Annotated in this window: 104 protein-coding genes and 2 tRNA genes; 60 read left to right on the forward strand and 46 right to left on the reverse strand. The window is 67.6% G+C overall.

Going from position 1 to position 113364, the window contains the following annotated elements; translation table 11 throughout:
- Positions 1-179 precede the first annotated feature (179 nt).
- The 14 genes from ABU113_RS05065 (at position 180) to ABU113_RS05130 (ending at position 15501) form a co-directional block, all read left to right on the forward strand.
- Positions 180-482 carry an STAS domain-containing protein gene (locus tag ABU113_RS05065; protein ID WP_454558405.1) on the forward strand — a complete coding sequence of 101 codons (303 nt, stop codon included), beginning with the start codon at positions 180-182 and terminating at the stop codon, positions 480-482.
- A gap of 16 nt (positions 483-498) precedes the next feature.
- Positions 499-867, forward strand: coding sequence for a response regulator (locus ABU113_RS05070; RefSeq protein ID WP_454558406.1), 369 nt, complete (start codon positions 499-501; stop codon positions 865-867).
- Positions 864-2849, forward strand: a complete 1986-nt coding sequence (locus tag ABU113_RS05075) for a chemotaxis protein CheA (RefSeq protein WP_454558407.1) — start codon at positions 864-866, stop codon at positions 2847-2849. The genes ABU113_RS05070 and ABU113_RS05075 overlap by 4 nt, the downstream gene beginning before the upstream one ends.
- An 11-nt stretch (positions 2850-2860) precedes the next feature.
- Positions 2861-3340 (forward strand): chemotaxis protein CheW, encoded by a 480-nt coding sequence (locus tag ABU113_RS05080; protein ID WP_454558408.1) that lies wholly within the window; start codon positions 2861-2863, stop codon positions 3338-3340.
- Between the two features lie 77 nt (positions 3341-3417).
- Complete coding sequence (locus ABU113_RS05085; protein WP_454558409.1) at positions 3418-5229, forward strand: methyl-accepting chemotaxis protein; 1812 nt, start codon at positions 3418-3420, stop codon at positions 5227-5229.
- 19 nt (positions 5230-5248) lie between these two features.
- On the forward strand, positions 5249-5722 hold the full coding sequence (locus ABU113_RS05090) for a chemotaxis protein CheW (RefSeq protein WP_454558410.1): 474 nt from the start codon (positions 5249-5251) through the stop codon (positions 5720-5722).
- 125 nt (positions 5723-5847) lie between these two features.
- Positions 5848-6720, forward strand: coding sequence for a CheR family methyltransferase (locus tag ABU113_RS05095; RefSeq protein WP_454558411.1), 873 nt, complete (start codon positions 5848-5850; stop codon positions 6718-6720).
- 4 nt (positions 6721-6724) lie between these two features.
- The gene (locus tag ABU113_RS05100) at positions 6725-7816 is read left to right on the forward strand and encodes a protein-glutamate methylesterase/protein-glutamine glutaminase (RefSeq protein WP_454558412.1); all 1092 of its coding nucleotides are present in this window, start codon (positions 6725-6727) and stop codon (positions 7814-7816) included.
- Positions 7813-9588: a hypothetical protein gene (locus tag ABU113_RS05105; RefSeq protein ID WP_454558413.1), complete on the forward strand. Its 1776-nt coding sequence runs from the start codon at positions 7813-7815 to the stop codon at positions 9586-9588. The genes ABU113_RS05100 and ABU113_RS05105 overlap by 4 nt, the downstream gene beginning before the upstream one ends.
- A gap of 175 nt (positions 9589-9763) precedes the next feature.
- Complete coding sequence (locus ABU113_RS05110) at positions 9764-10387, forward strand: SAM-dependent methyltransferase (protein ID WP_454558414.1); 624 nt, start codon at positions 9764-9766, stop codon at positions 10385-10387.
- A gap of 96 nt (positions 10388-10483) precedes the next feature.
- Positions 10484-11728, forward strand: a complete 1245-nt coding sequence (locus ABU113_RS05115; RefSeq protein WP_454558415.1) for an MFS transporter — start codon at positions 10484-10486, stop codon at positions 11726-11728.
- Between the two features lie 66 nt (positions 11729-11794).
- Positions 11795-13123 (forward strand): amidase, encoded by a 1329-nt coding sequence (locus ABU113_RS05120; RefSeq protein ID WP_454558416.1) that lies wholly within the window; start codon positions 11795-11797, stop codon positions 13121-13123.
- A gap of 80 nt (positions 13124-13203) precedes the next feature.
- A complete protein-coding gene (locus ABU113_RS05125; protein WP_454558417.1) occupies positions 13204-14364 on the forward strand; it encodes a CaiB/BaiF CoA transferase family protein in 1161 nt (386 codons plus the stop codon).
- 12 nt (positions 14365-14376) lie between these two features.
- Positions 14377-15501, forward strand: a complete 1125-nt coding sequence (locus ABU113_RS05130) for a CaiB/BaiF CoA transferase family protein (RefSeq protein WP_454558418.1) — start codon at positions 14377-14379, stop codon at positions 15499-15501.
- A 97-nt stretch (positions 15502-15598) separates the two neighbouring features.
- Here the strand turns inward: ABU113_RS05130 and ABU113_RS05135 are convergent, their stop codons facing one another.
- The gene (locus ABU113_RS05135) at positions 15599-16345 is read right to left on the reverse strand and encodes a GntR family transcriptional regulator (RefSeq protein WP_454558419.1); all 747 of its coding nucleotides are present in this window, start codon (positions 16343-16345) and stop codon (positions 15599-15601) included.
- A 228-nt stretch (positions 16346-16573) separates the two neighbouring features.
- On the opposite strand from ABU113_RS05135, the gene ABU113_RS05140 reads away from it, so the two are divergent.
- The 9 genes from ABU113_RS05140 (at position 16574) to ABU113_RS05180 (ending at position 28486) form a co-directional block, all read left to right on the forward strand.
- Positions 16574-18628 carry a hydantoinase/oxoprolinase family protein gene (locus tag ABU113_RS05140; protein ID WP_454558420.1) on the forward strand — a complete coding sequence of 685 codons (2055 nt, stop codon included), beginning with the start codon at positions 16574-16576 and terminating at the stop codon, positions 18626-18628.
- A 16-nt stretch (positions 18629-18644) separates the two neighbouring features.
- The gene (locus ABU113_RS05145) at positions 18645-20567 is read left to right on the forward strand and encodes a hydantoinase B/oxoprolinase family protein (protein WP_454558421.1); all 1923 of its coding nucleotides are present in this window, start codon (positions 18645-18647) and stop codon (positions 20565-20567) included.
- Positions 20568-20571: 4 nt separating this feature from the next.
- Positions 20572-21234: an isochorismatase family protein gene (locus ABU113_RS05150; protein WP_454558422.1), complete on the forward strand. Its 663-nt coding sequence runs from the start codon at positions 20572-20574 to the stop codon at positions 21232-21234.
- A complete protein-coding gene (locus ABU113_RS05155) occupies positions 21227-22033 on the forward strand; it encodes an alpha/beta fold hydrolase (RefSeq protein WP_454558423.1) in 807 nt (268 codons plus the stop codon). Before ABU113_RS05150 ends, ABU113_RS05155 begins: the two co-directional genes overlap by 8 nt.
- Positions 22034-22036: 3 nt before the next feature.
- Positions 22037-22858 carry an HpcH/HpaI aldolase/citrate lyase family protein gene (locus ABU113_RS05160; protein ID WP_454558424.1) on the forward strand — a complete coding sequence of 274 codons (822 nt, stop codon included), beginning with the start codon at positions 22037-22039 and terminating at the stop codon, positions 22856-22858.
- Positions 22851-23360 carry a MaoC family dehydratase gene (locus tag ABU113_RS05165; protein WP_454558425.1) on the forward strand — a complete coding sequence of 170 codons (510 nt, stop codon included), beginning with the start codon at positions 22851-22853 and terminating at the stop codon, positions 23358-23360. Before ABU113_RS05160 ends, ABU113_RS05165 begins: the two co-directional genes overlap by 8 nt.
- 16 nt (positions 23361-23376) lie before the next feature.
- Positions 23377-24558 carry an acyl-CoA dehydrogenase family protein gene (locus tag ABU113_RS05170; RefSeq protein WP_454558426.1) on the forward strand — a complete coding sequence of 394 codons (1182 nt, stop codon included), beginning with the start codon at positions 23377-23379 and terminating at the stop codon, positions 24556-24558.
- Between the two features lie 69 nt (positions 24559-24627).
- Entirely contained in the window at positions 24628-27156 is a 2529-nt protein-coding gene (locus ABU113_RS05175) for a TonB-dependent receptor (RefSeq protein WP_454558427.1), read from the forward strand.
- 148 nt (positions 27157-27304) lie between these two features.
- Entirely contained in the window at positions 27305-28486 is a 1182-nt protein-coding gene (locus tag ABU113_RS05180) for a CaiB/BaiF CoA transferase family protein (protein ID WP_454558428.1), read from the forward strand.
- A gap of 103 nt (positions 28487-28589) precedes the next feature.
- Here the strand turns inward: ABU113_RS05180 and ABU113_RS05185 are convergent, their stop codons facing one another.
- The gene (locus ABU113_RS05185; protein WP_454558429.1) at positions 28590-31322 is read right to left on the reverse strand and encodes an HAD-IC family P-type ATPase; all 2733 of its coding nucleotides are present in this window, start codon (positions 31320-31322) and stop codon (positions 28590-28592) included.
- 365 nt (positions 31323-31687) lie between these two features.
- A tRNA-Leu gene (locus ABU113_RS05190) sits at positions 31688-31774 on the reverse strand.
- Positions 31775-31933: 159 nt separating this feature from the next.
- Between ABU113_RS05190 and ABU113_RS05195 the strand changes: the two genes are divergently transcribed.
- The 3 genes from ABU113_RS05195 to ABU113_RS05205 are packed head-to-tail and all read left to right on the forward strand — an operon-like array spanning position 31934 to position 34562.
- The gene (locus ABU113_RS05195; RefSeq protein WP_454558430.1) at positions 31934-33406 is read left to right on the forward strand and encodes a pseudouridine synthase; all 1473 of its coding nucleotides are present in this window, start codon (positions 31934-31936) and stop codon (positions 33404-33406) included.
- Positions 33403-33993 carry a 16S rRNA (guanine(966)-N(2))-methyltransferase RsmD gene (rsmD, locus tag ABU113_RS05200; RefSeq protein ID WP_454558431.1) on the forward strand — a complete coding sequence of 197 codons (591 nt, stop codon included), beginning with the start codon at positions 33403-33405 and terminating at the stop codon, positions 33991-33993. Before ABU113_RS05195 ends, rsmD begins: the two co-directional genes overlap by 4 nt.
- Before the next feature lie 38 nt (positions 33994-34031).
- Entirely contained in the window at positions 34032-34562 is a 531-nt protein-coding gene (locus ABU113_RS05205) for a response regulator (protein ID WP_454558432.1), read from the forward strand.
- Between the two features lie 46 nt (positions 34563-34608).
- Here ABU113_RS05205 and ABU113_RS05210 read toward each other — a convergent pair whose 3' ends face one another.
- Positions 34609-35190 (reverse strand): PadR family transcriptional regulator, encoded by a 582-nt coding sequence (locus tag ABU113_RS05210; RefSeq protein ID WP_454558433.1) that lies wholly within the window; start codon positions 35188-35190, stop codon positions 34609-34611.
- Positions 35191-35335: 145 nt separating this feature from the next.
- Here ABU113_RS05210 and ABU113_RS05215 point away from each other — a divergent pair, with 145 nt between their 5' ends.
- The gene (locus tag ABU113_RS05215) at positions 35336-37687 is read left to right on the forward strand and encodes an ATP-dependent helicase (protein WP_454558434.1); all 2352 of its coding nucleotides are present in this window, start codon (positions 35336-35338) and stop codon (positions 37685-37687) included.
- 10 nt (positions 37688-37697) lie between these two features.
- A complete protein-coding gene (locus ABU113_RS05220) occupies positions 37698-38642 on the forward strand; it encodes a 50S ribosomal protein L11 methyltransferase (RefSeq protein WP_454558435.1) in 945 nt (314 codons plus the stop codon).
- Between the two features lie 81 nt (positions 38643-38723).
- Here the strand turns inward: ABU113_RS05220 and ABU113_RS05225 are convergent, their stop codons facing one another.
- The 4 genes from ABU113_RS05225 to ABU113_RS05240 all read right to left on the reverse strand — a co-directional run bounded on the left by ABU113_RS05225 (position 38724) and on the right by ABU113_RS05240 (position 43850).
- Positions 38724-38912: a hypothetical protein gene (locus ABU113_RS05225; protein ID WP_454558436.1), complete on the reverse strand. Its 189-nt coding sequence runs from the start codon at positions 38910-38912 to the stop codon at positions 38724-38726.
- Between the two features lie 255 nt (positions 38913-39167).
- Positions 39168-41327: an NAD-dependent DNA ligase LigA gene (ligA, locus tag ABU113_RS05230; RefSeq protein ID WP_454558437.1), complete on the reverse strand. Its 2160-nt coding sequence runs from the start codon at positions 41325-41327 to the stop codon at positions 39168-39170.
- A gap of 3 nt (positions 41328-41330) precedes the next feature.
- A complete protein-coding gene (gene recN / locus ABU113_RS05235; protein WP_454558438.1) occupies positions 41331-42989 on the reverse strand; it encodes a DNA repair protein RecN in 1659 nt (552 codons plus the stop codon).
- 9 nt (positions 42990-42998) lie between these two features.
- Positions 42999-43850: an outer membrane protein assembly factor BamD gene (locus ABU113_RS05240; RefSeq protein WP_454558439.1), complete on the reverse strand. Its 852-nt coding sequence runs from the start codon at positions 43848-43850 to the stop codon at positions 42999-43001.
- A gap of 145 nt (positions 43851-43995) precedes the next feature.
- Here ABU113_RS05240 and ABU113_RS05245 point away from each other — a divergent pair, with 145 nt between their 5' ends.
- Entirely contained in the window at positions 43996-45165 is a 1170-nt protein-coding gene (locus ABU113_RS05245) for a glycosyltransferase (protein ID WP_454558440.1), read from the forward strand.
- 143 nt (positions 45166-45308) lie between these two features.
- On the forward strand, positions 45309-45623 hold the full coding sequence (locus ABU113_RS05250; RefSeq protein ID WP_454558441.1) for a Rieske (2Fe-2S) protein: 315 nt from the start codon (positions 45309-45311) through the stop codon (positions 45621-45623).
- 13 nt (positions 45624-45636) lie between these two features.
- Here ABU113_RS05250 and ABU113_RS05255 read toward each other — a convergent pair whose 3' ends face one another.
- A complete protein-coding gene (locus tag ABU113_RS05255) occupies positions 45637-46248 on the reverse strand; it encodes a glutathione S-transferase family protein (RefSeq protein WP_454558442.1) in 612 nt (203 codons plus the stop codon).
- A 149-nt stretch (positions 46249-46397) separates the two neighbouring features.
- On the opposite strand from ABU113_RS05255, the gene ABU113_RS05260 reads away from it, so the two are divergent.
- Positions 46398-47354: a bile acid:sodium symporter family protein gene (locus ABU113_RS05260; RefSeq protein WP_454558443.1), complete on the forward strand. Its 957-nt coding sequence runs from the start codon at positions 46398-46400 to the stop codon at positions 47352-47354.
- Between the two features lie 27 nt (positions 47355-47381).
- Here the strand turns inward: ABU113_RS05260 and ABU113_RS05265 are convergent, their stop codons facing one another.
- Entirely contained in the window at positions 47382-48650 is a 1269-nt protein-coding gene (locus tag ABU113_RS05265) for a cytochrome P450 (RefSeq protein ID WP_454558444.1), read from the reverse strand.
- 122 nt (positions 48651-48772) lie between these two features.
- On the opposite strand from ABU113_RS05265, the gene ABU113_RS05270 reads away from it, so the two are divergent.
- A complete protein-coding gene (locus ABU113_RS05270) occupies positions 48773-49432 on the forward strand; it encodes a TetR/AcrR family transcriptional regulator (protein WP_454558445.1) in 660 nt (219 codons plus the stop codon).
- A gap of 38 nt (positions 49433-49470) precedes the next feature.
- Positions 49471-49653, forward strand: a complete 183-nt coding sequence (locus ABU113_RS05275; protein WP_454558446.1) for a rubredoxin — start codon at positions 49471-49473, stop codon at positions 49651-49653.
- Positions 49654-49670: 17 nt separating this feature from the next.
- Here the strand turns inward: ABU113_RS05275 and ABU113_RS05280 are convergent, their stop codons facing one another.
- The 11 genes from ABU113_RS05280 to ABU113_RS05330 all read right to left on the reverse strand — a co-directional run bounded on the left by ABU113_RS05280 (position 49671) and on the right by ABU113_RS05330 (position 60987).
- Positions 49671-51290 (reverse strand): AMP-binding protein, encoded by a 1620-nt coding sequence (locus ABU113_RS05280; RefSeq protein WP_454558447.1) that lies wholly within the window; start codon positions 51288-51290, stop codon positions 49671-49673.
- Between the two features lie 6 nt (positions 51291-51296).
- Positions 51297-52700, reverse strand: a complete 1404-nt coding sequence (locus ABU113_RS05285) for an aldehyde dehydrogenase family protein (RefSeq protein ID WP_454558448.1) — start codon at positions 52698-52700, stop codon at positions 51297-51299.
- Positions 52701-52722: 22 nt separating this feature from the next.
- Positions 52723-54438, reverse strand: a complete 1716-nt coding sequence (locus ABU113_RS05290) for an AMP-binding protein (protein WP_454558449.1) — start codon at positions 54436-54438, stop codon at positions 52723-52725.
- A gap of 192 nt (positions 54439-54630) precedes the next feature.
- The gene (locus tag ABU113_RS05295; protein WP_454558551.1) at positions 54631-56769 is read right to left on the reverse strand and encodes a TonB-dependent receptor; all 2139 of its coding nucleotides are present in this window, start codon (positions 56767-56769) and stop codon (positions 54631-54633) included.
- On the reverse strand, positions 56660-56920 hold the full coding sequence (locus ABU113_RS05300; RefSeq protein ID WP_454558450.1) for a hypothetical protein: 261 nt from the start codon (positions 56918-56920) through the stop codon (positions 56660-56662). The genes ABU113_RS05295 and ABU113_RS05300 overlap by 110 nt, the downstream gene beginning before the upstream one ends.
- Positions 56921-57031: 111 nt before the next feature.
- Entirely contained in the window at positions 57032-57496 is a 465-nt protein-coding gene (locus tag ABU113_RS05305) for a c-type cytochrome (protein ID WP_454558451.1), read from the reverse strand.
- Entirely contained in the window at positions 57493-57978 is a 486-nt protein-coding gene (locus tag ABU113_RS05310) for a c-type cytochrome (protein WP_454558452.1), read from the reverse strand. Before ABU113_RS05310 ends, ABU113_RS05305 begins: the two co-directional genes overlap by 4 nt.
- Positions 57978-58526 (reverse strand): methylamine dehydrogenase light chain, encoded by a 549-nt coding sequence (locus tag ABU113_RS05315; RefSeq protein ID WP_454558453.1) that lies wholly within the window; start codon positions 58524-58526, stop codon positions 57978-57980. Before ABU113_RS05315 ends, ABU113_RS05310 begins: the two co-directional genes overlap by 1 nt.
- A gap of 137 nt (positions 58527-58663) precedes the next feature.
- Positions 58664-59251, reverse strand: a complete 588-nt coding sequence (locus tag ABU113_RS05320; RefSeq protein ID WP_454558454.1) for a redoxin family protein — start codon at positions 59249-59251, stop codon at positions 58664-58666.
- A gap of 14 nt (positions 59252-59265) precedes the next feature.
- Complete coding sequence (locus tag ABU113_RS05325; RefSeq protein ID WP_454558455.1) at positions 59266-59799, reverse strand: MauE/DoxX family redox-associated membrane protein; 534 nt, start codon at positions 59797-59799, stop codon at positions 59266-59268.
- A 15-nt stretch (positions 59800-59814) separates the two neighbouring features.
- A complete protein-coding gene (locus ABU113_RS05330) occupies positions 59815-60987 on the reverse strand; it encodes an amine dehydrogenase large subunit (RefSeq protein WP_454558456.1) in 1173 nt (390 codons plus the stop codon).
- A 250-nt stretch (positions 60988-61237) separates the two neighbouring features.
- Here ABU113_RS05330 and ABU113_RS05335 point away from each other — a divergent pair, with 250 nt between their 5' ends.
- Complete coding sequence (locus tag ABU113_RS05335; RefSeq protein ID WP_454558457.1) at positions 61238-61918, forward strand: TetR/AcrR family transcriptional regulator; 681 nt, start codon at positions 61238-61240, stop codon at positions 61916-61918.
- A 15-nt stretch (positions 61919-61933) separates the two neighbouring features.
- Here ABU113_RS05335 and def read toward each other — a convergent pair whose 3' ends face one another.
- The 10 genes from def to alr all read right to left on the reverse strand — a co-directional run bounded on the left by def (position 61934) and on the right by alr (position 70927).
- A complete protein-coding gene (def, locus tag ABU113_RS05340; protein WP_454558458.1) occupies positions 61934-62449 on the reverse strand; it encodes a peptide deformylase in 516 nt (171 codons plus the stop codon).
- Between the two features lie 226 nt (positions 62450-62675).
- Positions 62676-63269 (reverse strand): recombination mediator RecR, encoded by a 594-nt coding sequence (recR, locus tag ABU113_RS05345; protein WP_454558459.1) that lies wholly within the window; start codon positions 63267-63269, stop codon positions 62676-62678.
- 80 nt (positions 63270-63349) lie between these two features.
- The gene (locus ABU113_RS05350) at positions 63350-63724 is read right to left on the reverse strand and encodes a 6-pyruvoyl trahydropterin synthase family protein (RefSeq protein WP_454558460.1); all 375 of its coding nucleotides are present in this window, start codon (positions 63722-63724) and stop codon (positions 63350-63352) included.
- A 450-nt stretch (positions 63725-64174) separates the two neighbouring features.
- A complete protein-coding gene (locus tag ABU113_RS05355) occupies positions 64175-64645 on the reverse strand; it encodes an iron-sulfur cluster assembly scaffold protein (RefSeq protein WP_454558461.1) in 471 nt (156 codons plus the stop codon).
- 12 nt (positions 64646-64657) lie between these two features.
- Positions 64658-66019: a cysteine--tRNA ligase gene (gene cysS / locus ABU113_RS05360; RefSeq protein WP_454558462.1), complete on the reverse strand. Its 1362-nt coding sequence runs from the start codon at positions 66017-66019 to the stop codon at positions 64658-64660.
- Between the two features lie 102 nt (positions 66020-66121).
- Positions 66122-66748 (reverse strand): CvpA family protein, encoded by a 627-nt coding sequence (locus ABU113_RS05365; RefSeq protein ID WP_454558463.1) that lies wholly within the window; start codon positions 66746-66748, stop codon positions 66122-66124.
- 35 nt (positions 66749-66783) lie between these two features.
- On the reverse strand, positions 66784-68163 hold the full coding sequence (radA, locus tag ABU113_RS05370; protein WP_454558464.1) for a DNA repair protein RadA: 1380 nt from the start codon (positions 68161-68163) through the stop codon (positions 66784-66786).
- 102 nt (positions 68164-68265) lie between these two features.
- Complete coding sequence (locus ABU113_RS05375; RefSeq protein ID WP_454558465.1) at positions 68266-69063, reverse strand: ABC transporter ATP-binding protein; 798 nt, start codon at positions 69061-69063, stop codon at positions 68266-68268.
- Complete coding sequence (locus ABU113_RS05380; protein ID WP_454558466.1) at positions 69060-69845, reverse strand: MlaE family ABC transporter permease; 786 nt, start codon at positions 69843-69845, stop codon at positions 69060-69062. Before ABU113_RS05380 ends, ABU113_RS05375 begins: the two co-directional genes overlap by 4 nt.
- 8 nt (positions 69846-69853) lie before the next feature.
- Positions 69854-70927, reverse strand: coding sequence for an alanine racemase (gene alr, locus ABU113_RS05385; RefSeq protein ID WP_454558467.1), 1074 nt, complete (start codon positions 70925-70927; stop codon positions 69854-69856).
- Positions 70928-70957: 30 nt separating this feature from the next.
- Here alr and ABU113_RS05390 point away from each other — a divergent pair, with 30 nt between their 5' ends.
- The gene (locus tag ABU113_RS05390; RefSeq protein WP_454558468.1) at positions 70958-71356 is read left to right on the forward strand and encodes a hypothetical protein; all 399 of its coding nucleotides are present in this window, start codon (positions 70958-70960) and stop codon (positions 71354-71356) included.
- Between the two features lie 43 nt (positions 71357-71399).
- Positions 71400-71486: transfer RNA gene (locus ABU113_RS05395), tRNA-Leu, on the forward strand.
- Positions 71487-71585: 99 nt separating this feature from the next.
- Here the strand turns inward: ABU113_RS05395 and ABU113_RS05400 are convergent.
- The 4 genes from ABU113_RS05400 to ABU113_RS05415 form a co-directional block, all read right to left on the reverse strand.
- The gene (locus ABU113_RS05400) at positions 71586-72737 is read right to left on the reverse strand and encodes an acetyl-CoA acetyltransferase (RefSeq protein WP_454558469.1); all 1152 of its coding nucleotides are present in this window, start codon (positions 72735-72737) and stop codon (positions 71586-71588) included.
- Between the two features lie 4 nt (positions 72738-72741).
- Positions 72742-73131, reverse strand: a complete 390-nt coding sequence (locus tag ABU113_RS05405) for a Zn-ribbon domain-containing OB-fold protein (protein ID WP_454558470.1) — start codon at positions 73129-73131, stop codon at positions 72742-72744.
- Positions 73132-73142: 11 nt separating this feature from the next.
- Entirely contained in the window at positions 73143-74357 is a 1215-nt protein-coding gene (locus ABU113_RS05410) for a CaiB/BaiF CoA transferase family protein (protein ID WP_454558471.1), read from the reverse strand.
- Positions 74358-74541: 184 nt separating this feature from the next.
- On the reverse strand, positions 74542-75216 hold the full coding sequence (locus tag ABU113_RS05415) for a TetR/AcrR family transcriptional regulator (protein WP_454558472.1): 675 nt from the start codon (positions 75214-75216) through the stop codon (positions 74542-74544).
- Between the two features lie 233 nt (positions 75217-75449).
- Between ABU113_RS05415 and ABU113_RS05420 the strand changes: the two genes are divergently transcribed.
- The 3 genes from ABU113_RS05420 (at position 75450) to ABU113_RS05430 (ending at position 78835) form a co-directional block, all read left to right on the forward strand.
- Positions 75450-76211, forward strand: coding sequence for an SDR family NAD(P)-dependent oxidoreductase (locus tag ABU113_RS05420; RefSeq protein WP_454558473.1), 762 nt, complete (start codon positions 75450-75452; stop codon positions 76209-76211).
- Between the two features lie 40 nt (positions 76212-76251).
- Positions 76252-77583 (forward strand): aromatic ring-hydroxylating oxygenase subunit alpha, encoded by a 1332-nt coding sequence (locus tag ABU113_RS05425; RefSeq protein ID WP_454558474.1) that lies wholly within the window; start codon positions 76252-76254, stop codon positions 77581-77583.
- Positions 77584-77674: 91 nt separating this feature from the next.
- Positions 77675-78835, forward strand: coding sequence for an acyl-CoA dehydrogenase family protein (locus ABU113_RS05430; RefSeq protein ID WP_454558552.1), 1161 nt, complete (start codon positions 77675-77677; stop codon positions 78833-78835).
- 20 nt (positions 78836-78855) lie between these two features.
- On the opposite strand, the gene ABU113_RS05435 is transcribed toward ABU113_RS05430, so the two are convergent.
- Both ABU113_RS05435 and ABU113_RS05440 read right to left on the reverse strand, forming a co-directional pair.
- On the reverse strand, positions 78856-79353 hold the full coding sequence (locus tag ABU113_RS05435) for a MaoC/PaaZ C-terminal domain-containing protein (protein ID WP_454558475.1): 498 nt from the start codon (positions 79351-79353) through the stop codon (positions 78856-78858).
- 8 nt (positions 79354-79361) lie between these two features.
- Positions 79362-80582 carry an aromatic ring-hydroxylating oxygenase subunit alpha gene (locus ABU113_RS05440; RefSeq protein WP_454558476.1) on the reverse strand — a complete coding sequence of 407 codons (1221 nt, stop codon included), beginning with the start codon at positions 80580-80582 and terminating at the stop codon, positions 79362-79364.
- A 354-nt stretch (positions 80583-80936) separates the two neighbouring features.
- On the opposite strand from ABU113_RS05440, the gene ABU113_RS05445 reads away from it, so the two are divergent.
- Positions 80937-82598 (forward strand): class I adenylate-forming enzyme family protein, encoded by a 1662-nt coding sequence (locus tag ABU113_RS05445; protein WP_454558477.1) that lies wholly within the window; start codon positions 80937-80939, stop codon positions 82596-82598.
- Between the two features lie 29 nt (positions 82599-82627).
- Here the strand turns inward: ABU113_RS05445 and ABU113_RS05450 are convergent, their stop codons facing one another.
- The gene (locus tag ABU113_RS05450; protein WP_454558478.1) at positions 82628-83182 is read right to left on the reverse strand and encodes a nuclear transport factor 2 family protein; all 555 of its coding nucleotides are present in this window, start codon (positions 83180-83182) and stop codon (positions 82628-82630) included.
- 43 nt (positions 83183-83225) lie between these two features.
- Positions 83226-84131: an SDR family oxidoreductase gene (locus ABU113_RS05455; protein WP_454558479.1), complete on the reverse strand. Its 906-nt coding sequence runs from the start codon at positions 84129-84131 to the stop codon at positions 83226-83228.
- Between the two features lie 217 nt (positions 84132-84348).
- Between ABU113_RS05455 and ABU113_RS05460 the strand changes: the two genes are divergently transcribed.
- Entirely contained in the window at positions 84349-85104 is a 756-nt protein-coding gene (locus ABU113_RS05460; protein ID WP_454558480.1) for an SDR family oxidoreductase, read from the forward strand.
- Between the two features lie 26 nt (positions 85105-85130).
- Here the strand turns inward: ABU113_RS05460 and ABU113_RS05465 are convergent, their stop codons facing one another.
- The 3 genes from ABU113_RS05465 to ABU113_RS05475 form a co-directional block, all read right to left on the reverse strand.
- The gene (locus ABU113_RS05465; RefSeq protein WP_454558481.1) at positions 85131-85430 is read right to left on the reverse strand and encodes a putative quinol monooxygenase; all 300 of its coding nucleotides are present in this window, start codon (positions 85428-85430) and stop codon (positions 85131-85133) included.
- A gap of 111 nt (positions 85431-85541) precedes the next feature.
- Positions 85542-85826 (reverse strand): putative quinol monooxygenase, encoded by a 285-nt coding sequence (locus ABU113_RS05470; RefSeq protein WP_454558482.1) that lies wholly within the window; start codon positions 85824-85826, stop codon positions 85542-85544.
- Positions 85826-87187, reverse strand: a complete 1362-nt coding sequence (locus ABU113_RS05475; RefSeq protein WP_454558483.1) for an aromatic ring-hydroxylating oxygenase subunit alpha — start codon at positions 87185-87187, stop codon at positions 85826-85828. The genes ABU113_RS05470 and ABU113_RS05475 overlap by 1 nt, the downstream gene beginning before the upstream one ends.
- A gap of 174 nt (positions 87188-87361) precedes the next feature.
- On the opposite strand from ABU113_RS05475, the gene ABU113_RS05480 reads away from it, so the two are divergent.
- Together ABU113_RS05480 and ABU113_RS05485 are read left to right on the forward strand one after the other, a co-directional pair.
- Positions 87362-89851 (forward strand): TonB-dependent receptor, encoded by a 2490-nt coding sequence (locus ABU113_RS05480; protein WP_454558484.1) that lies wholly within the window; start codon positions 87362-87364, stop codon positions 89849-89851.
- Complete coding sequence (locus ABU113_RS05485) at positions 89851-91740, forward strand: outer membrane protein assembly factor BamB family protein (RefSeq protein WP_454558485.1); 1890 nt, start codon at positions 89851-89853, stop codon at positions 91738-91740. The genes ABU113_RS05480 and ABU113_RS05485 overlap by 1 nt, the downstream gene beginning before the upstream one ends.
- 17 nt (positions 91741-91757) lie before the next feature.
- Here the strand turns inward: ABU113_RS05485 and ABU113_RS05490 are convergent, their stop codons facing one another.
- On the reverse strand, positions 91758-92684 hold the full coding sequence (locus ABU113_RS05490) for a MerR family transcriptional regulator (protein ID WP_454558486.1): 927 nt from the start codon (positions 92682-92684) through the stop codon (positions 91758-91760).
- Positions 92685-92848: 164 nt separating this feature from the next.
- On the opposite strand from ABU113_RS05490, the gene ABU113_RS05495 reads away from it, so the two are divergent.
- Genes ABU113_RS05495 through ABU113_RS05525 form a run of 7 tightly spaced genes read left to right on the forward strand, consistent with a single transcriptional unit; the run spans position 92849 to position 99230 of the window.
- Positions 92849-94189: an NAD(P)/FAD-dependent oxidoreductase gene (locus ABU113_RS05495; protein WP_454558487.1), complete on the forward strand. Its 1341-nt coding sequence runs from the start codon at positions 92849-92851 to the stop codon at positions 94187-94189.
- 10 nt (positions 94190-94199) lie between these two features.
- On the forward strand, positions 94200-95000 hold the full coding sequence (locus ABU113_RS05500; protein WP_454558488.1) for a DUF1365 domain-containing protein: 801 nt from the start codon (positions 94200-94202) through the stop codon (positions 94998-95000).
- Complete coding sequence (locus ABU113_RS05505) at positions 94997-96265, forward strand: class I SAM-dependent methyltransferase (RefSeq protein ID WP_454558489.1); 1269 nt, start codon at positions 94997-94999, stop codon at positions 96263-96265. The genes ABU113_RS05500 and ABU113_RS05505 overlap by 4 nt, the downstream gene beginning before the upstream one ends.
- Positions 96266-96270: 5 nt before the next feature.
- Positions 96271-96867, forward strand: a complete 597-nt coding sequence (locus tag ABU113_RS05510) for a chalcone isomerase family protein (protein WP_454558490.1) — start codon at positions 96271-96273, stop codon at positions 96865-96867.
- Positions 96864-98180 (forward strand): MFS transporter, encoded by a 1317-nt coding sequence (locus ABU113_RS05515; protein WP_454558491.1) that lies wholly within the window; start codon positions 96864-96866, stop codon positions 98178-98180. Before ABU113_RS05510 ends, ABU113_RS05515 begins: the two co-directional genes overlap by 4 nt.
- A 2-nt stretch (positions 98181-98182) precedes the next feature.
- Complete coding sequence (locus tag ABU113_RS05520) at positions 98183-98773, forward strand: DUF3833 domain-containing protein (RefSeq protein WP_454558492.1); 591 nt, start codon at positions 98183-98185, stop codon at positions 98771-98773.
- Complete coding sequence (locus ABU113_RS05525; protein WP_454558493.1) at positions 98763-99230, forward strand: nuclear transport factor 2 family protein; 468 nt, start codon at positions 98763-98765, stop codon at positions 99228-99230. Before ABU113_RS05520 ends, ABU113_RS05525 begins: the two co-directional genes overlap by 11 nt.
- Before the next feature lie 8 nt (positions 99231-99238).
- Here the strand turns inward: ABU113_RS05525 and ABU113_RS05530 are convergent, their stop codons facing one another.
- Both ABU113_RS05530 and ABU113_RS05535 read right to left on the reverse strand, forming a co-directional pair.
- Positions 99239-100237 carry an aldo/keto reductase gene (locus ABU113_RS05530; protein WP_454558494.1) on the reverse strand — a complete coding sequence of 333 codons (999 nt, stop codon included), beginning with the start codon at positions 100235-100237 and terminating at the stop codon, positions 99239-99241.
- Positions 100238-100271: 34 nt separating this feature from the next.
- The gene (locus ABU113_RS05535; protein WP_454558495.1) at positions 100272-101525 is read right to left on the reverse strand and encodes a cytochrome P450; all 1254 of its coding nucleotides are present in this window, start codon (positions 101523-101525) and stop codon (positions 100272-100274) included.
- A gap of 239 nt (positions 101526-101764) precedes the next feature.
- Between ABU113_RS05535 and ABU113_RS05540 the strand changes: the two genes are divergently transcribed.
- Both ABU113_RS05540 and ABU113_RS05545 read left to right on the forward strand, forming a co-directional pair.
- Positions 101765-102781 (forward strand): NADP-dependent oxidoreductase, encoded by a 1017-nt coding sequence (locus ABU113_RS05540; RefSeq protein ID WP_454558496.1) that lies wholly within the window; start codon positions 101765-101767, stop codon positions 102779-102781.
- Positions 102782-103185: 404 nt separating this feature from the next.
- Complete coding sequence (locus tag ABU113_RS05545) at positions 103186-105660, forward strand: TonB-dependent receptor (protein WP_454558497.1); 2475 nt, start codon at positions 103186-103188, stop codon at positions 105658-105660.
- Positions 105661-105760: 100 nt separating this feature from the next.
- Here the strand turns inward: ABU113_RS05545 and ABU113_RS05550 are convergent, their stop codons facing one another.
- Positions 105761-106042 (reverse strand): DUF4169 family protein, encoded by a 282-nt coding sequence (locus ABU113_RS05550; RefSeq protein WP_454558498.1) that lies wholly within the window; start codon positions 106040-106042, stop codon positions 105761-105763.
- Positions 106043-106271: 229 nt separating this feature from the next.
- Here ABU113_RS05550 and rpsB point away from each other — a divergent pair, with 229 nt between their 5' ends.
- The 8 genes from rpsB to rseP all read left to right on the forward strand — a co-directional run bounded on the left by rpsB (position 106272) and on the right by rseP (position 113359).
- Positions 106272-107051 (forward strand): 30S ribosomal protein S2, encoded by a 780-nt coding sequence (gene rpsB, locus ABU113_RS05555; RefSeq protein ID WP_454558499.1) that lies wholly within the window; start codon positions 106272-106274, stop codon positions 107049-107051.
- A 129-nt stretch (positions 107052-107180) separates the two neighbouring features.
- The gene (gene tsf, locus ABU113_RS05560; RefSeq protein ID WP_454558500.1) at positions 107181-108113 is read left to right on the forward strand and encodes a translation elongation factor Ts; all 933 of its coding nucleotides are present in this window, start codon (positions 107181-107183) and stop codon (positions 108111-108113) included.
- An 80-nt stretch (positions 108114-108193) separates the two neighbouring features.
- Complete coding sequence (gene pyrH / locus ABU113_RS05565) at positions 108194-108919, forward strand: UMP kinase (protein WP_454558501.1); 726 nt, start codon at positions 108194-108196, stop codon at positions 108917-108919.
- Between the two features lie 15 nt (positions 108920-108934).
- Positions 108935-109492, forward strand: a complete 558-nt coding sequence (frr, locus tag ABU113_RS05570; protein WP_454558502.1) for a ribosome recycling factor — start codon at positions 108935-108937, stop codon at positions 109490-109492.
- Between the two features lie 9 nt (positions 109493-109501).
- Positions 109502-110236: an isoprenyl transferase gene (locus ABU113_RS05575; RefSeq protein ID WP_454558503.1), complete on the forward strand. Its 735-nt coding sequence runs from the start codon at positions 109502-109504 to the stop codon at positions 110234-110236.
- Positions 110233-111051 carry a phosphatidate cytidylyltransferase gene (locus tag ABU113_RS05580; RefSeq protein ID WP_454558504.1) on the forward strand — a complete coding sequence of 273 codons (819 nt, stop codon included), beginning with the start codon at positions 110233-110235 and terminating at the stop codon, positions 111049-111051. Before ABU113_RS05575 ends, ABU113_RS05580 begins: the two co-directional genes overlap by 4 nt.
- Positions 111048-112211 (forward strand): 1-deoxy-D-xylulose-5-phosphate reductoisomerase, encoded by a 1164-nt coding sequence (locus ABU113_RS05585; protein WP_454558505.1) that lies wholly within the window; start codon positions 111048-111050, stop codon positions 112209-112211. Before ABU113_RS05580 ends, ABU113_RS05585 begins: the two co-directional genes overlap by 4 nt.
- Before the next feature lie 5 nt (positions 112212-112216).
- Positions 112217-113359, forward strand: coding sequence for an RIP metalloprotease RseP (gene rseP, locus ABU113_RS05590; protein WP_454558506.1), 1143 nt, complete (start codon positions 112217-112219; stop codon positions 113357-113359).
- Positions 113360-113364: the final 5 nt, after the last annotated feature.

The raw sequence follows: 113364 nt of genomic DNA on the forward strand, positions 1-113364 counted from the left end.
GCCAGCCTCCGCTTCCTTCAGCACACCAATGATCTGCTCTTCTGTAAACCTCTTGCGCTTCATCTCGTCCGTCCTTCCGTAGGCTGGACTCTAATCGCAACTGGAGGAAATTACCCGGGGCAGGTCACTACGACTAAAGACGTAGCAGACTAGTTTTTGTGGACTGCAAAGGAGGCATCGTGCCGAAGTCGACCACCGCCGAGCTGACACTCGATCCTGTCGTGACGCTGGGAAACGTCCAGGAACTACATGCCCGGCTACGCGGCGCGATGACCGCCGGCGATCTCGTGATCGATGCGATTTTGCTAGAAAAATGCGATTTTTCGCTGGTCCAGCTGCTGGTGAGCGCGTGCCGCTCGGCCGCAGCGGCCGGGCAGCGTTTGCAGCTGCGCGCCACGCCGGACGGCGAACTGGCGAGCCGGTGGCGCCAGGCCGGCCTGCCGGTCGAAACATTTCAGTCACTAATATCGACTCGCCAATAGGAGGCGTAATACGCGTATGGGCAAGCTCATTCTCAGCGTCGACGATTCACCGAGCGTGCGCCAGATGGTCAAGCTGACCCTCGCCGGGGCGGGCTATGATGTGGTGCAGGCCAATGACGGGGCGGAGGGCCTCGCCGCAGCCAGAAGCCGGCAGGCCGATCTGGTCATCACCGATCTCAATATGCCGGTGATGAACGGCATGGCGCTGATCCGCGAGCTGCGCAAGCTGCCGGGTTATCAGGGCACGCCGATCCTGTTTCTCACCACGGAATCCGATGGCGAGCTGAAAAAGGAAGCACGTGCCGCCGGCGCCACGGGCTGGGTCACCAAACCGTTCCAGCAGGAGCAGCTGGTGGCGGTGGTCAAGAAGGTGCTGGGGGCATGACCGCCAACGATCCCACCGCCGTGTTCCTGACCGAGGCGCAGGAACTGCTGGAGCAGCTCGAACAGTCGCTGCTCGACCTGCATGGCGCGCTCGACGATTCCGATCTGATCGACGGCGCCTTCCGCGCGTTGCATACCATCAAGGGCTCGGGCTCGATGTTCGGCTTTGATGCCGTGGCGGCCTTCACCCACCATGTCGAGACCGCCTTCGATCTCGTGCGCAAGGGTCATCTGGCGACCACGCCGGCGCTGATCGATGTAGCGCTCGCCGCGCGCGATCATATCCGGCGGCTGATCGAAACGCCGGATGTCGTCGATCCCCAGCGCGGTCCGGCCATTCTGGCCGACCTTGACGCGGTGATTGCCGATGGCGGCGAGACCGATGCGACGTCGACACCGACGACTGCGCCGATCGCTGCACGCCATCGTTATCGCATTTGTATCAAACTGCCGGAGGATGCTCTGACCACCGGCAACAACCCGCTGCTGCTGCTGGACGAGCTGCGCGCGCTGGGCGAGGCCGAGGTCACGGCAATCGTCGACGACGTGCCGACGCTCGACGCGCTGCAACCCGACGTCTGCACGTTCGGCTGGGTTATCGAACTGGAGACCGAGGCGCCGAAGTCGGCGATCGAGGATGTCTTCCTGTTTCTGCTCGACGACATGACGCTGGACATCGAGGAGAGCGCCGTGCCGTCGCCCGTCGCCCCGGTGGCGCCGACGGTGGTTGAACCGGCGATCCCCGCAGCGTCCGTCGCTGCGCCGGCGGCGCCGGTGGCCGCCAACGATGAACGCCACAGCGACAAGGCAACCGCCAGCCTGCGGGTCTCCGCCGAACGTCTGGATGAACTGATGGACCGGGTCGGCGAACTGGTGATTGCCCAGGCCCGCCTGCGTCAGGTGGCAACCCATTCCGACGACCAGCAGGTCAAGTCCATCGCCGAGGAAATCGAGCGGCTGGTCCTTGACCTGCGGGATACCACCATGGGCATTCGCCTGGTGCCGATCGGCTCGCTGTTCGGGCGCTTCCGCCGCCTGGTCCACGATCTGTCGCGCGATCTCGGCAAGGACGTGGTGCTGACCACGTCCGGCGAGGAGACCGAGCTCGACAAGACCGTGATCGACCGGCTGGCCGACCCGCTGGTGCACCTGATCCGCAATGCCATCGATCATGGCCTGGAGTATGCCGCCGACCGCAGCGCCGCCGGCAAAGCCGCCAGCGGTTCGCTCAAGCTCGCCGCGCGTCATGCCGGGGATCGCATCCTCATCACCATCAGCGACGATGGTCGCGGGCTTGATCGGGCGCGCATCCGCCGCCGGGCGGAGGAGAACGGCCTCATCGCGCCGGAGGCCGAACTCACCGACCCGGAACTGCTGCAGCTGATCTTCCAGCCGGGCTTCTCCACCGCCGCCCAGGTGACCAATGTCTCCGGTCGCGGCGTTGGCATGGACGTGGTCAAGAAAACCATCGAAACGCTGCGCGGCGCCATCGACGTGCGCAGCAGGCCGGGCGCCGGCACCGACATCGTGCTCAGCCTGCCGCTGACACTGGCGATCATCGACGGCCTGCTGGTGCGCATCGGCACCGGTCGCTACGTGATACCGCTGTCGGCGGTCGAAGAATGCGTCGAGCTGACGCCGGACGATGATCGCCGGTCGCAGGGGCGCAATTTCCTCAACATCCGGGGTGATTTGGTGCCGTTCCTGCGCCTGCGGGAGCTGTTCAACCTGTCGACGCCGCCCGATCCCTACCAGAAGGTGGTGGTGGTGTCCTCCGGCGACAATCGGGTCGGCCTGGTGGTCGATCAGGTGCTGGGCGACCACCAGACCGTCATCAAGTCGTTGTCGAAGCTGCATGCCAATGTCGCCACCTTCTCCGGTGCGACCATTCTGGGCGACGGCACCTGCGCGCTCATCCTTGAGGTCGATCATCTGGTGCAATTCGGTCAGGCGCTCGAGGAGCGCCTGAAGGCGGCGAGCTGAGGAGGCCGGCCATGACCCTGAGCAATATCGACGGCGCCTTGCAGGTGCTCACCATCGATCTCAACGGCGAGACCTTCGCGCTGGAGGCGGGGCTGGTGCGGGAAATTCTCGACACCGTCCACGTCACCGACGTGCCGGGCGCCGATCCGTTCGTCAGCGGGCTGATCAATGTGCGCGGCCGGGTGGTGCCCTTGGCCGATCCGCGGCTGCGCTTCGGCATGAACGCGGCGGCCGCGACCATCGATTCCCGCTTCGTCGTCATCGAGATCGATCTCGACGGCGATCCGACAACCATCGCCCTGCGCGCCGACAAGGTGCACGAGGTCACCGAGTTGCCGGTGGAGACATTGGAGGCAACGCCGGCCATCGGCATGAAATGGCGGCCGGAATATATCCGCTGCGTCGGCAAGCGCGGTGAGGATTTCGTGATCGTCCTCGACATCGAGCGGGTCCTGACGGGCCAGCTTCTGCCGGACATGGCGCTCCACTGAGATCGGCGCGCACCACCCAACAGCCCCTCATGACCCATGCAGCCCGAACAGGGCACCCCAGATCCAGGAGAAATCCCATGCGTTTCACCATCAAGGCCAAGCTCGGCCTCGCTTTCAGTGCCGTCATCGTGTTGTCCGGCGTGTCGTCCTATTTCGGTGTCAGCCAGCTCGGCCACATCAATGACGGCATGACCGCCATGATCGAAGGCCCGGTGCGACTGGGCCAGACGGCCCAGGAAATGAAGATCGACATGCTGCAGGCCATCCGGTCGGAAAAGAATCTCATTCTGGCCACCGACCGGGAGTCGATGAAAAAGTCCGCGCAGGAAATGGCGGAGACCCGTCAAAAAATCGACAGTGAGGTGGAAGAGTATCGCCGTTCAGCCAGCGAAGAGGGTCGTCGCCGCGCCGCGGCCTTCCAGGCTGAATGGAAAAACTACCTCGCCGTCCAGGACGAGGTGCAGGAAATCGTCTTCGCCGGCCAGCCGGAGCGCGCCAACACCCTGTCGAGCCAGGAGGGCCGCACCTACCGCCGTAACGCCGAGAAACACCTCAACAGCATTGTCGAGCTGAACAACCAGCGTATCCGGCAGGCCCAGGTGGCGGCCGAGGAGGCCTATGGTCAGGCCCGCACGCTGCTCATCACGCTCGCGCTCGGCGCCCTGGCCATCGGCGCCGCCGCGGCGGCCTTCATCGCCATCGGTATCAGCCGTGGCCTGTCGCGAGCCATTCACCTCGCCGACGCCGTCGCCATCGGTGACCTCAACGCCCGGGTCGAGGTGACCTCCGACGACGAGGTGAAGGACCTGGTCGACGCGCTGTCCCGCATGACCGCCAACCTGCGCGAAACCGCGGCGGTTGCCGACGCCATCGCCGGCGGCGACCTGACGGTGCGGCCGCAGCGTCTGTCGGAACAGGATACGCTGGGCATCGCGCTCGAGCGGATGGTGGACAAGCTGGGTGTTGTCGTCGCCGATGCCATCGCCGCCGCCGACACCGTGTCCTCGGGCAGCCAACAGTTGTCGGCTGGTGCCGAACAGCTGTCGCAGGGCGCCACCGAGCAGGCCTCGTCGGCCGAGGAAGCCTCCTCGTCGATGGAAGAGATGGCCTCCAACATCAAGCAGAACGCCGACAACGCCCAGCAGACCGAGAAGATCGCCCGCCAGTCGGCCACGGACGCCCAGGCCAGCGGCGAGGCAGTGGGCCGGGCCATGGAGGCGATGCAGATCATCGCCGAGAAAATCACCATCGTGCAGGAAATCGCCCGTCAGACCGACCTGCTGGCGCTCAACGCCGCCGTCGAGGCCGCCCGCGCCGGCGAGCACGGCAAGGGCTTCGCGGTGGTCGCCTCGGAGGTGCGCAAGCTCGCTGAACGCAGCCAGTCGGCGGCGGCGGAAATCTCCAACATGTCCTCCCAGACCGTAAAGGCCGCCCAGGAAGCAAGCGAGATGCTGACCCGGCTGGTGCCGGACATCAAGCGCACGGCCGAACTGGTGTCGGAGATCAGCGCCGCCTGCCGCGAGCAGGACATCGGCGCGGACCAGATCAACCAGGCGATCCAGCAGCTCGACAAGGTGACCCAGCAGAATGCCGGCGCGGCCGAGGAAATGTCCTCGACGTCGGAGGAGCTGGCGGCGCAGTCGGAGCGTCTGCAGGCCAACATCTCCTACTTCCGCATCGATGCCGTCGATCAACGCGGCCCGGCCCGTCCGGAAACGCGGCGCGCGCAGCCGGCCACGGCCGCTCGCAAGGCGCTGCCGGCCAAGGCCGCGACGTCGGCACGGGCGGTCAAGGCCAACGGTCATGCCCACCATGCCAACGGCTTCGCGCTCAACCTGAGCACCGGCGGCGCGGATGCCCGTGATGCCGACTTCGAGCGGATGCAGTAAGTGAGGATCGGCGAACGCCATGACGCAATCGATGGAACAGTATGTCACGCTTGGCCTGGGCCGGGAGGTCTTCGCCGTACCGGTTCAGGCTGTGCGGGAAATTCTCGACATGCGGCCCATGACCGCCATTCCCGAGGCCCCGGCCTATTTCGGCGGCCTGATCGATGTCCGCAACGAGAGCATACCGGTTATCGATCTCCGCCGGAAACTGGGACTGCCTGAGGTCGCGGTCACCGAAAGCAGCCGCATTCTGGTCACCGCGGTGGCGGGGGCCGGGCGGGAGCTGGTGCTGGGCCTGGTCGCCGATCGGGTGATCGAGGTCATCGCGCTGGAAGCCGCCGCGGTGGAGGCCGCGCCCGACATCGGCGTGCGCTGGCGCTCCGACTACATCCGCGGCATCGGGCGCAACAGTCAGGGTTTTGTCATCATTCTGGACCTTGCCCGCCTGTTCGCCACCGAGCAGCAGATGTTCATCGGCACCGAGGCAGCCTGAGGCGGCACGATGCCCACACCCGCTCACACCAGGGAAGTATCGTCATGCTGCACCCGTCTGTTCCGTCGTCCGGTACGCGCGCAACCGGCGCCCTGGCCGGGGTCGTGATGCGCTCTGTCGACACCATGATCGAGGCCGACGTCGAGGTGGGGCCGCGCCCCGGTCTGGGGCAGCTCAGCCAGCGCGACTTCGACCGGCTGGCGGCGTTCATTCAGGACTACAGCGGCATCAAGATGCCGATGTCGAAAAAGACCATGCTGGAGGGCCGGTTGCGCCGGCGCCTGCGCAGCCATGGCCTGGCGACCTTCGATGCCTATTGTCGCTTCCTGTTCGACGACGGCGGTCTGGAAGACGAGGCGCCGCATCTGATCGATGTGGTCACCACCAACAAGACCGACTTCTTCCGCGAGCCGGAGCATTTCGACTTCCTGATGAGCCATCTGCTGCCGGCGATGCTGGGGGACGGGCGGGGGCGGGCCTCGACGCCGATCAAGATCTGGAGCGCCGCCAGCTCGACCGGGGCGGAGGCCTATACGCTGGCGATGCTGATGGCCGAGGCGCGCCGGCGGGTGCCGGACCTGACGACCTATATTCTCGGCACCGACATTTGCCATGACGTGCTCAGCACCGCCGTCGATGGCATCTACCCCGAAGCGATGCTGGAGCCCATCCCCGAGGAGTTGCGCCGGCTGTACACCCGTCGGGGCCGCGGCCGGGCGCGCGGCCAGTTCCGCATGGCGCCGGAGCTGCGGGCGCAGGTGCATTTCGGCCGCCTCAACCTGATGGACTCGAGCTTCCCGGTCGATCGCGACATGGACCTGATCTTCTGTCGCAACATTCTCATCTACTTCGACAAGCCGACGCAGCAGCGGGTGCTGGAGCGCCTGACGGAGCATTTGCGCCCGGGTGGTCACCTGGTGCTTGGCCATTCCGAAAGCTTCAGCGGCCGGTCGCTGCCTCTCAAGCAGGTCGTTGCCACGGTTTTCCGCAAGGTCTGATCTGATGCAGAAAACCCGCGTCCTGATTGTCGACGACTCCGCCGCCGTCCGGCAGGCGTTGACGGCGATCATGAGCGCCGACCCGCGTCTGGAAGTCATCGGTTCGGCCAGCGATCCGTTTGTCGCCGCCCGCCGCATCCAGACTGAAGTGCCCGATGTCATCACGCTCGACGTCGAGATGCAGCGCATGGACGGCATCACTTTCCTGCGCAAGATCATGAGCCAGCACCCCATTCCGGTGGTGATGTGTTCGTCGCTCACCGAAGAGGGCTCGGCGACCCTGCTGCAGGCGCTGGAAGCCGGCGCGGTCGACGTCATCCTCAAGCCACGGGTGGACGTGGTGCAGCATCTGCAGGATGCCAGCGTCCGCATCTGCGATGCCGTGCGGGCGGCGGGGCATGCCCGGCTCAACCGGCGGCCGCCGCCGCGCTCGGCGGTGCCCGACGACAAGGCGCGCGTTCAGGCCAGGCTGACCGCCGATGCGGTGCTGCCGCCGCCTCCGGCCCATGGCGCCATGGCACGGACCACCGAGAAGGTGATCTGCGTGGGCGCCTCCACCGGCGGCACCGAGGCGCTGCGCCATGTGTTCGAAAGCCTGCCGCCGGATTGCCCGGGGATCGTGGTCGTGCAGCACATGCCGGAGCGCTTCACGGAATCCTTTGCCCGCCGGCTCGACAGCCTGTGCGCCTGCGACGTCAAGGAAGCCGCCGACGGCGACACGGTGCTGCGCGGGCGCGTGCTGATCGCGCCGGGCAATCGCCATGTGCTGCTCCAGCGCAGCGGCGCGCGCTATCATGTCGCCATCAAGGACGGTCCGCTGGTCAGCCGTCATCGGCCGTCGGTCGACGTGCTGTTCCGCTCGGCGGCGCGCACCGCCGGCAGCAACGCCGTCGGCATCATCCTTACCGGCATGGGCGACGACGGCGCCCAGGGCATGCGGGAACTCAAGGCCGCAGGGGCCAGCACCGTCGCCCAGGACGAAGCCACCTCGGTGGTGTTTGGCATGCCGCGCGAGGCTATTGCCACCGGTTGCATCGACCGGGTGCTGTCGCTGGGCCAGATCGCCGCAGAAATCATGAGGCTCGGAAACCGATGAACGCCCTGACCGCTGTGCATGTCCTGACTGCCCGGCCCGCCGTCCGCGCGGGTGCGGGGGTCGCCACGCCCGGTGTCGGCGACAGGATCAACGCCATCGCCAGCGGCCTGGAGGCGCAGTTCGTGGCCGCCGGTCAGCAGCTCGAGCTGGCGATCGACGGGCTGGGTGGCCTGACGCGGGATTTCGAGACACTGAGCGGCGTTCTGGAAAGCAGCGGCATGCGCGAGGCGGCGGCTGATCTGTCGCTGGTGGTGCAGCGGCTGGGTGGCATGAACGACGGCGCCGACGGCGGTGATGATGCCCTGCTGTCGCGCATGATCGCGCTGGTCGGTAACGGCCTCGAGTATATCGGCCGGATCGGCCAGAGCATGCGCATGATCGTGGCGCTGGTGGTCAACGCGCGCATCGCCGCCGCCGCCCTGCAGGGCGGGGACAGCGACTTTGCCAGCTTTGCCAACCAGATCAGCCGGTCGATTGCGGTGTCCCAGCAAAATCTCGACGACCTGACCGGGGCGATGCAGGCGCTGGAGCGGCGACTGCGGGCCGCGCACGGCGTTCATGCCGCCGTCGAGAGCCGCTGGCAGGCGGTGCTGACCGGGATGCCGGCGCGAATGACGGCCGATCTGCGGCAGATCGAGGCCCGCCGCCAGGGGGTGCAGACGGCCGCACTTGAGGTCGGTGGTCTGGTCCGGGATCTGCGTCAGACCGTGGGTGCGGCGGTGATGGCGCTACAGGTCGGCGACAGCAGCCGACAGCGGCTGGAACATGTGGTGGCGGCGCTGGCGATGGCGTCGCCGGTGCTGCAGCCGGGCCTGGCGCCGCTGCAGGCAGCGCAACTTCAGGACACCGCGCACGAGCATGAGCAGCACGTTACGGCCCTCGATGCGGCGCTGGAGGGGCTGGCGCGCGACGCTGCCCGCATCGTCGAGACCGGGGCCCGCAGCCTCGACATCGGCGACGGCGGCGACACCTCCTTCATGGCCGATCTCGAGCGCGATGTCCGCGAGGCCGATACGGTGCTGCGTGATATCGGCCAGGCGCGCGGCGAGGCCGAGACGGTGCTCGATGCCGTAATGACGGCGGTGGGCCATCTCGAGCGCTATGTCTCGGTGGTGCAGTCGTTCGATGCCGACATGCGGATCATGGCGCTCAACGCCGGGCTGAAGGCGGCCCGGCTCGGCGACGAGGGGCGGGCGCTGTCGAGCATCGCCCTGACGCTGCGGCAGTGCTCGCAGGCGACCGCGGCGGAGTCGACGCAGGCGATGGCGGCGATTCGCGATCTGGCGGGCATCGCCGCGCAACGGCGGTCGGCTTCGGCAAGCCAGAAGGCGATGGCTGATCTGCAGGCGGCGATGAACCGCTCGCTGGCCAATCTGCGCGAGGCCTGCCTGGTTGTCGATGGCCTGCTGCGTGGGCTGCGCCACGACAGCGCGGCGATTTCCGCCTTCATCGGCGACGCCCGCTGCCAGCTCGCCGGCCAGGACCTGCACGTCGCCGAGATGCGCGCGGCGGCTCGGGCGCTCGACGACGTGGCCGGTATCGGGGCTGATGCCGACGCCTCGATGATCGAGGCTGATGCCGACGCCTCGGCGATGACGGCGCTGCTGGCGGCGGTGGCGGCACTCTATACCATGGGCCGCGAGCGGGAGGTGCATCGCACCGTTACGGGCTCGGCTGTCGGCACAGGCCTGGCGGTTGGCGGCGACCCTGACGACAGGGCGGAAGTTGCCGCCGCCGGGCCGGTGCAGGACCTCGACGACATGCTGTTCTGAGCCTCGCGCGGCCGCAGCGGCGCGCCATGCGACCCCCACTTGTCGTCGTATCGCCCGTAACGCCGCTTGCGGCGGCCCGGCTGGTTGAGCCATGCTCCGGCGATGAGGCCGCACGGCCGATGCCGCGGTGCTGCGGCACCGGCCATCCAGCGTCAACATCAAGCGGGAGACAGGCATGACCATGCCGGCCAGCGAGCAGCAGTTCTGGAATCAGCGTTACGACCGCGAGGACTTCGTGTTCGGCGAGGCGCCCAACGCCTTTCTGGTACGGGAAGGTCACCGGCTGCGCCCGGCGATGCGCGCGCTGGCGGTGGCGGATGGCGAGGGTCGCAACGGCGTCTGGCTCGCCGAACAGGGGCTCGACGTCCTGTCGGTGGATTTCTCCCCGGTCGCCCAGGACAAGGCCCGGCAGCTGGCGGCCAGGCGGGGCGTCTCGCTGGCCTTCGAGCAGGTGGACCTGCTGGCTTGGGAATGGCCGCGGGAAGCGTTCGACGTGGTGGCGGCGATCTTTGTCCAGTTCGTCGGGCCCGCCGACCGGGCGCGGCTGTTCGCGCGCATGCTGGACGCCTTGACGCCCGGCGGACTGCTGTTGCTGCAGGGCTACACGCCCGAGCAGCTGCAATACGGCACCGGCGGGCCGGCGCAGGTCGAGAATCTGTACACGCCGGAAATGTTGCGCGCGGCATTTGCTGATCAGGAGATCCTGCGGCTCGATGCCCGGACGGTGACCTTGCGTGAAGGGGCCGGCCACAATGGCCTGTCCGCCGTGATTGACTGTGTGGTGCGTAGACGCGCCTGACGGTGCGCTGCCGGCGAAGGCGACCGGGCAGCCGCTCTTTGCCGCTTGTGCTCTTTGCCGCTTGGTGTCGGCCGTCCGACCGGCTATGGCTGGCGCATGGGCCGTGATTTGTTCGAACATATGCTGGCCGGTGCCCGCAGTGATCTTGGCAGGGCATTGGTGCTGACCATCCTGGTGCAACTGGTGGCGACCAGCGTGGCGCTGGCGCTGCCCCCGATTGCGCCGCGGGTGGCGGCGGACTTCGGTGTCGGTGCCCACGCGGTCGGCTATCAGATCAGTCTGCTGTTCTGCGCCGGCGCGGTCGGCTCGGGGCTGGCTGGCACCTTCATCCGTCGCCATGGTGCCATACGCCTAGAACAGGCGGGACTGTTGATGTTCGCCCTTGGTCTGCTGGGGCTGGCGACGGCGAACCTGGTTGTGGGCGTGCTGGCGACGCTGATGATCGGCCTGGCCTATGGCTTCCAGAATCCGGCGTCATCGCAGATTCTCGGCGCGGTCACACCGGCGGTACGGCGCAACGTGGTTTTTTCGGTCAAGCAGGCCGCGGTGCCGCTGGGCGCGGTGCTGGTCAGCCTTGGCCTGCCGCTGCTCGACGCCGTGGTGGGCTGGCGCCTCGGGTTCCTGTTGCTCGCGGGTTTGCCGCTGGTGCTGCTGGTGGTGTTGTCGGGGCACCCGATGCCGGGCGAGGAGCGCCGGCGCGACGCTCCCTTTCTGGCCGGCCTGGTGCGGGAACAGCGGCTGGTATGGCGACGACGTGAGCTGCGGGTGCTGGCGCTGATCGGCCTGCTGTTCTCGTCCGTGCAGTTGTCGCTGTCGGCATTCACCGTGCTGATGCTGGTCGCCGATGCCGGCTGGTCGTTGCTCAGCGCCGCCTCGGTGGCGGCGGCGGTGCAGATGTCCGGCATGGTCGGGCGGATTTTCTGGGGCGTGGTGGCGGACCGCTGGCGGTCTGGTCTGAAGGTGCTGACGGTCATTGGCATTGGTTGCGGTGCCGCCGTGCTGTCGCTGCCCTGGCTGGCGCAGATGCCGCCGCTGGTCCAGGTGGCGCTGCTGTGCGCTCTCGGGCTGTGCCTGAACGGCTGGAACGGCGTCGCCATGGCCGAGGTGCTGCGCCAGTCGCCGCCGGCCGAGGCCGGCAGCGTCCTGGGCGGCACGCTGGTCTATGTGTTCGTCGGCGTCATGGTCGGACCGTCGAGTTTCGCGCTGCTCTTCGGTCTGACCGGCGGCTACGGCCGGACCTTCGCGCTGACCAGCCTGTTGCTGCTGGCCGGCGGCATCGCGGCGCTGATCGCGCAGTGGCGGGCGGGCCGCCGGACCGGCGGTGCATCAGCGAATGATTGACCCCGGCGCCCGTTAGGATAGGCTGAAAAAGTTCGAACTATTGCTGTGGCGTGGGAGGATGATGCGATGACAGATCGGCCGGACGACGCAAGGACGCGGGTGGCGCGGGCACGGGCAGTGGCCGAGGCGCTCAATCCGGCGATCAACGCCCTGCTGTGGCTCAACCCCGAGGCCGAGGCGATGGCCGCCGCCGCCGCTGGTCCGCTCGACGGCGCGCCGGTGCTGGTCAAGGACTGTATCGACTGGGCCGGCCTGCCGACCACCCATGGCTCGGCGGTGTACCGGGACGCGCAACCCGCGGCGGAGGACGCCGAGGTCGTGCGGCGCTTGCGGGCGGCTGGCGCCACCCTGCTCGGCAAGACGCACCTGAGCGAGTTCTGCTTCGGTGCCACCGGCGAGAACGCCACCTTCGGCAACTGTCGCAACCCGTGGGACACCGCGCGCATCACCGGCGGTTCCAGCAGTGGTTCGGCGGCGGCGGTGGCGGCCGGCATCGCGCCGATGGCGATCGGCACCGATACCGGCGGCTCGGTGCGGGTGCCGGCGGCGCTGTGCGGCGTGGTCGGCCTGCGGCCGACGCTGGGCCGGGTCTCCAACCATGGCGTGCTGGACGTCAGCACCATCTGCGATCTGGTGGGACCGTTCGGCGCCACCGTCACCGACGCCGCCCGCCTGTACGCGGTGATTGCCGGCCATGACCGGCGTGATCCGCTGTCGTTCGACGATCCGGCGCCGTTGCTGGTCGGGATGGAGGGCGATGTGCGCGGGCTACGCGTCGGTCTGCCACGGGCTTTTTTCTACGACGGGCTGCAGGACTGTGTCGCCGATGCGCTGGATGAGGCTGCCCGGGTGCTGGAGCGTCTTGGCTGCACGGTGGTCGATGTGTCGCTGGGCGACGTCGAGACGCTGCGCAGTGGCGGCGCCTTCAAGTTCGTGCTCGCCGACGTCGCGGATGCCCGTCGCGACGTCTACCCGCGACATGCCGCGCGCATCGGCGCCGAGGTGGTGCGGCGCATCGAGCTTGGCCACCAGGTCAGTGGGGCCGACTATGCCCACTGCATCCGCCTGCTCCAGCAGTTCCAGCGCGCGCTGCGCGACACGTTCACCGACTCGGTGGACCTGCTGCTGACGCCGACGACGCCGGTGACGGCGCCGCTGTGGTCGGAGTCCGCCGACATGGTGGCGACCACCCGGCTTGTCGCGCGCAACACCTATGACATCGGTGCGGCTGGCGTGCCCTCGCTCAGCGTCCCGTGCGGCTTCGACCGCAACGGCCTGCCGATCGGCATGCAGCTCACCGCGACCTGGCGGGCGGAGGCGCTGTTGTTCCGCGTCGCGCGCGCCTTCGAGGCGGCCACCGAGCATCACCGGCGCCGCGTGCCTCTCACGGCGTGAGACAAAGGTCAAAAGTTCGAACATTTATATTGATTGTATCTGACCTTTTCGGCAGTCTCCCGCCAAAGAGGGAGAGAATCATGTCCGAACTGCCGCTCAGTGGCGTGAAGATCATCAGTTTCGAGCAATATGGTGCCGCGCCCTACGCCACCATGTTCCTGGCCGACCTCGGCGCCGAGGTCATCAAGGTCGAGGGCGCCGACGGCGATTTCGCCCGCAAGACCGGGCCGCTGACGCTGGGCGACGGTGACAGCCTCTATTACCAGTGCTTCAATCTCAACAAGCGCAGCCTGGTGCTCGATCTCAAGCAGGCCGACGACCGGGCGCTGCTGCACCGGCTGGTGACGGAGTCGCACGCCGTCATCAACAATCTGCGCGGCAGCCTGCCGGCGAAGCTCGGCCTCGACTATGCCGCGCTGTCGGCGGTCAATCCACGCATCGTCTGCGGTCATATTTCCGCCTACGGCCGCACCGGCTCGCGCGCCGACTGGCCCGGCTATGATTTCCTGATGCAGGCCGAGGCCGGTTTCATGGCGCTGACGGGCGACCCCGGCAGCCCGCCGACCCGCGTGGGACTGTCGATGGTCGATTACATGACCGGCATGATGATGGCGTTTGGCGTGGTGAGCGCCATTCGCGGCGCCGAGCACAGCGGCAAGGGCATGGATGTCGACGTGTCGCTGTTCGATGCGGCGTTGCACCAGCTGGCCTACCAGGGCACCTGGTTCCTCAACGAAGGCATCGTCACGCCGCAGACGCCGCGTTCGGCGCATCCCTCCACCGTGCCGGTGCAGCTCTACAAGACCGCCGACGGCTGGCTGTACATCTGCTGCATGAACCAGAAATTCTGGGAAATCCTGGTTGAGCTGATCGGCCGCCCCGAGCTGGGCCGGGATCCGCGTTTCGCCGATATCGCGGCGCGGCGGGACAACCGCGACGTGCTGACGGAAGTGCTGGACGCGGTGTTCATGACCCGCACCCGCGCGGAATGGATGCAGGTGTTGCAGGGGCAGATTCCGGCGGCGCCGGTGGAATCGCTCGATGGCGCGCTCAACAACCCGTTTGTCGCTGAATCCGGCATGGTGCAGCCGGTGGATCATCCGGTCGGGCGGACGCTGCGGATGTTCGCCAATCCGTTGAAACTCGACGGCGCGCGGCTGCGCCAGCGGGCGGCCCCGGCGCTGGACGCCGATGGACCGGCGCTGCGCCAGGCGTTCGCCGCCGACACCGATGTGGCTTGAGGAGAAGTTTGCGTGAAGCTTGACGGTATCAAGGTCATCGATCTCAGCATGTTCCTGCCGGGGCCGGTGATGACCCAGATCATGGCCGACCACGGCGCCGACGTCATCCGGGTCGAGCCGCCGGGCGGCGAACCGAGCCGCGCCTTCGGCCCCTATGACGCCAATGGCCTGTCGATCTGGTTCAAGAACGTGCATCGCGGCAAGCGCAGCATCGTGCTCGATCTCAAGCAGCCCGACGATGTCGATGTGCTGCGCCGGCTGGCCGACGAGGCGGACGTGTTCGTCGAGGGCTTCCGCCCCGGCGTTGCCGCCAAGCTTGGCATCGATGCCGCCACGCTGTGCGCGCGCAATCCGCGCCTGATCTATTGCTCGCTGTCGGCGTTCGGCCAGTCTGGCCCGCTGTCACCCAAGGCCAGCCACGACATGGGCGCGCAGGCCTACACCGGCTTCCTCGCCATCAACGACAATGGCGATGGCCGGCCGGTGGTGCCGGGCCTGCCGTCGGCCGACATGGGCAGTGCGCTGAACGGTCTGGTCGGCATTCTGATGGCGCTCTATCGCCGGTCCACCACCGGGCGTGGCGATATCGTCGATGCCTCGATGTACGACGCGCTGATGGCGTGGACGGCGCATCTGTCCGGTCCGGTACTGGCCGGCGGTCTGCCGCCGACCACCGCCACCCATCGCTCGATCGGCGGCTCGGCTTTCTACAATCTGTATGAAACCCGCGACGGGCGGTTCATCGCGCTGACCGGGCGGGAGATGAAGTTCGCCCGCTCGCTGCTGACCGCGCTGGGTCGGCAGGAACTGATCGAAATGGCCGAGGCCGAGCCGGGGCCGGTGCAGCAGCGGTTGATCGGCGAGATGCGCGCGATTTTCAAGTCGCGCGACTTTGACGACTGGTGCCGGTTCCTGCCGACACTGGAGGTCAGCTGGGCGCCGGTGCTCGACATGGCGGAAGCCTTCGACCACCCCCATGCGGCGGCGCGTGAAATGCTGGTGCCGGATGGCCTGGGCGGACGGGTGGTCGGCACGCCGGTCAAGTTCGCCGACGAGCCGGGCACGGTCCGGCTTGACGCGCCGACGCTCGATGAACAGGGCGTGGCGATCCGCGCCCGCGGCTGGGCACACGACTGACGGGCGGAACACTGTCCGGGGCCATGGGCGCCGGACCAGCGGCCGGCTTGCGACGCCCACGCCATGCGACGTGGGCGTCGAGCTTGCCTGGCGGCTGTCAGCCGGCGGTTTCCTTCAGTTCCAGCCGCATGTTGTAGACGAAATCGCGCGACCGGAAGGTGTTGACCGAGATCAGGTAGATGCTGTTGTTGCTGTCGAAGTAGCGACGGATGATCTGCAGCGCGCACACCCCCACCGGCTCGCCCAGCTTGTTGGCTTCCGTCGGGGTCAGCTGCTTGGCCCGGATATCCTGTGACAGGCCGACCGGCTTGATGCCGTAATTGCGATCGAGCCATTCATAGACCGGGTCGTCGGAGAAATCGACGTCGGCCGGAATGGTGGCGCGCGTGGCGTCAATATAGACCCGCACGATGCACAGCGGCATGTTCTGGTCGTCATGACGCACGCCCTGCAGGCAGTGCCATTCCCGCATCTCGTCGCAGCCCAGCAGGCGGGCAAGCTGACCATCGGCGCGCACGCCTTCGCGGCCGTCCCACAGCATGTGGGTGGCATGGGCATAATTCAGCAGGTCGGTGCGTGATCCCACCGCGTGGCGGAATGTCTCGATCGGCGTGTGGCGCAGGACGGTCGTCCCGGCGCCGCGCCGGCGGCTGAGAAAGCCCTCTTCCTCAAGCTGCTGCAGCGCGCCGCGCACGGCATAGCGACTGGCGCCCAGTTCGGCGCAGAGCTGGATTTCGGTGGGGAAGGCGGCGCCAACCGCGAACTCGCCCGAATCGATGCGGTCGCGCAATTGAACATAGACCCCTTCATGGCTGGGGCGGCGGCCGCCATTGGCCTTGGTCACACGACTCTCCTCTACCGGCGGTGACGGGGCACCGCGTACAGCCTCTGTATTTCGCGCGAAAAGCGACGAAATTCAATCAATCAAACTAATCCGGACAAAAGTTCGAACTTTTCCCATTGACCAATGCGCCGGCCTTTGTCAGCTTGATTGCACGGGACGTGAGACCGCCAAGCCCTGGGGAGGGCGTGAGAGCAACAAGGTCCGTCCAGCGAGTTGAAAGGGAGTATCATGGGGCTTCGGGTTGGCGTGGATGTCGGCGGGACATTCACCGATATTTTCCTGCTCGACGAGAGCGCGAACAAGACGTTCACCGCCAAGGTGCCGTCGACACCGGCTGATCCTTCCGAGGCGGTGATCGCCGGCATCGAGAAGGCCTGCCGCGAGAACGGTCTCGACATGGCCGACATCACTCACGTGATGCACGGGACCACGGTTGCCACCAACGCGGTGCTGACCGGCAATGGCGCCGCTGTCGGCCTGATCGTCACCGAGGGCTACCGGCAGGTGCTGCATCTGGCGCGCGGGTTCGTGCCGGGCGCGCTGTCGGGCTGGATCAATTTCGTCAAGGGCAAGCCGATGGCTGCCCTCAAGTATACCATCGAGGCCTCCGAGCGCATCAGCGCAGCCGGCGACGTGGTGCGCCCGCTGGACGAGGCCAAGCTGCGTGCCGACCTGCAGCGCTTCAAGGGTAGCGGCATCGGCTCGATCACCATCTCGCTGATGAACAGCTACGTCAACGCCGAGCACGAGAAGCGCGTCGAGGCGATCGTCCGCGAGGAACTGCCGGATGTGTCGATTTCGGTGTCGTCGGACACGCTGCCGGAAATGCAGGAATATGAGCGCGCCATCACCACGGTCGCCAATGCCTTCGTGAAGCCGGTGGTCTCGCGCTATGTCTCCAACCTGAAGAACAATCTGGAAGCGCGCACCGGCGAGGTGAAGCTGTCCATCCTGCGTTCGGACGGTGGTCTGGCGACGGCCGCGTCGGCGGCCGACTTCCCGGTCAACCTGCTGATGTCCGGCCCCGCCGGTGGCGTCGCCGGCGCCATCTGGGTCGCCAAGCAGGCGGGGTTCCCCAACATCATCACCTTCGACATGGGCGGCACGTCGACCGACGTCTGCCTGGTGGAGGGCGGCGAGGCGCAGGTGCGCCGCGAGACCGTGGTCCATGACGTGGTGGTGCGCGCCTCGTCGGTTGACGTGCGTACCGTGGGCGCCGGTGGCGGCTCCATCGCCACGGTGCCGGAGCTCACCAAGGCGCTGCGCGTCGGCCCGCAGTCGGCGGGCGCGGTGCCCGGTCCGGCCGCCTACAACAAGGGTGGCACCGAACCGACGGTGACCGACGCCAACGTCGTGCTGGGCTATCTGCCGGCCGACGCCCGGCTGGGTGGCGACATGACCATCCGTCGGGATCTGGCGCTGGCGGCGGTGCAGAAGACCGCCGACGCCCTGGGCCTGAGTGTCGAGGCTGCGGCCGAGGGCATCATCCGCATCGTCAACGAGAACATGTTCGGGGCGCTGCGTCTGGTGTCGGTCGAGCAGGGATATGATCCGCGCAATTTCTCGCTGATGGCCTTCGGTGGCGCCGGTCCGCTGCACGCCAACGCGCTGGGTCGCCTGTTGCAGGCCTGGCCGGTGATCGTACCGCGCGGCCCCGGCGTGCTGTGCGCGGCCGGTGACGCCACCACCCGCCTGCGCGACGAGGCGTCCCGCACGATGATCCGCACCCTCGACGGTATCGATCTGGGCGAGCTCAAATCGATCCTCGATGAGCTGGAACAGCGGGTGCGCGCGACGCTCGACGTCGAGGGCATTCCGGCCGACCAGCAGGAAATCATCTATCAGGTGGACCTGCGTTATGCCGGCCAGTCGGCCGACATCACGGTGGCGGTGCCGCCGGCCGAGTTCGCCGAACATGGCCTCGCCAAGGCCTCCGAGCGGTTCGACCAGCTGCACGAGCAGATGTTCAACTTCAGCCTCGACAAGGCCAAGGAACTGGTGAACCTGCGCGTCATCGCGCAGGGGCCGGGCGCCAATGTCGGCCAGATCGAGCTGGCGCAAGGCGATGGCGACGTGTCCCGCGCGGCGGTGCACACCACCCGCGTCTTCGATCAGGGCGCCTGGCACGAGGCGATCATCTACGACCGGCGCAAGCTGCTCGCAGGCGACCGCATCAACGGCCCCGCCATCGTCACCGAGCTGGATTCCACCACGCTCATCCTGCCCGGCAGCCATGCCACGGTCGATACCGTCGGCAACCTGCTTATCCGCGACGACCGCTGAGTTCTGGAGGCACAAGATGGCTCGGATCATCGAAACCAATACCACGCCCTGGCCGACGGTCGATGTGGACCCGGTCACCCTCGACGTCATCGAGAACGCGCTGCAGAACGCCCGCGTGCAGATGGACGCGATCCTGTTCCGTACCGCGATCTCGCCGATCATCCGCGAGCAGCGCGACGGCTTTCCGGTGCTCACCAACCGTGACGGCATGATGCTGGCCGGCCAGTTCGGATCGCCGGTCGATGGCTTCGTCGACAATTACGACGGCGAAGTCTCCGAAGGCGACGTGCTGCTCACCAACGACCCCTATGCCTGCCAGGGCGCGATCAGCCACCTCAACGACTGGCTGTTCTGCATGCCGGTCTATTATCAGGGCCGCCTGCTTGGCTGGACCGCGATGTTCGGCCACATGTCGGATATCTCCGGCATGACCGCGGCCTCGATGCCGGTGACCTCGTCAGACCTGCTGCAGGAAGGCATCGTCATTCCGCCGGTGAAGATCGTCTCCAAGGGCGTACTGCAGAAGGATCTGCTGCGCATGGCGATGCGCAACTCGCGCACGCCGGACTGGAACGAGGCGGACTTCTTCGCCATCCTGTCGGCCTGCCGCACCGGTGCCGCGCGTCTGATCGAGATGGCCGACCGCTTCGGCCCCGACGTGCTGGTGTCGGCCCAGGATCAGCTGCTCAAGCGCAACCGCGAGGCCATGCGCTCGCTGATCGTCTCGACCATGCCGGAAAAGAAGGTGGTGTTCGAGGACTGGATCTGCGACGACGCCATGGGCTTTGGCCCCTACAAGCTCGGCTGCGAGATGTGGCGCGAGGGCGACAAGCTGATCTTCGACTTCACCCGGACCGATCCGCAATCGGCCGGCTGCGTCAACTTCCTGCTCAACGAGCGGATGTTCAAGATGTTCTGCGGCCAGTTCATGGTCAACGTCTATGACCCGCAGATCGTGCTCAACGACGGCTATATCGATCTCATCGACGTGCGCATTCCCAAGGGCACGCTGCTCAACCCGATCGCGCCGGCGGCTCTCAATGGCCGCACCCACGCGTTGGGCCGCATCTTCGACATCATCAGCGGCCTGTTCGGCTCGGCGAACTCCGACTTCCTGGTGGCGGCAGGCTTTTCCGACAGCCCGCACTTCATGTATTCGGGCTTCGACAAGCGCGACGACTGGTTCTTGCTGTTCCAGATCGGCTTCGGCGGCATCCCCGGCAAGCCGGGTGGCGACGGGCCGGACGGTCACTCGCTGTGGCCGAAGTTCCGCAACGTGCCGAACGAATATATCGAGGCCTACTTCCCGATCCGCATCGATCGCTTCGAATCCCTGCCGGATACCGGCGGCCCGGGCAAGCATCGCGGCGGCAACGGCGTGCGCACGGAATATGTCTTCGAGGTCGAGGGCGAGATTTCCATCCACGACGACCGCTGGCTGACCTATCCGTGGGGCGTCAAGGGCGGCGAGCCCGGCACGCGTAGCCGCAAGCTGCTGGTGCGGGCGACGGGCGAGCAGGAAATCCTGCCGTCGAAGATCGATCACATCTTCGTCAAGCCCGGCGACCGGCTGATCTTCGACACCTGGGGCGGCGGTGGCTGGGGTGACCCGCTGGAGCGCGACCTCGACGCCATTGCCTACGACGTCGAGGCGGGCCTGGTGACGGTTGAAGGCGCGCGCCGTTACGGTGCCGTGGTGTCGGCGGACGGCGTGGTGGATGTCGCCGCCACCGAGGTGCTGCGTGCCCAGATGCGTGCCGCGCGTCCGGCGCCGACGGCGTTCAACTTCGGCCCGCCGGTCGAGGAACTGCGTGCCAGCTGCGTGGCGGAAACCGGCCTTCAGCCGCCGGTCGACCCCAAGCCGTCGCCGATCGCCATCGCCTGGTTCCGCAAGCAGGGCAAGGCGGCGCCGCTGCCGCAGCGTCACGCGGCGGAGTAGGCGCGTGGGCGATACGCCTTCCCCGGACCGCGCCGCGCCGGCCGGCGGCTTTGCCGCCGCCGGCTACGGCCAAGGGCGCATCGGCTTCGGCCGGCGCCCGGCCGTGCTGGTGGTGGATTTCCAGCGCTCGTTCACCGACAAGGCCTACCCCATGGGCCGCTCAGGGCATGTCGACCAGGCGGTGGAGAACACCGCGCGGTTGCTGGCCGTGGCCCGCGCCCAGGGTCTGCCTGTCGCCACCTGCAGCGTCGGCTGGGGCAGCCGGCGGGACATGGGCTACTGGAAGGTCAGCTCGGTCTATCAGGACATGTTCTACGGGGATGCCGGCATGGAGCTCGATCCGCGCGTCGCCGATCCGTCGGACTTCCATTTCATCAAGGGCGCGCCGTCGATCTTCTTCGGCACGCCATTGCAGACGTTTCTGGTGCGCCAGTGCGTCGATACGGTGATCGTCACCGGCTGCACCACCAGCGGCTGCGTGCGGGCCTCCATCGTTGATGCCTTTTCCTACGGCTACCGGGTCATCGTGCCGGAACCGTGCTGTGGTGACCAGGAACTCGGCGCGCATCAGGCCAATCTCGCCGACGTCGGGCGGCGCTATGCCGACGTGGTGGGGCTGGACGAGGTGCTCGCCGCGATCAAGGGGGAACAACAGACCAATGCCTGAACTCAAACGCCCTGATGGCGCCGTCATTCATTACGAAGTGCTGGGCGAGGGCGACCCCGTTCTCTGCCTGGGCGGCTGGGGCACGTTCTGCCACGGCCACACGGCGGGCCTGCCGTTCGGCCTGCTGGAGCGCTATCAGGTCATTTTGATGGATTATCGCGGCATCGGTAATTCCACCGACAATTACGACACGCCGGCGACCATGGAGATGTACGCCGACGACGCCATCGCCGTGCTCGACGCCGTTGGCGCGCGCAACGTCCACCTGCTCGGCATGGTCGGCATCGGCGCCTGCGTCTGCCAGCAGATCGCGGTACGCCGGCCGGATATTGGCCGCTCGCTGGTCAACACCGGCGCCTGGGTGAAGATGGACCCGCTGCTGGAGGACCAGCTCAACCTGTTCCTCGATGTCCATCGCGATGCCGGCTGGGCGACCTTCCAGCGGCTGGTGTGCGCCATGTCGTTCAGCGCCGACTACTACAACGCCAACGCCGCCCGGCTGATCGGGCCGCAGGGGCCGTGGCGGGAACTGATGGGCAAGATCGACACTCACGCCCGCTTCATCGCCGCCAGCGTCATTTATGATGGGGTCGAGCAGTTGAAGACGGTGACGCTGCCGGCGCTGGTGATGCACGCGCCGCTCGACATCGTGACCGGTCCGCGCACCACCAGGCCGATCGAGGACGCGCTGCCCAACGCCACCAGCTTCACCATCGAGGGCGCGGCCCACGTGCTGGCCGGCAAGGAACAGCGCAGCCTGTTCTCGCAGCATCTGTTCGCCTTCTACGACCGGGTGTAAGCCATGCACCGCCTCGCCGCCTCCTGCCTGCTGTTCGTGCCGGGAAACCGGCCGGAACGCTTTGGCAAGGCGCTGGCCTCGGGCGCTGAACTGGTGTGCATCGATCTGGAAGACGCCGTGCCGGCCACCGCCAAGGCCGAGGCGCGCGCCGCCGTGGTGGCGGCGCTGCCGTCGCTGCCGCGCGAGCGCATCGCGGTGCGCATCAACGGCCTGAAAACCGAGGCGGGGCTGCGCGACCTGCTGGCCCTCAAGGATGCCGGCGTCATGCCGGACGCCCTGCTGGTGCCGATGGTGGAAAGCGCCGGCGAACTGGCGCCGTTGCAGGCGGTGGGCGTGCCGGCGTTCATTCCGTTGATCGAAACGGCGGCGGGGCTGGCCGCCGCCACTGAAATTGCTGTTTCCCCCGGGGTCGTCGCCGTCATGTTTGGCGGCGGCGACCTGTCCGGGGAGCTGGGGGTCGAGCTGGCGTGGGAGCCGCTGGCGGTGGCACGCGGCCAGTTGATCCTGGCGTGCGCGCGAGCGCGCGTACCGGCCATCGACGTGCCGTTCGTGCACATGGCGGACGCCGATGGCCTGGCGCTGGAGACACGTCGGGCCCAGGCGCTGGGCTTCGCCGCCAAGGCGGCCATTCACCCGGACCAGGTGGCGATCATTCAGAACATCATGCAGCCGCAGCCGGCGGATATCGCCGAGGCGCGGGCGGCATTGGCGGCGTTCGCCGCCGGCGGCGGACAGGCCGTTCGATACAAGGGCCGGATGCTGGAAGCGCCGCTGGTGCGGCGACTGGAGCGTCTGGTGGCGTTTGAGGAGAAGGATCATGCGTAAGGGGGTCATCGAAGTCGCGCCGGGGCGTTTCCGCGAGACGTTCGGCCGCTACTACGAGGAATTCGAGGTCGGGCATATCTACGAGCATCGCCCGGGCCGGACCATCACCGACGCGGACAACGTGTGGTTCACGCTGCTGACGATGAACACGCATCCCCTGCACTTCGACTATGAATATGCCAAGAAGACCGAGTTCGGCAAACCGCTGGTCGCCTCGCCGTTCACGGTCGCGGTGCTGGTGGGCATGAGCGTCAGCGACGTCAGCCAGAAGGCGGTGGCCAACCTCGGCTGGAGCGACATCAAGCTCACCCATCCGCTGTTCTGCGGCGACACGCTGTACGGCGAGAGCGAGGTGCTGGCCAAGCGCGAGTCCGCCAAGCGGCCGCAGCAGGGCGTCGTCACGGTCAGGACCACCGGCCGCAACCAGCATGGCGACGTGGTGTGCACCTTCGAACGATCGATGCTGGTGTGGAAGCAGGGCTTCGGCCCGGCCGACGATTGAGCGGGAGTTTGCGTTGATGAGCGGAACCAACCAGAGCGCGCCGTTGCGCACCATTGACCCGCAGGACGAGGCGATCCTGCTCAACACCATCGATCGCTGGATCGAGAAGGACGTGCGTCCGGTGGTGATGGAGCACGACCATGCCGACAAGTGGCCCGCCGAACTGGTCGCCCAGATGCAGGAGATGGGGCTGTTCGGCGCGACTATCTCGCAGGAATATGGCGGCCTTGGCCTGCCGGCGACCACCTATGTCAAGATCGTCTCGCGCATCGCCTCGTACTGGATGGCGCTGACCGGCATTTTCAATTCCCACCTGATGCTGGCGGCGGCGGTCGAGCGTTTCGGCACGCCGGAACAGAAGGCGCTGTGGCTGCCGAAGTTCGCCACCGGTGAAATCCGCGGCGGCCTGGCCCTCACCGAGCCCAATGCCGGCACCGACCTGCAGGCGATCCGCACGACCGCGGTGCGCGATGGCGACGATTATGTCATCAACGGCACCAAGACCTGGATCTCCAACGGTATTCACGGCAACTGCTTCGCCCTGCTGGTGAAGACGGACCCGAAGGCCGAGCCGCGTTACAAGGGCATGAGCCTGTTCATCGCGCCCAAGCACGACGGTTTCACGGTCGGCAAGAAGATCAAGAAGCTGGGCTATAACGCCATCGACAGCGCCGAACTGGTGTTCGAGAATTACCGGCTGCCGGCGGCCAACCTGATCGGCGGTGTCGAGGGCCTGGGCTTCCAGCAGGCCACCGGCGGGCTGGAGCTGGGGCGCATCAATGTCGCCTCGCGCGGCGTCGGCCTGGCGGAAGGCGCGCTGCGACTGGCGACGGAATACGCCACCATGCGCGAGACCATGGGCAAGCCGATTTGCGAGCATCAGGCGATTCAGCTGAAAATCGGTGAAATGGTGACGCGTGCACGCGCTGCCCGCCTGTTGACCATGGACGCGGCGGAGGCTTACGACCGTGGCCAGCGGTGTGACATGGAAGCCGGGATGGCGAAATATTTCGCGTCCGAAGCGGCGGTCCGTAATTCCGAGGAAGCCATGCGCATTTTTGGCGGCTACGGCTACTCCAAGGAATATGAGATTGAACGCTACTACCGGGATTCCCTGCTGATGTGCATTGGTGAAGGCACCAATGAAATGCAGCGGATCATCATTTCGAAGCAGTGGGTCAAGCGGCACGCCGCCTGATTCCATAACAAGAAAAGTCTCTGGGGAGCACTGGAGGCATCAACAACGGAAAGGGACATGGGGGAAATCATGACCAAACCAGAACTCAAGCTTGCAACCGCCCTGGTGACCACGGTCGCCCTGGGCTTCACCACGCCGCTGGCCGCTCAGGAAGCAGCCCCGGCGGCTGAAACCGCCGATATCGGCGAAATCGTCGTGACCGCCCGCCGGTTCGATGAAAAGCTGCAGGACGTGCCGGCGGTGGTGTCGGTGCTGACGGCGGAAGCCATCGAGAATACCGGCGCCCGCGTGGCGGCTGACTTCGTGCAGCTGACGCCGGGCGTGACCATCGTCACCGGCAACGTCGAGGCTTCCGATACCCAGATCAACATCCGCGGCCTCAACGGCGCGCGTGACGCGGAAAGCAACGTCGCGCTGGTTGTCGATAGCATCCTGAAGTCCAACACCTCGGCGCTGAACCAGGATCAGGGTTCGGTGCAGCAGATCGAAGTGCTGAAAGGCCCGCAGGGCGCGATCTACGGCCGCAACGCGGCCGCCGGTGCCATCGTTATCTCGACCAAGAAGCCGGGCGACGAGCTGGAAGGCAGCGCGCGCGTCAGCTATGGCAACAACGAGACCATCGAGGCGGCGGCCCTGCTGTCGGGTCCGATCAACGACAAGGTCGGCTTCGTCGTCAACGGCGACTATTCGCGCTCGGACGGCTTCTTCCGCAACAGCTTCCTGCCGACGCCGCTTGCCCAGACCATGTATCCCGGCAACAGCACCAAGGCGAAGTCGGTTGACAATTACGAGCGCTGGAACGTCAACGGCCGGCTGCTGATCACGCCGAGCGACGACACCGAGATCGATCTCAAGGCCCGTTACGGCAAGGTGCGCAGCGGCGCCATCAGCTACAACGCGGCGTTCCAGATCCCGGCGCTGGAAGGCGCCGACAAGGTGTTCAACATCGACATCAACGACCACAAGTTCATCTTCACGCCCAACGTCGACCCGCTGAACACCCAGGAGACCATCGAGGCCTCCGCGCGTCTGACGCAGTCGTTCGGCTCGTTCGACCTGATCGGCTATGTCGCCTATTCGAACATCAAGAACGACTTCTACGCCGACGGCACCAGCGGCGCGTTCGGCTTCTTCGCCGGCGAGCCCAACTGCATCGCCTCCGGCGCGGCAGCCGTGCCGGTGGTCAACCAGGCGCCGTTTGACGAGGCCTATCTCGGCGGCCTCTTCGTCAGTTCGCAGGCCTATTCGCCGACCACCTGCGACGGCACCCAGTATCAGCGCCGCAATCAGGAAGACTTCAGCGCCGAAATCCGGCTGGTCGGCGAGATTGACTCGCTGCGCTGGCAGGTTGGCGCCTATTTCCTGACGCTGGATCGTCGCACCTGCATCAACCTCGGCCTCGACACCGGCCAGGGCGTGGTGCGCGAGTGCTATACCACCGATCCGACCAACCCGACCGAGGCGCTGTCCGACGACACCTACAAGACCAAGGTCTATGCGGGTTTCGGCTCGCTCGACTATGACGTCACCGACGACTTCAAGGTCGGCCTGGCGCTGCGTTATGACATCGAGGACCGTTCCACCAGCAACAACGTGCCGACGGGCCGCATGACCCGCTGGGTCGGCAACCCGCTCACCGGCAACCCCAACGGTACCGCGACCACGCCGGCCAACTACTATCTGAACCCCGGCCTCGACCCCGCCTATAATCCCAGCGGCGTGCTGGCCGACCGCGACCAGACCTACAAGCAGCTGCAGCCGAAGGTCACGCTGAGCTACAAGGTCAACCCGGAGACCTCGCTGTTCGCCAACTGGGGCGTCGGCTTCAAGTCGGGTGGTTTCAACGCCGCCGGCTCACAGTCGGTGGTCGACAACTTCTTCAACGCGCAGTTCAACTCCGGTCTGTCGATCTTCGACGACTACAAGAAGGAACGTTCGAGCGCCTTTGAAGCGGGCATCAAGGGCCGTGGCTTCGACGGCCGCCTGAGCTACGAGCTGGCGGGCTACTACACCACCGTCAAGGACATGCAGTTCTTCGAGTTCTTCGTCGGTCCGTTCGGCCTGCTGCGCGTGGTCTCCAACATCGACAAGGTGGAGCTCTACGGTCTGGAAGGCTCCGCCAGCATGCGGGTGATCGACGGCTGGTCGGTGTTCGGGTCGTTCAACGTCACCGACAGCAAGATCAAGAAGAACAGCGCGCGGCCCTACACCGTGGGCAACAAGTCGCCGTACACCGCCGATTACACGCTGAACATCGGCAGCCAGATGGAAGCGCCGATCAACGACGCGCTGTCGGTGCTGATGCGGGCCGACTACCGCATCACCGGCAAGACCTGGTTCCACACGGTGCAGGACAACACCATCCCGACCATCTTCGGGCTGGATGCCAACCTGAAGAACGCCCAGCGTGATGCCTACGGCGTGCTCAACACCCGACTCAGCCTGAAGGCCGAGAACTGGACCGTCAGCGCCTTCGCGGACAACCTGCTGAACAAGAAGTACGTGGCGGAAGTCATCCCGGCGCCGGAGTTCGGCGGTGTGTTCCTGACGCCTGGCGGTCGTCGCAGCTATGGTCTGGAACTGTCCTACAAGTTCTGACCGTCTGCCGGCTAGGTGTTGCGAGCCGGCGTGTAAGACCTCCTGTGAGGTTGTTAGTGCGTACCCCGGGCCGGCCCTGGCCGGCCCGGGTTTTTGCGATGGCCGGGTCTGAAGGTCCGCCTCGCCAGGATTGAATGAGGAGTGAGAGATGACATCGGGTGCGTTGCAGGGTTTGCGGCTTGTCGAGATGGGGCAGCTGATCGCCGGCCCGTTCTGCGGCCAGTTGATGGCCGATCACGGTGCCGAGGTCATCAAGATCGAGCAGCCCGGCGAGGGCGACCCGATGCGCCAGTGGGGCCGCAACAAGCCGGTCTGGTGGCCGGTGGTTGCCCGCAACAAGAAGAGCATCACGCTCAACCTGCGCGATCCGCGCGGCCAGGATATCGTCCGCCAGCTCGCCGAGAAGTCCGACTTCCTGCTGGAAAATTTCCGTACCGGCACCATGGAGAAGTGGAATCTCGGCTACGACACGCTGTCGACGCTCAATCCCGCGCTCATCATGATCCGCGTCACCGGCTTCGGTCAGACGGGTCCCTATTCCGGGCGCGCCGGCTACGGCTCGATCGGCGAGGCGATGGGCGGCATGCGCAATCTCGCCGGTGACCCGTCGACGCCGCCCAGCCGCGTCGGCCTGTCGATCGGCGACTCGCTGGCGGCCACCTTCGCCTGCCTTGGCGCGCTGATGGCGCTGCAGCATCGCAACCGCACCGGCCATGGCCAGGTGGTGGATTCCGCCATTTACGAGGCGGTGCTGGCGATGATGGAATCGACCGTGCCGGAATATACCGAGGCCGGCTTCATCCGTGAGCGCACCGGCTCGATCCTGCCCAAGGTGGCGCCGTCGAACGTCTACACCACCAAGGACGGCGAGATTCTCATCGCCGCCAACCAGGACAGCGTGTGGAAGCGCATGGCCGAGGCCATGGGTCGCCCCGAGCTGGGCAGCGATCCGCGCTATGCCACCCACCATGCCCGTGGCGAGCACCAGGTCGAGATGGACGAGATGATCAACGCCTGGTCGAAGGAGTGGGACAGCGCGGCGCTGCTTGACCACCTGGAGGCCAATGGCGTGCCGGCGGGCAAGATCTACAAGGCGCCCGACATGCTGGCCGATCCGCACTTCAAGGCGCGCGAGGCGCTGGTCAAGGTCGCCCATCCCGAGTTCAAGAACCTGTGGATGCAGAATGTGTTTCCCAAGCTCTCGGAAACGCCGGGCGAAGTCGCCTGGGCCGGCCCGACGCTGGGGCAGCACAACGAGGATATCTATGGCGGCGTGCTTGGCATGAGCCGCGGCAAGATGGAGGAGTTGAAGGCCGACGGCGTGATCTGAGTTGTCGGCGCGCCCTGTCCGCTGGCGGGCGCGGCGGGGCTTGTTACGCGAAATCGTATGTCCGGGATCGCGCCAGACTGGTTTCAGTCTGGCGCGATTGCGTTCATGGGTGGGGCGATGTGCTGGCGTGCCGGAAGGTCAGCCGCATCTGCTTCTCCAGTTCGATCAGCGCGAAGAATACCACGCCGACACCGACAATCAGGACGCCATCCGCCAGAGGCACCGGATGGGTGCCGAAGATTGCCTGCAACGGCGGCAGGTAGGTGATGGCGAACTGTGCCGCCGTGATTGTGGCGACCGAGAACCATACCACCGGCGTGCCGCGCACGGCCGCCCAGGTCAGCGATGTGCCGTGGATGTTGCGGATGAAGAACAGGTGGAAGATCTCCAGTACCACCAGCATGTTGACCGCCATGGTCTGGGCCAGTTCGGTCGGGTAGCCGCGATCAATGGCGTAGGCGAAGACGCCGAACACGGCGGCCACGAACAGGCCGGAGACCAGAAGAATGTGCCAGACCAGTTCTCCGGTCAGCAATGGCGCCTCGCGGGGGCGCGGCGGCCGGCGCATGGTGCCGGTTTCACTCGGTTCGAAGGCAAGAGCGATGCCCAGGGTGGTAGCGGTGATGAGGTTGACCCACAGGATCTGCACGGCGGTCACCGGCAACGTCATGCTGGCCAGCAGGGCGATCATGATGGTCAGGGCTTCACCGGCGTTGGTGGGCAGCGTCCAGCTGATCACCTTCTTGATGTTGTCATAGACGGTCCGGCCCTCGCGCACCGCGGCGACGATGGACGCGAAGTTGTCGTCGGCCAGTACCAGCTCCGATGCCTCCTTGGCGGCCTCGCTGCCTTTCTGGCCCATCGCGACGCCGGCATCGGCCCGTTTGAGCGCCGGGGCATCGTTGACGCCATCGCCGGTCATCGCCACCGTCAGGCCGCGTGACTGCAGGGCGGTCACCAGCCGCAGTTTGTCCCTCGGCGAGGTGCGGGCAAAGATGTCGGTCTCCATCGCGGCCACATTCAGTTCGGCATCGTCCATCCGGTCGAGGTCGGCGCCGGTGAGCACGCGCGATGTGTTGCGCAGGCCGATCTGCGCGGCGATGGCGCGGGCGGTGGCGGCGTGATCGCCGGTGATCATCTTCACCTGGATGCCGGCGGCATGACATTCGGCGACGGCCGCCACGGCCTCCGGCCGGGGCGGGTCGATGAGGCCGACGAGGCCGATCAGGGTGAGTTCGCCATCGAGATCCCGGTTGTTGAGCACGGTCTTGCTCTGCGGCATCGCGCGCGCGGCGACGGCGATCACCCGCTGGCCCTCGGCCGCGAGTTCCTCGATCCGGTCATTCCAGTAGCCGGGGTCGATCGGGGCCGTGCCGCCGCCGGCGACCTGGTGGTGCCGGCACATGCCCAGCACGACTTCCGGCGCGCCCTTGACGTGCACAAAGCCATGGCCCTCGTGGTCATGGTGCAGCACCGCCATGTAGCGGTGGGCGGCGTCGAAGGGGATCGCGTCGGTACGTGTCGCATGCGGGAATGAGTCGGGGCCGTCGCCGGTGATCTTGCCGGCCAGTGCAATCAACGCGCCTTCCATGGGGTCGCCCTCGACCCGCCATTGTTCGCCGTCGAGATGCACCGCGGCATCGTTGCACAAGGCCGCCGCCCGGGCGAAGGCCATGAGCAGCTCGTCGCGGGTCGGGTCGTCGATGACGCGGTCCCCCCGCCGGATGGTGCCCATTGGCGCGTAACCGTTGCCCTCGACGCCATACAGGCCATCCGACGTCGCCAGCGCGGTCACCACCATTTCATTGCGGGTGAGTGTGCCGGTCTTGTCGGAGCAGATCACGGAAACCGCGCCGAGCGTCTCGATCGCCGGCAGCCGTCGCACGATCGCGTTGCGCCGCGCCATGGCCTGCACACCCACCGCCAGCGTGATGGTCAGCACTGCGGGCAGACCTTCCGGGATCGCGGCCACCGCCAGGCCGACGACGATCATGAACAGCTCGCTGAAGGGCAGGTGGCCGACAAAGCCGCCATAGGCGAGCAGGCAGGCCCCGACCAGCAGGATGAACAGGCTCAGCCAGCGGGCGAACATGTCCATCTGGTGGACCAGGGGGGTGGTGAGCGCCTCGATTGTCGACAGCATGCCGCTGATGCGGCCGATCTGGGTCGCGGCCCCGGTGGCGACCACCAGGCCGCGGGCCGTGCCGGCCGCGATCAGGGTGCCGCTGAACAGCATGGAGCTGCGATCACCCAGCGCGGCACTGGCGGCGACCGGCTCGATGCCCTTCTCCACCGGCACGGACTCGCCGGTGAGGATGGCCTCCTCCGCCTTGAGGCCACGGGCCTCGATCAGCCGGAGATCAGCCGGTACGCGGTCGCCGGCCTCCAGCAGCACGATGTCGCCGGGCACCAGGTCGGCGGCGTCCAGGTCGCGTCGCCTGCCGTCGCGCAGCGCGGCGGTATGGGGCGCCAGCATGCCGCGGATGGCGGCCATGGCGTTTTCCGCCCGTCCCTCCTGGATGAAACCGATGACCGCATTGGCGATGACGACCGCCAGAATAACGCCGGTATCCACCCAGTGCGCCAGTGCCGCCGTGATCGCCGCGGCGGCCAGCAGCACATAGATCAGGATGTTGTGAAACTGGGCCAGCAGGCGCACCAGCGCGCTGCGTCCCGGCGGCTCCGGCAGGCGGTTGGCGCCATGGATGGCCCGGCGCCGATCAGCCTCTTCGGTGCTCAGTCCGCCGGGCGGGGCATCGACGGCGGCCAGTGCCTCGATCGTCGGCAAGGTGTGGAAATCATTGCGCGGCGGCCGTGGTGTCATGGTCGCGGTCATGATCGCTCCTTGCGTCGCGGGGCTCGCCGCCCCCTGGCGCCGGCACGAGTTTTCGCACGGGCTTTCCCCCTGTCCGGCATCGCTCCCCCGGCCGGCGGCGATGCCACCGGACCGGCCGTGGTCTCAGACTAGAGCAGATGACGCGGCAGGAGTAGCCGATGCAGGTCGCCTGATCGGAGTCGAAGAACCGCTGGTCGATATTGATGGCAGGTCGCGGGCACACCCGCGCGGCGTGGCTGTCGCATCAAGGGCGACAGCCGGCAGTCTGGACCGGGTCATGCATATTGTCGGGAGTCGGTGCCGGCGTAAGGCGCCAGGGGGGCGAGCCGGCACGGCAGGGGCGCACGGTTGGTGGAACGCAAGATTGGTGCCCCTGGCCGGACTCGAACCAGCACGCTGTTGCCAGCAACAGATTTTGAGTCTGCCGCGTCTACCAATTCCGCCACAGGGGCACCCGGGCTTGGCGGCCGGCACTATAGAGCCGATGGAGGGCGGGTCAATCGCTGGATTGCGTTCCCGCGCCGGGCGCGGTACCGCCTGATCCAGCTTTGCCGGTTGGCCTGTGTCCTTCCTGTGCTGCCTGTCCCTCTTGCTCTGAAAGTCGCGGCCCCATGGTCGACGCCCGTTCCCCCCGTCCCCGTCCTTCACGACCGCGTGCCGCCGCGGGTCGCCCAGCCGGAGGTGCTCGCGCCACCAGCCCCGAGGAGGCGCCGCAGCGGATCGCCAAGCTGCTCGCCCGTGCCGGCGTCGGCTCGCGCCGCGACGTCGAGCGGATGATCGCCGAGGGCCGGGTGGCGCTCGGCGGCAAGACGCTCGATACCCCGGCGACGCTGCTCGCCTCGCTCGCCGGCGTGACGGTGGATGGCCAGCCGGTGGCGGCGGCCGAGCCCACCCGGATGTGGCGTTTCCACAAGCCGACCGGCTGCCTGACCACGGCGCGTGACCCCGCCGGCCGGCCGACCATTTTCGATCTGCTGCCGCCGGGGCTGCCGCGCCTGCTCACCATCGGCCGGCTCGACTACAACACCGAGGGCCTGCTGCTGCTCACCAACGACGGCGCGCTCAAGCGGCGCTTCGAGCTGCCGGCCAACGAGGTGGAGCGTGTTTATCGGGCGCGGGTGCGCGGCCGGCTTGACCATGTGGCGCTGGCCGAACTGGCCGAGGGCATCGCCATCGAGGGTGTGCGCTATGGCTCGATCATCGCCGAGGTCGAGGCCAGTCAGGGGCTCACCCACTGGCTGTCGCTGAAGCTGCGCGAGGGCAAGAACCGCGAGGTGCGCAACGTGCTGGGGCATCTTGGCTTGCAGGTCGCCCGGCTGATCCGTGTCCGCTACGGCGACTTCGATCTCGGCGACATGGCGCCCGGCAGCATCGAGGAAGTGCCGGAAGCCCAGGTTGCCTGGGCGAGTGGGCAGCGGCACCACCTGCGCGCCGCCGGCAACGACGACAAGACCGCCGGCCGGCCCGGCCGCGCGACATCGCGACGGGGCGCGCCGGAACCGGCACCGGCGGCCGTACCGTCGCGGCTGGTGGTCGACGGGCACCGGGTGCGCGTCCGGCGGGACGACGAGATGGAACCGGCCACGCCCGAACCGCCCGTGCGGGAGGAGGGCAGTCGCGGCGGTGGTCGTGGCACCCGGCGCGTCGCCGGGCGGCGGGCGCCGGCACCCCGCCAGACCGGAGCGCGGGCCGGGGAGGCGCGGCCCGACACCGGCGCCGGCAAGGGGGATGGCGGCAAGGGATCTGGCGGCAGGGGAACTGGTGGTCGCCGCGCCGCCCGTGGCCGGCAGCGGACCGCCGAGGCCCCATCGGCGCCGGAGCGGGTCGCCGGGCCGCCACGCGGGCGATCGCCGGATATCACGCCCTCGGCCCGCCCGGCGAGCGATCGGTCCGCTCGGGACCGTCCCGGCAGGCCCGGGGCGGCCGAGGGCAAGAGTCGCGCCGGCACGCCACGCCGCGCCGGTGATGGCGGCGGCACGGGTCGCGCGGGCGCCGGTCGCGGGCAGGGTGGCGAGGGCCGGCGGCCGGGTGGCGGTCGACCAGGTGGCGGCCGGCCCGGCAAGCCGCGCGGCCGGCGGTCATGAGTCGGCCCGCCTCAACACCTCCGGGGCTGCGGATCATCGCCGGCAGCTGGCGCGGTCGGCGTATCCCCTCGCCCGTGGCGGCGGATGTCCGTCCCACCACCGATCGAGTGCGCGAGGCGCTGTTCAGCATGTTGGCCGCGCGGTTCGGCAGCCTGGAGGGGCTGACGGTGGCCGACCTGTTCGCCGGCAGTGGCGCCCTGGGGCTGGAGGCGTTGTCGCGCGGGGCAGCCCGGGCGATCTTCGTCGACAGCAACCGTGGCGCGGGCCAGGCGATCGCCCGGACACTGGCCGCGTTCGATGCCACCGCCCGGGGCACGGTGCTGACGGCGCCCGCCGACCGGCTGCCGCCGCGTGACACGCCGGTTGATCTCGTGCTGATGGACCCGCCCTATGGCAAGGGGCTGGTGGTGCCCGTGCTGGCCGCGCTTGCCGAGGCTGGCTGGGTTGGGCCGCACAGCTGGGCCAGCGTCGAGACGCCGCGCGAGGAAGCGGTGGATGCCGCCGGCTGGGACGTTGTCCACAGTGCAAGCTACGGCAAAAGCAGGATCAGCCTGCTGCGCCCCGTCGCTGCCGATGGCAGTTGTTAATGCCTTGTATACCAATTGCACTTATGACCATATGGTAAATGCCGCTGGTTCATCAGCGTTTGATGGATCGGCGGACCTGTTTTGGCGAGAACGACAGGGGCAAGTCGATGTCGCTTGGTGTAATGAGTGCGACCGGGCGCCAAGACCCGGATATTAACAAGTCGACGCTGTCGGCGTCGGATTCTGTTGCTGCGGGTGACGGCAGTCTGCGTGTCCTCGTCGCCGAGGATAACCCCGTCAATCAGCTTCTGGTGCAGACCCTGCTGCATCTGGGCGGCCATAGTTGCCAGATCGTCGCCAATGGCGCCGCCGCCGTGGCCGCGGTTCAGGAACAAGACTTCGACGTCGTGCTGATGGATGTACGGATGCCCGAGATGTCGGGTATCGAGGCCAGCCGCGCCATCCGGGCGCTCGGCGGCGTGTTTTCGTCGCTGCCGATCATTGCCATGACCGCCAATTCCTCGCCGGAGGACGCCGAGGAGTGTGCTTCGGCCGGCATGAACGATTACATGCCCAAGCCCATCGACAGGGCGGCTTTCTACCAGAAACTGAGCGGCCTGCGGGCCTGAGCGGCGGTGTCGGTCGCGCGCCCAGGCAATCGCCGGCGTATCGGGGTCAGCTGCGCTCGATCTGGGTCGCGGCGGCATCCAGCGCTGCCGCCATGGCGTTGATCTGCTCGTCGTCCGGCGTCTGGCCGGATAGACGCAGCCGCAGCGCCATCTTGAGGTTTTCCATGGCGCGGAGGATCTGCGGTGGCGGACCGCCGGCTTCCTTGTCGCGGACCCAGGCCATGCGTTCCTCCAGGCCCTGCACCGCGGCGGCGTGCTCGCGCAGCGCCAGGCGGCCGGCCTCGGTGATGCTGTAGAGCTTCTTGCTCTCGGCCTGCTCGGCGCTGACCTGGCCCAGTTCCTCCAGCAGGGTGAGCGTCGGATAGATGACGCCGGCGCTGGGTGAATAGGCGCCGCCCATCCTGTCCTCGATGGCCTTGATCAGCTCGTAGCCGTGGCGTGGCTTCTCGCCGATCAGCTTGAGCACCACCAGCTTGAGGTCGCCGTGCTCGAACATGCGGGCACGCCGGCGTCCGCCGCCCCACATGCCCCCACCGGGGCCGCCGCCAAAGCCGCCGCCCATGCCGCCGGCGCGGGGTCCGCGGCCTTCGCCGCCGAACCAGTCGTGATGACGTCCATGTCGTCTCATAAGTCGCTTTCCTTTCTAAACATGTTTTAGATATATCTTTATTGTTCTAAATGTCAAGGCTGTGCTTCGCGACGTATCGCAAGCCGGCGCGGAGGCCCGCACAGGCGCGTGGCGTCGGGCGGTGTCCTGCGCTACATCCGGGGGCATGAGCAGCCTCACGACCCCCGATCACGCCGATCCGCCCTATATCGCCAGCCTCAATGCGCCCCAGCGCGAGGCCGTGCTGACCACCGACGGTCCGGTGCTGGTGCTGGCGGGCGCCGGCACCGGCAAGACCAGCGCGCTTACCGCCCGGCTGGCGCACCTGGTGGCGACCGGTCGCGCCTGGCCCGGCGAGATTCTCGCCGTCACCTTCACCAACAAGGCGGCGCGCGAGATGCAGCACCGGGTTGGCCAGCTGATCGGCGGCGCGGTGGAGGGGATGCCGTGGCTGGGCACCTTCCACGCGGTGGCCGCGCGCATCCTGCGCCGGCACGCCGAGCTGGTGGGCCTGAAGTCCAACTTCACCATTCTCGACACCGACGATCAGATCCGCCTGATCAAGCAGATCATCCAGGCCGAGGGCATTGACGAGAAGCGCTGGCCGCCACGGGTGTTCGCCGGCATCATCGACCGCTGGAAGAATCGCGGCTGGACGCCGGAGAAGCTGCCGGAGGCCGAGAAGGGCGTGTTCGCCGATGGCCAGGGCGGTGACCTCTACGCCGCCTATCAGGAGCGGCTGAAGACGCTCAACGCCTGCGATTTCGGCGATCTGCTGCTGCACACGCTGACCATTTTCAGCCAGCATGCCGATGTGCTGGCCGACTATCAGCGCCGCTTCAAATACATCCTGGTCGACGAGTATCAGGACACCAACGTCTCGCAGTATCTCTGGCTGCGACTGCTGGCCCAGGCCCGCAAGAACATCTGCTGTGTCGGCGACGACGACCAGTCGATCTATTCCTGGCGCGGCGCCGAGGTCGGCAACATCCTGCGCTTCGAGCAGGACTTCCCCGGCGCCAAGGTGATCCGGCTGGAGCAGAACTACCGCTCCACCCCGCACATTCTCGGCGCGGCCTCCGGGCTGATCACCGCCAACCAGGGCCGGCTCGGCAAGACGCTGTGGACGGACGCGCGCGAGGCGGGCGAGAAGGTGCATGTCATCTCGGTGTGGGACGGCGCGGACGAAGCCCGCACGGTGGGCGAGCGCATAGAGCGGGCGCAGGGGCGCGGCCAGCGGCTGCGCGACTTCGCCATCCTGGTACGCGCCTCGTTCCAGACCCGCGAGTTCGAGGACCGCTTCATCACGCTCGGCCTGCCGTACAAGATCATCGGCGGCTTCCGCTTCTACGAGCGGGCCGAGATCCGCGACGCCATGGCCTATCTGCGGGTGCTGATGCAGCCCGACGATGATCTGGCGTTCGAGCGCATCGTCAACCTGCCCAAGCGCGGGCTGGGCGACAAGACGCTGCAGAAGGTGCATCTGCTGGCGCGCGCCCAGGGCATCCCGATGACCCGTGCCGCCCAGGCGATGGTGGAGACCGACGAGCTGCCGCCCGGCGCCCGCAAGACGCTGGGCAATCTGCTGGCCGATTTCGACCGCTGGCGGGCCGAGCTTCCGCATCTGCCACACGCCGAGCTGGCGCGGCTGGTGCTGGAGGAGTCCGGCTATGTCGCCATGTGGCAGGCCGACCGCTCGCCCGAGGCCGCCGGCCGGCTGGAGAACCTCAACGAACTGACCCGCGCCATCGAGGAGTTCGAGAACCTGTCGGCCTTCCTCGATCATGTTTCCCTGGTGATGGACAACGAGGCGAACGACGATCACGACAAGGTGACGATGATGACGCTGCACGCCGCCAAGGGGCTGGAGTTCGACTCCGTGTTCCTCGCCGGCTGGGAGGAAGGGGTGTTCCCCAACCAGCGCAGCCTGGACGAGGGCGGCACCGCCAGCCTGGAGGAGGAGCGGCGGCTGGCCTATGTCGGCATCACCCGGGCGCGCCGCGTGGCGACCATCCTGCATGCCGCCAACCGCCGGGTCTATGGCCAGTGGCAGTCCTGCATTCCCTCGCGCTTCCTTTCCGAGCTGCCGGCCGAGCATGTCGATCATGAGTCGACGCTCAGCGGCGGCGCCACGCCCAACTGGCGCTGGACGGTGACGCCCCACGACGGCGATCCATTCGGGGTTGCCGGTCGTGGCGAGGGTCGCGGCCCCGGCTGGGGGCGGGCGGCGGCGGCGCTGGGTGCGGGGCTGGCAGGCGCGGCCGGGGCAGGCCGTCCGGGCGACTCGCTGGGCGCCCGCCGCGCGGCGGCGGGGGGACGCCGGGGCACGCTGATCGAGGGCCGGGCAACGTCGCGCAGCGTGTCGTCGCCGGTGTCGGCGATTCCGGTGGGCGCGCGCGTGTTCCACGACAAGTTCGGCTACGGCGCGGTGATCGAGGTCGACGGCAACAAGCTGGAGATCGAATTCGAGCTGTCGGGCCGCAAGCGGGTGGTCGACAGTTTCGTCAGCCTCGCCTAACAGGGCGGCCATGTCCGACATCTCCGCGCCCGAGACGACCGCTGCCGCCAGTCCCGCACCCGAGGCCTGGCGCGTCACCCTGCCCTGCACGCGGGCGGAGGCCGAGGCCGTGCCGTTCGAGGTGCCGGCGTTTGCTCACCTGCCGGTGCCGCCGACGCTGATGACCACCGAGCCCGACGCGCACGCGCCGGACGCCTGGGTGCTGGAGGCGTTTTTCGTCAGCGCCCCGACGGCGGACGATCTGGCGGCGCTGCGGGCGCTGGCGCCCAGTGCCGGCGCCGGGGACGTGACCGTCGAACCCGTCTATCCCGCCGACTGGGTGGTGGAGAGCCAGCGCCAGTTGCGGCCGATCACCGCCGGGCGCTTCCATATCTATACCCGCTTCAGCGCCGACAGCCTGCGGCCGCACCATATCGGCCTGCGCATCGAGGCCGGTCAGGCCTTCGGCACCGGCCAGCACGCCACCACCAGCGGCTGCCTGGGCGCGCTCGACCGGCTGGCGCGATGCTGGCGGCCGCGCAACGCGCTCGATCTGGGCACCGGCTCGGGCATTCTCGCCTTCGCGATCGCCAAACGCTGGCCGCGGGCGCGGGTCACCGCCAGCGACATCGACCCCGTGTCGGTCCGGGTGGCCGCCGCCAACGCGCGGCAGAACGGGGTGGGCGTCGGTGTCGGCGCCGGGCGCATCAGCTTCGCCACCGCCGCCGGTCTGGCCCACGCGACGCTGCGCGCCAACGCGCCGTACGATCTGATCACCGCCAACATCCTGGCGCCGCCGCTGATCGCCATGGCCGCCGACATCAGCGCGGCACTGGCACCGGGGGGCGTGCTGATTCTCGCCGGCCTGCTCGACACACAGGAAGCGGCGGTGGCGGGCGCTTACCGCGCCCATGGTCTGAAGCCGGTGTTCCGCAGCCAGACCGGCGACTGGCCGACGCTGGTGCTGCGCCGCTGACGGGCGCGTGCCCCCCCTGAAACATCAATGCCGTGGATGCATGGCATCCACGGCACAATGACCCGTCCACGGTGTAAGGTGTTACGGCCGCCAGGCGTGGAAGAGTTTCATCTCTTCCATGGCTGGCATGAGCGAGAACGCCTTGCGTCGCGGTCGCCGCGAGGGCTGAACCTCGTCGTTGGCGGCATCAAGGGTGGGGAGGGTCGGCTTGTTGAGCGCCGGCGCCTCAAGGATCTCCACGATGGGGAGGTGCGCTAAAGCTGCACTCATGATGTCCTCCGTTGCATTGTGACCACAATCTGGTCGTGAGCGTGATATAGGAGGCACAGATTGGATTGTGCAGTGCATCAAACCGCAGCTTAGACATGCATTTTTTGCATATGTTGTGGCGGCCGATTTCTTGATGCAGGCCGTGGTTTCGTAATTTTATGTCCCGGCGAGGGCGATGCTGCTAATTCCCTGGCCCTGCTGCCGGCGGGGCGCCTCATAACATTGTGATTGGCCGGCGGTGCCCGGCGGCGGCGACTATCCTTGCGAACGCGCAACGATGTCGAGCCAGGCCGCCTCGTCGATGACGGCAACCCCCAGCGACTGGGCCTTTTTCAGCTTGGAGCCGGCGCCGGGGCCGGCGATCAGCAGGTCGGTCTTGGCTGATACCGACTTGGCGATGCGGGCGCCCAGCCGTTCGGCGCGGGCCTCCGCCTCGTCCCGTGTCATCTGTTCCAGCGTGCCGGTGAACACCAGCGTCTTGCCGGTCACTTCCGACTGGGTGGTCTCGAACACATAAGGTTCGACCGTGACCTCGCGCAGCAGTTCGTCGAGCACCTGGCTGTTGTGCGGTTCGGCGAAGAAGTCGACCAGGGCTTCCGCCACCACCGGGCCGATCTGGGCGACGCTGATGCGCGCCTGCAGCTCGGCGGCCAGTTTCTTCTCGATGTCGGGTGCGGCCAGCCCGCTGTCGCGCATGCGGGCGATGGTCGCCTCACGTTCGGCGCCCAGTGCCTCCAGCGCCGCCCGCAGGGCGCCGAAGTCGCCGTAGGCCTTGGCGAGATCGCGCGCCGTCACCTCGCCGACGTGGCGGATGCCCAGCGCGAAGATGAAGCGGTCGAGCGGCACGGCGCGGCGCGCCTCGATGGCCGCGAGCAGCCGGGCGACCGACTGGCGGCCCCAGCCCTCGCGGGTCTCGATGTCGGCCGCGCGGTCCTTCAGCCGGAAGATGTCAGCCGGCGTATCGATGATGCCATCGGCGAAGAACGCCTCGATGTGCTTTTCCCCCAGCCCCTCGATGTCGAGCGCGGTGCGGGAGACGAAGTGGCGCAGCCGCTCCACCCGCTGGGCCTTGCAGATCAAGCCGCCGGTGCAGCGGCGGATCACCTCGCCGGTCTCGCGTTCGGCATGGCTGCCGCACACCGGGCACAGGTGGGGGAAGGCGAACGGCCGGGCGTCCGCGGGGCGGCGTTCCGGCACCACGCCCAGCACCTGCGGGATGACGTCGCCGGCGCGCTGGACGATCACGGTGTCGCCGATGCGCACGTCCTTGCGGGCGATCTCGTCCTCGTTGTGCAAGGTGGCGTTGGTGACGACGACGCCGCCCACCGTCACCGGCTCCAGCTTGGCGACCGGCGTCAGCGCGCCGGTGCGGCCGACCTGAATCTCGATGTCGCGCAGGATGGTGGTGGCCTTCTCGGCGGGAAATTTGTGGGCGATCGCCCAGCGCGGGCTGCGCGCCACCTGGCCCAGCCGGTCCTGCCAGTCCAGCCGGTCGACCTTGTAGACCACGCCGTCGATGTCATAGCCCAGCCCGGCGCGATCAGCCTCCGTTTCAGCGTAATAGGCGAGGATGTCGTCCAGGCTGGCGCAGCGACGCACCCGCGCGTTGACGGGGAAGCCGTATGACTTCAGCGCCGCCAGCATCTCCCACTGGCTGTCGGCCGGCAGCGCCGAGACCTCGCCCCAGGCATAGGCGAAGAAGCTGAGCGGCCGCTTCGCGGTGATGGCGGGGTCGAGCTGGCGCAGGCTGCCGGCGGCGGCATTGCGCGGGTTGGCGAACGTCTTGTCGCCGGCGGCCGCCTGGGCCTCGTTGAGAGCGGCGAAGTCGGCCTTGGCCATATAGACCTCGCCGCGCACCTCCAGCACCGCCGGCCAGCCGGCGCCGCCCAGCTGCTGCGGGATATCGCCGATGGTGCGCACGTTGGCGGTCACGTCCTCGCCCTCGCTGCCGTCGCCACGGGTGGCGGCCACGGTCAGCGCGCCGTTCTCGTAGCGCAGCGACAGCGACAGGCCGTCGATCTTCGGCTCCGCCGTCACCACCACCGGCGCGGCGGCGTCGAGCTTGAGGAAGCCGCGCACCCGGTCGAGGAAGTCGCGGACGTCCTGGTCGGCGAAGGCGTTGTCGAGGCTCAGCATCGGCCGGGCGTGGCGCACCTTGCGGAACTTCGACACCGGCGCGGCGCCCACCTGATGTGCTGGGCTCAGAAGGTCGACAAGCTGGGGAAAGCGCGCCTCGATCGCCCGGTGGCGGGCCACCAGCCCGTCATAGGCGGCATCCGGGATGCTCGGCGCGTCCTCCTGATAGTAGCGGCGGTTGTGGTCGGCGATCTCCTCGGCGAGCCAGCCCAGCTCGGCCTTCGCCTCCTTCTCCGACAGCGCGTCGACGCCCTTGCGGCGGGTCAGCAGGCGATCCATGGCTCAGGCTCCCAGCAGGCGTTCGGCCTGGGCGCGCGCCTCGTCGGTGACGATATCGCCGGAGAGCATGCGGGCGATCTCCTCGCGCCGTTCGCCGCCGTCGAGCCGGGTGATGGCGGTGCGGGTGGCGCCGTCGCGGGTCGCCTTGGCGATGCGCCACTGGTGGTGGCCGCTGGCGGCGACCTGCGGGCTGTGTGTCACCACCAGCACCTGGGTCTGGCCGCCCAGCCGGCGCAGCCGGTCGCCGATGGCCGAGGCCACCGCGCCGCCGACGCCGCGGTCGATCTCGTCGAAGATCAGCGTGCCGGCCGAACCGTCGGCCGCCAGCGCCACCTTCAGCGCCAGGATGAAGCGGGACATCTCGCCGCCCGAGGCGATCTTCGTCAGCGGGCCGAACGGTGCGCCGGGGTTGGTGGCGATGGTGAACGCCACCCGGTCCTGGCCGGCCGCGCCCCAGGCGTCCTCGGCCAGCGCCTCGACATCGGTCCGGAACCGCGCGGCATCCAGTTTCAGCGGTTTCAGCTCTGCGGCCACCGCCGCGTCCAGCCGGCCGGCCGCCTCGACGCGCGCGGCGTGCAGGGCATCGGCCGCCGCCTTGAAGCGGGTCCGGGCCTGGGCGGTCTCCCGCGTCAGTCGGGCGACGCTTTCCTCGCCGCTCTCCAGTGCGGCCAGCCGCCCGGACAGCTCGGCGGTGAAGGCGGGCAGCGCCTCCACCGTCACCTTGTGCTTGCGGGCAGCACCGCGCAGCTCGAACAGCCGGCTTTCCACCAGTTCGATGCGCTGCGGATCATAGGCCATGGCCTGGCGGGCGCGGGCGAGGTCGTCCTCGCTCAGGCTGGCGGCATCGATGGCCCGGTCGAGCGCCTCCAGCGCGCCGCGCAGGCTGTCGTCCTCGCCGGCCAGCCGTTCCAGCCGGCGGGCCGCCTGGCGCAGCACCGCAAGGCCGCCGTCGCTGCCCCCCAGCGCTTCGAGCACCAGATCGAGATCCCCGGCCAGCCGCTGGCCTTTCAGCATGGCGGCGCGTTCGTCGGCCAGCGCCTGCTCCTCGCCCGGCTCCGGGTTGAGGCGGCTAAGCTCGTCGACGGTATGCGTCAGCCATTCGCGGTCCCGTTCGGCCTCGACCAGTGCCGCCTGCGCTTGCGCCAGCGCGGCGCGACTCGCGGCCCACGCGGCGTGGGCGTCGGCGACCGCCTGGGTAAGGGACGGGTAGCGGCCGAAGGCGTCCAGCAGATCGCGGTGGCCGCGCGGGTTGAGCAGGCCGCGATCGTCGTTCTGGCCATGGATTTCCACCAGCCGCTCGCCGATGTCGCGCAGCAGGGCGACGCCGGCTGGCTGGTCGTTGACGAAGGCCCGCGAGCCGCCGTCGGCCTTCAGCACCCGGCGCAGCAGCAGCACCTCGCCGTCGTCGAGCCCCGACTCCCGCACCAGCACGCGCGCGGGGTGGTCGGCAGGCACCTCGAAGGCGGCGGTGACGGCGGCCTGGGGTGCGCCACTGCGGACCAGACCGGCGTCGGCGCGGGCGCCCAGCGCCAGCCCGAGACTATCGAGCAGAATCGACTTGCCCGCGCCGGTCTCGCCGGTGAGCGCGCACAGGCCGCCCTCGAACTCGATGGTGAGCGCCTCGATCAACACCACGTCACGAATGGTGAGCGAGGTCAGCATGGGCCCGCGTCAGCCTCCGGCTTTGTCGGGCTGGCCGGCGGGCTCCGCCGGTGCCGTGGTGGGCGCTGGCAGCTGTGCGGTGGCCACCGGCTTCAGCCGGTTCATCAGCGCGTAGGAGCGTTCGTACCATTTGGAGCCGGGGTAGTTGTGGCCGAGCACGGCAGCCGACCGCTTGGCCTCCTCGCGCATGCCCAGCTCCAGATAGCACTCGACCATGCGGTGCAGCGCCTCCGGCACATGGGTGGTGGTCTCGTAGCGTTCGATGACGCTGCGGAAGCGCAGCGTCGCGGCGAGAAATTCGTGCCGGCTCTGGTACCAGCGGCCGATCTCCATCTCCTTGCCGGCCAGATGGTCGCGGGTGAGGTCGATCTTCAGGCGGGCATCGGTGGCATAGGAGGTGTTCGGGTAGCGCCGCGTCAGCTCGTTGAGCGACTGGAGCGCCTGCTCGGTGACCTTCTGGTCACGGCCGACGTCCGAGATCTGCTCATAATAGGACAGCGCGATCAGATAGTAGGCGTAGGGCGCGTCACGGTTGCCCGGGTGCAGGCTGAGGAAGCGCTGGGCGGCGAGGATCGCCTCCTGATAGCGGTTGGCCTGGTAGTAGGAGAAGGCCGACATCAGCTGCGCGCGGCGTGCCCACACCGAATAGGGGTGCTGGCGCTCCACCTCGTCGAACAGCATTGCCGCCTGACGATACTGGCCCTTGGCCAGCGTGTCGGCACCGAGATTGTAGAGCGTCTCGACGTCGCGGGCGACGTAGGTCAGCTCTTTCTTGTCCTTGGCGCAGGAGGCAAGGGCGAGGCCTGCCGCCAGCACCAGCAGCGCGCGACGCAGGAAACGGGTCGAGTCGGTTCTCATCATGACCTTCCTTTAGCGAAGCGTTTGCCATCGGCCAAGGCACTCTGGTTGCGAATGCGGCCAAGCCCTGCCATAGCTGCGACCGCTGGATGTAACGACACCAAGGGGCGCTGTGAACCTCCTCGTCTTCTCAACGCTTTATCCGAACGTGTCGCAGCCCAATTTCGGCATCTTCGTCGAGAATTCGGTGCGACACGTGGCCGCCAGCGGCATCGCGACGACGGTGGTGGCGCCCAATGGCGTGCCGCCCTGGCCGCTGGACCGGCTGACCCGCTACCGGGCGCTGGCCGATCTGCCGGAGGCGGAGACCTGGCGCGGGCTGGATGTCCGCCGGCCACGGTTCCAGCTGTTGCCGGCGATCGGCTGGCGCTTCAATCCGGCGGCCATCGTGCGTGCCGCCCGGCCGGTGTTGCACCGGCTGCGGGCTGAAGGCTTCGTGTTCGACGCCATCGATGCCCAGTTCTTCTACCCCTGCGGCGTGGCGGCGGTGCAGCTGGCTCGCGAGTTCAACGTGCCGGTGACCATCAAGGCGCGTGGCTCCGACATCGCGCTTTGGGGCCAGCGGCCGGCGGCGCGGCGCGCCATCCTGTGGGCAGCCGGCCGTGCCCAGGGCATCACGGCGGTGTCGGAGAAGCTCAAGGGCGAGATCGAGGCCATGGGGGTGCCCGACGAGAAGATCGGGGTGCATTACACGGCGGTCGATCTCGACAATTTCGCCCCCGGCGACCGGCAGGCGGCGCGCGCCGCGCTGGCCGGCGAACTGGGGCTGGAACCGGGGCCGGGGTGCGACTCCGGGCGGCCGCTGATCGTCTCTGTCGGCAGCCTGACGCCGGTGAAGGACTTTCCGCTGCTGCTCAACGCGCTGCGCCAGGTGCCGGCGGCCGACCTGCTGATCGCCGGTCACGGCCCCGAGCGGGCGGCGCTGGAGCAGCTGGCGGGCACGCTCGGGCTCGGTGCGCGGGTGCGCTTCCTTGGCGCCATCGCCCACGACCGCCTGCCGCTGCTCTATCGCGCGGCGGACCTGTTCGCGCTGGCCAGCCAGCGGGAGGGGCTCGCCAATGTCTGGATCGAGGCGCTGGCCTCCGGCACCCCGGTGGTGACCACCGATGTCGGCGGCGCCCGCGAGGTGATCGACCGGCCGGAAGCCGGCCGGGTGGCGGCGGCGCGGACACCCGAGGCCCTGGCGGCGGCGATCAACGACGTGCTGGCGATGCCGGTGGATCCGCAGGCGGCCCGCGCCTCGGCCGAACGCTTCTCCTGGGCGCGCCATGTCTCGGCCAAGCGGGCGCATCTGGAGCGGCTGGTCGCCGGGCACTGAGCCTGCGAGATGTTGATCAGGCGGGATGTGGATCAGGTGGGCGGCGGCCGGTGTGGTGGCTGCCAATCCTACACATATTGGCCGGTGGTCGCAGGCCCGTGCGGTCGCCTATGGTCGGGTGCCATTCAGGGAGAAGGATGCGGATGACCGACTATCACGCCGTCGCGGCGCTCGATGACATTGCCGAGGGCAGCAATCGTGCCTTCAAGGTAGGCGATCTGTCGGTGCTGATCTGTCGTCAGGCCGGCGAGGTGTTCGCTATCGAGAACAACTGCACCCACGCGCTGCAAGCGCTGGAGGGTGGCAAGATGCGCGGCGACAAGCTGTTCTGCCCCGCCCATGGTGCCTGCTTCAACCTGCGCACCGGCCAGCCGATCGGCACCGTCACCCGCAAGCCGGTGCGCACCTTCCCGGTGCGCGTCACCGACGGCACCATCGAGGTCTCGCTCGGCGACTGATGGCGTGTCGTGTCTAGAGGGCGGCGGCCCGCTGGAAGGCCGGCCGCGCCAGCAGCCGCTCGTAATAGGCGGCGGTGCGCGGTTTGAAGTGGGGCCGCCAGCCCAGCCGCGCGTCGGCGAGATAGAGCGCGAAGCCGACGCAGATGTCGGCGATGGTGAAGCGCCCGGCACACAGATAGTCCCGATCCGCGAGCGCCGCCTCCAATGATCGCAGGCGGGAGAAGAACCAGGCGGTATAGTCGTCGGCGGCCTTTTTCAGCGTCGGGTCCGGCTCGAACTGGGTGTAGCGCAGCACGATGGTCTGCGGGAAGGTCAGCGTCGCGTCGGCGCGGTGCAGCCAGTTGAGATAGTCGCCATAGGCGGGTTCATCGACGGCGACGGCAAGGTCGGTGGGGCCATGGCGGTCCACCAGATACTGGGCCATGGCGACGGATTCGCTCATCCGCGTCTCGCCATCGACGAGGAACGGCACCGTGCCCAGCGGGTTGACCGCCAGGAAGTCGGGCGAGGTCAGCCGGGGCGGGAAGGGCAGTATCACCAGGTCATAGGGCAGGCCCATCTCCTCCAGCGTCCACAGCGGGCGCAGCGAGCGGGAAACGGTGCAGTGATACAGCGTGATGGACATGACGGACGGTCCTGAAAAGCGGTTTGAATGGCCTGTTGTGAGACATTCGATGGCCGTTGTCGCGGGAGAGATGTGGACTTGGGTGTGCCGGGGCGCTTAGATCGGCGCGCTGCCGGCTTGCGGTGGCGCCTGTGAGGGTTGCGCTGCCCATGCTTCTCGATCCGTTCATTGTCGCCCTGTTTGTCTGCGTGGTGCTGGCGAGCCTGCTGCCGGTCTCCGGCGCGCCGGCCGAATGGCTGGATGGCGTGACGACGGCGGCCATCGTGCTGCTGTTCTTCCTGCACGGCGTGCGGCTGAAACGCGACGCGCTGATCGCCGGTCTCGGCCACTGGCGGCTGCACCTGCTGATTCTCGCCATCACCTATGCGGCGTTTCCGTTGCTCGGGCTGGGCCTGCGGCTGGTGGGCGGGCCACTGATGACGCCGTCGCTGTGGCTGGGCGTGCTGTTCATCTGCGTGCTGCCGTCGACCGTGCAGTCGTCCATCGCCTTCACCTCCATCGCCGGCGGCAATGTGGCGGCCTCGCTGTGCGCGGCGGCCTTCTCCAACCTGCTGGGCGTGCTGCTGACGCCGCTGCTCGTCGGGCTGGTGATGCAAATGGATGGCGGTCACGGCATGTCGGGCGCGCATGTGGCCCGCATCGCGCTGCTGCTGCTGGCGCCGTTCGTCGTCGGTCATCTGTTGCGGCCGTGGCTGGGCGACTGGGCCGACCGGCGCAAGACGCTGCTGTCGTTCACCGATCGCGGCACCATATTGCTTGCCGTCTACGGCTCCTTCTCGGCGGCCGTGGTCAGCGGGCTGTGGCAGCAGGTGGACGCGGTGCAGCTGGCGGTGCTGGTGGGCGTGTGCTGCGTGTTGCTGGCGCTGGTGCTGGGGCTGACCTTCGCCGTCGCCCGGCTCGCCGGGTTCGATCGCGCCGACCAGATCGCCATCGTCTTCGCCGGCTCCAAGAAGTCGCTGGCCAGCGGCGTGCCGATGGCGCGGGTGCTGTTCCCCGGCGCCGCCGCCGGGCCGATGCTGCTGCCGATCATGATCTTCCACCAGATCCAGCTGGTGGTGTGCGCCTGGCTGGCGCGCCGCTACGCGGCCCACCGGCCGGAGGCCTGACGGCCACCAGCCGGCGGTATCGCCACCTCAGTGCATCTTGAAGCGGATCGGCACCGACTTCGGCCCGCAGACGAAGTTGGCCTCCATCCGCTTGGGCGTGCCCGCCAGCTCGACCGCCTCCAGGCGCGGCAGCAGTTCCTCCCACAGGATGCGCATTTCCATGCGTGCCAGGTGCTGGCCCAGGCAGACATGGGCGCCATAGCCGAACGCCACGTGCTTGTTGGGCGAGCGGGTGATGTCGAAGCGGTAGGGGTCGTTGAACACCGCCTCGTCGCGATTGCCCGACGGGTAGCACAGCATCATCCAGTCGCCCTTGGCGATGCGCTGGCCGGCGACTTCGGTATCCTCGGTGGCGGTGCGCATGAAGTGCTTCACCGGCGTCTCCCAGCGGATCGATTCCTCGATGAAACCGCGCATCAGCCCCGGATCGGCCTTCAGCCTGGCGAACTGGTCGGGGTTTTCCGCCAGCGCCCACAGCGCGCCCGAGGTGGTGTTGGAGGTGGTGTCGTGACCGGCGGTCGCGGCGATGATGTAGTAGGACATCGCCTCCAGATGCCCCAGCGGCTCGCCGTTGATGGTGCCATTGGCGATGACGCTGGCGAGATCGTTGCGCGCCTGGCGCCGCCGGTCGTCGGTCATCTCGTTGAAGTAGATCATGAAGTCCGCCACCGTCGCCTGCACGGAGGCCAGGCCCTCGGCGGAGTCGACAATCGAGCCGGTACGGTTGAGCTCGGGGTCGGCGCTGCCGAACAGCTCCTGCGTCAGCTTGAGCATCCGCGCCTCGTCGCACGCGGGCACGCCGATCACTTCCATGATGACATGCAGCGGGTAGAGGAAGGCGACGTCCTTGGCGAAGTCGCACTGGTCGCCGAGGTCGGCCATGCGGTCGACGAAGCCGCGGGCGATGGTGCGGATGCGCGCCTCCAGGCTGTTGAGGCTCTGCGGCTGGAACCACGACTGGGTGAGCTTGCGGTAGTTGCCATGGTCGGGATTGTCCATCTGCACCAGCGAGCGCACCAGATGCGGCGAACCACCCATCATCGCCCGCACCTTGCGGTCATTCTCGATGGTGGTGACGATGGTGGCGCGGTCGCCGTTGTGGAACACCTCGTTGCGCAACTCGATGTCACGGATGTCGGCGTTGCGGGTGACCACCCAGAAGGGGTCGTAATTGTCCGGCTGGGCCATCGCCAGCGGCGACTCCCGGCGCAATTGCGCGAAGGCCGCGTCAATGCGGTGCCAGTCGGCATAGGCTTTCGGGTCGACAATGGTGTTCGCGAGTTCCTGTGCAATCATCTGTTGAGCCTCCCCAGGGTCGGATGTTCCGACATTCAGTCCCCGTCGGATTTTCCGACTCCATGCCGTCAGGGCTAACATGAAACTTGCTATACAGCCAACAAATAAGTTACGACGGTGCCATGATGCCGCTGTCCCGTCCTGAATCCGCCTCGTCCGCCCGCCGCCGCACCCAGGCCGAGCGCAGCGACGAGTCCGAACGCCGGCTGCTCGACGCCACGGTGGCGGTGGTCGCCGGCGAGGGCGTGCGGGCCGCCACCTTCGAGGCGATCGGCCGGGTCGCCGGCTACAGCCGTGGGCTGGCGACGCAGAAATTCGGCTCCAAGGACGGGCTCATCAAGGCGCTGATCGCCGACCTGCACGCCCGCCAGGACGCGCTGCTGACCGCCCACCACATGGACGACATGCCGGGGTTGGAGGCCGCGCTCGGTTACGCCGACCTGTACCTGCGCGACCTCACCGAGAACGCCGAGACGCGGGCCTATTTCATGCTGATGGCGGAGGCGATCGCCGACCTGTCGGCGTTGCGCGCGGCCTTCGCCGCCTCGCACGAGACGGTGAAGCAGTTTCTCGCAGGCTTCATCGTCCGCGGCCAGCGGGAGGGCGCCATCCGCGCCGAGGTCGACCCGGAGGCGGCGGCGCTGATGATCGGCACCATGCTGCTGGGCTTGAGCGTGCAGTGGCTGATCGACCCGACGCTGGACGTCGCGCGCGTGCGCGTCGCCAGCCTGGAGACGCTGCGGCTGGCCTTCGCCGCGCCGGCGCGGCGCGCGCGGGGCTGACCGGAGCCCAAAAGATCACCGGGGGGAGGAGAGAGAGCATGAGCACGGACGCACCGTACCGCCAGTGGCAGTGCCGCACCTGCGGTTATATTTACGACGAGGCCGAAGGCTGGCCGGACGACGGCATCGCGCCGGGCACCCGCTGGGCGGACGTGCCGGAGGACTGGGTCTGTCCGCTGTGCGGCACGTCCAAGGACCAGTTCGACATGGAACCCGTCTGAGGGCGCGAAACGTCAGCCTATTGGTGGCCGGCCCACTCCTTCGCCCGCAGATCCTTGCGCATGATCTTGCCTGACACGGTCTTGGGTAGACTGGTGACGAACTCGATCTTGCGCGGATATTTGTAGGGCGCGGTGACGGCCTTCACATGGTCCTGCAGTTCCTTCACCAGTGCGTCCGAGCCGGTAAAGCCGGGCGCCAGGATGACGAACGCCTTGACCACCTCGCCGCGCGTCGGGTCGGGGCTGGCGACGACAGCGGATTCCGCCACCGCCGGATGCTCGATCAGCGCGCTTTCCACCTCGAACGGCCCGATGCGGTAGCCCGACGACAGGATCACGTCGTCGGCGCGGCCGACGAACCAGAAATACCCGTCGGCGTCCACCGTCGCCCGGTCGCCGGTAAGGTACCAGTCGCCGCGGAACACCGAGGCGGTGCGGTCCGGGTCGCCGCGATAGCCCTTGAACAGCCCCATCGGCCGGGCGGGCGCCACCCGCAGGGCGATGTCGCCCTCGGTGTCTGGCGGCAGCGGGTTGCCCGCCTCGTCGATCACCGCCAGCTCGATGCCGGGCGAGGGCTTGCCCATCGAGCCCGCCCGCACCGGCACGCCCTGGAAATTGCCGCACAGCAGGATGGTCTCGGTCTGGCCGTAGCCGTCCATGATCGCCAGGCCGGTGGCCTTGGACCAGGCGGCGATGACCTCGGGGTTGAGCGGCTCGCCGGCACCGACGCAGTGGCGCAGCGCCGGGAAGCGGCGGGCCGACAAGTCCTGCTGCACGAACATGCGGTAGGCGGTGGGCGGCGCGCACAGCGTGGTGATCGGGTGAGCCTCCAGCAGGTCGAGCGTCGCCGTGGCGTCGAAGCCGTGAGCGTGGTGGACGAACATCGCCGCGCCCATCAGCCAGGGGGCGAACAGGCTCGACCAGGCGGCCTTGGCCCAGCCGGTGTCGGAGAGGTTCCAGTGCAGGTCGCCGGGGCGCAGGTCGAGCCAGAACCGCCCCGTCACCTCATGGCCCAGCGGATAGCCGTGACCATGCACCGTCATCTTCGGATAGCCGGTGGTGCCGGAGGTGAAATAGCACAGCGCGTCCTCGTCGGCCGCCGTGTCGGCGATCGCTTCCAGCGGTGTGGCGGCCGCCCGGGCGGCCGTGTAATCGGTCCAGCCGTGGCGCGGGCCATCGACGTGCAGCAGTGCCGGGCGGGCATCGGAGTCGATCAGCGCCTGCTCGACATGGCCCGCGCAGTCGCGGTTGGAAATGACGGCGGTGGCGCCGGAGGCGCGCAGCCGGTAGCCGATGTCCTTGGCCGACAGCTGGGTGGTGCCGGGCGACGCCACCGCGCCCAGCTGCAGGCAGGCCAGCATCAGCTCCCACCACGGCAGTTCGCGTGACAGGATCACCAGCACGGTGTCGCCGCGCCGGACGCCGGCATCCGCCAGCACGGCCGCCGCCTGACGGGCGCGGGCCAGCATGTCGGCGAAGCTGAGCCGGACCACGGTCCCGTCGGCGTCGGTCCACAGCAGCGCCAGCGCGTCCGGCGTGCGGGTGGCCCAGTCGGCCATCACGTCGGCGACGAAGTTAAAACGCTCCGGTCGGCGCCACGTGAAGTGGCGCCGGGCATCCTCATAATCGAACGGCATGGTGTCTCAGCGTGCCATGTTGATGACGTGGAGCTGGGTGAATTCGTGCAGGCCCTCCTGCCCGAACTCGGCGCCGATGCCCGACTGCTTGGCGCCGCCGAACGGAATGTTGGGGCCGAAGTCGAGGTGCTTGTTCACCCACACCGTGCCGGTGTCCATCCGGCTGGCGATGTCGAACGCCGTGTCGATGTCGGCCGACCATACCGAGCCGCCCAGGCCGTAGGGCGAGGCGTTAGCGCGGGCCAGCGCGTCGTCGGCGTCGCTGAACTTGATGATCGGCAGAATCGGGCCGAACTGCTCCTCGTCGACGATCTTGGTGCCGTCGCTGACGTCGCGCACGATGGTCGGGCGGACGAAGAAGCCCGGCTGGTCGGGGATGGTGCCGCCGGCGACGATGCGGCCGCTGGCGCGGGCGTCCTCAAGGAAACCCTTGAGCTTCTCGAACTGCATGCGGTTCTGCACCGGGCCGATCTGCGTACCCTGCTTCAGGCCGTCGTCGACGATGGCCGCATCGGCGATCTTGGCCAGCTCGTCGCACAGCTGGTCGTAGATCGACTCATGGGCATAGACGCGCTTGATCGCCAGGCAGACCTGGCCGGCGTTGAAGAAGGCGCCACCGAAAATGCCCGGCGCGGCGGCCTTCGGGTCGGCGTCGCCCAGCACGATGGCGGCGTCGTTGCCGCCCAGTTCGAGCGTGATGCGCTTGATGGTGTCGGCGGCGCTCGCCATCACCTTCTTGCCGGTGTCGGTGGAGCCGGTGAAGGAGACCTTGCGCACGTCCGGGTGCTTGGTCAGCACATGGCCGAGGTCATTGGCGTCGGTGACGATGTTGACCACGCCGGGGGGCAGGATTTCGTTCAGCAGCTCGCCCAGCTTCAGCGTGGTCAGCGGCGTCGTCGGCGCCGGCTTGATGACCATGGTGTTGCCGGCCAGCAGCGCCGGCGGCATCTTGAAGGCGACGATCATCACCGGGAAGTTCCACGGAATGATCGCGGCCACCACGCCCAGCGGCCGGCGCTGGGTGACGACCTTGCGGTTCTCGTTGTCCTCGATGGTCTCCTGCGGCAGGTCGAGGGTGGCGAAGTAACGGAAGAAGGCGGCGGAATACTGGATTTCGCCCATGGCTTCCGGCAGCGGCTTGCCCTGTTCCTGGGTCAGCAGGCGGGCGAACTCCTCGGTGCGGGCCTCCAGCGCGTCGGCGATCTTGTTGAGCGCGGCCTTGCGCTCGGCGATCGGCGTCGCCGCCCAGCCGGGGAAGGCGGCCTTGGCGGCGGCCACCGCCGCGTTGACCTGGGCTTCCGAGGCGCGCGGGCAGGCCGCCAGCACTTCCTCGGTGGCCGGATTGATCACATCCATGGTCATATCGCCCGGCACCAGTTTGCCGCCGATCAGCAGTTTATAGTCGCTCATCAATCCTCTCCCCGGAAATCGATCAGGCCGTCACGGCCTCGTGCAGATTCAGTTCGTGGCGCATGGCATCGCGCATCAGGAATTTTTGCACCTTTCCTGTTACCGTCAATGGAAAGGCGTCGACAAAGCGGATGACCTTGGGAATTTTGTAGTGGGCGATCTGGCCCTGGCAGAACGCGACCAGCGTCGGCTCGTCCAGCGTGGCCCCGTCGCGCACGCGAATCCAGGCGCAGACCTCCTCGCCGAAGCGCTCGCTGGGAATGCCGAACACCGCGACGTCCAGTACCGCCGGGTGGCGCAGCAGATAGTCCTCGATCTCGGCCGGATAGACGTTCTCGCCGCCGCGAATGATCATGTCCTTCACCCGGCCGACGATCTTGGCGTGGCCGGTCGCGTCGAAGGTCGCCAGGTCGCCGGTGTGCATCCAGCCGCCGTCGTCGAGCACCTGGGCGGTGCGGGTGGCGTCCTTCCAGTAGCCGCGCATCACGGAATAGCCGCGCACCAGCAGCTCGCCGGCATGGCCCAGCGGCACCATGCGGCCCTGCTCGTCGACCACCTTGGCCTCGACGAAGGGGTGGATGGTGCCCACCGAGCCGACGCGCGCCTCCAGCGGTGCATCGGCCAGCGTCTGGAAGCTCACCGGGCTGGTTTCGGTCATGCCATAGCAGATGGTGACGTCGCGCATGTGCATGTCGGCGATCACCCGCTTCATCACCTCGACCGGGCAGGGCGCGCCGGCCATGATGCCGGTGCGCAGGCTGGACAGGTCGAAGCGGGCGAATTCCGGGTGGTCGAGCTCGGCGATGAACATGGTCGGCACGCCATAGAGCGCGGTACAGCGCTCCGCCTGCACCGCCTCCAGCACGCTGCCGGGCTCGAAGGCATCGGCGGGGAACACCATGGTGGCGCCGTGGGTGACGCAGTTGAGCACCGCCATCACCATGCCGAAGCAGTGGTACAGCGGCACCGGGATGCACAGCCGGTCCTCGGCGGTGAAGTTCATCCGCTCGCCGACGAAGAAGCCGTTGTTGAGGATGTTGTGGTGGGTCAGCGTCGCGCCCTTGGGGGCGCCGGTGGTGCCGGAGGTGAACTGGATGTTGATCGGATCGTCCGGCGACAGGCCGGCCTGGCGGGCCGCCAGCGCCTCATGCTCGCGCGGGCCGCCGGCCTCCAGCACGCCGTGGAAGGTGAGCATGCCGTGCGGCGCGGTCTCGGTCATCAGGATGGCGGCGCGCAGCAGCGGGATGCGGTGGGCGCTCAGCGCGCCGGGCGCGCAGTGGTCCAGCTCGGGCGCCAGCTCGTGCAGCATGGCGGCGTAGTCGGAGGTCTTGAAGCGCTCGGCGAGCACCAGTGCCTTGCACTCGGCGGTGTTGAGCACGTGCTCCAGCTCGGCGACCCGGTAGGCCGGGTTGATGGTGACGAGAATGATGCCAGCCTTGGCGCTGGCCAGCTGGGTCAGCAGCCACTCCATGCAGTTGGGCGCCCAGATGCCGAGCCGGTCACCGGGCTCCAGCCCGAGGGCGATGAAGCCGGCCGCCAGCCGCTCGACCTCGCGGGCGAGCCGGTTCCAGCTCCAGCGGATGTCCTGGTGCCGCACCACCAGCGCCTCGCGGTCGCCGTGCGCGGCCACGGTCAGGTCGAAGGCCTCGCCAATGGTCTGGTAGCGCAGCGGCACGTCGCTGGTGCCGCACAGATAGCTCGGCGGTGTTGGGCTCACAGGTACGGCGCTGCTCGTCATGGCAGGTCGAATCTCCCCTCGGGAATTGACCGGATAGGCGAGCCTGGGTGGCCGGCCTATCCGGGGAATTCGCTATTGCCGGACCGGTCAGGCGGGCGGAACGATGTCCGGCCCCCTGGCCGCGTCCGGCTGGTCGTCACACTGTGCGCCGGGCGGCGGTTATCTGTTCTGGCCGCCCGGTGCTGCCTGCTTTTAGAACTCGTAGTTCAGGCTGATGCCCCACGTCCGCGGACGGCCGTAGTAGCGCTCGATCATGCCAAGGAAGAAGCCCCCGTTGTCGATGTTGCCCGACAGGTCGAAGGTCTGGACCACGTATTTCTTGTCGAACACGTTGTCGACGAAGAAGCGCAGGTTCCAGTCCTCGCTGCCGGCATTGTAGGTCACCGACGCATTGGCGATGGCATAGCCCTTGTTGGTGGAGGCCGGCGTCTGCAGCAGCGCGAAATAGTGCTTCGAGCGATACTGCGCGTCCGCCTGCAGCGCGACGGTGCCGTCGCCCACCGGGAACTCGTAGCGCAGCAGGCCCGAGAGCGTCCACTTGGGCGTCTGCACCGGCGTCAGCGACGCACCCGGCAGGATCGGGTCGACCGTGCCGTCCGCCGTCTCCACCGGCACGGTGATGCCCGGCACGTCCTTCACCTTGGCGTCGACATAGCCAACGCCGATCTTGGCATCGAGGCCGTCGGTGATGTTGCCCTGGAACTCCACCTCGAAGCCCTTGTTCTTCGCCTGGGCGTTCAGCGTGAAGGTGTCCAGACCGATGATCGAGAAGGCCTGATAGTTCTTGTAGTCATAGTAGTAGGCCGACGCGTTGAGCTGGGCCCGGCCGCCGAACAGGTCGTACTTGAAGCCGGCCTCGAAGGCGTCGAGCTTTTCCGGGTCGTAGCTCAGGAACTCGTCCGTCACGTAGATCGACGTCGGCAGCAGGGCGGCGTTGAAACCGCCCGACTTGGCGCCCCGGTTCCAGCTGGCATAGAGCAGCAGGTCGTCGTTGGGCTTGTAGTCGAGCTGCAGGCGCGCCGACCAGTTGCCGTCCTTGCGGCTGCTGGCATAGGGATCGACGCCGTCAAAAACATCGACGATCGCCGGATCAAGGCCGGACACCGTGGTATCGGGGAACAGTGCGAAGATGTTGCGATACTGGAACTTCTTCTTTTCCTCGATCCAGCGGAAGCCGCCAGTCAGGGTCAGCTGATCGGTGATCGAATAGGCCAGCTGGCCAAACAGCGACCAGGTCTTGGTGTCGGTCTTGTACGGGTTGCGGACGCCGTTGACGCCGAACTCGCTCAGGCCGAGATCCTCGGTCCAGCCCGGTGCATAGACGCCGTTGGAGTCGTTGATCTTCAGGTGCATGTAGTAGAAGCCGGTCACCCACTTCAGCTTGTCGGTGTCGCCGGCCAGCCGCAGTTCCTGGCTGAACTGCTGGGCGTCGGTGGTCAGGAAGAAGTTGAAGTAGTTCACCGGCGAGGAGTCGGAGTCCTCGATGTAGTCGCGCTTGACCGACTGGTAGTCGGTGATGCTGGTCAGCTCGCCGATGCCGGTGTTGTACTTCAGCGTGCCGGTGAAGCCATAGGTTTCCAGGTCGTTCTTGCCCGGGAAGTCATAGTCGCCGGCATAGGGGTCGCCGTCGGTGTCGTTGTAGCCGTCGAGGTTGGAGTTCGGCTGGTCCGGCGTCGGGGTGGCGTCCGGGTTGATGGCCGAGACATATTCGAAGAAGCCGGTGCGGATGTCCTGCTGCGAATAGCGGGCGTTGAGCAGCACGCTGAGGTCGTCGTTGGGGGTGAACAGCAGCTGCAGACGGCCGGCGAATTCGTTGGCGTTGTTCAGCTTGTCGCCCGGGCGGACGCGGTTGGTGACATAGCCGTCACCCTGGTGCGTCGCCACCGACAGGCGGGCGGCCAGCGTGTCGTTGAGCGGGACGTTGATGGCGCCCTCGGCCTTGAACCGCTGCCAGCTGCCATAGCTGAAATTGCCGTAGCCGCCGAACTCCTGGCTCGGCTTGACGGTGATGTAATGAACCAGACCGCCGGTCGCGTTGCGGCCGAACAGCGTGCCCTGCGGGCCGCGCAGCAGCTCGACGCGCTCGGTGTCGAACAGCAGGAAGCCGGCGCCCGACATCTGGCTGATGTAGACTTCGTCGACATAGACGGCGACGGGGCTTTCGGTGTTGGTGGTGAAGTCGTTGTTGGCGACACCCCGGATACCGATGGAATAGTTGGCCTCACCGTTGGGCTGCAGCGTGCTGACGCCCGGCGCCAGCGAGGTGACCTGCTGGGCGTTGGTGTAGCCCAGCGCCTTGAGCTGGTCGCCGGAAATGGCGGTGATGGAAATACCGACGTCCTGGACGTTTTCCGCGCTTCTGGGCGGTGACGATGATCTCCTCGGCGAACACCGAGGTCGGTCCCTCGGCCTTGGCGGCTTCCTGGGCGAACGCCGGCAGCGCCAGCATGGCGGTCAGGCCGGCCGCGGAAGACAGCAGCATCAGTCGCGGAAAATGCCGTGATTGTTTTGTCATGTTAGTCCCCTTTCGATTTCCCATCCTGTTGGTCGGCCGGTTTTCCGGCCTTGGTGCCGGGCCGCGAGGCCCGGGTTGTCAGGGCTCTCCCCGATTGGTGTCGCGTGCCGTGCTGCCTGTCGCGCCGAGCAGTGCCGCGCGTGTGCGGCTGGCATCGGTGCGCAGGGGCTGGCTGCGCAGCTTCTTGATCTCCTGTGCGGTGTAGGGCCGGAAGTCGGCCGGCATGTTGTCCGGGTCGAAGCGGACCAGCATCCAGTTCATCAGCTCCGCCAGCGCGGCGTCACTCAACGGGGCATCGGCGACGCCGGGGACGCGGCCGAGATAGGCACGACCCTCGGGGGTGCCGAGAAACTGCGCCACCTCTCCGGCCATGTTGGGGGTGGCGTTGGGCCGGCCGGCGGCGTCGGGACCGTGGCAGCCCTGGCAGTTCAGCACCCAGTGCTGCCAGGCGCGCCGGGGGTTGTCGACCCCGGCGACCCCCGCGGCCGCGGGCCAGGAAGCCAGCAGGCAGGCGGCGATCAGCCAGGGGCGCGGACGGTTCACTTGGTCGCCGCCTTCGCCGGCAGCGCCGGCCGCATCTTCATCACGTCGGCGGCGCGTTTGCCCTTGTGGGTGGCGCGGATGGCCGCCACTTCCTCGGCGGTGAACGGCTTGGCCTTGCTCGCCGGCTTGATGATGCCGGTGAGCACATGGTTGAGCAGTGCCGCCGCTGCGTCATCCTTGAGACCGACCTGGGCCGGCATGAAGCCACGATAGGTGCTGGCACCCACCTTCATTTCGCCGGTGAGGCCGGCCGAAATCACCATCACCAGATAGTCCCGCCCGCCCGGTGCCTCCGCCAGTGCCGCGACATGGCCATCCAGCGGCGGGAAGGAGCCGGGGACGCCGGCGCCGGACGCCAGATGGCAGGCGGCACAGCGCTTGTAGAGCGCGGCGCCGTCGGGCGCGCTCTGGGCGTAAGCGGCACCTGCCGCCGTCAGCAGCGCGACCGAGGCCAGGGGGGCAAGCATACGCAACACACGCATTATTTTGGCTCCGTGGCGACGCCGATGAGCACGGCGGTCGAGCAGTTGTAGATGGCGCTGGAGGTGCCCAGGCACCAGTTGATGTCGTTGTTGGCCTGCGGCCGCACCATCGGCCGGTCGCCCTCGTTGCGGTTGCACAGGCAACGGCCGCAGCTGGTGATGCCGCAGCAGTCGTTGTAGGAAATGATGTAGTTGCGGTTGTCGGCCGGGTTGAGGCAGGTGCCGATCCAGGTGATCGGTGACATCTCGGTGCCCGGCGGGCAGGTGCTGGCCGATCCGCCGCAGCAGCTGCACAGGAAGCCGTCGATGGCGCAGTAGCGCCAGTATTCGCAGGTGGTGGGGTCACCGGGATCCTGCGGGTTGCCGGTCGACTCCGGCGGCAGGCCGTAGCCGGAGCCACCGCCGGACGCGGCGCGGGCGACCGGCAGCAGCGGCAGACCGGCAGCACCGGTCACCGCGCCTCCCAGCAGCGTCAGCATGCTGCGCCGAGACGTCCGTCGGGCCAGACCACGGAACATCCGTTCAGTCCAACGATCCATTCCTGCCACTGTTCTTCTCCCCGAACCCTGGTGGACCAGGGTCCACCGATGACAATAGAGGTTTGTGTGTCGTCCGTCTTGTCTTGCCGTGCCGGGCCGTTGTGCCGGCGTGCCGCCGGCGGTTCCGGTGTGCCGGCGTGCCGCCGCTACCGGCGGGCGAGATAATCCTGAATGTTGGCGACGCCGCGCTCCTTGGCCTCGAACAGGCTTTCCAGATGCTCGCGGGTGTTGACCAGTCCCATGGACGCGATGCGGCCGCTCTCGTCGATCAGCACCGCGTAGGGCAGCTTGCCGACGCCGAAGGAGCGACCGAGCAGTTCCGAGATCACATAGGGAAACATGCCGAGGTTCTGGGCGGCGACGAAGGCCTTGTGGGCGGCGGCGTCGCCGTCGCTGGCCAGCACGATGTCGAGCCACGTCTTTTCCGATCCCGCCGCGGAACGCAGCACCGGCAGGAACGACTTGCACAGCGGGCAGTCGGGCGACAGGAAGAACAGCAGCTGGCTGCGGCCGTCGCGCGCGCCGCCCACTTGCAGCTGGCGGTTGTCGAGTGTGGTCACCATCAGGTCGGGCGCGGTGTCGCCGGCCTTGACCGCGCCAGGCAGCGACAGTGCGCCGGCCGGGGCGATGCGTTCGTGCAGCACGCCGATCTGGCGGGCCATGGCGATGCAGATGGCGCCCAGCACCAGGACGGCGATCCACAGCAGGATTTGCGAGGCCACGATATAGGACATGGAGGTCAGCCCTTTCAGCGCCGGCGGTTGGCGAGCGGTTTGAGCGCGGCGATCTGGTCGATGGCCACATAGAGGGTGAGGAAGGCGAAGCCGCCCAGCAGCGCGCCGGCATCGGTGGCCGGGCTGGTCAGCGGCGGCACGGCGGCCACCATCAGCGCCAGCGCCATCAGCGTCAGGTTGCGCAGGATGGCGAACCAGCCCAGCGGTGCCGGGTGTTCGCCGAAGCTGCACCCGCAGTCGAAAGAGCGCCGGCCGCGCGCCAGGGCTGCCACAAGTGAGGTGAGGTAGGCAAACCACAGGCCCGCGGCCAGCATCCCGCCAACCGCGATGGTGGCGGGCAGAAACATCAGGATCGCCGCCGCCACCTCGACGGTGCCGGCCGCCACCAGCCCCAGCGGCGCGACCGCCAGCGGCAGGCCGGTCAGCGTCGCCACAGAGGCGGTCAGCCGGTCACGATGACGCCACTTGTGGGCGGCGGAGATCAGCAGCAGCGCGGCGACGAACACAGCCGCCGTGGCGCCGAGCGTGCGAATGACATCAAGCAGCATGCCGGACTCCGTCCCTTAGCGTGCGGCGTGCAGCACCATCGGGCTGTCGGCGAGGCGTCCGGCCAGGCTGCGCACCAGCTTGCCATCGGCGCCGTAGACATCGAGGGTGCCGGCCAGGCTGCTCACCGCCAGCAGCGGCGCGGGGCCGCGCGTGGCCTCGATGGACAGGCCGGGGTTGGTGAGCGTGATACGCTGCACCCGGGTCTTCTTGGCGGCGTCGAACACCCAGACCTCGGTGCCGCCTTCCTTGTGGCTGCCCTCGCGGCCGTTGGACTGCATCAGCACATACAGGCGCCCGGTATCGTCGCCGGTGGTGACCTGCCAGCCGCTCGGCCGCCAGCCGGCCTTGGCTTCCTCCGGTGTCACCAGCGACCAGCCGGGCAGGACCTTCGGCGTGTCGGCGCGGAAGTCGATGGGCTGCACCTTGCCGGGGAAGGTGGCGAAATGGGCGACGCCACCGGCGGTCGCCGGCATCAGGAACATGGCGTTGTTGTCGATGTCGTGGAACGGCTTGGACACGCTCTGGCCGGCCAGCTTGCCGGCGGCGTCGAGCCGGAACGTGGTCAGCGTGCCGTTGGCGCACAGCATGGAGAAGCCGCGCGCGCCGGTGGGATAGACCAGGCTGCACCCCGGGGTCTCGATTTCCTCGACGACGGTGCGGTTGATCAGGTCAAGCACCCGCACCGAGGCCGCCGGCGTGAAGTTGAACAGCAGGCCCAGCCGCTCGTTGTCGGTGAACTGCAGGGTGTTCTTCTGCGTCACCACCTGGCCGCGCTTGCCGCCGGGCAGCACGATTTCGCCGGTCGGCTGCAACGTCGCCGAGTCGTAGATGGTGACGACGTCGGTGCGCTCGCCGGTGGTCAGGCGGGAGAACATGGTCTCGGCGACATAGATTTCCGGCCGGGTGCTGGCCTGCAACAGGCTGCCGAACTGGGCCACCCGGAACATGCCCTTGAAGTTGCGGGTCTCGGCGGTGAGGTCGACGATGACGCCGCGGCCGTCGAGGATGCTGGGGAAATGCAGGTCGTGCAGCAGCATCCAGCTGCTGGGATAGCGCGCGGGCAGGGTCTCGATCGTGCCCAGCGGCTCCACCGGCAGCGGCTCGGCGAAGGTTCCGGCTCCCGCCGGTGCCGCCAGCGCTGCCGCCAGCGCCACGCTCGACAACAAGCCGGACAACGGACCCGCCAAGAAGGACACCGGACGACGGACACCTGCGCGCATCATTGTAACTCCCTGTCAGCGCCATGGCACCACGGGCCGATGGCGATCTCCCTGACGCGGCGGTCGGCTGTTGTTGCTTGTTGCCGGTGCCCGCCTGCGACGGTGGCAATATTGGGCACTTGCCAAACCTTGGTCAAGTGTCAAATATTGGCCTGCGGTTGTCCGATTGATGGTCCGCGCCTATCTCACGCGTGGTTGACTGTTGCCGGAGTAGCTGATGGCGGAAGTGCCTTCCCTGAAAGTCCGCGCCCGTCCAGGCACTTACGCCCGCGGACTGGAGTCGGTGGAGCAGATACTCGGTGCCGCGCTGACGGTGCTGGTCGATGAGGGCTACCGCGCATTGACGCTACGGCGCATCGCCGCCGAGTGTGGCCTGAAGGTGGGCAACGTCACCTACTACTTCCCGACCAAGGACGCGCTGGTGCGCGAGCTGCTGGACAGCGTGCTCAATGGCTATGAAGATGTTTTCCTTGAGCTTATTGAACGCCTCGACATGTCCGACGAGCAGAAGCTCGACGCCTATGTCCGGCTCATCCTCGATGACATCCTGACCAAGCGGACGACTCACCTGTTTCCCGAGTTGTGGGCGATGAGCAACTACGACGCGGTGACGGCGCAGCGGGTCGACGAGCTGTATGTGCGTGCCCGCAGCGTGCTGGTGGAGCTGATCGGGCGGCTCAACCCGGCGCTGGACGAGGACGAGCGCCAGACGCTGGCGCTGTTCATTTCGGCGTCGCTGGAGGGGCTGACGGTGTTCGCCGGCCACAAAAAGCCGTGGTCGCGGCGCATGCCGTGGCTGGCCAATATCGCGTCGAAGTCGGCGTTCGACCTCATCACCACCATCACGCCGGACGATGTGCGCGGGCTGGACCGCCGGGAAGTGGCGGCGGTGCTGTGAGCGCCTGACGGCGTGTCACGCCGCGCCGGCGGTGCGGCGGGCCTTGTCGAGTTTTTTCAGCAGCATGTCGCGCTTCAGCTTCGACAGATGATCGATGAACAGCACGCCGTTCAGATGGTCCATCTCGTGCTGGATGCAGGTGGCCAGCAGGCCGTCCATCTCTTCTTCCCGGGTGTTGCCGTCATAGTCGAGGTAGCGCACCCGCACCCGCGCCGGCCGCTCGACATCGGCATACTGCTCGGGCACCGACAGGCAGCCTTCCTTGTAGGCGCTGAACTCATCGGATTCCCAGACGATCTCCGGGTTGACGAAGAAGCGCGGCGTCTTGACGTCGTTTTCCTGCAGGTCGATCACCAGCACCCGCTTGGGCACCGCGACCTGGATCGCCGCAAGCCCGATGCCCGGCGCGGCGTACATGGTCGCCAGCATGTCGTCCATCAGCGCGCGCAACGCGTCATCGACCCGCTCGACGGGCTCGGAAATCGTCCGCAGGCGCGGGTCGGGTGTCTCGATGATGGGCAGCAGGGCCATGATGTCAGGGGTCCGTCAAACGCGATGAAGCTTACTCTATATGTCCGGTAGAGCTAGGGATGACGCGCCCCGGGGTCAAGTCCGCCGGATGTCGCGCCCCGACGGCGAGCGGCGCGACGCCTGCTTGTAGCGGGGGTGCCAGCCTGCCGGTCAAACCGGCGAGACCAGCCTGCCGGTCAAACCGGGGTGCCTATCTGCCGGTCAAACCGGGGTGCCTATCTGCCGGTCAAACCGGCGAGCGCGCCTTCAGCGCCTGGGCGAGCGTGCCGTCGTCGAGATAGTCGAGCTCGCCGCCCACCGGCACGCCATGGGCAAGCTGGGTGACCCTGACGCCGGTGCCCTCCAGCCGGTCGGCGAGATAGTGGGCGGTGGTCTGGCCCTCCAGCGTCGCGTTCATCGCCAGAATGACCTCCGTCACGCCGCCGTCGCGCGCCCGTGCCACCAGCCGGTCGATGCCAAGGTCTTCCGGCCGCACCCCGTCAAGCGCCGACAGCCGGCCGCCGAGCACGTGATAGAGGCCGCCGAAGCTGCCGGCGCGGTCGAGCGCCCACAGGTCCGACACTTCCTCGACGACGCAGATGACCGTGCGGTCGCGGCGCGGGTCGGCGCAGATGCCGCAGGGGTCGCGGGTGTCGACGTTGCCGCAGGTGGTACAGGTGGTCAGCCGGTCGGCCAGCGTCTGCAGGGCGCCGATCAGCGGATTGAGCGCCGTCTCGCGCTTTTTCAGCAGGTGCAGCACGGCGCGTCGCGCCGAGCGCGGGCCAAGGCCGGGCAGCTTGGCAAGCAGCGAGGTCAACTGATCGATTTCCGGTGACGCCATGGCGTCGACCTAGCCTGCCGGCGCGGCGGCGGCAAGGGGGGAGGTCGGGCGGCGTCGGGGCGCGGTGGCGCGCCGGCCTCTCAGGCGTCCGGGCCGGTGTAGGTGCAGCCCTCGCGGAACGAGCCGCGATGGACGCGCACGCGGATCAGCTCCGGCGCCTGTACCGCCACCTTGTCCCAGATCCAGGCGCAGATGCGCTCCAGCGTCGGGCGTTCGAGGCCGGGAATCTCGTTGAGATACTTGTGGTCGAGCTGGTCGCGCAGGCTGTCGCAGATCGCCTGCAGCTCGGCGAAGTCGCGAATCCAGCCGGTCCGCGCGTCCGGCGTGCCGCGAAACGTCAGTTCGCAGTCGAAGCTGTGCCCGTGCAGGCCGGCATAGAGATGGCCGGGCTGCACGTTGGCCGCCAGCTGGTGGGCCGCGTCGAACACGAAGGACTTGGTGATTTCGTACGCCATGATGCGGCGCGGCATAAAGCAGATTGCCCCGCCGGGCAAGGTGGCAGCCGGTCGCCCGGCCCGGGCGGGCCGTGCTGCTGTGTTGCCGTCCTGCCGCGTCGCCACCCTCGCCCGGCCGCATTCCGTTCGCCCTCGTCATGCCCGGGCGTGTCCCGGGCATCCACGCGATCACCGCCTGTCCCGGAAAAGGCACCACCCTGCGGCACCGCTGGTCGTGGATGGCCGGGACACGCCCGGCCATGACGGGCCGAGGAAGGGGTGGAGGTCTGCCTTGCGCATGGCCCGTAGCCGGCCGCAGGGCCGCGCTGGGCGCGATTCCGGGATGGTCCGGTGGGTGGGGTGCGGAAATAGTCAAAAACCTCTTAATGGGCGTTTAAAAGCGATTAAGCGCCTCGATGATTTTAACTATGATAAATAGTATAGATCATATGGACTGAATGTCGGCGGCTGTCAGGTGTCCGCGCCGCCCGCGGCGGGGGGCTGCCGTGCCGCCGTCTCGGCGGCCTCCGCCGCCGCCTCGAAGGCGAGCAGGATCGAGCCGTGGCGGGACTTGAATTCGCGGGCCGGGGCGAAGATCTCCAGCTCTCCCCAGCCGCCGTCGCCATGGGCGGACCAGTCGACCGGCGTGCCGGCGAGGAAATCGCGCATGGCATCACGCGCGGCGGCGAGCTCCGTGGGGGTGCGGCCGATCACCCGCTGGCCGACCAGACAGGCGGCGGCCTGGCCGAGCGCGCAGGCGCGCACCTCCTGGCCGAAGCGGGCAACCCGGCCGTCGGCGCCGAGGTCGAGGTCCACCGTCACCCGGCTGCCGCAGATCGGGCTGACCCGGCGCACGCTGGCCTGCGGGTCGGCAAGCCGTTCCTCGTGCGGGATCGAGGCCGCCAGCCGCAGGATGCGCGTGTTGTAGAGCTGCTCGGTCATCGCGCCGTCGGCTCAGGCCCGGCGCCAGACGGTGCCGGCCGGGCCATCCTCCAGCACCACGCCGGCGGCCTTGAGTTCGTCGCGGATGGCGTCCGCCGTCTTGAAGTCGCGCGCCTGCTTGGCGGCGGCGCGGGCGGCGATCCTGGCCTCGATGGCATCCGCGTCCAGGTCGGAGTCGCCGGTCCCGCCCTGGAACCAGGCGTCCGGGTCCTGCTGCAGCAGGCCAAGCAGGGTGGCGCCCGCCTTCAGGCCGGCGAGATCGCGGGCGTCCGCCAGCCTGGCCAGTGCCGCCAGCGCCAGCGGCGTGTTGAGATCGTCCTCCAGCGCCTCGACCACGGCGGCCGGGGCCTCGGCGGCGGCGGTCACATCCTGGCCGCGCAGCAGGCCGTAGAGCCGGTCGAGGGTGCGTTTCGACTGCTCCACCAGCTGGTCGTTCCAGTCCAGCGGCTGGCGGTAGTGCGCCGACAGCAGCGCCAGCCGGACGGTCTCGCCCTTGACGCCGGCGGCGAGAATCTCGCTCACCAGCAGTACGTTGCCCAGCGACTTCGACATCTTCTCGGCGTCGATCGACAGGAAGCCGTTGTGCAGCCAGTAGCGCGCCAGCGGCGCGTGGTTGGCGCACACCGACTGGGCGATCTCGTTCTCGTGGTGGGGGAAGATCAGGTCCTGCCCGCCGCCGTGGATGTCGATGGAGCGGCCGAGATGCGCTTCAATCATCGCCGAGCACTCGATGTGCCAGCCCGGCCGGCCGCGCCCCCACGGGCTGTCCCAGCCCGGCTGGTCCGCCGTCGAGGGCTTCCACAGCACGAAGTCGGCCGGGTCGCGCTTGTAGGGCGCCACTTCCACCCGGGCGCCGGCGATCATGTCGTCGCGGTTGCGCCGGGACAGCGCGCCGTAGCCGTCGAACGACGGCACGTTGAACAGCACGTGGCCGTCGGCGGCGTAGGCGTTGCCGTGGGCGATCAGCCGCTCGATGAGGGTGATCATCTGGGCGATGTGGTCGGTGGCGTGCGGGTCGATGGTCGGCGGCAGGACGCCGAGTGCCGCCATGTCGTCGAGGTAGAAAGCCTCGTACTTGCCGGTCACCGCCTTGATGCGGTCGTTGATCGGCAGGGCCGGGTCGAGCGCTTCGGCGGCCTTGTTGATCTTGTCCTCGACGTCGGTGATGTTGCGGGCATAGACCACCTGGTCGGCGCCATAGGTGCGTCGCAGCAGCCGGAACAGCACGTCGAACACCACCGGCGGCCGGGCGTTGCCGATGTGGGCGCGGGTGTAGACGGTGGGGCCGCAGACATACATCGTCACCCGCCGGGGGTCGGCGGGGATGAAGGCGTCCTTGGCGCGGGTCAGCGTATTGTAAAGGTGCAGGCTCATGGCGCGTGTGTAGCCGCTGGCCGCGCGCGAGAGAAGAGGCTTGGGCGGGTGGCGGCGGTTCCTCGGGCCGGCGGCGGGCGGGCGCGGGGGCGGCGCCTCGGATCAGATGTCGACTTCCTTGTCGCTGCTCTTCTCGAACAGCTTGTCGAGTTCCCGGCGTTCCCTGTCGGAATAGCCGTCGCCCGCCGGCGGATGGTCGGGGGGCAGCAGCATGCCGTTCACCATTTCACCATCGCCCTCCTCGCCATGCTCCTCGCGCACCCAGCCGATGAAATCCGACACCAGGTTGGCGGAGGTGGAGACGACGCCGTAGGTCTTTGCACCGGCGATCCAGTCCGGCATTTCGTCATGGTCGAGGAAGAGCCCCAGGAACATGTAGGCGAAGCTGACGATGATCAGCCCGCGCGCCATGCCGAAGGCGCCGCCGCCCAGCCGGTCGAGCGGGGCGAGCGCGGAACTCTTGACCCGGTTGCCGAGCAGGGTGGCGGCCAGCCGTACCAGCGCCACCGTCACCAGCACGATCAGCACCAGGGCGGCGATGTCGCCGCCGGCGTCCGAGCCGATCGAGTCGCGCATCCAGTGGGAGATCGGGGTGAACAGCAGCTTCAGCGCCAGGATGGCGGCGATCCACGCGCCCAGCGACAGCAGTTCCACCACCAGTCCGCGACTGATGCCGTAAAGGCCGGAAAGGCCGACGATGGCCAGAACGAAGATGTCGAAAGCGGTCATGGATGTCCGCCAGAAAACACACACTGAACTGGCAGTTAGGCCGTCCCCGTCAGATGGTCAACCAGCTGGGCGAGGCTGGTGAAGCCAGTCGTGGCGATTTCGCGACCACTGTGGCCGGCGGTGCCGCTGGCCGGCGCCAGCGCCCGGGAAAAGCCCAGCTTCGCCGCCTCCTTCAGGCGGGCGACGCCCTGCGACACCGGCCGCACCTCGCCCGACAGCGCGATCTCGCCGAACACGATGGTCTCGCTCGCCAGCGGCCGGTCGGCCAGCGCCGAGACCAGCGCGGCGGCGACGGCGAGGTCGGCCGCCGGTTCCGTGACGCGCAGCCCGCCCGCCACGTTGAGATAGACCTCGCAGCCGGCGAAGCCCAGCCCGCAGCGCGCCTCCAGCACCGCGAGAATCATCGCCAGCCGGCCGGAGTCCCAGCCCACCACGGCCCGCCGGGGGGTGGCGCCGGTGGGCACCCGCACCACCAGGGCCTGGATTTCCACCAGCACCGGCCGGGTGCCCTCCATGCCGGCGAACACCACCGAGCCGGAGACCGGCTGGTCGCGATGGGTGAGGAACAGTGCCGACGGGTTGGCGACCTCGGCAAGGCCGCTTGTCACCATTTCGAAGACGCCGATCTCGTCGGTGCCGCCAAATCGGTTCTTCACCGCGCGCAGGATGCGGAAGCTGTGGGCCCGCTCGCCCTCGAAGTAAAGCACGGTGTCGACCATGTGCTCCAGCACGCGCGGGCCGGCGATCTGGCCGTCCTTGGTGACATGGCCGACGAGGATGACCGCGGCGCCACTGGTCTTGGCGTAGCGGATCAGTTCCTGGGCGCAGGCGCGCACCTGGCCCACCGTGCCGGGCGCGGCCTCCAGCTGATCGGAATAGAGGGTCTGGATCGAGTCGATCACCACCAGCGCCGGCGGCGTGCCGGCCTCCAGCGTGGTCAGGATGTCGCGTACCGCGGTCGCCGCGCCCAGCTGCACCGGCGCGCCGGCGACGCCCAGCCGCTCGGCGCGCAGCCGCACCTGGTCCATCGCTTCCTCGCCCGAGACATAGACCACCGCGTGGCCGGCCGTGGCCAGCCGGGCCGCCGCCTGCAGCAGCAGGGTGGACTTGCCGATGCCGGGGTCGCCGCCGATCAGCACCGCCGAGCCCGCCACCAGGCCGCCGCCCAGCACCCGGTCGAACTCGGGGATGCCGGTGGCCCGGCGCGGCGGCGGCGCCACCTCGGCGGCCAGCGGCGCCAGCTCGATGCGCCGCCCGCCCGAGCGCAGGCTGTGCTTGGCGGCGAACGGGGTGACGACGGGGGCGGCCTCCTCGGCCAGGCTGTTCCACTGGCCGCAGTCCGGGCATTGGCCGGCCCACTTGGGTTGGCTGGCGCCGCAGGACTGGCAGACGAAAAGGCGTTGCGGTTTGGCCATGGCAGCGATGTTCCCGTTATGTTCATGTCGGGATAGCCGGAATCGCCGGCGACCGCAAGGGGCCGTCGGCAGGTCGGGCGGGGCTGGCCGGGGGGTGCGGTGTCAGCCGCGCTTGATGTCCATCTGGATCGGGCCGTCGGCCTTGCCGTGGACGAACTGGTCGACATAGGGGTTGCCGCTGTCGTCGATGACCGCGCGCGGGCCTTCCCAGACGATCTTGCCGTGGTAGAGCATCGCCACCCGGTCGGCGATCTTGCGCACGCTCGACATGTCGTGGGTGATGGTGATGGTGGTGGCGCCCAGATCGCGCACCCGCTCGACGATCAGGTGGTTGATGACGTCGGCCATGATCGGGTCGAGCCCGGTGGTCGGCTCGTCGAAGAAGATGATCTCCGGCTTGGCGGCGATGGCGCGCGCCAGCCCGACCCGCTTCTGCATGCCGCCCGACAGCTCGGCGGGCTTGAGGTCGGCGACGTCCGGGTTAAGTCCGACCCGGCGCAGGTTCTCGATGGCGACCTCGCGGGCCTCCTTCGCCTTCATGCCGTGGCCCTGCATCAGGCCGAAGGCGACGTTGCGCCAGACGGGGAGCGAATCGAACAACGCGGCGCCCTGAAACAGCATGCCGAATTTGTCGAGCACCCGCCGGCGCGCGTCCCCGCGCAGGCCGACCACGTCCTGGCCGTCCACCTGAATGCGCCCGGCGTCGGGCTTGAGCAGCCCCAGCACGCACTTCAGCAGTACCGATTTGCCGGAGCCGGAGCCGCCGATCACCACCAGCGACTGGCCGCGCGCCACCGAGAGGTCGATGCCATCGAGCACTACCTTGGGGCCGAAGCGTTTGGAGACGCCGGTGAGCGCGATCTTGGCCGGCGTCGGGGCGGGGGTGGGGGCGTTGCTCATGAGCCGAACACGATCACGGTGATGATGAGGTTGGCGAGCAGAATCAGGATGAAGGCCGAGACCACGGCGTTGGTGGTCGCCCGGCCGACACCGGCGGCGCCGCCGCTGGAGGTGTAGCCGTGATAGGAGCCCATCAGCGCGATGATGAAGCCGAACACCGCCGCCTTGACCAGCGACGAGGCGACGTCGTCCCATTCCAGATACTGGTGGGTGACCTTGAGATAGTTGGCGGGGTTGAAGCCCAGCCGCTCGGTGGCGATCAGGAAGCCGCCCATCACGCCGATGATGTTGGCGACCATGGTCAGCAGCGGCAGCACCAGCACCGAGGCCCAGATGCGCGGGGCGATCAGATACTTGAACGGTTCCGTCGACAGCGTGGTCATGGCGTCGATCTGCTCGGTCACCCGCATGGTGCCGATCTCGGCGGCCATCGAGGATGACACCCGGCCGGCCACCATCAGGCCACCCAGCACCGGCCCCAGCTCGCGCACGATGCCGATGACGGTGATCGCCGCCACCGCGCTTTCGGCGTTGAAACGGGAGCCGCCGACATAGATCTGCTGGGCCAGCGCCGCGCCGGTGAACAGCGCTGTCAGCCCCACCACCGGCAGCGAGAAATAGCCGATGTGCAGCATCTGCTCGGCCACCCGCCCGAGATAGAAGGGCGGGCGCACCATGTGCGATACCGCGAGCCCGGCAAAGCGGGCGAGGCGGCCGATGGCGCCCAGGCTGGCGATGGTGAAGCGGCCAATGACCGCGAGAACATCAGGAATCAGCGACACGCGGGCCCTCACTGCTGGCCAAGGTAGCGCCGGTCATAGCGGTGCCCGAGGGTCGTCAGCAACTCATAATGCGTCAGACCGGACCACTGGCTCGCCTCGTCGAGGCTGATGCCGCCGCCCAGCACGCTCACCCAGTCGCCGGTGGCGCAGGCGGGCGCGTCGGTGACGTCGAGCGTCACCAGGTCCATCGACACCCGGCCGACCACCGGGCAGCGGGTGCCGGCCACCACCATCGCGCCCCGGTTGGAGAAGCCGCGCAGATAGCCGTCGGCGTAGCCGATGGCGATGGTGGCGATACGGCTGGGGCGGGTCGCCCGCCAGGTGGCGCCATAGCCCACGGTGTCGCCGGTCCCGATGGTCTTGAGCTGGAGAACCTGGGCCTCCACATGCGCGACCGGCCGCAGCCGGTCGGCCAGCGCCGGGTGCACGACGCCACCATAAAGGCCGATGCCGGGGCGGACCAGATCGAAGGCGAAGCCGGTGCCGCGAGCAATGCCGGCGGAATTGGCGAGACTGCGGCGGGCCACCGGCAGATCACGGGCAAGGCGCGCGAACGCGTCGCGCTGGACCTCGCTCATCGGGTTGTCCGGCTCGTCGGCGCAGGCGAGGTGGCTGAGCGCGAGGTCGAGGGTCAGGCCGTCGAGATCGAGGCCCGCCAGCTGGTCCGGGCGCAGCCCGAGCCGGTTCATGCCGGTGTCCAGCATCAGGTCGCACGGCGCGCCGGCCCCGGCGTCGTGGCGCCACTGTGCCACCTGCTCCGGCGCGTTGAGCACCGGCTGCACGCCAAGCCCCCGCAGCGCCGGCACGTCGCCCGGCAGCAGGCCGCCCAGCAGGTGCACGGTCGCGTCGGGCAGCCGCTGACGCACCGCCGCGGCCTCGGCGAGCGTGGCGACGAAATAGTCCTGGCAGCCCTCGCGCCACAGCCGGTCCAGCGTGTGGTCAAGCCCGAGGCCGTAACAGTCGGCCTTGACCGCCGCCCCGGTCCGCGCGGCGTCGGCCAGGGTCGCGAAAGTGCGGTAATTATGGGCGAGCGCGTCGAGATCGACGCTCAGGCGGGCACGGGGGCAGGAAAGCGGCGACATGCTGTGCACCGATAACGAGCGGGGGGGCGAATGGCAAACGCTCGTGATGTCGTATTAACCTTCTTTATGGTATCACTGCCTCAAGCGGCGGGGCGTGATCAGGGAGAGGTTCGGCCCATGATTGGCAGGCGGTTGTTGGAGCATTGCGGCACCGGGGTGTTCCTGGGCACGACATTGCTGGCACTGCCGGTCGCGGCGGCCATGTGCGGCGTGCGACTGGCCGGCTTCGGCCTGGTCGCGGCGACCTTCGGCGGCATGCTGGCCCTTGATACCCTGCGCCGCGTCGCGATCGGGCCGGATGGCCGCCGGCAGGCGCGCGCGGTGGCGCTGGCGATGCTTGCAAGCCTGTTCCTGCTGGCACTGACCGCGACACTGGTGGATTTGTCGCCGCCGGAAAATGAATCGCCCGAAGACGTAACTGCATATTGAACGCCCCCACACTCTTCGTTATAGGGGCGTCCTTCCGACGCGTGCGGTCGTGGCGGAATTGGTAGACGCGCAGCGTTGAGGTCGCTGTGGGGTAACTCCCGTGGAAGTTCGAGTCTTCTCGACCGCACCAGTCTGGCCGGCCTGACCTCGCCGGCCCGCGGGCTCCCGAAGCCCCCCGGTCATCCCACTTTGCCGACCTTGTGCCACGCCGGAACCGCCGGCGGGCGCCTCACAGCGTCGCCAGACTGCCGAGAATGACGGTGGCCTGGCTCGACAGCGTGCCCCCATTGCCGTGCGCCAGCGCCACCTCGACGTCGGCAAGCTGGTTGGCGGCCTCGCCGCGAATCTGCCGCGCCGCCTCGACGATGGCGAACAGACCGTACATGCCGGGGTGGCAGCATGACAGGCCGCCGCCGTTGGTGTTGACCGGCAGGCTGCCGCCGGGGCCAATGTGGCCGTCGGCGACGAAGCGGCCGCCCTCGCCCTTGGGGCAGAAGCCGAGGTCTTCCAGGAACAGGATCGTGTTGATGGTGAAGGCGTCGTAGAGTTGCACGACATCGATGTCGGCCGGGCCGACGCCGGCGGCGGCATAGGCGCGCGGACCGGATTCCGCCGCCGCGGTGACAGTGACGTCGGGCGCCTGGGCGATGGCGTTCCACCAGGTGGCGGCGGCGGCGCCGAGCAGCGGCACCGCCGCGCGCGGCAGGTCGCGGGCCCGTTCGGTACGGGTCATGACGATCGCCGCCGCGCCATCGGTGACCAGGCAGCAGTCGCGCGTCGACAGCGGCGAACTCACCAGACGGGCGCTCAGGCAGTCCTCGATGGTCAGCGGCCCGCGCGCGAAGGCTTCCGGGTTGGTGTTGGCCCAGGCGCGCGCCGCCACCGCCACGGCGGCCAGATCCGCCCGCGTGGTGCCGTAGTCGTGCATGTGGCGGGCCGCCGCCAGGGCGTAGGAGGACATGGGAAACAGTGGCCTGTACGGCGCGTCCCAGCTGTTGCTGGCGATCATGGTGCGCAGCTTGCCGCCGTTGGTGCGCTGGTTGGAGCCATAGGCGATCAGGGCGGTGTCGATATAGCCCGCCTCCAGCGCCAGGGCGGCGGTGATCATGTGGCTCATGAAGGCCGAACCGCCGGTGCGGTTGTTGTCGGTGAAGCGCGGATTGAGACCGAGATATTCGGCGAACGACAGGCCGGAGAGAAAGTCGTCGGGCAGGCAGACGAACAGCCCGTCGATGTCATCCAGCCGCAGGCCGGCGTCGGCCACCGCCAGCAGTCCGGCCTTGGCCGCCAGCTCCAGCGATGTGAAGCCCGGCGCCTCGCCGATGCCGTAGGTGGCCAGCCCGGCGATGGCGGCCTCGCCGCGGGGAAAGGTGCCGCCCATGGTCTCAGGTCTCCAGCGGGACAAAGACGAGCAGTGGCGCGCCATCGGCGTCGATGATGCGGGCGCGCACCCGCTGGCCGATGCGCAGGGTGTCCGGTGTCACGCCGTCGACCCGGCTCATCAGGCGCGCGCCTTCGTCGAGGTCCACCAGCGCCACGTTATAGGGCGGCGTCGGCGGCTTCTGCGCCACCCAGGTCAGCGAATAGACAGTGCCCAGCCCGCAGGCCTCGAACCAGTCGAGGTCGGCGTCGCCGCGCCCGGGCTCGGCCAGCCGGGGCGGAAAGATCACCGCGCCGCTGGCGCGGGCCCGTTGCAGCAGGATGCGGCCTTGCGACAGTGCGTGCCGCCAGATCGCCTCCGGGCCGCCTGCTGCCGTTGTCTCCGGTGTCATCATGATCGCGCGCCTCAGGCCGGCCGGGCGAGGCGGACGGCGCCGCGCTCGGCCAGGGCGGCGATGTCGGCCTCGCTCAGCCCCGCCTCGCGCAGGACGGCCGCGCTGTCGGCGCCCAGTGCCGGGCCGGGCTCGCCGATGGCGCCGGGCGTCGCCGAGAAGCGGGTGGGAATGCCGGGGAAGCGCAGCGTGCCGGCGTCGGTTTCCTGCTGCTGCCAGAAGCCGGTGGCGGTCAGGTGCGGGTCTTCCAGCAGGTCGGACAGGCTGGCGATCGGCATCGCCGGGATTTCCGCCGCCCGCAGCAGCTCCATCCAGTCGCCGGTGGTGCGTTCGGCCATCACCTCGGCGACGCGGGCGAGCACGGTGGCGATGTTCTCCGTGCGCGAGCGCATGGTGGCGAACATCGGGTCGCGCGACCAGTCGGGGTCGCCGATTGCCGCGAAGAAGGCCCGCCAGTGCTTGTCGTTGTAGATCATGACCCCGATGTAGCCATCGCGGGTGCGGTAGGGGCGGCGGGTCTCGGCGGTGGCGCGCGGATATTCCGGCGGCCCCAGTGGCGGCACGAACAGCGATCCGCACAGATGCTCGACGGTGGCGAACGACACCAGCGTCTCGAACATCGGCACCTCGATCTCCTGGCCCGCGCCGGTGCGCTCGCGCGCGAACAGCGCCGCCATCACCGCGTAGGCGCCGGTCAGCCCGGCCACCTTGTCGGCAACGACGGTGGCAAGATAGGTCGGCACCCCGCCCGACAGCCGCGCCTGCAGATCGACGATGCCGGAGGCCGCCTGCACGATGTCGTCGTAGGCGGGGTAGTCGCGGTAGGGGCCGTTACGGGCAAAACCGTAGAGGTTGGCGTAAATGATGCGCGGGTTGGCGGCCTGCAGCGCCGCGTAGTCGAGCCCCAGCCGGGCGATCGCCTGGGCGCGCATGGAGTGGATGAACACGTCCGCCGTTGCCGCCAGTCGCAGCAGCACCGCGCGGGCCTCCGGTTGCTTGAGGTCGAGCACCAGGCTGCGCTTGCCGCGGTTGACGTTCATGAACATGCCGCCACGCGCCGGATCGTGGCCCGGTGGCAGGTAGCGGGTGGTGTCGCCGTCCGGGCTTTCCACCTTGATGACCTCGGCGCCGAGGTCGGCGAAAATCTGCGTCGCGTAGGGCCCCATCAGCACACTGGTGAGATCCAGCACCCGCACGCCCGCCAGCGGTCCCTGGCCACGACCGCTCATGCCGGGACTCCCGGCCGGCCGTGTCGCACGCGTCGTGATGCCAGGTCCATGGCCAATATCCTCCCCGTGGCGCCGGCAGGGGGTGTGCCGGCGGTTGCGGATCGGCCGGTCGTGTGAACGCCCCTGCGGCTGGTTGTTGTGCGCCGGCGTCAGCCAGGCGGCATGGATGGCGCCGTCGGGAAGGTCATCGTGATGCCTTCCTGCCCGGTGCCGGTTTCATCGATTCCAGCTGGCGCTGGAGCAGGCTCAGCATCGGTTCCACCATCGCCTCGTCGACGGCGCCGGTCTGCACGTTGATCGCCAGACCCTCGATCATGGTCTGCGACAGCGCCATGGCCTCCTCGAAGCTCCTGGGGTCCGACTGCCATTCCGGAAACAGTTGCACCGCCTCGGCATTGAAACGCTGGCGGAACTCCACCTGCAATGGCCGCAGGATGGCAGCGAGGTCGGCATTGGTGCGCGCCGCCAGTGCCAGTTCGTGGAAGGCAATGAAGGCCGGTTTCTGTACCTGCCGCCAGTAGGCGTGGACCAGTGTCGCCGGTTCGTGCTCGGTCGTCTCGGCGGCGCGGCGGAAGGCGCGGATGCGCTTTTCGTGCAGCTCGACAATCGCGGCCTTGATCAGCGTGGCGCCGTTTTCAAAGTGATGCAGCATTGCCCCGCGCGACAGGCCGGCCTCCATCGCCACCTGCGGCGTGGTGGTGTTGGCATAACCGTATTTGACGATGCAGCGGATCGTGGCGTCAATCAGCCTGGCCCGGGTCTGCGCGCTTTTCAGCGACTGCTGGGTAGGGCCGCTGTTGCTTGTCTGTGCCCGTAAGCCACGGCGAACCGGGGTGGGACGGGAAGAAGCAAGCGCCATTGGTCGATCCTTTCAAAAACATTCATGACTGTTTTTTGTCTGGCAAGTCAAGTTGGATAATGAGGCAGAGTCTTTACCCATGGGCCGCGGCATGTCCATGCCTTAGAAAAAAACATTCATGACTGTTTCATGCTTGCGCGGGCGCTCACTCTTCGTCATGTTTGCCCGGAAACAGACGGCGGCCCGGGTGCTCACGCGCTGTCGGACAACGAATATGGGGAAGGAGTGGGCAGGTGGACCTCGGATTGCAGGGCAAGAAGGCGATCATTGTCGGCGCGGCGCGCGGCATCGGTCTCGCGACAGCGGAAGTGCTGGCTCGTGAAGGCTGTGATCTGGCGATCACCGCCCGTTCGGAAGACGGCGTCAAGGACGCGGTGGCCGAGCTAGGCAAATATGGCGGCACGGTGGTCGGCAAGGCCTGCAACGTCAAGAAGGCCGACGACTACAAGGCCTGGCTCGACTGGGCGATCGAGGCGCTGGGTGGCGTCGACATCCTGATTCCCATCACCTCGGCCGGCGGCGGCATGGGCTCGGAGAAATACTGGACCAACGCCTTCGAGGTGGACGTGATGGGCCCGGTGCGGGCGGTGGAAGCGGTGCTGCCAACCATGCAGGCGCAGAAGTCGGGCTCGATCATTCTCATCGCCACCACGTCGGCTGGCGAGGCGATGGGCGGGCCGCAGGCCTACAACGCCATGAAGGCGTCGCTCGTCACCTGGGGCAAGCAGCTGGCGCTGCATCACGGCCGCGATGGCATCCGGGTCAATGTCGTGTCGCCCGGTCCGGTCGAGTTCGAGGGCGGCAACTGGGACATGATCAAGGGCACCATGGAGAAATTCTATCAGGCCCAGCTGCGCCAGCAGCCCACCGGCCGGCTCGGCACGCCGGAGGAGATCGCCCGCTGCATCGCCTTCCTCGCCAGCCCGGCCGCCAGCTGGTGCAACGGCGCGCATCTCGTCGTCGATGGCGGCTTCACCAACCGCACCCATTTCTGAGAGATACCGCGACAGCCGGTGGTGGCCCGAGGAAACAGCGATGGACGTCAAGCGCAAGGTCGAGATCAGCCGGGTCAATCCGCAGGACTGGCCCCACGGCACCCCCGTGCACAAGGAGGAAGATCCGCAACTTGGCCACGACATCATTCCTGCCGCCCGCTACACCAGCGAGGCGTTCATGCGGCTGGAGTGGGAGCGGGTATGGACCAAGGTCTGGCTGCTGGGCGGCCGCTCCGACGACATTCCCAATCCCGGAGACTATATCTGCACCGACATCGGCAAGGAGTCGGTGCTGATCGTGCGTCAGGCCGACGGTTCTGTACGTGCCTTCCCCAACCTCTGCCTGCACCGTGGCAACCGGCTGCGGCCGGAGGGGTTGGGCAACGCCGAGCATTTCCGCTGCATGTACCACCACTGGACCTACGACCATCAGGGCTGCATCATCCGCATTCCCGACCTCGACACCTTTCCGCAGGGCGGCCCGCCGGGCATGCGGCTGCCGGCCTACCCCTGCGACGAGTGGGGCGGTTTCGTCTGGTATTCGCTCAATCCCGACGTCGAGCCGCTGGCACAGTATCTGTCCCCGATCCAGCAGCACCTCGGCCCCTATCATGCCGAGCGCATGGCGTGGGTGCGTGACGTCACGGTGGAGTGGGACTGCAACTGGAAGGCCAGCGTCGATGCCTTCAGCGAGACCTACCATGTGCAGGGCATCCATCCGCAGCTGCAATGGTATCTCGATGACGTCAACGTACAGATCGACTGCTACGAGCGCCACAGCCGCTATCTGGTGCCGTTCGCCGCCATCAGCCCGCGCGTGGCCATGCCCTCGGCGATACCGCCGGCCATTCATGAAATCATGGTGAAGGCCGGCATGGACCCGGCCGAGTATGAGGGCAGTGTCGGCGACATCCGGCGCGCGGTGCAGCTGTTCAAGCGCCAGCATGGCGCCGCGCAGGGCAGGGATTATTCGGAGCTGAACGACGACCAGCTCACCGACGATTATCACTATACGATTTTCCCCAACGTCTCGCTCAACGTGCACGCCGACGACATCATGATGTTCCGCCAGCGGCCGCACGCCACCGACCCCAACAAGATGCTCTACGATGTCTGGGTGTTCGAACTGGTGCCGGAGGGCACGCCATGGCCGGCGCGGCCGAAGCATCGCCGCTTCAGGCATGGCGACCGGTCCATCGGCCAGGTGCTGGACCAGGACGCCTACAATCTGCCCACCGTGCAGCTGGGCATGCAGTCGGACGCCTTCAAGGGCCTGTGGCTCAGCGACCAGGAGCTGCGCATCCGCCATTTCCACAAGGTGCTCGATGATTACATCTACGGCCCCGGTGGCAAGGGACCGGACGACATCTGACGCCGCGACCGGCGGCGATCGCCAACATTGAAATCCGGCGCCGCCCGCCTTGCGCGGCGGGGGAGGGCGCCGGTGGCACGGGAGGATCATGGTGAACTTCAAGCTGACCGCCGAGCAGGAGCAACTGCGCGAAGCGGCGCGGGCATTCGCGCGCGCCGAACTGCCGGCCATCGCCGCCGAACTGGAACGCGACAACAAGCCGCCCAGTCATGCGCTGGTGCGCCGCTATGCCGAACTGGGCTTTCTCGGCATCAATGTTTCGGCCGATCTCGGGGGGCTCGGGCTGGGTAACATCGAGGCGCTGGTGGTGCTGGAGGAGTTCGCCAGGATTTCCTCGGCCGTGGCCTTCCCGATCTTTGAATCCTCGGTGGGGCCGGTGCGGGCGATCGAGCATTTCGGCTCGGACAGCCTGAAACGACGGGTGGTGCCGGCGGTGTGTGCTGGCGAAATGGTGGTGGCGGTGTCGATGTCGGAGCCGGAGGCCGGCAGCGCGCTCACCGACCTCAAGACACGCGGCGTCATCACCGGCGACACCGTGGTGCTCAATGGCACCAAGCGCTGGTGTTCCGGCGGTGGCCACGCCGATGCCTATGTGGTCTATTGCCGGCTGTCCGACGATCCCGGCCCGAAGGCCATCGGCGCGGTGCTGGTGGAGAAGGACAGGCCGGGCCTCAGCTTCGGCCCCAACGAGCAGCTGATGGGCTTCCGCGGCGTGCCCTCGGCCGACCTCTATTTCGATGACTGCGCGGTGCCGGCCGACAACATCATCGTCCCCGCCGGTGGCTTCAAGAAGCTGATGGAAGCGTTCGATCTCGAACGCTGCGGCAACGCCACCATGGCGCTCGGCCAGGCCTCGGGCGCGCTGGAGGATGTGACGGCCTATGTCCAGGAGCGGCGGCAGTTCGGCAAGCCGATCGTCGAGTTTCAGGCGGTGCAGCTCAAGCTGGCGGAAATGCACATGAAGTGCGAGGCGGCCCGGCTGCTGATCTGGCGGGCGGCGGCCAACGCCCAGGATGGGCTGCCGTCGGTGCTCGACTCCTCCACCGGCAAATGCTTCGCCAACACCATCGCCCGTGAAGTGACGGGGGATGCCATGCAGCTGATGGGCGCCTACGGCTACTCCAAGGATTTTCCAATGGAACGCCGGCTGCGCGACAGCTGGGGCTGGGGCATCGCCGGCGGCGCCATCGACATCCAGAAGGTCAACATCGCCGGCGCCATGCTCGGTCGCCGCTTCGACCAGCGCCGCTGAGGTGGCGCTGGCGGGCCGGGTCAGGGCACGGTCCGGCGGGCCTGCCCGGCGCGGGTATAGACCAGGTTGATGCTGATGAAGCTGACCGCCTCGGCGCCGTCGGCGGTCACCACGGCATAGCGGGTGCGGGCGATGCCGCGATCGTCTCGGGAGGTGGAGGGCAGCAGCTCGATGATCTCCGAGGTGACGTGGATGACGTCGCCGGGCCGGATCGCCCGCTTCAGCCGCAATTCGTCCCAGCCGATGCCGCAGACGAAATCGATGTCGGCGTTGATCTCGTGGTCGAGCTGGCGCCACAGCGCCAGTACGTGAATGCCGCTCGCCACCACCTCGCCAAACACCGACTGGCGCGCGAGCGCCGGGTCGGCATGGAACCACTGCGGATCATACTGGCGCGCGAAGGCGACGATCTCCTCCTGCGTTACCGCGCGGGCACGCGATCGCCGCCGCTCGCCCAGCCGCAGATCCTCGAAGGCGCGGCTGGGCGTCGCGGGCGTGAAGGGCGGCGCGCCGGTCACGGGCACGCTCAGGACCGCACCACCTGGTCGCCGAGCACCTGTTCCACCCGCAGATGCGGGGCAATGCGCTCGACGCCGATGCGACGGTCGAGTTCCTCGTGCCAGTGATAGATGCGCCGTTCCTGGTAGTTCAGCGTCATGCCCTGGAAGCCACGGCTTTCCAGCGATTCCTGGATTTGCGGCGCGAATTGCAGGTCTTCGTAAAGGATGCGTTCCCAGTTGCCGATGCGCTTCTCCCACATCGGGTGCGGGTTGGCGGGGTCGTGGCCCGGCGCGATCCAGCTGGAGACCACCTTGCAGGTGCGCTCGGTCAGCGGCCAGAACTGCAGGATGGGAATACCGCTGTCGGAGGGCGGCATCACGAAGTTGGGGAAAATGTGATAGCTGACGTTGTTCTTCAGAGGGATGTCGCTCAGCCCGCTGAGGGTGGGCATGCCGATGGTGCCGGGGTCGATCCAGTCCGGCCGGCGGTTGGGCGTCACCATCCGGCTATGGCCGTTGGGCCACAAGGTGATGAACATGCCGCGATGGTCGAGGAAGCGGTCCACCGTCTGCTGATGGATCGATTTCAGGTGATAGACCTCCAGAAAGGCATCCAGCAGCACCTTGACGTTGCAGCCGACCTCGTAGCTGCGGGAATCCACCAGCCGCAACTCGTCGAGCCGGTACTGCTCCAGTTCGTGCGCCATCGGGCCGATATGCTCCATCAGCGGCTGGGCCTCGGGGTCCTCGTTGATGAAGATCAGGCTGCCCAGCAGCTCGCAGCGCACCGGCACCATCGAGCGGCAGGCGAAATCGAGATCGACGAAATCGCGGCGGTCGCGCACGGCGGTCAGCTTGCCATCCAGCGTATAGCTCCAGCCGTGATAGCCGCAGACGAAACCGCGGGACTCGCCTGAGTCTTCCGTCACCAGCGGGGCGCCGCGATGACGGCAGGTGTTGTAGAAGGCGCGGACCGCGCCGGCCATGTCGCGCACGACGATGATCGGCGCGCCGGTGTTGCGGGTGAGAAACCAGCTGCCCGGGTTGGGCAGCTGGTCGACGTGACCGGCGTAAAGCCAGGCCCGTTTCCACATCCGCGCCTGCTCCAGCGCCAGGAAATCCCTGTCGACATAGCGGCCGCCGGGAATATCCGGCAGGTTCGGAAAATCCGTCGGCGGGCCGGTACGGCCGCGTTCGTACTCCATTGCCGCGAGCGCACGAGGGGCGTTGAGCTGATTGAGTTCCATGGTTGGTTCCTCCCCGACACTCTACCTATCAACTGACGTGCATAAAAACAATCATGTTTGCTTTTTATGATGGCCGTGCGGTGCAGGGTGTCGGGGCTGCCGGCGGGGGTCGATCCTTGCAAATTTGAGAGGGTGTGCGCGGCTGCCGCCATGGCACCCTAGCGTCTGCGCGGCGCGGTCGCCGGCGGTTGCGGTGGAATGCCGGATAATAATAAAAAACATGTAAGATTGTTTTTTATTGGCGGTGCCGCTAGGCTCGCCTCAACAACGGGAGGCCCCAAGGCCTCCGGGCACGACAGATCCGTTCCCCGGCGACGCGGGAGATCGGGCGGTGCGGCAAGCGGGGAGGCGACAATGGCGCAAGGGACAGTGGCGCAAGGCCAGGCGATCTATACTATGGGCGCATTGTTGCGCGCGGCCGCCGCGCGTTGGCCGCAGGCGGATGCGCTGATCTTTCCCGACCGCCGGCTGAGCTATCGACAGCTCAACGAATCCGCGCGCGCCTGGGCGCGGGTCTTCATCGCGCTGGGCGTCCGGCCCGGCGAGCATGTCGGCATACTGCTCAATACGCGGCCTGATTTCGTCGAGCTGTATTTCGGCATCCTGATGGCCGGCGCCGTCGCGGTGCCGGTGAACGCGCGCTATCAGGCTGCCGAGCTCGGCTATCTGGTGCGGGACGCCGACCTGGTGCTGCTGGCGACCACCGGCCGGGTGGCGGACAGCGTCGATTTTGGCGAGCGGTTGCTGACGGCCTTGCCGTCGCTCGCGGGCGCCGGCGATCCGCGTGCGCTGGCGCTGCCCGAGGCGCCGCGCCTGCGCTCGGTGCTGTGCCTCGACCCGCCGTGTCCGGCCGGTCTGCTGGCCGGCGACGCGGCGCTGGCGCTGGGGCGGGATGTTCCCGACAGCGCGGTCGACGTGCGCATCGACGCGGTGGCCGACGAGGACATCGCCATGATCCTCTACACCTCGGGCACCACCGCCCACCCCAAGGGCGCGCTCATCAGCCATCGTGGCCAGGTCGGCAACAGCCGCAATCTGGGGCGGCGTTATCGGGTAACGGCGGCCGACAAGGTGTGGTCGCCACTGCCGATCTTCCATATTGCCGGTATCCTGCCGATGACCATGATCCTCGATGCCGGTGGCGCCTATATGACCGTGCCGTTTTTCGAGGCCGGCACCGCGCTGGAGATGCTCGGCCGCGAGAAGGCGACCATTGCCTACCCCAGCTTCGTCACCATCATGCAGGGGCTGATCCAGCACCCGTCGTTCCAGCACACCGACCTGTCGAGCCTGCGGCTGATGAACTCCAACTTCGCCGTGCAGCCGGCCTGGATCAAGGAGGCGGTGACGGCCGCCATGCCGCACACCATCCAGGTCGGCACCTATGGCCTTACCGAGGCGGCGGGTACGGTGACGACGAGCCGGCTCGACGACAGTTTCGAGCAGCGCACCGGCCGATGCGGCGTGCCGCTCGACGAGTGGGTGGTGCGCATCGTCGACACCGAGACCGGCGCGGACTGCCCGACTGGCGCGCACGGCGAAATCGTCATTCGCGGCCCCAACATGCTGAAAGGCTATTACAACGCGCCCGACAAGACGGCGGAGGTGATGCGCGGGGGTTGGTTCCACACTGGCGACATCGGGTCGATCGACGCCGATGGTCAGCTGATGTTCCATGGCCGTACCAAGGACATGCTGAAGGTGGGCGGCGAGAATGTCGCGGCCGCCGAGATCGAGGCCATGTTGCAGAGCCATCCGGCGGTGCGGCTGGCGCAGGTCGTGGCGATTCCCGACGATCGCTACGTCGAGGTGCCGGCGGCGTTCGTCGAGCTGGTGGACGGCGCCAGTGTCACCACGGATGAGCTGATCCAGCATTGCCGGGGCCGGCTCGCCAGTTTCAAGATTCCGCGTCACGTGCGCATGGTCAGCCAGTGGCCGATGTCGACGTCGAAAATCCAGAAGTTCCGCCTGCGCGAACAGCTCATCGAGGAACTCAAGCGCGGCGCGGCGGCGTGAACGTGCGCGGCGGCGGCGCCGGCGCCATGTCAGCCACGCCCGCGTGACCGCTCATAGGCGATCCAGCTTGGCAGCTTCTCGGGGAAGTCCGCCTCGCGCGCATCGTCATAGGCGCGATTGCGCTTTTGTGTGCCCAGGATGCCCGGATAGTCCGCCAGCGGCACATAGTAGAGGAAGCTGATGGTGCGTTCGGCGATGCGCCAGCCCGCGCGCGTGTGGCGGTAGCGGTCGTCGTAGCGCAGCGCCGTGACCATCATCTGGCCGGTCCGCCACAGCTCGGCGTGACCGGAGACCAGCCCGCGCGCGGTGTCGGGGTCGGCGTCGTCGAAATCGAGCCGGATGTCGTGCATGAAATGCTGGCCGGCGCCGAGCACGTCGAAGCGGCCATGATACTGGGCGATGATCGCCTCGATGCCGCTGGCGTTCATCACGCCGTCGGCGGAGCTGACACGGGCATCGTCGGTGAACAGGGCGCGGATTCCATCGATGTTGCGGTCGTCGATGGCGAAGCAGTAGCGGGCGACCAGCTGGCGGATCTGCGATTCCGCCTCCAGCCTGGCGATGCGCGCTTCCAGATCGGGCATGGCGGCCTCCTGCGACGGATGGGTGGGTTCAGGCGGCTCGGGTTCAGGCGGCGCCGCCCTCGTTGAAATAGTCCGGCATTCCGGCCGGCCAGACCACGCCCCACTGCGCCTGGCCGCCATCGATGATGATGAGATCGCCATTGATGAAGCGGGCCGCCGGCGAGGCGAGGTAGGCGATCTGCTCCGCCACGTCCCAGGCGTTGCCCTTGCGCTTCATCGGATTGGCCTGGTGGAAACGCTGCAAGGCTTCCTCGGGATAGACGCCGAAACCTTCCGTCTCGATGACGCCGGGGCCGATGCAGTTGATGCGGATGTCGAACGGTGCCCATTCGGTGGCCAGTGTCTTCGACAGGTAGATGACGCCGGCGCGGGCCGCACAGGTGTGAGCCGCCTGCGGCATGCCGCGTTCGACATTGGCGACGATGTTGATGATGTTGCCGGGCTTGCCGTCGGCCCGCCAGCGGCGGGCGGCTTCCTGCATCATCCACCAGGTGCCGTTGAGATTGGTGTCGATCACCGCCAGCCAGCCCTTGCGGGAAAAATCGATGGCGTCCTGCGGGAACTGGCCGCCGGCGTTGTTGACGATGGTGTCGATCTGGCCGAAGCGGTCATGCACGGCACCGATCAGCGCCTCCACGGCTTCGGGTTCGCGGATCGTCATCGCCCGGGTGAAGATCTCCCGGCCGGTGGCGGCATGGATGTCGGCCTGTGTGCGGTCGAGCTTGTCCTGATTGCGGCCGCAGATGGCGACATTGGCACCCAGCCGCGCGGCGAGGAAGGCGGCGGCCTTGCCGACGCCGCTGCCGCCACCGGAAATCAGCAGCGTGTGGCCGGCCAGCAGATCATCGCGGAACACGGTCGGGCGCATCGCGAGATCCTGCTCGGTGAGACCGCGCCGGGGCCGGGTGGGATCGTTGGGGTCTGGCCGCATGGCCTTGGGTGCGCTCATCTACCCGATTACTCCGTGCTGTCGAATGTCGCGAATCCCGCGCATATCCATCTTGTTCGAGTGCTGGGGTTGGTCTAGCAAGGACTGAGAAAAAAACAAACGCGAATGTCTTTCTTTTTGGTGTCCGCCCGGCGTTTTCGCGAGCCTGCGGCGGACGGAGCACAACAAACCAGCGCGTGGCCAGGCAGCGCGCGCCAACCGGGGAGGGGCTGAGACCATGGGACGCGTGGATGGCAAGATCGCACTGGTAACGGGTGGCGCCTCGGGCCTGGGCAAGGCCGATTGCGAACTGCTGGCGGCCGAGGGCGCCACGGTGTTCATTGCGGACATCAATGGCGCCGCGGCCGAAGCGCTGGCCGGGCGCATCGGCGGCAGCGCGCGCGCTCTCACCCACGATGTCACCTCGGAGGCCGACTGGCTGCGCGTCTACGGCGAGATCGAGCGTGCCCACGGCCGGCTTGATATTCTGGTCAACAACGCCGGCATCGTCATTGTCGCCAATCCGGAGGATACCACGCTGGAACAGTTCCAGCGGGCGATGGCGGTAATGGCGACCGGGGTGTTTCTCGGCTGCAAGCACGGCCTGCCGCTGCTGGCGAAATCGCGCGCGGCCTCGATCATCAACATCTCCTCCACCGCCAGCCACTTCGGCTATGCGCCCTTCTTCGCCTATTCGGCGGCCAAGGGCGCGGTGCGCTCGATGAGCAAGTCGGTGGCCATCCACTGCCAGGAGCAGGGCTACCCCATCCGTGTCAACACCGTGCATCCCTCGGCCATCGAGACGCCGATGGTGCAGGCGGCGGAAGGGCGGGCGGGCCAGGAGCAGGCGATTCCCGACGGCGTGCTGCCGGCAGGTGCCACCGGCTCGCCGCGCGATGTCGCCAACATGGTGCTGTTCCTCGCCAGCGACGAGTCGCGCTTTCTCACCGGCGGCGAGTATCTGGTGGACAACGGCCTGTCGATCCACCCGTGAGGTGAGCGCGGGCGTCATGGCCACGTTCACCGCAACGAGCGGAAGAAGCTCAGCTGCATGTCCTCGGCCAGGCAGTCGAGGATCGGCGGTACCAGCCGGTCGTGGAAATCGATGTGCATGTGGTGCTCGAAGGCGGCATCATCCTTGAACGTGGCGACGCAGAAGAACAGGTTTTCGTCACCCTCCGATTGCAGCAGCTCATAGACCCAGGCGTCCGGCTCCCGTGCGGCCACCAGCCGCTTGAGCTCGGTCTGGTAGCCGATGAAATCGTGCCGCCGTTCCGGTTTCACCCGCAAGGTGGCGATGAAGGACTTGGCGGATGCCATGACGGAAACTCCCCTGTATCGATGGTCGGCGCTGGCCGTGTGTCCGGCCTGATTGTCGCCGCGCCTTGTTAGTTCTTGCGGCCTGTGCGCCGGGCAAGATGCTCCCGATTATCACAGGTCGTGCAGATATTCCCGCGTGTAGGTGCCCTCCATGCAGGCGAGAATGTCGTCGATCAGCGCCACGTTGAGCGGGTTGCGCTGGTGGGCAATATCGCCGTCCGCCGAGGTGAAGCTTTCCAGCACCGCGAACATGCCGGGCTCGTCCAGCCGGTAGAACTTGTAGGCCAGCGTCTCCGGCTCGTCCCGGCTGATCGCCTCGATGCGCGGCACGAGGGCGAGAAAGTCCGCCTCCTTGTCGGCACGGATGCGGAAGCGGGCGATAAACGTGCAGGCCATCAGGCGGTCTCCCCGCCGTCGCTGATGTAACGATCCAGCGTGACGTGGAAATGGCGCAAGCGGGCTTCCTGCTCGCTCCACAGCGGCCCCCGGAAGCCACGCGAGCGCGCGCCCTGCTGGACCACCGGCAGCAACTCGCTGTCCTGGTCCAGCACCTCGCCGAGATGCGGCGGCTCGCCCAGCGGCACGTGGACGATCTCCGGCCGCACCGCGCCCGTGGTGTCGGTGCCTTCCGCCAGACCCATCCAGGCCGGCGCGCTGTAGCCGGGAATATTCTCATGCTTGAACAGGATCATGGTGTCGTAGGTGAACTGCTCGGGATCGCGCGGATTGGGCAGAAAGCGGTGGATGAACACTGCCTCCGGATGACAGCCGATCTGGACGTTGGGAAACACGCCATAGACGGTGGAGTCGGAGAGCTGGGTGTCGCTGAAGCGTTCGTAACCCAGATTGTGCTGGGCGGAACGGGCGCGCTTGGCCTGCTGTACGGCGGCGCGGCTGTCCTGGGCGGTGCCGGTGAAGCTGTCGGGGTCGATGCCGGCATCGGCCAGCATCATGCGGATGCCGGCATTCACCGTGAGCTGGTCGGGATGGCGCGGGCTGGGCTGGGCGAACGGCACGAACTGGCGGCTCATGCCGTTGGGGTACAGGTCGATCTGGGTGCGGTCGTCCATCACCCCCTGGGTTTGCGGATGGACGGCGTGCAGGTGGTAGATTTCATAAAAGGCGTCGATGCCGCCTTTCCAGTTGGCCGCCCATTCCGACTGCTTGTGCTGGATCACCTTCATCTCGTCGATGCGATAGAGCGCCAGCTGGTCGACCAGCGGTCCCAGATGCTCGCGCAGCGGCGGCGCGTCATCGTTCATGGTGATGAAGATCAGCCCGGCGATGCTCTCGCAGCGCACGGGTGTCATGTCGGTGCCGTGGCACAGCACATCCGGGTGGAAGGTCTCGGCGTCCGTCACGGCGGCGTTGCTGCCGTCGAGGTTGAAGCGCCAGCTGTGGAACGGGCAGACGAACTGGCCGACCGAGCCGAAGGCACTGAGCGCGATGCGGCTGCCGCGATGCGGACAGACATTGTAGTGGGCGCGGATGACGCCATCGTCGTCTCGCACGATGACGAAGGACTCGGTGGCGATGTCGAATCGGAAATAGTCGCCCGCTTCCGGAATATCGCTGGTGACGCCGGCCAGCAGCCAGGTGCGGGTGAACACCTTGTCCCATTCCTGCTGCCACCAGCCGCGATCATAATAGCGGGCGGGGTCGGGCCGTGCGGTGCCGTTGTCGGGGCGGGGGGCGGCGGCATTGAACGGGTGGGGGGCGCCGACGTGAATGTCCCAGCCATGGAAATCGAAATTCATCCCTACGTCCTCCTGCTTGTTGTCGGCACGCTTGGCGCGGCCGTTGCCAGCCTGACTAGCACATGCGGCAATTAAAAAAAACAAACATGATTGATTGCATATTGGAGCTGTGGCAGCATCCGCCCACACAAGAATAGCGCCGCAAATGCCGCGCACAGGGGAGGAGCAGATTTCATGTCCTTGAACAGGCTGTACGATTCCGTGGCTTTCGCCGCGATCGCGACCACGCTGGCCGCGCCGGCCCTGGCCCAGACGGCGCCGGCGTCAACACCTTCCAGCGACTCGGTGGCGGCACTGGGCGAGATCATCGTCACCGCGACGCGCCGGGCCACCAACCTGCAGGATACGCCGGTGGCGGTGTCCGCGATCGATGCCGCCCTGATCCAGCAGGCAAGCCCGCGCGACCTTGGCGACGTGGCGAGCTTCGTGCCGAATTTCTCGGCCTCGACGATTACCGGCTTCAATGCCGCCTCGTTCGCCATGCGCGGCGTCGGCCAGAACACCATCATCGTCTATTTCGAGCCACCGGTCGCGGTGCTGGTGGACGACTTCGTGGTACCCAGCGTGCAGACCCAGCTGCTCGACACGTTCGACATAGAGCAGGTGGAAGTGCTGCGCGGCCCGCAAGGCACGCTGTTCGGCAAAAATACCACCGGCGGCGCCGTCACCGTGCGCACCAAGCGGCCGGTGATGAACGAGTTCGGCGCCGACGGGCGGCTGCAACTGGGCGAGTTCGGCACCTGGATCATTCAGGGTGCCGTCAATATCCCGCTGGTGCAGGACAAGGCCGCCCTGCGCATTGTCGGCGGTTACCAGAAGGATCACGGCTATTACCGCAACGGCGGCTGCTACGGCCCCGTCACCGGTTTTGTCGAGAACAAGTGGCAGGGCGCGGAAGGCTGCCTGGACGGCAAGCATGTCGGCGGCAAGGACGTGTGGAACGGACGCGTCAAGCTGCTGCTGGAGCCGACCGACAATTTCTCGGCGCTGGTGCAGTATGAAAAGTTGCGGGACCGCTCCGAGTCCGTGCCGTCGGTCAACGAGAATTTCCGCTACGTCAACGCGGCCGATCCGTTCCTTACCGACCTGCTGGGCATCGGGCGCACCACCGACAGTGGCGATCCGCTCGATCAGGCGATGATCACCCTGCGTGACGACGCCCTGCTGGAAATGAACAAGGGTCAGCGCATCGATGTCGACGGCATCTATCTCAACATGGATTACGACACGGCCGTCGGCCGGCTGACCTCGGTGACCGGCTGGCGCAAGCAGAAGTCGCGCCTGCCCAACAGCTATGCCGGCGCGGTGGCGATCTCGGAGGAGGATGGCCAGCCGCTGTCGGTGTTTGACGCCCGCCGCGACGACGACCGCAAGACCTTCCAGCAGGAACTGCGTTTCGCCACCGACACCGGTACGGCCTTCGACGCCGTGGTCGGCGGCTTCTACCAGCATGACAAGACCAGCTTCTGCGTGTCGCAGATTCTCGGCTTCCTCGATCTCACCAGCGGGCCGCTGCCATTCGGCGCCTGGAACGACACCCCCTATCTGCTGTGCAACGCGCAGAAGGCGGAGTCGAAAGCGGTGTTCGCCGAAGGCACCTACAAGGCGACGGACAAGTTCACCATCACGGCGGGCGCCCGCTACACCTGGGAGAACAAGACCTGGTGGGGCCGCCAGCAGGTGTTCATCCCCGCGCTGGAAGGCGGCTTCGACCCGACCATCACCATCGATCAGCCGCTGGACGCCAATGTATTCGATTATCCCGCCGGCGTCATCAAGGTGAAGGACTCCGCCAAGGAAGCGACCTGGCGGATCAGCCTGGGCTATCAGGCGACCGACGACGTGTTCGGCTACTTCACCTATTCGCGCGGCTTCAAGGCCGGCGGCTTCAACGACCAGATCGGCGGCTTCGCGCCGTTCGGCGATGATCTGGTAGCCTTCGCCCAGGCGGCTGCCGCGACCAAGCCGGAAACCGCTGACAGCTTCGAGCTGGGCGTCAAGTCCGAGCTGTTCGATCGCCGGCTGCGTTTCAACCTCACCGGCTTCTACGTGAAGTACAAGGATCTCCAGCGCGAACTCAACGTCCGCATCGAGGTCAATGACCAGCCCAACCAGGTCACCCGTTTCGTCAATGCCGCCAGCGCCAACGTCAAGGGCATCGAGCTGGAAACGCTGGCGCGGGTGACCGAGGCCTTCACGCTGCGGGGCGTGCTCGGCTATCAGGACGGCAAATATTCCTCCTACGACGTTGAACCGGGCCTGGGTGGCGAACCGGGGTCGGGGTATGACCTGTCGACGGCGCCGCTGCTGCGGACGCCCAAGTGGACGGCCTCCGCCGACGCCACCTACGAGCTGCCGGTGGGTGCCAGCCACACGCTGGTGTTCAACGGCAACGTCAATTACACCAGCGCCAACCTGTTCTCGCAGTCGATCACTTCGGCGGCCGGCAATGCCTATCTCAACGCACGGACGCTGTTCAACGCCTCGATCACGCTGTCGGAAGACAGTGACGCCTATTATGTCCGCGTTGTCGGGCGGAACCTGAGCGACAAGCGCTACCGCACCGCCAACCAGAATGTCGGCGGTCTGTGGCTGAACAGCCAATATGGTCCGCCACGGTATTTCGGCGTTGAGCTGGGCTTCAAGATCGGCGCGACCCGCTGATGCGGGGCTGGCTGAAAGGGGCGACGCTGGCTTGCCTGGTGGCGGCCAGCGTCGGCATCGCGGGTTTCGTCGGTATCGGTCAGGCCGCGCCGGCGCGGATGAAGGGCACCGACGACCTGCAATCGCGCGCCGGTCCGGCCATCGACCCTGAAACGCACCCAGGCCGCGGGTTGTTCGCCGCCAACTGTCTGGGTTGCCATGCCGGCGGCGTGCCCAAGGCGCCGGCGGTGATCTGGCTGGAAATGATGTCGCCGGACATGATTCTGGGCGCCATGCGCGGCGGCATCATGACCCAGCAGGCCGCGCACCTGACCGCCGACCAGCAGCAACAGATCGCCGAATATCTCACCCGCACCCGGCTGGCGGATTACCGGCCGCCGGCCCCGCCCCGGCAGTGCACGGGCCGTGTCGCCCGGTTCACCGGCGCGCCACCGGCGCGGATCTCGTGGGGGCATGACAATCGCCGCTTCGTGCCCGAGGCGGTGGGCGGGCTGACCGCCGCCGATGTCCCCGGTCTCAAGCTCAAATGGGCCTTCGCCTACCCGGGCGCCGTGCGGGCACGTTCGCAGCCGGCGCTCGGCTGGAACAGCATCTTTGTCGGCAGTCACGACGGCACCGTCTATGCGCTGGATATCGACAGCGGCTGCGCGAAATGGACCTTCCGCGCCAGTGCCGAGGTGCGCACCGCTATCGTCGTCGATCCCGACAGCCGGCGGCTCTATTTCGGCGATGTGCTGGGGCGAACCTATGCGCTGGACGCCATGACCGGGCGGGAGCTTTGGCGCGTCAAGGTCGAGGATCACGCCAACGCCACCATCACCGGATCGCCGACGCTGGGTGGCGGCCGGCTTTATGTGCCGGTCTCCTCACTGGAAGTGACCTCGGCGGTGGACCCCGCCTATGCCTGCTGCACCTTCCGGGGCGCCGTGGTCGCACTCGACCCCGCTACCGGTGCGGTGCTCTGGAAGACATACAGCATTCCCGCGCCACCGGCGCCGCACGGGCGCACCGCCGCCGGTACGGACATTCTCGGTCCGTCAGGCGCGCCGGTGTGGACGACGCCAACCTATGACGCCAGCCGGGACCGGGTATATTTCGGCACCGGCGAGAATTATTCATCGCCCGCCGACGAGAACAGCGACGCGCTGTTCGCGCTCAATGCCGCCACCGGTCACATCCTGTGGCGGACCCAGTTTACCAGCGGGGATGCGTGGAATGCCGCCTGCATGGTCGGCAACGACAACTGCCCCGAGGAAAACGGTCCCGACTATGACCTCGCCGCGTCACCCCTGCTGGTGGCGCTGGGCGGCAACCGGGACATTCTGGTGGTGGGACAGAAGTCGGGCATGGCCTATGGGGTCGAGCCCGCCAACGGACGGGTTGTATGGCAACAGCGCCTGGGTCACGGTGGTACGCAGGGCGGCGTTCACTTCGGCATGTCGGCCGAGGGAGGCACCATCTATGTGCCGATTGTCGACATGGTGAACACTTACGACGGGCGCGACTATGACGCCCGCCTCAATGGTGCCGGAATCCATGCCCTTGACGCCGCGACCGGCGCTATCCTGTGGCGCCACCGCAACGCCAATGTGTGCGGCGAGCGGCCATTCTGTGATCCAGGCGTGTCGGCGGCGACGACCGCCATTCCCGGCGCCGTGATCGCCGGGCATCTCGATGGCTGGCTGCGGATCTATGACAGGGCCGACGGCAGGCTGCTGTGGTCCCACGATACAACAACGCCGGTTCGCACCGTCAGCGGCCAGATGGCCTCGGGCGGGTCGATGAGCGGCCCCGGTGCCGCTGTTCATGAGGGGCGCCTGGTGGTCAACAGCGGCTACGGCCTGTATTACCACATGCCGGGCAATGTGCTGCTGGTGTTCGGCAAGTAGGTCTCCGGCGGCGGACGTCAGCGGTCGTGCCGCCGCCGCCAGGCCGTGATGGCGGCACTGATCTCGCGCAGTTCGGTCATGATGGTCACGCCGGACGGCTGATCACGTTGCAGGCCCGGATTGCGACCGCCAGCCCATATTTCACACTGCGCCGGCAGCAGCGAGCGCAGCCGGGTCAGCACGGCGCCAACCTGCTGGGCGTTGAACCAGGCGGAAAAGGAAAGGATGACGATATCGGCCTGGCGCGCGATGGCGGCCTGCGCGATGTCGCCTTCCGGCGTCTGCGGTCCGAGCGACAGGCAGTCGCAACTGTTGAGGCTCATCAGCGTTTCCGCCATCAGCAGGCCGATGGCATGCGGCTCCCCCGACACCGTGGTCAGCAGCACGCGTGGCCGGGCGCTGTCGCCGGACGGGCGGGCAAGCGATTGCAGCGTGCCACGCAGCACCCGGGTCAGCTCCTCGGTGAACATGTGCTCCTCGAACAGCTGGATGGTGCCGCGCGCCCATGCATCGCCCACCAGCGTGCAGAGCGGCGCGGCGATATCGAGGACGAACCGCTCCAGCCCCAGGCGCATCAGGCGCGCCAGCAGGGCCAGCCGGAATTCGTCGATACGGTGGGATGACAACAGCTCGATGAATTCCTGCAGTTCCGGTTCGGTGCAGCCGTGGGCCGGCGACGCGTTGCGCGTTGCCCGTTCGTGCAGGGACAGCAGTTCGCTGATCGGCAGACCGACGATCTTGCCGGGGCGCAGGCCATCGTCGATCAACCGCCGCAGCAGGCGTAGCTTGTCCACCTGATCCATCGGATACACCCTGTCGCCGTGGACGTCGCGCTCGGGCGCGGGGAATCCGTAACGTTTTTCCCAGACGCGCAGGACGTCCTTGCCCAGCCCGGTTTCCCGCTCGACCCCGGCGATACTCAGCAGGCGGCTGTCGTCAGCCATGACGGGGGACCGGACCATCTTCAACTGTTCTCATTTTTTGTCCTAGACAAAACAACCGTTAACTCCCATAATGTCGAACAATACCCCAATAAGTCAGATTTGTCTATGACAATATGGGTAGCGGACGCAGCGGCAGGCATCACCGCCGGAATGAGGATCTGAGTATGAGAATTGCCGTCATTGGCGCTGGCATCGCCGGACTCGGGTGTGCCTACGCCCTCCAGCAGCGGCTGAACGCAGCCGGCCGGCGTGACGTGCGGGTCAGCCTGCTGGAAGCCGGCGACCATTTCGGCGGTCATGCCAATACGGTGGAACTGGCGTTCGATACGCCACGGGGCCGGATCAGCCATGGTGTCGATACCGGCTTTCTGGTGTTCAACGAGCGGACCTACCCCAATCTCATCGGTCTGTTCGAGGCGCTGGCGGTGCCTACCGTCAGCACCGAGATGTCTTTCGCGGTCTCCCTGCCGCACGTGGGGCCGGACGGGCTGGAGTGGGCAGGTAGCAGTCTCGCGACCCTGTTCGCCCAGAAGCGCAATCTCGTCCGGCCCGCTTTTTTGCGGATGGTGCGCGACATCCTGCGCTTCAATGCGCTGACCACGGCGCTGGCGTTGCAGGGCGAGGAGGCGACGCTGGGCGAGTCGGTGGGTGCGTTTCTGGCCCGTCATCGCTTCTCCGAGGCGTTTCGCGACTGGTATCTGCTGCCGATGACCGGCTGTATCTGGTCCTGCCCCACGGAGCAGATGCTGGCCTTTCCCATCGGCACCCTGATTCGCTTCTGTCACAACCATGGCCTGTTGCAGGTGAACAACCGGCCGCGCTGGTTCACCGTGCGCGGCGGGTCGCGGGAATATGTCCGTCGCCTGGTGGCGACGCTGCCCGATGCCCGCCTTCAGGCGGTGCACGGCGTGCGGCGGACCGACAGCGGTTACGAGCTGCTGACCGCCAGCGGCGTCGAGGTGTTCGACGAGGTGGTGTTCGCCTGTCACAGCGATCAGGCGCTGGCCCTGCTGGAGGCGCCGCCGCCGGCGCAGGCGGCCGTGCTTGGCGCCATTCGCTACCAGCCCAACCGGGCGGTTCTGCACAGCGACCCCGCGCTGCTGCCGCGCCGGCGCGCTGTGTGGTCCGCCTGGAATTACAGCGCCGCCTCGGGCGAGGCCGGTTCGACCGACCGGGTGTGCGTCCACTATCTCATCAACAAGCTCCAGCCGCTGCCCGAGGCCTGGGGCGACCGGCCGGTGGTGGTCAGCCTCAATCCGGTTGTGCCGCCACGCGACGAGCTGGTTCATGGCACGTTCGATTATGCCCATCCCGTGTTCGACGCCGCCGCCATCGATGCCCAGCGCCGGCTCGCGACGTTCCAGGGCGAGGCGGGCGCGTGGTTCTGTGGCGCCTGGACCGGCTATGGCTTCCATGAGGATGGGCTGAAGTCCGGGCTGGGGGTCGCCGAGGCGCTGTCGGCCCGGCTGCTGGGCGAGGCGCCTGTCGCGCGGCAGGCCGCCTGAGGTGCCGGTCATGCGCGCGGCGCCAGAGTCGTACGGTCCCGCCTTGCTGCTGGGCACGGTGATGCACGCTCGCCTGCGGCCGCGCGTCAACCGCTTCGCCTACAATGTCTATCAGCTGCGTTTGCCACTGCGACGCCTGGCGCTGGGCGACGCGGCCTGGCACGGCGCCACTGGCAGGGTGGTGGGTCATAACCGCTTCGGGCTGATATCATTTCATGATCGCGACCACGGCGACGGCGTGACGCCGCTGACGACCTGGATCGACGGCATCCTGCGCGCCCATGGCATCGCCGACGCCGCCGGCGAGGTCTGGCTGCACTGCTTTCCGCGCGTGCTGGGTTATGTGTTTAATCCGGTGAGCTTCTGGTTCTGCCATCGCGCCGACGGCGCGCTGCGCGCCATTGTGTGCGAAGTCAACAACACCTTCGGCGAGCGCCATTGCTACCTGCTGGCCAATGAGGACGGCGCGCCGCTGGCGTGGGGCCAGCAACTCGCCGCCGCCAAGCAGTTTCATGTCTCGCCCTTCTGTCCGGTGGAAGGCGGCTACCGCTTCCAGTTCCGCCAGCCGGCGCCGGACCGCCATGACGCCCGTATTGATTATCATGATGCCCAGGGCATGCTGCTGCTGACCAGCATTTCGGGCAAGGCACGCCGGCTCACCGCGCGGTCGGCGCTGGCGGCGTTCGTTTCCATGCCGTTCATGACGCTGGGCGTGATCCTGCGCATCCACTGGCAGGCGCTGCGCCTGTGGTGGCGTGGCACGCCGTTCTTCACCAAACCGTCCCCTCCCGTCACACAGGTCAGTCGATGACAGTCGCCGATGTACTCTCCTTCCAGCCGGTCAACCGCCCGCGCGCTATCGCGAATGCCGGGCTCGATACCAGCGCCTTCCCTGCGAAGGCGCGTCTGGCGCTGCAGGTGCTTGAGCATATCGACCATGGTGCGCTGGTGGTCGAGTGCCCGGATGGTCAGGTGGCCGTTTTCGGGTCGGGCGTCGAGCCCGCGGCCCATATGCGCATTGTCGACTGGACCTGCTTCGACGCGATTCTTCGCTCGGGGGACATCGGGTTTGCCGAGGGCTACATCGGCGGTGACTGGACCACCCATGATCTGCCGGCGTTGCTGGACGTACTGGTGGCGAACCGGACGCAAATCGAAGCCATTTATCACGGGCACTGGATCGGGCGGCTGGCCTACCGGCTGCGCCACCTGCTCAATCGCAACAGCCGCCGTGGCAGCCGGCGCAACATCCACGCCCATTACGATATCGGCAACGACTTCTACCGTCTGTGGCTCGATGGCGGCATGACCTATTCCAGCGCGCTGTTCGAGGCCGATGCCGGTGCAGCGGATGACCAGGCGATCGAGGCGGCGCAGACCCGCAAGTACCGGCGGATGCTTGAGCAACTGCGACTGACGGGTGGCGGCTCGGTGCTGGAGATCGGTTGCGGCTGGGGTGGTTTTGCCGAGCTGGCGCTGGCGGACGGTTTCGATATCACCGGCCTCACCTTGTCCACCGAACAGCTGGAGTACGCTCAGGAGCGCTGCGCACCCCATGTCGCTCCCGGTCAACGCTGCGATCTGCGGCTGCAGGACTATCGCGACTGCACCGGCCGGTTCGATGGCATCGTCTCCATCGAGATGTTCGAGGCGGTGGGCGAGGCGTACTGGCCGACCTATTTCGCCGCGCTGCGCCGTCTGCTGGTGCCCGGTGGACATGCGTGCATCCAGACCATCACCATCAATGACTCCCGGTTCGCCCGCTACCGGCGCGGCACCGATTTCATCCAGCAGTATATTTTCCCCGGCGGCATGCTGCCGAGCCCGTCGGCGTTTCGCGAGCAGGCGGCCGCCGCGGGCCTTGCGGTGGTCGACGAGATCGCCTTCGGGCTGGATTATGCCCGCACGCTCGATGTCTGGCGGCAGCGCTTCCGCCAGCGTCTGGATGCCGTGCGGGCGCTGGGCTTTGACGAGCGCTTCCTGCGGACCTGGGATTTCTATCTCTGCTACTGCGCGGCGGCGTTCCGTCACCGCAACACCGACGTCTATCAGTTCACCCTGCGCAACCCGGGATGATGACCATGACCCACGCCCGCCCTGCTGCCCCGACAACGCCGCTTCTCGCCTTGCTGCTGCTGATACTGCTGGGGGTGGGGCAGCCGGTGGCCGCGACCGCCTCGGTGGTCCGGCCGGCGGATATAGACACCGAGGTGCGTGCCGCCATCGCTGGCGCCCGGCTGTCTGGCCAGGGCTCGCTCAAGGTGTTCGGCTTCCACATTTACGATGCCCGTCTCTACGTCGGCCCTGATGGTCTGGGCAGCGATCTGGGTGGCGACAGGCCCTACGCGCTTGACCTGCGCTATGCGCGCGCCATCAAGGGGCGGGCGATCGTCAAGCGTACCCGCCAGGAGATGGAGCGCATCGGTGCCGGCACCGCCGAGCAGCGCCGGCGCTGGGAGCAGCAACTGCTGGGGCTGTTTCCCGATGTCGCGCGCGGCGACCATCTGACCGGCGTCTACCGGCCGGGGCGGGGCACCGTGTTCCTGCGCAATGGCCGCCCCATCGGCGAGGTGGCCGGGGCCGAGTTCGCCCGGGCCTTTTTCGGCATCTGGCTCCACCCTGACAGCGCCGCGCCCGATATGCGCGCGGCTTTGCTCGGCGCGGCCCGGGCCTCATGACGACGGCAACGGCGCCAGCCGCCGACGGGACGGCGCGATCGCGCTGGATGGGGCTGGCGGCCTATGGCGGCTTCGGCATGCCGCTGAATTTTCTGGCGCTGCCGCTCTACATCACGCTGCCGGAATATTATGCCCGCCGCCACGGCCTGGAGCTGGCGTTGATCGGGGGGCTGCTGATGGCCTCCCGCCTCGTGGACGCGCTGGCGGACCCGCTGATCGGCCGCTGGATCGATCACGCCCGCCGCGGATTCGGTCATGCGGGTTTCATTCTGCTGTCGCTGCCGCTGATGCTGGCGGGGTTCGCGGCGCTGTTCCTGGTGCCACCGCTGGCCGGCGCGATGGCGGCGGTGTGGCTGCTGGTGGCACTGCTGATCGCCTTCACCGGCTTCAGCCTCGCCAGCATCGCCCATAATGCCTGGGGTGCCGAGTTGTCGGCCTCGGCGGCGGGCAGGGCGCGGGTGGTGGGCATCCGGGAAGGCTTCGGTCTGGCCGGCCTGATGACGGGTGCGCTGGTGCCGCAGTGGGGTGGCATGCCACTGACGACGGGTGTGCTGGGCGTGTTGCTTGCCGGTTGCGGCGCCTGGCTGGTGCTGGCGGCGCCGCGGCCGCCGGCCGGATCGCCGGGGGTGCCGCCGGACCCGGCGACGGGTGCGTGGATTTCCGGCTGGCTGCTGCCGCTGTCGCGGCCCGGATTTGGCGCCCTGTTTGTCGTTTTCGTCGTCAATGGCATCGCCAGTGCCGTCCCGGCGACACTGCTGCCTTTCTTTGTAAACGATGCCCTGCGCCTGGCGGGATATACGGGTGCCTTTCTGGGGCTCTATTTCATTGCCGGCGCGCTGTCGGTGCCGCTGTGGGTGCGCGGTACGCGCCGGTTCGGTCTGGTCCGTGCCTGGCTGGCCGGCATGGCACTGGCGATCGGCGGCTTCTGCTGGGCCTATTTCCTGCCCGGGCTGCCCGAAGCCGCCCGCCTTTGGGGTTTCATTGCCGTGGTGGTGGCCTCCGGGCTGGCGCTGGGCGCGGATCTTGTGGCGCCGGCGGCGCTGCTGGCGGGGATCATGCATCGCAGCGGTGATTCCGGCCACGCCAGCGGTGGCTACTTCGGTCTGTGGAACTTCGGGGCCAAGCTGACTCTGGCGCTGGCGGCGGGGCTGGCGCTGCCGCTGCTGCAAGTGGCCGGTTATTCCATCGGCACGCGCGCCGACCCGGCGGCATTGACCGCGCTTGCCGCCACCTATTGCCTGCTGCCATGCGCCTTGAAGGCACTGGCGGCCGGCATCTTGTGGCGTACCCGCACTCATCTGGCAGGAGATTGACCATGACCCCGTTGCCTGTTTCGCGTCCGTCGCTGTTCAAGCGCATGGCATTGTCGCTGCTGGCGCTTGCCATGCTGGGCGGCTGTGCCGGCGTGCGTCCGACGGTCTATGCCAACGAGACCCCGAGGCTCGATCTGCGGGACTATTTCAACGGCACCATCGATGCCTGGGGCGTGTTCACCGACCGCTCGGGCAAGGTGGCGCGTCGGTTCACGGTCGTGATCGACGCCCGCTGGCAGACCATCAACGGGGTCGAGACCGGCACGCTCGACGAGCATTTCACCTATGCCGACGGCACCACCGAACGTCGGGTGTGGACGCTGCGCAAGGTTGGCCCCGACCGCTACGTCGGAACGGCGGGCGATGTCGTCGGCGAGGCCAGGGGGGAGGTTGCCGGCAACGCCTTCAACTGGCGTTACGTGCTGGCGCTGAAGGTTGACGGGCGCACCTGGCATGTCAACTTCGATGACTGGATGTACCTGATGGACGGGCAGGTGATGCTCAATCGTGCCGAGATGAGCAAGTTCGGTATCCGCCTGGGCGAAGTCACGCTGGCGTTCCGCAAGCGGGCGGGAACCAACGATGCCGGCTGAGGTCGCCGCATCGGGCGTCGCGCCGGTGCCGGCCGGGCGGGTCGCGACGCTGGCGCGCGCCTTCGAGGCGCTGCAGCCGGCGACGCTGGAGGCGCTGCTGGCCTTTTATGCCGAGGATGCCCGCTTCAAGGATCCGTTCAACGAGGTCGAGGGGCGGGCGGCGATCGGCGCCATTTTCCGCCACATGTTCGCGGCGCTGGAAGCACCGCGCTTCGTCGTCCACGAACAGGTGGCGGCCGGTGCTCAGGCGTTCCTCGCCTGGGAGATGCATTACCGCCTGCGCCGCCTCGTCCGGGCGCCCATGGTGATCCGTGGCGCCAGCCATCTGCGGTTCGACGACGCGGGCCTGGTCACAGAACACCGCGACTATTGGGACGCGGCGGAAGAGTTCTATGCCAAACTGCCGTTTGTGGGCGGGTTGATGCGCTGGCTGGCCCGCCAGGGCGCCGCCACCTGACCTGGGCGTCAGGCGGCGAAATCCTCGGTGTCGATGGTGCGCTGCATCGCCGGGCCGTAGCGGTGGCCGGCGACGCTATCGCGGTTGATCAGCGCGTCGACCGCCGCCAGCGTCGCCGCCTCCGGCCGCCACGACCAGCGGGCGATATTCTCCTCAAGATGCGCGGTCGAGGCGGTGCCGGGAATGGCCACCACATGCTCGCCGCGAGACAGCACCCAGGCCAGCGCCAGCTGGGCCGGGGTCGCCTCGACGCTGTGCGCCAGTTCGGCGAAGCGGCGGATCAGCGCCTGGTTGGCCGGCCAGTGCTCGGCCGTGAAACGCGGCATGTCGCGGCGGATGTCGCGTTCCGGGAAGGCGGCCGGATCGAGCGCCGGATCGGCCAGCGCGCCGCGTCCCACCGGGGAAAAGGCGACGAAGGTGGTGCCCAGCGCGCGGCAGGCTTCCAGCACGGCAATCTCGGCGTTGCGGGTCCACGGCGAATATTCCGTCTGCATCGCGGCGATGGGGTGGACGGCGGCCGCCCGGCGCAGCGTCTCGGCCGACATTTCCGACAGGCCGATGGCGCCGATCTTGCCGGCCTTCACCAGGTCGGCCAGCGCGCCCACCGACTCCTCGATGGGCACCGTGAAGTCGCGCCGGTGCAGGTAGTAGAGGTCGATATGGTCGGTGCGCAGCAGCCGCAGGCTTTCCTCCAGGGCGGTCCGGATGGTCTCCGGCCGGCAGTCGATGCGCCGCTTGTCGCCATCGACGATGATGCCGGTCTTGGAGGCAAGGAAGAAGGACTGGCGCTTGCCGTGCAGCGTCTCGCCGATCAGCGTCTCGTTCTTGCCCAGTCCGTAGATGCGGGCGGTGTCGAGATGATCATAGCCCAGCTCCAGCGCCCGGTGCAGCAGGCGGGCACCCTCGGCCGGCGACGGCGGCGTGCCATAGGCCCACGACAGCGACATGCAGCCCAGGCCGATCGGGTTGACGGCGCGACCGGCGATAGGACGGCGGGTGATGCTCATGACGCTGCTCCTGACGGTGGCGGGGAGCGTCTGTCTAGCAGCCCAGCGTCACCGGCGCACGCAGGAAACCCCGGAAGCGCAGTCGCTGGCTGCGCTCGGCCGGCGCGTTTAACCGATAGTCGGGGAAACGGGCGAGGAAGCGGCCGATGGCGATGCGCCCCTCCAGCCGGGCGAGGTTGGCGCCGAGACACAGATGGGTGCCGGAGGCGAACGCCAGGTGGCGGTTGGCGCCGCGGGCGAGGTCGAGCCGGTCGGGGTCGGGGAAGCGCGCCGGGTCGCGGTTGGCGGCGCCGATGCACAAGGTCACCAGCGTGCCAGCCGGCAGGGCCTCGCCGCCGACCTCGGTATCGGTGAGCACGCGGCGGTTGCCGAGCTGGTTGGAGCTTTCAAAGCGCAGGAATTCCTCGATCGCGGTGTCGAGCAGCGACGGATCGGCGATCAGCCGGGCTTTCTCCGCCGGCCATTCGAGCAGGGTCATCAGCGCGTTGCCGATCAGGTTGGTGGTGGTCTCGTGGCCGGCGTTGAGCAGGAAGATGCAGTTCTGCAGCAGCTCGGTTTCCGACAGTCGCTCGCCGCCGGCCTCGCCGATGATCAGGCGCGACAGGATGTCGATGTCCGGGTCACGCAGGTTGGCCCGGCGGTCCGCCACCAGGTCGCGCAGATAGTCGAGGAAGTCGGCGACGTTCTGGTTCGCCTCCGCCAGCGCCGCCGCCGGCACCACCGGCTCCAGCGCGCCGAGAATGCTGAGCGACCAGCCGCGCAGCGGTCCGCGGTCGGCGTGCGGCACCCCCAGCAGGTTGCCGATCACCTCCACCGGAATCGCCGAGGCGAAATCCTCGATCAGGTCCATCTCGCCGTGCGCCGCGCCGGCGTCGAGCAGGCTGTCGACCAGGGCAATGATGCCGGGCTCCATATGGGCGATGGTGCGGTTGGCCAGCGCGCCCTTGAGAATGGTGCGCACCCGGGTGTGCAGCGGCGGGTCGTTGAACACCAGGCTGGTGGTGTGGTGCTGGTAGAGCAGCGTGTCGCCGAACTTGGGCAGGAATTCCGCCTTCTTGTCCGAGCTGAAGAGCAGCGGCTGGCGGTAGACCAGTTCAAGGTCGGCGTGGCGGGTGAGGAACACCGAGCCGTCTGGCATGCGGCGCACCGGCTGGTGCTCGCGCAGCGCGTGGTAGAAGGGGTAGGGGTTGTCGATGAAGCCGGGCGGCGGCGAGCGCAGGTCGAAGCTGGCGGCGAAGGCGGCGGCGTCAAAGCCGGTGCCGGGCGATGCTGTGCGGTCTAAGGCCATGCTGCTGTTCCTCCCCGAACCTGGTGGTCTTGACGCCACGGTTGCCCCGAGGATAGCGCGTCTTGCGGAATGGTTCACCCCTAAACAGTCACGCATGAAACCATCTGTCGTGTGCATGCCGGAAGTTTGAACGGCCGACCTAACGGAAGCGGTAGCTCGGCAGGGCAGGCCGACAATGACATGTGTGGCGTTTCAGGCGGCGACACAGCCGCCGGGTCGACGTGCGGGAGTGACAGGTCATGGCGCAGCAGGTTGAGCAGGTGGTGCTGGTGCGCCGGCCGGACGGCAATCCTCGCCCCGAGGATTTCGCCCTGCGCGAGGCGCGCCTGCCGGAGCTGGCCGACGGGCAATTCCTGCTGGAAAACCATTATCTCTCGATGGACGCCGGCTTCCGCCAGTGGATGAGCGCGGGTTCCGACGACAATTATCTCGGCGCCATGCCGCTGGAGGCGCCGGTGATGAGCATCGTGCTCGGTACCGTGCGGGCCAGCCGGCACCCCGGTTTCACGGAAGGCCAGGTGTTGCTGGCGCGCACAGCCTGGGAAAGCTGGTCGATCGCCGATGGCTCGGATCTGGCGCTGCCCATTCCGGTGCGGCCTGGCCGTCCGCTGCACTTCTATGCCGGCAGTCTGGGCCTGAGTGGTTTCACGGCCCATGTCGGCTTCAACCATATCTGCCAGCCCAAGGCCGGCGAGACGGTGGTGGTAAGCGCCGCCGCCGGTGCCGTCGGCACCATGGTCGGCCAGTTCGCCCGCATCGCCGGTTGCCGGACCATCGGCATCACCGGCTCGGCGGACAAGGCGCGCTGGCTCACCGACACCGTGGGCTATGACGCCGTCATCAACTACCGCGAGCCTGGCGGCGTGGCCGCCGGGCTCGACCGACTGTGCCCGGACGGGCTCGACATCTATTTCGACAATGTCGGCGCCGAGACGCTGGACGCGGCGCTGGCGCACATGAAGGAAGGCGCCCGCATCGCCCTGTGCGGCATGATCGCCCAGTATGGCGACCCCGCCAACCCGGCCGCCATCCGCCAGCTGTGGCAGGCAATCACCAAGCGGGCGATGCTCAAGGGCTTCATGTTCTCCGACCACATGGACCTGTTCCCGGATTATCTGCGATGGGCGGAAGCGCAGGTCGACGCCGGCCGGCTGCACAGTTTCGACGATATCCACGAGGGCATCGCCACGGCGGCACAGGCTTTCTGCTCGCTGTTCGATGGTACCAACCAGGGCAAGGTGCTGGTGCGACTGTGACCGGAATGACACAGGTTGCGCGCGGGCCTGTCAAAATGATCAAATGAAACGACCGTGCAAATCGGCAAGAACAAACGCCAATAACTGGCAAACAACCGCAGGGCAGGTTTCGCGTCGTCCGTCGGGCGACGGGGAGTGGCCCGGGCAGTCCTTGGGAGAGTTCTAGATCAAACGTGGGATCGCCCCCACGGCATCGCGCCATAACTGACCTGTGCCAGGCTGTCGCCGCCGCTTCCCCGGCCGCGTGCGTACCGCCTGAGCCGGTGACGGGAACGGCATCGATGTTGCGGCCGTTCCATGCGACCCGCCGGCCGGAGAAGGGAATCCCTGCCGGCCGGCACTGACATCATCGATAACGCAGACAACACAAGCGCGGCATTCCGCGCGTCCGAAGGAGAGGAAGAATGACTGTTTCGGTTGAGAAAATCGGCGCCGCGTCCCGGTCGCGCCTGCGCGGGCTGCTGCTGGCCTCGGTTGGCGGCGCCCTGCTGGTCGCCGGCAACGCCGCCGCCCAGACCGCCAGCGACAGCGGTGCCGTCGAAAGCGTCGGCCTGGAGGAAATCGTCGTCACCGCCCGCAAGCGCGCTGAAAGCGTGCAGGACGTGCCGGTGGCGGTGACCGCCATTTCGGCGGCCCAGATCGAACGGCAGGATCTCACCAGCCTGGAGAAGATCGCCGCCCGCACGCCGAACTTCACCGTCGGCCGTGCCTCCAACGGCTCCGGCGCCCAGCTTACCCTGCGCGGCATCGGTTCGTCGTCCACCTCCATCGGCATCGAGCAGTCGGTGGCCGTGGTGGTCGATGGCGTCTATTACGGCCAGGGCCGCATCATCCAGGAAGGCTTCTTCGATCTGGAGCGGCTGGAAATCCTCAAGGGTCCGCAGGCGCTGTTCTTCGGCAAGAACGCCACCGCCGGCGTGATTTCGCTGACCTCCGCCGATCCGGGCAAGGAAGTCGAGTTCAAGGGCCGCGCCGCCTATGAGTTCAAGTCGCAGCAGGTGCAGGGTGAGTTCGTCGGTTCGGGCCCGCTCAGCGATACGCTGGGCCTGCGCGTCGCCATCCGTGCTTCCAAGATGTTCGACGGCTATTTCAAGAACGTCTCGGTCGATCGCAACTACGCGACTTACGATGTCGCGACCGACACCCTCAATCCGCACACCGCGGTGCCGGCGGCCAGCGACGCGCCGGGCGAGAAGGAACTGCTTGGTCGCGTGACCCTGAAGTGGACGCCCACCGATGCGCTCACCGCGACGTTGAAGGCCTCGGGCGACTACAACAAGGTCAACAACTCGTCGTGGAACTATGTGGCGTTCAACTGCCCCGGCGGCGTCAGCCAGCTTACCGGCTATGCCTGCGGCGACAGTTTCGTCACCCATCAGAACAACATGCCGGCCGACATCGCCGCCAACTATCCCTACGCCAAGGATGATGGCGAACTTTACAACCGCTACAAGTCCTACGCTGTCACCGGCACCATCAACTACGAGATGACCGACGTCACCATCACGTCCGTCACCAATTACAACTGGAACAACAACCGCTGGACGTGCGCCTGCGACTTCCAGACCAGCGACGCCGGCACCTGGGCGACCGAGAATTCATCCTGGCACGCCTTCTCCTCGGAGCTGCGGGCGCTCACCAGTTATGACGGCCCGGTCAACCTGATGGTCGGCGCGCTGTATCAGAAGACCAAGCGCAAGTTCGGTCAGTGGGTGATGTTCGCCAACATCGAGGACTCCAGCCAGTCGGCGGCCGACCGCTACGTCGCTACCTCCAAGTCGTCGGCGACTGACGGCGAGACCATCGCGGCCTTCGGTCAGGTGACCTGGAAGGTCATCCCCACCGTCGAGCTGGCCGGCGGCCTGCGCTACACGCATGAGACCAAGGACAGCTTCTTCACCCAGCCGTACAACAACGTGGCGCTGATCAGCATTTTCCGGCCGCAGGACGCCGCTGACGGCCTGGGCTACGTGACCGCCAAGCAGACCTTCAACAACTGGTCGCCGGAAGCCACTGTCACCTGGAAGCCGACCGACGATGTGATGGTCTATCTCGCCTACAAGACCGCCTACAAATCAGGCGGCTTCTCCAACGGCGGCATCAACAGCGCCTTCTCGACCGATCCGCTGGCCGACCTGACCTTCGATCCGGAGAAGGCGCGCGGCTTCGAGGCCGGTATCAAGAGTACGCTGATGGACAATCAGCTGCGTCTGAACCTGAACCTCTACACCTTCGCCTACAAGGATCTGCAGGTCGACTTCTTCAACTCGCCGATCTTCGCCTTCCAGACCCTGACGGCGGATGCTCGCACCAAGGGCGTGGAGGTGGAGTTCGAGTACGCGCCCAACAGCGTGCCGGGGCTGAATCTGCATGGCTCGATCAATTACAACCGCGCCCGCTACACCAGCTTCGGCGACGCGCCATGCTACGCCGGCCAGACCCAGTCGCAGGGCTGCAACGTGCCGGTGGCCAGTGCCTTGCGTCAGGATTTGAGCGGCCGCCCGCTGTCGATGGCGCCCAAGTGGACCGGCACCTTCGGCGTCGGTTACGATACCGCCATCGGCAACGGCCTGACCCTGGGCCTGGCGGCGGATGCCCGCTACAACGGCAGCTATCTCGCTTCGGGCTTCGGCAACCCCTACTCGCATCAGGATTCCTACGTGAACCTCGACGCCAGCGTGCGCGTCGGCAGCGAGGATGGTCGCTGGGAAGTGGCGCTGCTGGGCAAGAACCTGACCAACCGCTTCTATGTCACCGGTGTTGTCGACGGCCCGTCGACCGGCAGCGCCTCGGGCGGCGTCACCGGCACGCCGGCGGACCAGCTGGGCTTCGCCACCCTGCCGCGCACCGTCCAGCTCCAGCTGAGCTGGCGCTACTGAGCCGAACGGGGGGGGCGGTCTCCGCCCCCCGCTCTCCATGCCGACCTCGGCCGCGTCACCTCATCCGGTGGCGCGGCCTTCGTCGTTGGCGGGGGTATGCTCAGCCGGCTTTGTCAGGGTCGGCGGCCGGTCCGCCGGGCGGGTCGGGCTCGACGGCTGGTCCACCGGTTGGATTGGATGAAGATGGGTCATCCTCCGTGTCGCCGGCGACCTCCCGCCGGGCCTGGTCGAGCAGCTGCTCGCGGCGGGCTTCCTCGTCGGCGTCGCGGACCCTCTGCGCCTTGGTGCGCCCGAACTTCGCCCGATTCGTCCTTGCCTCGGCCTCGGCCTCGGCGCGCTCGCGCGCCTTGCGGAACTGCCGCAGATTGATGACCTCGCCCATGCCGACCGTGCCTCCCGGTGTGATCCTGTGTCCGAGTTATGCCAAGGCCGGGGCAGGACACCAAGGCGGGTTGCGGCCATCGACGGGTGTTGCGGGGCAGGGTGTGCTTGCTTTTGCATCGCCGATCGGCTATGCGGCGCGCCATCACACACGCGAGGGCTGCCTTCCCGGTGGGTCCAGAGATGGACCGAAACCCTCGCGGAGGTCAAACTGGAGAAGGAGATACGCGATGGCCGTTCCCGTCGTGACGATGCAGCAGTTGCTGGAAGCCGGTGCCCACTTTGGTCACCAGACCCACCGTTGGAACCCGCGCATGGCGCCGTACATCTTCGGCGAGCGCAACAACGTCCACATTCTCGACCTCAGCCAGTCGGTGCCGCTGTTCGCCCGCGCGCTGCAGTTCGTCCGTGACACCACCGCCGCCGGCGGCAAGGTGCTGTTCGTCGGCACCAAGCGTCAGGCCGCCGGTCCGATCGCCGAGGCGGCCATCCGTTCCGGCCAGCACTTCGTCAACCATCGCTGGCTGGGCGGCATGCTCACCAACTGGAAGACCATCAGCCAGTCGATCCGTCGCCTGAAGCAGATGAGCGAGCAGTTGTCCGGTTCGACCCATGGTCTGACCAAGAAGGAAGTGCTCAAGATGACCCGCGACCGCGACAAGCTGGAGCAGTCGCTGGGCGGTATCCGTGACATGGGTGGCCTGCCGGATGTCATCTTCGTGATCGACACCAACAAGGAAGACATCTGCATTCACGAGGCGAACACCCTGGGCATCCCGGTGATCGCCATCCTCGACACCAACTGCGATCCCAAGGGGATCGCCTTCCCGGTGCCGGGCAACGACGACGCCAGCCGGGCGATCAAGCTCTACTGCGACGCCATTGCCGATGCCGCGCTTGATGGTCGGGTCGGCCAGGAAGTGCGTCGCGGTCGTGATATCGGCGAGATGGAGCAGCCGATCGTCGAGGCCGTGGTGGCGGAAGCCGCCGCCGAAGTGGCCGCGCAGTAACATAAACGACTTCATTGTGCGTCATGCCGGTACTCACGTGCCGGCATCCGCAATGCCAGGACTGGCGTTGGTGGACCCCGGATCAATTCCGGGGTGACGTTTATCCGGGACTAGAGAAAGGTTGGACTCATGGCTGAGATTACCGCGAGCCTGGTGAAGGATCTGCGCGACAAGACCGGCGCCGGCATGATGGACTGCAAGAAGGCGCTCGCCGAGACCAATGGCGACATTGAAGCGGCGGTCGACTGGCTGCGCACCAAGGGTCTGGCGGCTGCCGCCAAGAAGGCCGGTCGCGTCGCCGCCGAAGGCCTGGTGGGCGTGGCTGTTTCCGGCAGCAAGGGCGCGGTGGTCGAGGTCAACTCGGAAACCGACTTCGTCGCCAAGAACGACATCTTCCAGGCGTTTGTCCGTGAAGTGAGCCAGATCGCGCTGGGCGCCAACGGCGACCTCGACGCGGTTGCCGCCGCGCCGTTCCCGGGTGGCGAGGGCCGCACCGTCGCCGAGCAGCTGACCCACAACATCGCCACCATCGGCGAGAACCAGTCGCTGCGCCGTGCCGCGACCCTGGAAGTCTCGCAGGGTGTCGTTGCCTCCTACGTCCACAATGCCGCCGCCGAGGGGCTGGGCAAGATCGGCGTGCTGGTGGGTCTCGAATCGTCGGCCCCGGCGGAGGTGCTGGCGCCGCTCGCCAAGCAGCTGGCCATGCACATTGCCGCCGCCAACCCCCTGGCGCTGAACGAGGATGGCCTTGATCCGGCCGTCGTCGAGCGCGAGCGCGCGATTGCCGCCGAGAAGGCCGCCGCGTCGGGCAAGCCGGCCGAGATCGTCGCCAAGATGACCGAGGGCGCCATCCGCAAGTTCAAGGAGGAGGTTGTCCTTCTGAGCCAGGTCTACGTGCTCGACGGCAAGTCTAAGGTGGCCGACGTCGTCGCCGCCGCCGGCAAGGACGCTGGCGCCCCGGTGACGCTGATCGGCTACGTCCGCTATCAGCTCGGCGAGGGCATCGAGAAGCAGACGTCGGACTTCGCGGCGGAAGTGGCGGCAGCAGCCGGCACGAACTGATCGAAGCAGTTGGCAGGGCCGACCGGCATCTTTATGGTGCCGGTCGGTTTTGTTTGTGCGCAGGAGAGCAAAGGTAGGCCATGGCAACGCGGCAGCGGTTCAAGCGAGTCCTCTTGAAGCTTTCCGGCGAGGTGCTGATGGGGTCGGGCCAGTTCGGCATCGACCCCGCGACCGCCGAGCGCATCGCCACCGAAATCCGCCTGGCGCGGGATGCCGGCGTGCAGATCTGCCTCGTGGTCGGCGGCGGCAACATCTTTCGTGGCCTGGCCGCGGCCGCCAAGGGTTTCGACCGGGCGTCCGCCGACTACATGGGGATGCTGGCGACCGTGATGAACGCGCTCGCCGTGCAGAATGCCCTTGAGCATCAAGGTGTTGAAACGCGTGTGCAATCGGCGATCCCGATGGCCAGCGTCTGCGAGCCCTACATCCGGCGTCGTGCCGTGCGCCATATGGAGAAGGGGCGGATCGTCATTTTCGCCGCCGGCACCGGCAATCCCTTCTTCACCACCGACACCGCCGCCGCCCTGCGCGCCGCCGAGATGGGTTGCGAGGCGCTGCTGAAGGGCACGTCGGTCGATGGCGTCTATACCGCCGATCCGAAGAAGGATCCCGCCGCGGTGCGCTATGAGACCCTGCATTTCAACAAGGTGCTGTCCGACAACCTGCAGGTGATGGATGCCTCCGCCGTTGCCCTGTGTCGCGACAACAACATACCGATTGTCGTGTTTTCGATCCGCGAACACGGTAATCTGGCGCGCGTGCTGGAAGGGAGCGGCACCGCGACCATTGTGACCAATGACGCCTGAACAGGACGGAACAAGATGAGCAGCTACGACAAAGCCGAACTCGAGCGCCGGATGCGCGGCGCCCTGGACACCCTGAAGCATGACCTGACCGGCCTGCGGACCGGCCGCGCGTCGACCTCGTTGCTCGACCCGATCCAGGTGGACGTCTATGGCGCCAACATGCCGCTCAATCAGGTGGCCACCGTCACGGCGCCGGAAGCGCGGATGCTGGTGGTTTCGGTGTGGGACCGCGCCAATGCGGCCGCGGTGGAAAAGGCGATCCGCTCCGCCGGTCTTGGCCTCAACCCGATCTCGGAAGGGGCGACCATCCGTCTGCCGATCCCCGACCTGACGGAAGAGCGCCGCAAGGAGCTGGCCAAGCTCGCCTCGCAGTATGCCGAGAAGGCGCGCGTGGCTGTGCGCAATGTCCGTCGCGACGGCATGGACAGCCTGAAGAAGGCGGAAAAGGACCATGAAATCAGTCAGGATGAGCATAAGCGACTGGCGGATGATGTGCAGAAGCTGACCGACAAGGTCATCGCCGAGATCGACGCGGCCGCCGTGGCCAAGGAAAAAGAAATTCTCGGCAAGTAAGGGGTGACGTTGACCGCCATCTCTCCCTCCACCGTTGCCGCCGTGGCCGTGCCGCGCCACGTCGCCATCATCATGGATGGCAACGGGCGCTGGGCCAAGCGGCGGCTGCTGCCGCGCGCGCTCGGTCATCGGCAGGGTGCGGAGGCGGTAAGGCGGATCGTGCAGGCGTGCGTCGATCTCGGCGTCCAGTACCTGACCCTTTATGCCTTCTCATCGGAGAACTGGAAGCGCCCGACCGACGAGGTCGAGGATCTGATGGGGCTGTTGCGCCACTATCTGCGCAACGAGGTGGCGGAACTCAACCGCAACAATGTCCGGCTGCGGATCATCGGTGAGCGCCGGGGCCTGGCGCCGGACGTGGTCGCGCTTGTCAACGAGTCAGAGGGGCTGACCCGCAACAACACCGGCCTGACACTGGTGCTGGCGCTGAACTACGGCGCCCAGGCGGAGATCGCGGCCGCCGTGCGCGCGATCGCCGCCAAGGTGCAGGCAGGGGTGATGCCGCTGGAGGCCATCAACGAGCAGGCGGTTGCCGATCATCTGCTGACCGTCGGTATTCCCGATCCCGATCTGATCATCCGCACCTCGGGCGAGCAGCGGCTGTCCAATTTCCTGCTGTGGCAGGCGGCCTATGCCGAACTGGTGTTCGTCGACTGCCTGTGGCCGGATTTCGACAAGGCGCAACTGGTGGAAGCCATCGAGACCTTCGGCCGGCGTGAACGCCGGTTCGGCGGGCGCGGATGAGCGGCGCCGCTTCACCGTCCGGCTCCGATCTCCGGGTCCGGGTGATCGCCGGTATCGTGCTGGGTGTGGGCGCGCTTGCCATCCTGTGGGCTGGCGGGCCGCTGTTCGCCCTGCTGATGGGGCTGGGGGGCTGCGCCATCGTCTGGGAGTGGACCGGCATCACCGGCGCGGCCAGCCGGCCTTGGGTGCGCCCGGCCGGGCTGCTGGTGATGGTGGCGGCGGTCGTCGCCGGCTGGTTCCACCTGTGGGGCTGGGCGGCGCTGGCGACGTTGCTGCTGGCCACGGCGCTGGCGCTGACCGGCTGGGACCGCGAGCGCCGTCACACCATGTGGCTGGGACTGGGGCTGGCCTATGCCGTGCCGCCGGTGCTGGCGTTGCTGTGGCTGCGCGATCAGGCCGACGGCCTGATCATCGTGCTGTGGCTGATGTTGTCGGTGTGGGCGACCGACAGCTTCGCCTATTTCGCCGGTCGCGCCATCGGCGGGCCGAAGCTGGCGCCAACCATCAGCCCCAAGAAGACGTGGGCCGGCCTGGCCGGTGGCATGGCCGGCGCGGCGCTGACGGGCGCGCTGGTGGCGGCGGCCTTCGGCTTGCAGCCGCTGGCGCTGGCGCCGCTGTCGGCGGCCATTGCCGTGGTGTCGCAGGGCGGAGACTTGCTGGAGTCGGCGCTCAAGCGGGCCTTCGATGTCAAGGACTCCGGCCACCTCATCCCCGGCCACGGCGGTATCATGGATCGGGTCGACGGGCTGGTGGCGGTGGCACCGCTGGTGGCGCTGGGGCTGGTGCTCGGCGACGTCTGGCAGGTGCTGGCGTGAGCGCGCGGGCCATTACCATATTGGGCGCCACCGGCTCGATCGGCCGGTCGACGCTCGACCTGGTCGGCCGCCAGCCCGACCGGTATCGCTGCCTGGCGCTGACCGCTCACAGCAATGTCGATGAGCTGGCCGAGGCCGCCCGGCGGTTCCGGCCCGAGCTGGCGGTGGTGGCTGATGAACGCCACTACGGCGCGCTCAAGGACGCCCTGGCGGGGACCGGCATTGAAGCGGCGGCCGGCGCCGAGGCGGTGACGGCGGCGGCGGCGCTGCCCGCCGACTGGGTGATGGCGGCGATTGTCGGTGCCGCCGGCCTGCAACCGACGCTGGCGGCGGTGCGGCGCGGCGCGACGGTGGCGATCGCCAACAAGGAGGCGCTGGTGTGCGCCGGCGACATCGTGACCAAAGCCGCCAACGATGCCGGTAGCCGGCTGCTGCCGGTCGATTCCGAGCACAATGCCATCTATCAGGTGTTCGATGCCGAGCGTCCCGAACGGGTGTCCCGGGTCATCCTGACGGCCTCGGGAGGGCCGTTTCGTACCTTCACGCTGGGGCAGATGCAGGCGGTGACGCCGGAGCAGGCGGTGGCGCATCCGGTGTGGTCGATGGGTGCCAAGATCTCCGTCGACTCCGCGACGCTGATGAACAAGGGCCTGGAGGTGATCGAGGCGCATCACCTGTTCCCGGTGACGCCGGACCAACTGGAAGTGCTGGTGCACCCGCAGTCGGTGGTGCACAGCCTGGTGGAGTATGTCGACGGTTCGGTGCTCGCCCAGCTCGGCACCCCCGACATGCGAACGCCGATCGCCTACACCCTGGCGTGGCCGGATCGAGTCGCCACCCCCTGCCGCCGGCTCGATCTGGCGGCCATCGGCCAGCTCAGCTTCGAGGCGCCCGACACGGCGCGCTTTCCGGCGCTGAATCTGGCCTGGTCGGCGCTTCGCGCTGGCGCTGGTGCGCCGGCCGTGCTCAATGCCGCGAATGAAGTTGCGGTGCAGGCCTTCCTCGACCGGCGGATCGGCTTTCTTGATATCGCCGCAATCGTCGCCGAAGTTCTCTCCCGGCTTGGCGCCCCGGCGGTGGACGATCTGGGTGCCGTGATGGCGGCGGATCAGGAGGCGCGGCGCGTGGCGGCTATGTTGATCGAGGCGAGGAGGAATTAACCGATATGGTGCATCTGCCGCAGCCTGGCCTCCCCTTCACCCTTCTCACCTTTCTCGCCGTGCTGGGCGTGCTGGTGTTCATTCACGAGTGGGGTCACTATTTCGCCGGCCGGCTGTTCAAGGTGCGGATCGAGACCTTTTCGATCGGCTTCGGTCGCGAGCTGTTCGGCTGGACCGACAAGCGGGGCTGCCGCTGGAAGATTTCCGCCCTGCCGTTCGGCGGTTACGTCAAATTCTACGGTGATTCCAACGCGGCCAGCATGCCGAGCGCCGAGGCCATCGCCAGCATGACGCCGGAGGAGCGGGCGGGCGCCTTTCCCCTCAAGCCGCTGTGGCAGCGGGCGATCATTGTCGCCGCCGGCCCGGCCATCAATTTCCTGTTCGCCATCCTGATCTTCGCCGGGTTCTTCATGACCATCGGCCAGCAGTTCACGCCGGCGCGCGTCGAGGCGGTGATGGCGGGTTCGCCGGCGGAGAAGGCGGGCTTCATGGCTGGTGATCTCATCACCCGGATCAACGGCGACGCGGTTTCCCGCTTCGAGGACGTCGCGCACGAAGTGGCGATCTACGCCGGCCGGACGCTGGTGTTCGAGGTTGAGCGCACCGGGCGGCCGGTGACGCTGACGGTGGTGCCCGAGCAGGTCACCGACCAGGACGAGTTCGGCAATGCCTACCAGCGCGGCCGCATCGGCCTTCAGGGGTCGATGCCGGAACTGGTCCGGCGCGGCCCGGTCGAGGCGTTCTACTATGCCGGTCAGGCGACGGTCGATCTGGTGAAGATGATGGCCTCGACGCTGGGCGAGATCGTCACCGGCGACCGTTCGGTCAAGGAGCTGGGCGGCCCCGTCAAGATCGCCCAGTATTCGGCGCAGTCGGCGGCGCTGGGGGTGTTGTCGCTCATCAGTTTCATGGCGCTGGTCTCGCTCAACCTGGGCTTCGTAAACCTGCTGCCGGTGCCCATGCTTGACGGTGGTCATTTGTTTCTCTACGCGATCGAGGCTGTTCGCGGCCGCCCGGTCAGCCAACGGGTGCAGGAATGGGCGTTCCTGGCTGGCTTCGCGCTGGTCATCTCGCTGATGTTGTTCCTCACCTGGAACGACCTCGGGTCGTACGGGATCTGGGACCGGTTGTCGGGTGCGCTGAGTTGAGTGAG

Source organism: Parapedomonas caeni (genome assembly GCF_041060555.1).
GTDB lineage: Bacteria > Pseudomonadota > Alphaproteobacteria > Sphingomonadales > Sphingomonadaceae > CAUJIW01.

Excerpts from the sequence above, each read along its gene's own strand:
- ABU113_RS05160 (WP_454558424.1), top strand. The coding sequence starts at position 22,037 with ATGCACCGCCTCGCCGCCTCCTGCCTGCTGTTCGTGCCGGGAAACCGG.
- ABU113_RS05240 (WP_454558439.1), bottom strand. The coding sequence starts at position 43,850 with ATGATGAGAACCGACTCGACCCGTTTCCTGCGTCGCGCGCTGCTGGTG.
- ABU113_RS05500 (WP_454558488.1), top strand. The coding sequence starts at position 94,200 with ATGCGCGCGGCGCCAGAGTCGTACGGTCCCGCCTTGCTGCTGGGCACG.
- ABU113_RS05260 (WP_454558443.1), top strand. The coding sequence starts at position 46,398 with ATGCTTCTCGATCCGTTCATTGTCGCCCTGTTTGTCTGCGTGGTGCTG.
- ABU113_RS05335 (WP_454558457.1), top strand. The coding sequence starts at position 61,238 with ATGGCGGAAGTGCCTTCCCTGAAAGTCCGCGCCCGTCCAGGCACTTAC.
- ABU113_RS05485 (WP_454558485.1), top strand. The coding sequence starts at position 89,851 with ATGCGGGGCTGGCTGAAAGGGGCGACGCTGGCTTGCCTGGTGGCGGCC.
- ABU113_RS05355 (WP_454558461.1), bottom strand. The coding sequence starts at position 64,645 with ATGACCGAGCAGCTCTACAACACGCGCATCCTGCGGCTGGCGGCCTCG.
- ABU113_RS05470 (WP_454558482.1), bottom strand. The coding sequence starts at position 85,826 with ATGGCCTGCACGTTTATCGCCCGCTTCCGCATCCGTGCCGACAAGGAG.
- ABU113_RS05580 (WP_454558504.1), top strand. The coding sequence starts at position 110,233 with ATGAGCGGCGCCGCTTCACCGTCCGGCTCCGATCTCCGGGTCCGGGTG.
- ABU113_RS05095 (WP_454558411.1), top strand. The coding sequence starts at position 5,848 with ATGATCGAGGCCGACGTCGAGGTGGGGCCGCGCCCCGGTCTGGGGCAG.
- recN (WP_454558438.1), bottom strand. The coding sequence starts at position 42,989 with ATGCTGACCTCGCTCACCATTCGTGACGTGGTGTTGATCGAGGCGCTC.
- ABU113_RS05300 (WP_454558450.1), bottom strand. The coding sequence starts at position 56,920 with ATGCTGCTGTCTTCCGCGGCCGGCCTGACCGCCATGCTGGCGCTGCCG.
- ABU113_RS05210 (WP_454558433.1), bottom strand. The coding sequence starts at position 35,190 with ATGAGACGACATGGACGTCATCACGACTGGTTCGGCGGCGAAGGCCGC.
- radA (WP_454558464.1), bottom strand. The coding sequence starts at position 68,163 with ATGGCCAAACCGCAACGCCTTTTCGTCTGCCAGTCCTGCGGCGCCAGC.
- ABU113_RS05285 (WP_454558448.1), bottom strand. The coding sequence starts at position 52,700 with ATGAGCGACTATAAACTGCTGATCGGCGGCAAACTGGTGCCGGGCGAT.
- def (WP_454558458.1), bottom strand. The coding sequence starts at position 62,449 with ATGGCCCTGCTGCCCATCATCGAGACACCCGACCCGCGCCTGCGGACG.
- ABU113_RS05195 (WP_454558430.1), top strand. The coding sequence starts at position 31,934 with ATGGTCGACGCCCGTTCCCCCCGTCCCCGTCCTTCACGACCGCGTGCC.
- ABU113_RS05255 (WP_454558442.1), bottom strand. The coding sequence starts at position 46,248 with ATGTCCATCACGCTGTATCACTGCACCGTTTCCCGCTCGCTGCGCCCG.
- ABU113_RS05085 (WP_454558409.1), top strand. The coding sequence starts at position 3,418 with ATGCGTTTCACCATCAAGGCCAAGCTCGGCCTCGCTTTCAGTGCCGTC.
- ABU113_RS05495 (WP_454558487.1), top strand. The coding sequence starts at position 92,849 with ATGAGAATTGCCGTCATTGGCGCTGGCATCGCCGGACTCGGGTGTGCC.
- ABU113_RS05475 (WP_454558483.1), bottom strand. The coding sequence starts at position 87,187 with ATGAATTTCGATTTCCATGGCTGGGACATTCACGTCGGCGCCCCCCAC.
- rpsB (WP_454558499.1), top strand. The coding sequence starts at position 106,272 with ATGGCCGTTCCCGTCGTGACGATGCAGCAGTTGCTGGAAGCCGGTGCC.
- ABU113_RS05075 (WP_454558407.1), top strand. The coding sequence starts at position 864 with ATGACCGCCAACGATCCCACCGCCGTGTTCCTGACCGAGGCGCAGGAA.
- ABU113_RS05175 (WP_454558427.1), top strand. The coding sequence starts at position 24,628 with ATGACCAAACCAGAACTCAAGCTTGCAACCGCCCTGGTGACCACGGTC.
- recR (WP_454558459.1), bottom strand. The coding sequence starts at position 63,269 with ATGGCGTCACCGGAAATCGATCAGTTGACCTCGCTGCTTGCCAAGCTG.
- ABU113_RS05310 (WP_454558452.1), bottom strand. The coding sequence starts at position 57,978 with ATGCGTGTGTTGCGTATGCTTGCCCCCCTGGCCTCGGTCGCGCTGCTG.
- ABU113_RS05225 (WP_454558436.1), bottom strand. The coding sequence starts at position 38,912 with ATGAGTGCAGCTTTAGCGCACCTCCCCATCGTGGAGATCCTTGAGGCG.
- ABU113_RS05115 (WP_454558415.1), top strand. The coding sequence starts at position 10,484 with ATGGGCCGTGATTTGTTCGAACATATGCTGGCCGGTGCCCGCAGTGAT.
- ABU113_RS05140 (WP_454558420.1), top strand. The coding sequence starts at position 16,574 with ATGGGGCTTCGGGTTGGCGTGGATGTCGGCGGGACATTCACCGATATT.
- ABU113_RS05170 (WP_454558426.1), top strand. The coding sequence starts at position 23,377 with ATGAGCGGAACCAACCAGAGCGCGCCGTTGCGCACCATTGACCCGCAG.
- ABU113_RS05515 (WP_454558491.1), top strand. The coding sequence starts at position 96,864 with ATGACGACGGCAACGGCGCCAGCCGCCGACGGGACGGCGCGATCGCGC.
- ABU113_RS05455 (WP_454558479.1), bottom strand. The coding sequence starts at position 84,131 with ATGAGCGCACCCAAGGCCATGCGGCCAGACCCCAACGATCCCACCCGG.
- ABU113_RS05155 (WP_454558423.1), top strand. The coding sequence starts at position 21,227 with ATGCCTGAACTCAAACGCCCTGATGGCGCCGTCATTCATTACGAAGTG.
- ABU113_RS05250 (WP_454558441.1), top strand. The coding sequence starts at position 45,309 with ATGACCGACTATCACGCCGTCGCGGCGCTCGATGACATTGCCGAGGGC.
- cysS (WP_454558462.1), bottom strand. The coding sequence starts at position 66,019 with ATGAGCCTGCACCTTTACAATACGCTGACCCGCGCCAAGGACGCCTTC.
- ABU113_RS05375 (WP_454558465.1), bottom strand. The coding sequence starts at position 69,063 with ATGAGCAACGCCCCCACCCCCGCCCCGACGCCGGCCAAGATCGCGCTC.
- rseP (WP_454558506.1), top strand. The coding sequence starts at position 112,217 with ATGGTGCATCTGCCGCAGCCTGGCCTCCCCTTCACCCTTCTCACCTTT.
- ABU113_RS05425 (WP_454558474.1), top strand. The coding sequence starts at position 76,252 with ATGGACGTCAAGCGCAAGGTCGAGATCAGCCGGGTCAATCCGCAGGAC.
- ABU113_RS05520 (WP_454558492.1), top strand. The coding sequence starts at position 98,183 with ATGACCCCGTTGCCTGTTTCGCGTCCGTCGCTGTTCAAGCGCATGGCA.
- ABU113_RS05365 (WP_454558463.1), bottom strand. The coding sequence starts at position 66,748 with ATGACCGCTTTCGACATCTTCGTTCTGGCCATCGTCGGCCTTTCCGGC.
- ABU113_RS05205 (WP_454558432.1), top strand. The coding sequence starts at position 34,032 with ATGCCGCTGGTTCATCAGCGTTTGATGGATCGGCGGACCTGTTTTGGC.
- ligA (WP_454558437.1), bottom strand. The coding sequence starts at position 41,327 with ATGGATCGCCTGCTGACCCGCCGCAAGGGCGTCGACGCGCTGTCGGAG.
- ABU113_RS05100 (WP_454558412.1), top strand. The coding sequence starts at position 6,725 with ATGCAGAAAACCCGCGTCCTGATTGTCGACGACTCCGCCGCCGTCCGG.
- ABU113_RS05320 (WP_454558454.1), bottom strand. The coding sequence starts at position 59,251 with ATGTCCTATATCGTGGCCTCGCAAATCCTGCTGTGGATCGCCGTCCTG.
- ABU113_RS05105 (WP_454558413.1), top strand. The coding sequence starts at position 7,813 with ATGAACGCCCTGACCGCTGTGCATGTCCTGACTGCCCGGCCCGCCGTC.
- ABU113_RS05080 (WP_454558408.1), top strand. The coding sequence starts at position 2,861 with ATGACCCTGAGCAATATCGACGGCGCCTTGCAGGTGCTCACCATCGAT.
- ABU113_RS05505 (WP_454558489.1), top strand. The coding sequence starts at position 94,997 with ATGACAGTCGCCGATGTACTCTCCTTCCAGCCGGTCAACCGCCCGCGC.
- alr (WP_454558467.1), bottom strand. The coding sequence starts at position 70,927 with ATGTCGCCGCTTTCCTGCCCCCGTGCCCGCCTGAGCGTCGATCTCGAC.
- ABU113_RS05265 (WP_454558444.1), bottom strand. The coding sequence starts at position 48,650 with ATGATTGCACAGGAACTCGCGAACACCATTGTCGACCCGAAAGCCTAT.
- tsf (WP_454558500.1), top strand. The coding sequence starts at position 107,181 with ATGGCTGAGATTACCGCGAGCCTGGTGAAGGATCTGCGCGACAAGACC.
- ABU113_RS05290 (WP_454558449.1), bottom strand. The coding sequence starts at position 54,438 with ATGACGAGCAGCGCCGTACCTGTGAGCCCAACACCGCCGAGCTATCTG.
- ABU113_RS05275 (WP_454558446.1), top strand. The coding sequence starts at position 49,471 with ATGAGCACGGACGCACCGTACCGCCAGTGGCAGTGCCGCACCTGCGGT.
- ABU113_RS05325 (WP_454558455.1), bottom strand. The coding sequence starts at position 59,799 with ATGCTGCTTGATGTCATTCGCACGCTCGGCGCCACGGCGGCTGTGTTC.
- ABU113_RS05145 (WP_454558421.1), top strand. The coding sequence starts at position 18,645 with ATGGCTCGGATCATCGAAACCAATACCACGCCCTGGCCGACGGTCGAT.
- ABU113_RS05550 (WP_454558498.1), bottom strand. The coding sequence starts at position 106,042 with ATGGGCGAGGTCATCAATCTGCGGCAGTTCCGCAAGGCGCGCGAGCGC.
- frr (WP_454558502.1), top strand. The coding sequence starts at position 108,935 with ATGAGCAGCTACGACAAAGCCGAACTCGAGCGCCGGATGCGCGGCGCC.
- ABU113_RS05460 (WP_454558480.1), top strand. The coding sequence starts at position 84,349 with ATGGGACGCGTGGATGGCAAGATCGCACTGGTAACGGGTGGCGCCTCG.
- ABU113_RS05350 (WP_454558460.1), bottom strand. The coding sequence starts at position 63,724 with ATGGCGTACGAAATCACCAAGTCCTTCGTGTTCGACGCGGCCCACCAG.
- ABU113_RS05185 (WP_454558429.1), bottom strand. The coding sequence starts at position 31,322 with ATGACCGCGACCATGACACCACGGCCGCCGCGCAATGATTTCCACACC.
- ABU113_RS05450 (WP_454558478.1), bottom strand. The coding sequence starts at position 83,182 with ATGCCCGATCTGGAAGCGCGCATCGCCAGGCTGGAGGCGGAATCGCAG.
- ABU113_RS05270 (WP_454558445.1), top strand. The coding sequence starts at position 48,773 with ATGATGCCGCTGTCCCGTCCTGAATCCGCCTCGTCCGCCCGCCGCCGC.
- pyrH (WP_454558501.1), top strand. The coding sequence starts at position 108,194 with ATGGCAACGCGGCAGCGGTTCAAGCGAGTCCTCTTGAAGCTTTCCGGC.
- ABU113_RS05070 (WP_454558406.1), top strand. The coding sequence starts at position 499 with ATGGGCAAGCTCATTCTCAGCGTCGACGATTCACCGAGCGTGCGCCAG.
- ABU113_RS05530 (WP_454558494.1), bottom strand. The coding sequence starts at position 100,237 with ATGAGCATCACCCGCCGTCCTATCGCCGGTCGCGCCGTCAACCCGATC.
- ABU113_RS05180 (WP_454558428.1), top strand. The coding sequence starts at position 27,305 with ATGACATCGGGTGCGTTGCAGGGTTTGCGGCTTGTCGAGATGGGGCAG.
- ABU113_RS05445 (WP_454558477.1), top strand. The coding sequence starts at position 80,937 with ATGGCGCAAGGGACAGTGGCGCAAGGCCAGGCGATCTATACTATGGGC.
- ABU113_RS05480 (WP_454558484.1), top strand. The coding sequence starts at position 87,362 with ATGTCCTTGAACAGGCTGTACGATTCCGTGGCTTTCGCCGCGATCGCG.
- ABU113_RS05110 (WP_454558414.1), top strand. The coding sequence starts at position 9,764 with ATGACCATGCCGGCCAGCGAGCAGCAGTTCTGGAATCAGCGTTACGAC.
- ABU113_RS05405 (WP_454558470.1), bottom strand. The coding sequence starts at position 73,131 with ATGATGACACCGGAGACAACGGCAGCAGGCGGCCCGGAGGCGATCTGG.
- ABU113_RS05215 (WP_454558434.1), top strand. The coding sequence starts at position 35,336 with ATGAGCAGCCTCACGACCCCCGATCACGCCGATCCGCCCTATATCGCC.
- ABU113_RS05390 (WP_454558468.1), top strand. The coding sequence starts at position 70,958 with ATGGCAAACGCTCGTGATGTCGTATTAACCTTCTTTATGGTATCACTG.
- ABU113_RS05090 (WP_454558410.1), top strand. The coding sequence starts at position 5,249 with ATGACGCAATCGATGGAACAGTATGTCACGCTTGGCCTGGGCCGGGAG.
- ABU113_RS05490 (WP_454558486.1), bottom strand. The coding sequence starts at position 92,684 with ATGGCTGACGACAGCCGCCTGCTGAGTATCGCCGGGGTCGAGCGGGAA.
- ABU113_RS05540 (WP_454558496.1), top strand. The coding sequence starts at position 101,765 with ATGGCGCAGCAGGTTGAGCAGGTGGTGCTGGTGCGCCGGCCGGACGGC.
- ABU113_RS05440 (WP_454558476.1), bottom strand. The coding sequence starts at position 80,582 with ATGGAACTCAATCAGCTCAACGCCCCTCGTGCGCTCGCGGCAATGGAG.
- ABU113_RS05220 (WP_454558435.1), top strand. The coding sequence starts at position 37,698 with ATGTCCGACATCTCCGCGCCCGAGACGACCGCTGCCGCCAGTCCCGCA.
- rsmD (WP_454558431.1), top strand. The coding sequence starts at position 33,403 with ATGAGTCGGCCCGCCTCAACACCTCCGGGGCTGCGGATCATCGCCGGC.
- ABU113_RS05510 (WP_454558490.1), top strand. The coding sequence starts at position 96,271 with ATGACCCACGCCCGCCCTGCTGCCCCGACAACGCCGCTTCTCGCCTTG.
- ABU113_RS05280 (WP_454558447.1), bottom strand. The coding sequence starts at position 51,290 with ATGCCGTTCGATTATGAGGATGCCCGGCGCCACTTCACGTGGCGCCGA.
- ABU113_RS05535 (WP_454558495.1), bottom strand. The coding sequence starts at position 101,525 with ATGGCCTTAGACCGCACAGCATCGCCCGGCACCGGCTTTGACGCCGCC.
- ABU113_RS05400 (WP_454558469.1), bottom strand. The coding sequence starts at position 72,737 with ATGGGCGGCACCTTTCCCCGCGGCGAGGCCGCCATCGCCGGGCTGGCC.
- ABU113_RS05415 (WP_454558472.1), bottom strand. The coding sequence starts at position 75,216 with ATGGCGCTTGCTTCTTCCCGTCCCACCCCGGTTCGCCGTGGCTTACGG.
- ABU113_RS05525 (WP_454558493.1), top strand. The coding sequence starts at position 98,763 with ATGCCGGCTGAGGTCGCCGCATCGGGCGTCGCGCCGGTGCCGGCCGGG.
- ABU113_RS05125 (WP_454558417.1), top strand. The coding sequence starts at position 13,204 with ATGTCCGAACTGCCGCTCAGTGGCGTGAAGATCATCAGTTTCGAGCAA.
- ABU113_RS05465 (WP_454558481.1), bottom strand. The coding sequence starts at position 85,430 with ATGGCATCCGCCAAGTCCTTCATCGCCACCTTGCGGGTGAAACCGGAA.
- ABU113_RS05165 (WP_454558425.1), top strand. The coding sequence starts at position 22,851 with ATGCGTAAGGGGGTCATCGAAGTCGCGCCGGGGCGTTTCCGCGAGACG.
- ABU113_RS05545 (WP_454558497.1), top strand. The coding sequence starts at position 103,186 with ATGACTGTTTCGGTTGAGAAAATCGGCGCCGCGTCCCGGTCGCGCCTG.
- ABU113_RS05410 (WP_454558471.1), bottom strand. The coding sequence starts at position 74,357 with ATGAGCGGTCGTGGCCAGGGACCGCTGGCGGGCGTGCGGGTGCTGGAT.
- ABU113_RS05120 (WP_454558416.1), top strand. The coding sequence starts at position 11,795 with ATGACAGATCGGCCGGACGACGCAAGGACGCGGGTGGCGCGGGCACGG.